This is a genomic window from Paenibacillus sp. 10L310 (assembly GCF_056395745.1).
Genome location: NZ_JBFTKC010000001.1, coordinates 403,701 through 519,043, shown reverse-complemented (window position 1 = coordinate 519,043; position 115,343 = coordinate 403,701). Strand labels below are relative to the sequence as shown.

Below are 115,343 nucleotides of genomic sequence, written 5' to 3'. Positions count from 1 at the left end.
CTGAAGAATTCCACGTACTTCATTGGTACCCTGAAGAGAAAGGGGAAGCTGATTCACCAGAAACGGTGTACCATCCACATAGATCTTGGATATGCCTCGCTTTTCAAGAATTTCATTGGCTTTTAATACCGGAAACTGAATCTCCAGTTTTTTCATATTGCCGGAAATTATGCCTGAGCGACTCTGATAATCCCAGAGTTGAATGTAAATTTGTGCCTCCTGAAGCTGGCTCTCTGTAAATGGGTCCAGATCCAACGACTGCGAAAGAGGATTTACACCAATTTGATCCGTAATCCGGGCACTTTTCACCTTTAATTGCTGTTCGACTTCCTGATAGGAATTAAAATAAACAAAGGCATAGATGACAACGCCCCAAAAAATAAGCACGGCGGCCAGAATACCAGAATACCATGCGGTTAGTCTTAACCGAATGGACATGTCAGGAGTCACCTCTCAGAATATAACCGGCTCCCCGGATGGTCTGGATTAGACGTTTGCCACCGTATTCTTCAGTCTTCTGTCTGAGCATGGCAATGTATACTTCAAGCACGTTAGACTCACCGCTGTAATCATAACCCCAGATTTTATCCATAATCAGATCACGGGACAGTACCCGTCTTGGATTTTGCATGAACAGATTCAACAGTTCAAATTCTTTGGCAGTCAGCTCCAGACGCTGCCCATCTCGCAATACTTCACGTGAGTCATTGTCCAAAATGATATCTTCATACATTAAGCGGTTGTCCGGCGTACCCGCACTATCTGACTTGCGGCGCAACAATGCACGGACACGTGCCAATAATTCTTCCAGCGCAAAAGGTTTTACAAGGTAGTCATCGGCTCCTGTGTCCAGTCCGGTCACCCGGCTCTGTACTTCATCCTTGGCCGTAAGCATCAGCACAGGCACTTTGCTGCCTGCTTCTCTCAATCTGCGACATACCTCAAATCCGTCAATCTGCGGCATCATCACATCCAGCACAACGATGTCCGGCTCCTTGTCCATCAGTTTGCTGAGGCCTTCGGCTCCATTGGAAGCCGTCTGTACCTCATATCCTTCAAAAGCCAGCCCCCGGCGGAGCATGGATACAATTTTTTCGTCATCATCCACAATCAAAATAGTTGAGCGCATGGTGGTCTTTCTCCTTTATCCTAACGTTTTATCCCATTGTAACAGGCAGAAGCACAATCTGCATCTTCAAGTAGGCGTCTCCAATCCGTCCTGGTCCATTGTAACCCTGCTTCATCAGGGCAAAAAAACGGAAGGGCCTTCAAACCCTTCCGTTGTGTTAATCCTTGCCCGATATTTATGGTTGCTGCTGTTGTGTATCTGTGGTTTGTGAAGTATCAAAATCATTTTTGTTGCCAATTTTGATTTTCAGATCCATCTTCTTACCATCACGCACCACGTTCAGTGTAACTTCACTACCGATTTCCTGTTTCTTGATAAAATCAATCAGATCTTGACTTGTCGCGTACGGCGTCCCGTTGGCACCTGTGATGATGTCATATGCACGAAGATCTGCTTGGTAAGCCGGTGATTGGAAGATCGTGCTGGCTACAACTGAACCTTCGGTAACGTCTGTTCCCATTTGTTTAGCAACTTCAGGCGTGAGAGCCATCAGAGACGCACCGATAAAGGGTACTGGCTCTTTGGGAACTTCTTTGTTCTCTTTAAGATATTTAACAGCTTCAGAGATGACGCTCGACGGGATTGCAAAACCAATACCCTGTGCATCTGCGCTTACTGCAACGTTCATTCCGATAACTTCCCCATTCAGGTTAAGCAACGGACCACCGGAGTTACCCGGATTAATCGAAGCATCTGTTTGTAGCAAATGACTGTACTCACGTGTTTTTCCTGTTTCTTCATCTGGAATGCTGATCGTACGTTCTTTGGCACTCAGTACACCTGCTGTAACGGTGTGTTCGAATCCTTCAGGGTTACCAATAGCTACAAGCCATTCACCGACTTGAGTACTGTTGGAATCACCCAGTGGAGCTACAGGGAACGCATCGTCACCACTATTTTTCTCAATTTTCAATACAGCCAAATCCAGATCAAAGCTGCTTCCCAGCAATTTAGCCTCATAAGGCTTGCTGTTGTTCTCCAGGGTTACCTGGATTACATCTGCACCCTGAACAACGTGTTGGTTCGTCAGGATATATCCTTCTTTGTCAAAAATGAACCCGGAACCAATGCCCATAGGTACAAGCTGATTACCGCTTTGTGTTTGCTGGCTTTGGCCTTGATTGCCTTCCGTTCCGCCGCCATTACCAAAGAAGTATTGGTACAGCGGATCACTTGTATTTGATCCACCCTGACCCAATCCTGTACGTGAGGACTGCTTCGCGAGTGTTTCGATTTTGACGACAGCCGGACTTGTACTTGTTACTACGGAAGACACATCTTCTTTGCCTGTTGGCAGTAACGACGCTGTGACATTGTTGCCTCCGCCTGTGTTTGTAGACGCTTCCTGTCCTGAACTTTGATTGTCCGTGTTCGTAAGTGCCGTCTCCGGTGTGAACATGTTTGTTCTATCAGCTGTGTACATGAGAACGGTGATGACCAGCATCCCGGCAATAAAGGAAAATAGAAGTGATCTTACGGAAGAACGTGGCTTGCGGTTATTATAGTTCCAGTTGCCTTTGCCGCCATTCCCTTGATCTCCACCGTTACCTGAGCCGTTTCCACCGCCTGCTGATGATCTTTTCGCTTGTTCAGATGATTCACTATTATAGTAAGTAGGTACGGGTCTCACCGGATCAGGTTTTGTAATCTCTACATTTCCTTCTTCACGCTGATTAGTGCTTCCCATGTGATTTGCTGTATCTTCCTGATTCACGGACTGAAAAGGTCCATAAGAATAATAATAGGAGGATTCGTCCGTTCCGGAAGAATTGCGATTCTCCGTTTGTTTGGTTTCGTTTTCCTCGTCTTGACGGTTCGATCTATAGTTGCGTTCGTCCATGCCTCTCTACCTCCCAATCTCTTATTCCCAAGAGATATTCTTTAACTGTCCTTATTTTGTACTTTAAACCTTAACCGTACCTTAAAAACAATTAAAAAGGAGATAAAAGCACATAAGAATAGACTCTTTTCCCCGTCACGACGGCATTTTACCCTTTCGTTTTCACCCATCCCTGACGATGAGCATAGATGGCCAACTGTGTACGATCGTCCATCTCACATTTCATCAGCAGGTTACTTACATGTGTTTTGACGGTTTTGATACTGATATGTAATTCTTCTCCAATGTCTTTGTTGGTCTTTCCCTCTGCAATAAGCAGCAGCACTTCCTTCTCCCGTTCAGTCAGACCCGATTCACTCTCTCTCGCTGTACGTTGTCTGATTCCCCGGGTTAACGCCTGCGAAACATCACCTGTCATAACAGGCATGCCTCTATATGCCCCTTGCAGAGCATAGATCAGTTCTTCAGCAGAGACTGTCTTCAGTACATAACTTACCGCACCCGCTTCAATCGCTTGCACAACCAGATCATCCTCCAGGAAACTGGTGAGCATCACAATTTTCATCCCTGGAAATTCAGTCATGATGGCTTTTGTTGCTTCAGCGCCATTCATTACAGGCATCATCAGATCCATCAGGATCAGGTCCGGCATTTCACTATCATTTAACTTACGTAACTGATCAAGCGCATCCTGCCCGTGGCCCGCTTCTCCCATCACATGAAAAGTAGGTTCCAGCATCAGATATGTTTTCAAGCCCATGCGCACCATATCATGGTCATCCACAATCATCACGTTTACTTTACCACTCATTGCGTCTCCCCCTCTGGTTCACTCAGGAACGTTCGGGAATTTCGGGATCAATACCCGTACCGTCGTTCCCGCTCCCGGTTTCGATATAATCTGAACTTGCCCCCCAAGCTTCTCCGCCCGTTCACGCATGGTAGATAACCCGTATGAACCCGGACGCTCCGCTTGCTGTAAAAATCCCTGACCATCATCGCTGATGCTCATGCTGATCTGATGTTCACTCTCCCGTATGGACAGACTAACCACTCCCGCTTCTGCATGCTTCACAACATTGGCAACCGCCTCCTGAATAACAAGAAACAGCTGGTGCTCAATGGCATCCGAGATTCCGCCATCCAGTTCCAGCTCTTTCACACCTTTAAGACCATTCTGCCTGCAATAATCAGGAAACCAACTATCCAGTGCTGCGGTGAGGTCACGCCCTTCCAGCTCCACCGGTCGAAGTTGGGCAATCAGTCCTCGCATCTGACGCTGTGCAATATGTGACATCTGGATTAACTGGTCCAGTACTTTGCCACCATGTTCCGGATTCATCTCCAGCAGTCGCGGTAAGGACGAAGCCGACATATGCATGGCAAACAGTTGCTGGCTAACCGTGTCATGGAGGTCCCTTGCCATTCGTTTGCGCTCTTCAAGCACAGCCCGCTCCGAGGCTTGCTCCTTCTCAATGACTTCCTGCTCACCGAGGCGCTGAAGCAGTCTCATCTTTTTCTCAATCGAATCCATCATGACATTGAACTCCTGATAGACACGACCAAACGAAGCGTCATCCGCTTCAGGCATGCGCACCGCCAGATTACCCTTGGACACTTTCAACATGTTGAGATCAAGCAGGTCGATCTTGCGTTGGAGTCGTAATGCAGCGATATATCCGGTGATAACGGTGGCCAGCACAACAACAGCAACATAGGTCCATGCCCGCTGACGACCAGCCCCCATCAACACCTCTCCATACAATAGATAGAATCCGCCCAGCGTAATCAGACCAGTTAGCGCAAAATACATCATCAGTTCCCATTTATTGGCCTTGAGAATTGTTCGAATCATGCATTAACCCACCTTATTCACTTTGACGTCTCCGATAAACACACTTACAATAATCCGTACTTTTTTGCTTGCTTCATGGTAATGGGCAGTTTCAGCCTGGGCACTACTCAGGAATCCGCCGCGTTTCTGGTTCAACAGTGACATATCTCCAATGAAGGAATTTGTCGTCACCGTCACACCCAGATCCATATCTTCTGGTACAAATACTTTCACATCCCCAATAAATGAAGAAATGACAATCTTCGTCTCCCCATAAGGAATCTGTGCCTTGGTCAAATCAATTACAGTATCTCCGATAAAAGCCGAGATGTTCATTGGTTTTAACGAGAACACTTCCTGCCCCATGTACAGATCACCGATGAACGCCGATTTATTAATGGTATTGCCACTGCCATAATCCCCATAACCATTTCCGTAGCCATCATCATAATGTTCTCCATATCCCGTATCGTTAGAGTTATACGATTGATGTTTCTTCTTATATTGATGCCCTTGTGATGATGAATCCGTTGATCCTGTGAAGTGAGGGCCATGTGCATCGTTTTTCTGTTCCTGTTTTGGTTTGCCAAATGTTTTCTCGAACTGTTCGTCAAACGACGACGGCATCTCCAGATCCTCCGGAGCCAACGGTTTATAAGGTTGCTCAGGTGCTGGAGGTGGCTGCATCTTGTCATGATGTTTCCGATCACGACGTCGTGGCCCGATCAGTACGAACAATCCTCCGCCAATCAGCATAACCGGGATCAGATAACGAATGAACTCCCCCATGGAGTAATCAATCCATCCCAGGTTACGGGCAAGAAAGTAACCACCAATTGCCAGTACAATTACCGGTCCTATAAAGGCGTAACCCCCGTTGCGACGAATCTCGGAGATTCCTTTGACCCCCCACCAGATTAGAAATAACGGCCAATATGTTCTGAAAATATATCCTACATCAATGTCATATCCCAATTGTCTGAACAAGATCATCGCACCAATAGCAATAAGAGGTATGCCAACCCACCAGCGGTCACGCGTCGATCGTTTCATCGCTCATGTCTCCTTTGTCTGTATTATGTAATCAGTGTAACTCAGACAAGACAATGAGAACAGCGGCGGCAGGTGGAATTCATCTCGGTCTCGAGACTGAGATGGGAGGATATTAATGTAAAAAACTTCGCATATGTAAAACACCCCGGAGCTGCTGCTCCAGGGTGCTGAATCATCATTTGATTAATGAATCTTCAATTATTTTTTGTATTTCGATGCTTTGCCTTGACCTTGGCCAGTTTGGCCTGTGTTTTCTACACCGAACTCGGCATTGTATTTTTCATCAGGTGTTTGGAAATTATCTTGTACTTTGTTTTGAGCGGATTGCTTCACTTTTGCTGCTGCATTCTCTTCTCCAAACTCTGCATTGTACTTCTCGTTTGGCGTTTGGTACCCTTGTGATTTTTTAGCCACAACGAATCACCTCTCTCTTCATATTTACGATGCATTGCTGCACCGCGGGGTTCGTCCCCAGTCAGTATTATGTGAAGAGAGCACTTCAGTTATTCATGTTCAACATGTGAAATTAAATGGCCTTGTCCAACCACGAATCCGGTACAGATTTGTACACATCGATTGCATCGGCCAACTCGCTGAGCATCTTCTCTGTACATTTCCCAGCGCCTTGCCTGATCACCTGTACCTCCACATCTTTTTTGCCCCACTCTTTGTACACTTGCTTGGTTGTCGGGAAATACAGATCGATTTTATTACCTTTAATCGCTGAACCCGTATCTGCAACAATTCCGTAACCATAGCCCGGAATGTACAGAATGGACCCCATTGGGAATAATTTTGGATCAGCTGCAATCGTGGAAACTGTTTCTTTATCACGACGTACTTTGACACCGGAATACGTAATTCCGTATTGAGGATGTTTGGGTCCTTTTCCTGTAGACTCAACACCTGCCGTATATCCCGTTGCTGTAACCTTTTGTGTACCCAGGATTTGTTCTGAACGCGGAGCAAGCACCGGCATAGACGGATCTGCCACTTGTTTCTCTGGAAGCTCAGGTCTTGGAATGACCATTGGTTGTGGTGACCACAATAAAGCCATATACACCATGGTCGTCAACTGAGCCTCATCGCTGTATTGATGGCTAACCTGTTCCGGAAATTCTTGATCAGACTTGCTCGAAGTTTCAATAATTGGACCTTCAATGCCGCTGCTCTGACTCTCGACATGCAGTACTGTACTTTCCTCTTCAAATGTATAGGCATCCGCCTGATTCAGGTTAATCATCATCCCGGCGAACATCACACAGCCAACCAATAAACCCCGTATATGTTTCTTTTGAATTGAGAATTGCTTTTTCATTGTATAACCTCCCCCTCACTGCAAAGGTTTTCCAAAAAGCAATTAATCTATACTTTTTACTGCAAACACTACGAAAAAACGCCTGAATAACATAGGTCAATCCCATGTTATTCAGACGTTATGCAGAGTGATCAGCGCAACTTATGCACTGGTTATCTGATAAATCATTTGTTCATTTATACTAAACGTGTTGCAATTTCTTCTTTCAATTGAGCGATTATTTCATCGACCGGTTTCATGCCCAGATCGCCTTCTCCACGCTTACGCACGGATACCGCTTCTGCATTACGCTCATTCTCACCAACAACAAACATATAAGGCATTTTCTCCAGCTGCGCCTCACGGATTTTATATCCAAGCTTCTCATTCCGCAGATCGGCTTCAGCAGAGATTCCCGCACGTTTCAGTTTCGCTTCCACTTCACGCGCATAATCGTCGAAGTTTCCGGATACTGGGATCACTTTTGCCTGTACCGGAGACAACCACAATGGGAAAGCTCCTGCAAAGTTCTCCAGCAAGAATGCTGTGAAACGTTCCATTGTACTAATTACACCGCGGTGAATAACGACTGGACGATGTTTCTGTCCGTCATCGCCCACATATTCAAGTTCAAAGCGCTCAGGCAACAGGAAGTCCAGTTGAACCGTAGACAATGTCTCTTCTTTGCCCAGAGCTGTTTTGATCTGTACATCCAGCTTCGGACCGTAGAACGCCGCTTCACCTTCAGCTTCATAGAATGGAAGGTCAAGCTCTTCCACAACTTCACGCAACATGCGTTGGGACATTTCCCACATCTCGTCATTTTGGAAGTATTTCTCAGTATCCTGCGGATCACGATAGGACAGACGGAAACGGTATTCGTTGATACCGAAATCCTTATAGACTGTTTGAATCAACTCGATAACACGAGCGAACTCTTCTTTGATCTGATCCGGGCGTGCAAAAATGTGTGAGTCGTTCAGTGTCATCGCACGTACACGGTGCAGACCTGTTAACGCCCCCGACATTTCATAACGGTGCATCATACCAAGCTCTGCAATACGGATTGGCAGATCACGGTAGCTGTGCATGCTGGACTTGTACACCATCATATGGTGAGGACAGTTCATTGGACGGAGAACAAGTTCCTCGTTATCCATTACCATTTTCGGGAACATATCTTCCTGGTAGTGCTCCCAGTGTCCAGATGTTTTGTACAATTCCACGTTACCCAGAACTGGTGTGTATACATGCTGGTATCCCAGGCTTTCTTCCAGATCCACAATATAACGCTCCAGAGTACGGCGTAGCTTCGCACCGTTAGGCAACCAGATTGGCAAGCCTTGACCGACCAGTTGGGAGAATGTGAACATTTCCAGCTCTTTACCCAACTTACGGTGATCCCGTTTTTTAGCTTCTTCGAGGAAGTGCAAATGCTCGTCCAGCTGTGCTTTTTTCACAAAAGCCGTACCATAGATACGTTGAAGCATTTTGTTTTTGCTATCTCCACGCCAGTAAGCACCCGCGACATTCATCAGTTTGAACACTTTGATTTTGCTAGTTGATGGTACGTGAGGGCCACGACACAAGTCGAAGAATTCACCTTGCTCATAAATCGTAATCACGCTGTCCGCTGGCAAATCACGAATCAACTCAAGTTTGTAAGGATCGCCCACTTCTTCGAACGTTTTGATCGCGTCCTCGCGGCTAACTTCCTTACGTACAATTGGCAAGTTCTCATTCACAATACGTTCCATTTCCTTCTCGATCTTTTGCAGATCTTCAGGATTGAGCGCATGTTCGAGGTCCATATCATAGTAGAAACCATCTTCAATGACAGGGCCGATACCGAGTCGTACCTCTTTGTTACCATATAAACGTTTCACTGCTTGAGCCATCAAGTGAGCTGTACTATGACGCATCACTTCAAGTCCTTCTGGTGAATCCAGAGTTACGATCTCCACCAATGCTCCCTCATGAAGTGTTGTGGACAAGTCCACCACGATACCATCCAGTTTGCCGGCTACGGCATTTTTGCGCAATCCGCTGCTAATTGAAGCCGCTACGTCCTCAATGGTGCTGCCATCCGCGTACTCACGCACCGAACCATCCGGTAATTTAATGTTAACTGCCATTTGTCTCATTCCTCCTGTTAATGTAACCTTCATGTCCAGATATTTATGGACTGATTATCTATTGCTATTCCAGTCATTTTGCAAAGGAACGCAAAAAACACCCGTCCCGGCAAAGGGACGAGTGATATATACTCGTGGTTCCACCCTAATTCAGCTGATTCATCCATATTCGGAAATACAGCCCTCATTGGCATGACGATAACGGGCATGACCCGGCAGATCCTTACTCGCGGATAATCCCCATTAAAGGCGATATTCTAACTCCACTTTCAAAATTGCAGCTACAAAGGGGTAAACCATACGTGATATCCGGAGGAAATTTCAGCCTTGGTTCCTCTCTCTGCACCGATCTTGCGTGTGGTTGTTGTCTTTGTCAACGCTTTTGGTTCAATGGTTCACATGAAAAATTCATGGATCAACAGTTATTATAATTGCCGAGATCACTTGCGTCAAGACCTGTCAACAATCCTGAGCGCAGCACTTCGCATTCCGGGCAATGATGACATATTTGCACTTTGTCTTCAAAGATCTGGCATATGGTCGAGATGATTGGCAGATCCGGGGTGCGTGTATGGAGCATGACCTTCTCAGGAGAGATTGAGATGAGTGTACTTACAATCATATCTTCAATATCCATCTCCAGTTCCAGACCCGGCATTTCCACAACGACCTGTTCATCCTTTTGCACGGGTAACAGATTAAGTCCAGCATCCAGGACCTGAAATTCATGCATTCCCTTGTGTACAAGATGAACCAGAGGTACTTTGGCTTCTTGAAAAAACACAAAATATTTTAACAGCCCCATAAACTCTTCATACTGCCGATCCATCCAGAACTCATCCAGCGCATACTCCACTAATTCCTGAAGCTCCTGCTTATATGGCCGTATGCGGAAGTTGATAATGCCTTCAAGGTGAAAAAAGTGAACATCCTCCAGGTCCTGCCGTAGTCCACTGGCTAACGTAGTACGACGGCGCTCTCGAAGTCCGGGCTGATCCAGATCACCATTTAATAGAAGTGGCATGCAGATTCGATTGACCTTTTCCACCTCATGCTCATCCATGACAGAACACGCCTTGGCGATCATATCCTCCACCATGCTCCGTTCTTGTGTCTCCATAATGAAGTCGGCGAGTCCAAGGGAGAGCAGATCACTGATCCGGGGAAGCCATTGCTGGAAGTCTTCGTGATTCTCATTCCCTCTGCACACCCAGGTTGCTCTTCCATCATTATGTTTGAAGGTGAGCCGAAATCCTCTTTTACTTATATGTAAACCTTTGGTTTTTTCCTTGACACAACGATAAAATTGATCCGCTTCCTCTTGCCCCGATACATCGGTCCATACAGCAAACAGTTCCACAAGAATCACTCCTTTCCTTCCTGTTCAAAGTATATGGCAAGGCCGATGGGGATATACGAAGCGGATTGATGGAAAGCGTGTCATGATTTCTCAGTATATTATAAAGAGGTTTGGAGTTAAGACAAAAATGTGTTATTATTTTAATAACAGTATATTTCACGGGAAAGGAGGGAAGCCAAAATGAGACAACAACCTAGAATACTCCACTACACTATCATTATCATTTTGTGCGTTTTCCAAGCCTTGTGCTTCCCTATTCCGATGCAGTCCGAATCTGCCGTTGGGGTGTCTGTAGAAGCAACTTCCAACAAGGAAGTGCTGTTGCAAATACCCGAATCCCAGCAGAAACCTGTCATTCGCAAATATCCACAAGTTATGTCCAAGCTGATTGCGGTTACGCATAATAAGCCTGTCTTTCTTGTCCTCGCATTGTTATTGATGCTGCGAATCCCTACAACGGGTCTGTCCTTTAAACCGTGGTATTGTTTGTTTAAACGCAGATTATTTCTGCTACCTATTAAGTTTACCAGCATGTATGTATCCCTCACCCCTATAGCACCAAAATACGTGAACGCTCTTCACTAGCCGTTACGACGTATTTACAGGTTGCTTTTGCATGAAGACACCTCTGTAATGAAAGACGGTGCGCTTGTGCATAACTTATAACCCTTTTAGCACACGTTAGATAAACCCATGTTTATGACAGTACCTATTTTTGTTGTACCCACACCGACAAATTCAAATCATATGGCTGTGTCAGGAATTTCTGGCTCTGTTTACCCGCATCTTTTGATGTTCCCTTGAGCAGCAGATTAATCATTTTCGGGAAATAAGCCTGTCTTCTATGGCCAGCCCCTAATTATAAGGAGGCAACAATCCATGGATGTACGCGAAACAGACTTGCCGGGAATCGGCAAAAAATTTCAGATTGAAACAAGCAGCGGTGATAAAATTGTCATTATTATTCACGATGACGGTCGCCGGGAAATGTACCACTTCGAGTATGATGATCCCGATCAAAGCATCTCGATGATCACACTTGACGATTACGAAGCACGACAGATCGCTGCTATTGTTGGCGGATTAACTTACAAACCAAAACAGCTTGAAAATATTGAAGTAACGTTTGACGACCTGATTATCGAGTGGTACAAAATCGAACCATCCTTCGGAAGTATCGGTAAATCCATCGGTGAATTGGACGTACGTCAAAACTCTGGGGCAACGGTTATCGCCGTTGTAGAGAAAAATCACAAAAAACATATCAGCCCAGGTCCGGAGGTAGTTATCAGTGCAGAATCCACGGTGGTAGCCGTTGGCGAACGCAATCAGCAGAAACTGTTTAAATCCCTCCTCCTGACTGGAAGGGGGTAAATAGATGGATCATTTGATATTCGAAGTAGGTCTGGCCCTTGTGCTTATTGCAGCAGCCGGCCTTTTATCGGCAAAACTAAGATTTTCGGTCGTTCCATTTTATATTCTGATCGGGATGGCCGTGGGGCCACATGCCATGAAAATCTGGCATCTGGACTTCCGTTTTATTGAGAGTCAGCCTTTTATTGAATTTATGGGTCGGATCGGTATCCTGTTCCTTCTCTTCTACCTTGGACTTGAATTCTCGGTAGGTCGTTTAATTAAATCGGGTCGCTCTATTGCAGTTGGCGGCTCGATCTACATCGGCATTAACTTTACGCTGGGATTAATATTCGGTTTTGTGTCCGGTTTCCCAGTTGCAGAAGCACTTATTATCGCAGGTATAACTACCATCTCTTCCAGTGCCATTGTGGCCAAGGTACTCGTTGATTTGAAACGAACGGCCAACCCGGAAACAGAGATGATATTGGGTATTATTATGTTCGAAGATGTATTCCTCGCTGTATATATCTCGATCTTGTCCGGACTTGTGCTTAGTGATTCATCCTCCATCGGAGGCGTCATCATGTCTGCACTTATTGCCCTCGGATTCATGCTTATCGTGATTATCCTTGGACGCAAAGCAACACCGCTACTAAACAAATTGCTTAAAATTCGATCGAATGAGCTATTCTCTCTCGTTGTATTTGGAGCCTTGTTCCTGGTAGCTGGTTTCTCTGAAACTATTCATGTTGCCGAAGCGATTGGTGCATTACTGGTTGGTCTGGTGCTTGCTGAAACAGAACACGCAAAACGGATTGAGCACTTGATTCTACCGTTCCGTGACTTCTTCGGAGCAATCTTCTTCTTCAGCTTTGGATTGTCCATTGATCCGTTGTCCTTGGGTGGCGATGCCGTATGGTTAGCTCTGATTGCAGTTGTTATTACATTGTTCGGTAACTTCCTGGCGGGTATGCTGGCCGGGCGCAGTGCAGGACTATCACCCAAAGCATCGGCGAATATTGGATTAACCATTGTGTCACGGGGTGAATTTTCCATTATCTTGGCCAACATGGGTAAAGCCGGGGGACTGTTGCCAATGATTCAACCGTTTGCCGCGCTGTATGTCCTAATTCTGGCCATTCTGGGTCCTTTATTAACCAAAGAGTCCAAACATGTATTCCGTTTATTGGATAAAATATTCAAGTTCAAAGATCCTCGGAAAAAGAAAGAAGAACCAAAGGTTCTGCAGAAAGAAGGATAATCCCTATGTCTGTACAGAACAGACATACTAACGTACTTCGCGGCTCTTACGCCGATCTTTCTGTGACTAACCCAGGGAGAATGGCTCGAAAGCCGCACTAAGGAGGATGACCTATGAAAGCACCTCTGATATCGGCTAATCCGGTGCCAAACACCGCCAAGACCAGGATATCGTCTACCCGCCGCTGGTTAAACCTGTTTCTCGTTATTGCGGGCGGAATTCTGGCCTCCGTGGGACTTGAATTGTTCTTACACCCCAATAAGATCATTATTGGAGGCATTACAGGCATTTCCTCACTCTTCGCCCACTGGACCGAAATGAGGATTGGTTTGTTCCTATTTTTATTCAATGTGCCGTTTATATTTCTGTCTTACAAGATTGTGCAGAAGAAATTTGTACTGGTTACTGTTCTAGGTCTGGTTGTCTTTTCGATCGGTGCCATTGTGCTTCATCCCATGCCGCCACTTGTAGAGCATCCGCTGGCTGCTGCCATGTTTGGCGGATTATGCCTCGGACTCGGAATTGGGCTCGTCGTGCGGTATGGCGGGACACTGGATACGCTGGAAATCGGTGATCCGTCTTCCCGCCCACCTGAACGTGTGTTTAGTGGAAAACGGATGCTTATCGAAAAAATAATCATGCTGCTTAACTTGTTGATACTGACAGCCGCTGGTGTTGTCTTTGGCTGGGACCAAGCGATGTATTCCGTAATCGCCTATCTTATTGCTTATGAAATGGTGTACATTGCGTTCAGGGGCTTCTCTTCCAAACGCAAAGTATGCATATTGACCACACAAAGCTCTCAAGTTGAAAAAGCTGTACGCAAACGGCTACGCCGTGAACCTGGAATTCTGGAAGCCACTTCTGACTCAACACAACTCGCGATGGCGGAAGGATGGATCAGGCAAATCCCGGGTGCACTTTATTATGAGGTACATGTGCTTGAGATGATCTGGTTGAAGTCCATTGTGCGTCACATTGATCCACATGCGGGTATTGTAACGAATCCGGAAAAATAAAAAACGCTCTCTTACCCTATGGATGAACAGTATTGTCCACCAAGGTCAGAGAGCGTTTTTTTCTGTTATTATAATTAATTGTTATTATAGTTCAACGATGGCTTTGACTACATGTGAATCTGGCAAAAGCCATTGGTCTATTGCCGTAGGTAACTCATCAAATTCCACGCGGTGTGTGATATACCCATCCATGTTTAATTTCTTTTGACGCAAGGTCGACAGGACTTGTTCAAAGTCTTCACGGGTTGCGTTTCGACTACCCAGGATGCTCATCTCCCGCTTGTGAAATTCGGGGTCATGAAAGGTAATATCCGCTTTCACCAGTCCTACAAAAATGAGTTGACCACTATGCGCCACATATTGAATGGCCCCATTCATGGAATTCACGTTACCTGTTGCATCGAAGACAGCTGTAGCATAGTCGCCTCCCGTAATTTCAGCCACTTGTTGTACAGCATGTTCATTGGCCTGTACCAGGTCATCCGCTCCAGCCCAAGTCCGGCTAAGCTCCAGCCTGTCCAGATTACGATCAACGGCAATAACACGCGCCCCCGCCTGTTTGGCAAATGCCATCACACCCAATCCAATGGGGCCAGCTCCAATCACAATCACATGCTCACCAGGTTTAATTCCTGCTCTTCTGACGGCATGGGCTCCAATGCTTAATGGTTCTACCATTGCCGTCTCATCCAGCGTCAAACCTTCTGCTGAGAGCAGATGTGAGACAGGCACGTTGATTCTTTCTCTCATGCCTCCGTCTACGTGCACACCCATGACTTGCATGGACGCACAACAATTGGTTTTTCCACTTCGACATGCAATACAGTGACCACAGTGCAGATACGGAATAATACTTACCTGATCCCCAGGCTGTAACCCAGCCTCGTTCGGACCGATTTCTTCAATAACAGCCGCCAGTTCATGACCCAGAACACGAGGATAGGTAAAGAATGGCTGGTTGCCTTTGTACGCATGCAGATCCGTTCCACAGATCCCAATCCGCCGAATGGCAACCAACGCCTCTCCTTCTGCTCGTTCCGGTTGAGGCAGGTCCTGGGGCTTCAATTGATCTATTTCTTCACATACAATGGCTCTCATCGTTGTTCCCCCTTGGATGCTTCTGCTGTCGTATTGCTTGGCTTCGTATTATATTCAGGTCGTCCGCTTGACCACGTCTCGTTATGCAATGGAGCCAGAATGCGCAGCACTTCATCCAGCAGGCTCTGATCGATCGGTTCTTCAATCCAAGCAGCGTTATTAACAATATTGTGATGATTGGCACTGCTCACCAGTGTTGTCGGAATTCGTTCATTCGACGTGGAGAATTGCACGGCCAGCTTGGCAATGTCACTACCTTGTTCTGCACAGAAGCGGGCAGCCTTCAGGCAGAGCTCTTTCACCCGATCATCTGCCGGATGCCAGGCAGGAGCCCCTCGGGTACTCAACAAGCCCATAGAAAGAGGCGAAGCATTGACGAGGCCAATTTCTTTTTTTTCCAACAGGGGCAATAACGATAATAATGAGGTATCATTCAATGAATAATGACAATACGAGATGATCGCATCCGCATCGATCTGTGGCAGAACCTTCTCAAACAATGGTAAGGGCAATCCACAAATGCCCGCATGTCGTATAACTCCCTGCTCTTTCAGACGCAGCAACGTTGGAAAGGCTTCTTCTACGATGATCTCTGCTGGCACAAATTCAATATCATGCAGGAACAGAATGTCGATATAGTCTGTATGCAGTCGATCCAGGCTCTCTTGCACGCTATCCAGAATCCGCTGACGTGAAAAATCAAACTCATTTTCCCCATACCTTCCGGCTTTGGTTGATAACATATATGAACTGCGCGGCAAGCTGCGGATGGCTTCACCCAACACTGTCTCCGCCTTTGTCAGCCCGTAATAAGGCGAAACGTCTATGTAATTCATCCCCGCATCTACAGCCGCATGTACAGTGCGAATCCCTTCGTCCCGGTCAATGTCACGAAATACAGAACCGAGTGAGGATGCTCCAAAACTCAATACAGGTACGTCCAGTTCCGTCTTGCCAAGTATTCTTCTCTTCATCGGTTTTACCCCTTCCAGCGTGTCTGTCTACACAAGTTCCCTTTCATTGTAACAGTTCAATTTCAATATAAAATATCGCCAATTGCGTAACATGTACTGTTTGATGACCTCGAACCACAGAAAGAAATCAAAAAGCCCGCCGTCTCTCCAAACGGAGTAGTCAGCGGGCTTGGCTTCATAAATACTTATCTAACGATCAAAGTTTATAAAGAGTAGTATTGAATTAATTAGAATTAGTTCTGCATTACGAAATCTTCATGTACGGCATTTTCTTCGTCGAACATGCGCACAATCTCGTATCGGGTGTTACGTTGTGCCGGGATATAACCGGACTCCCGAATCAAACGGAGAATGGATTCAATGTTAACTTTATATGTTGCACCAGCAGCAGATACAACGTTCTCTTCAATCATCGTGCTACCGAAGTCATTACAGCCAAATTCAAGCGACTTCTTACCGATCTCAGGACCCATCGTTACCCAAGAGGATTGAATGTTCTTGATATTATCAAGTACCAGGCGGCTGATGGCTACAGTCTTCAAGTACTCTTCCGGAGTCTGACGCTCCAGCTTGAGGTTTGTATTATCCGGCTGGAAAGTCCAAGGAATAAACGCCAGGAAACCTTCGGAGTCATACTTGTTCGCAATACATTCGTCCTGAGCTTCACGTACACGGAGCAAGTGTAATGCACGCTCTTCCATCGATTCACCAAGTCCGATAACCATCGTTGCCGTGGTGTTCATACCGATGCGGTGTGCAGTTTGCATAACGTCCATCCAATCGCGCCATGAACCTTTCAAGCGGCTAATTTTCCGACGTGTGCGGTCATCCAGAATTTCAGCGCCACCGCCAGGCAAGGAATCCAGTCCAGCTTCGTGAATGGCACGAACAACTTCTTCCAATGTAAGGCCATCGGATACTTCAACCATTTTCATAATCTCCGCTGGGGAGAAAGAGTGCATCGTGATGTTTGGGAAACGCTCTTTGATGGCTTTCAACAGGTCTGTATAATAGCTGAAAGGCAAGTTTGGATTCGTTCCACCTTGCATCAAAATCTCGGTACCATTCACATCTTCCGTTTCCTGAATCTTCTGGAAAATAACTTCGTCCGGAAGCACATAACCTTCATCCGAACCAGGTCTGCGGTAGAAAGCACAAAAACGGCAGTACACATCACACACGTTTGTGTAGTTGACGTTACGCCCAATTACAAATGTTCTGTATGGTTCAGGGTGCATGCGTTTCATAATGACATTAGCAGCTGCCCCGATTTTGTCCACTTCATTCGATTCAAATAGCTCAATCGTGTCTTCCAAGTCCAAACGTTCGCCCCGAAGGGCTTTATCTAAGATACGGTCTACCGTACTCATCGTAAAAAAGCCTCCCTCATGAAGAGAAATTATATAACGATCCGTCCCAACTTGTTCAAGAGAAGCAAGTTCTGGTGGCAACATCGTATTTCTGTACTCCACATATCGTAACACAGGTTACATGTGAAAAAAAGCACCTTATGTACAGGTGCTTTAAAAATAAGTAAAAATTTTTACATATGGAAAAGAATTAGTTCGAACTTAAGTGATACACATCGGCGTATTCGGGCATCCATTTTTGTTAGGATTCCTGAAGTGCTTGCTCCAAATCTACAATCAGATCTTCGATATCTTCCAGACCTACGGAGAAGCGCAGCAATCCATCTGTAATGCCACGGTCACGGCGAACCTCAGCCGGCATTGCCGCATGAGACATCATCGCTGGGTAGGACAGAATACTCTCCACAGCTCCCAAGCTTACAGCAACAATAGGTAGCTTCACCCGGTTAAGAACTGCTTTTGCACGATCACCTGAACCGACGTCAAAAGAAACGACAGCTCCATATCCTGTGGACTGGCGCTCATGTGCCTCACGGCCCGGATGATCCTCCAGTCCAGGATAAAAGACAGCGGTAATATCACTGCGCTCATTAAGCCATGCCGCCAGTTTGGCTGTGCTCCGTTCACTATGAGCCATGCGAGCACCCAAGGTTTTCATCCCGCGCATCAGAAGCCAGGATTCTTGTGCCCCCAGTACAGTTCCAAGTCCATTTTGCAACTGTTTCAGTTGTACGCCAAGTGATTCCGTGCGAGCAACGGCTAACCCTGCCAGTACATCACTGTGACCTCCGAGAAACTTCGTAGCACTATGTACGACGATGTCCACACCAAGCTCAATTGGACGCTGATAGTACGGTGTCATAAAGGTGTTATCCAGAATTGTGATCAGGTCATGTTCCTTCGACCAGTCAGTTACAGCAGCGATATCCGTAATTCGCAGTGTAGGGTTGGACGGTGTTTCCATATAAACTGCCTTGGTGTTTGGCTTGAGTGCCGCTTTTACTTCATCTATATTGGTCATGTCTACAAAGGTTGTCTCGATCTGCATACGGCTTAATATGGAAGTAAGCAAACGATACGTACCTCCATATACGTCTTCCGTTACAATCATGTGATCCCCTGCAGAGAACATCATGAACACGCTTGAGATCGCAGCCATCCCGGAAGAATAGGCAAAGCCTCGTGCGCCGCCCTCCAGCAATGTGATGTAATCTTCCAGAGCCTGACGTGTCGGATTACCCGAACGACTGTAATCATGTTGAGGCGGATTGAAGATATCAAAATGATGGAATGTTGATGCTTGGTAGATCGGTACACTGGAGGCTCCAGTCGTTTTGTCAATCTCATCGCCAAAATGGAGTAATTTGGTATCAAATTTCAACTCGGAATTGGGCTTGTTGTTGGACTCACTCATGAGTGCACTCCTCCTTCCACTTCCTGTTGTGCAGCTGTCAGAGCATTGCCGAGATCTGCAATCAGATCATCCGCATGTTCAATGCCTACGGAGAACCGGAGCAAACGGTCATCCACACCTACGGCTTCACGAATTTCAAGCGGAATATCCGCATGAGTCTGTACTGCCGGATAAGTCATGAGTGATTCAACTCCGCCGAGACTTTCGGCAAAAGCAATGAGTTGGATATGACGTAGCAACGGTTCAACATAACGTGCATCCTTCACTTTGAAAGAGAAGATACCTGTGTTACCCGTGGATTGTTTGTTCTGTATCTCATACCCCGGATGATCAGATAGACCTGGATGATACACTTCACCCACTGCAGGATGCTCAAGCAAGTATTTGGCAATGGTAAGTGCATTGTACTCATGACGCTCCATGCGAAGAGCCAAGGTTTTCATACCTTTCATCAACTGGTAGGAATCACTTGGAGATAATACTGCTCCAATGGAATTATGGAGGAACGCCATCTCTGCAGATAATGCCTCACCCTTGGTTATAATTAATCCGGCCAACACATCATTGTGTCCGCCCAGATATTTGGTAGCGCTATGAATGATGATATCGGCACCCAGTTCAATCGGACGTTGGAAAAATGGAGTCAGCAACGTGTTGTCAACAATGGTCAACAGGTTGTAACTTTTCGCCCAGGAAGCGACAGCTTCCACATCTGTGATCATCATCAACGGATTGGTTGGTGTCTCAATAAATACTGCTTTGGTATTCGGCTGACGAACATTTTCCAGTGCTGCAATGTCATTTGTATCCACATAACTTGCGGTTACACCGAAACGGGACAAGATGCGTTCAAGCAGACGATAGGTGCCGCCGTATAGATCCAGCGATACAATCAGATGATCCCCTTGACCGAACATGGCAAAGATGGTTTGTAGCGCGGCCATACCCGAGCTACAGGCAAATCCTGCATCACCGGACTCCAGCGCTGCGGCCGCCTCTTCCAACACTTTGCGAGTTGGGTTGGTCGTACGAATATAATCAAACCCCGTGCTTTGTCCAAGCTTCGGGTGGCGAAACGCAGTGGATTGATAGATCGGAAAGTTAATGGCGCCTGTAACCGGTTCATTGATGGACCCAATTTGTGCTAAGCGGCTTTCGATTTTCAACTTGTTGTTGTCTTCCATTGCTGCATCCTCCTGTAATCTCGATTAGATTTGCGGGCCAATATCGTAAGGTGTTTCTTGATACACATAGTAATTGAGCCAGTTAGAGAATAATAAGTTGGCATGAGCGCGCCAAGTAGCTGGTGGCACACGGGAAGGATCGTCATTCGGATAATAATGCCTAGGCAATGCGATATCCAAACCTTTGGCTGCATCCCGGTCATACTCCCACTTTAATGAGAACGGGTCATACTCGGCATGTCCTGTGGCAAAAATCTGTTTGCCGTCTTTGGTAGCAACCAGGAAGATCCCCGCTTCATCAGATTCAGCCAAAATCTCTAAATTCTCATTCTTTTCAATATCTTCGCGTCTCACTTCCGTATGACGGGAATGTGGAACGTTGAATACTTCATCGAATCCACGCAACAATGGAACATGTGGTTTATTGATGGTATGTGGGAAAACGCCAAAACACTTTTCATCAAGTGCAACCTTGGGTACGTCAAAATGATGGTATAAACCTGCCTGGGAAGCCCAACATATGTGGAGGGTTGAAGTCACATTGGTTTTGGTCCATTCGAAGATCTCCTGGATTTCATTCCAATAGTTCACGTCTTCGAAATCCATCTGTTCCACCGGGGCACCCGTAATAATCATTCCATCGAAACGGCGGTGCTCAATCTCATCGAAGGTTTTATAGAACAGATCCAAATACTCCTGAGACGTATTCTTCGACGTATGGGATTTGGGATGTACGAGAACGACATCCACCTGAATAGGCGTGTTTCCCACCAGACGAAGCAATTGTGTTTCGGTCGTTTCCTTTGTGGGCATCAGGTTTAATATAGCGATACGGAGTGGACGAATATCCTGCTGATATGCAGAAGTTTCATCCATGACGAAGATATTCTCTCCTTCAAGTACTTCTTTTGCTGGTAGAGTATCGGGTATTTTGATTGGCATAGTAAGTCTAACTCCTCCTTGTGCATAGATAGATGCAGCCACCCTTGGCTTGATGTCTTCACATCAATACAGTTATAGACTGCCTTGAGCTTGTAAAAACATTGAATTGCTCTTTCATCCAACGTTACAAACAACCTCAAGTTCCTTAGCGAAAATCACTGCTGAGAAGTCGGGGCATATGACAAAGACCTTCCTCGGATTTCGAGAAAGGTCATATGTAAAATAGATATGCGCCTCTCTCATCTCTCAGTTACAACAGTGCCACCTGACACTTAGTCGCTGCAAGAATTAGCACCGTGCGGTATACCGCCGGTTGCCGGGTTTCATCGGGCCAGTCCCTCCACCTACTCTTGATAAGATTTCGCTGTATTAGATTGTAATTAAATATGGTTCACCGTCTACTTTATTACATTAATGCCCTCACGTCAAGTTGCAGTTCGATGTCTACTTCCCAGATCGGAACCGTTCATCATCCGTTGTCATACACTGCCTCAGGGCGCGAAATAGACACATTTTTGCGCTTGAAAGCACCTTGTACCAGCGGTATACTAAACAAGGTGTTATAAACCCTTATGTGAGAGGTGACATATTAAATGGATGGCGACCCGAGGCCTGACTGGCAGCCGAATTCCGACAAACTGCATAGAGAATTGACATCAGCATGCCGGCAGCGGGACGTGACTTCCGTTTGATTATATAGTGAACGCAGCCCTGATCTCCAGGCTCCGCTGCCGACCGGCTGATTTGTTCTTTTTGCGCCCATAATGATAATATCCGCCAAGTTGGCGGGTGCAGAAGGAGTAGATTAACGATGAAAATCCGGTTGGTAAACAACGGTGTATTTATTCCGGTGGACGATATTCAGCAGGCGCTGACTCCACCAGCGGAAGGATTTTACTGGATTGATGCAGACGTAGACGATTTGGCGGTACTTCAGCCGCTGTTCTTGATGCATGATCTGGCTGTGGAAGACTGTCTTAGTGACGAAGAACAACGTCCGAAGATTGAAATTTATGAGAACCATTATTTTATTGTGATTAATAGCATCCGTTTTGATGATGAAGAGATATTTCTACGTGCCGTCAACCTGTTTCTCGGCAGACATTTCATTATTAGTGTTACCAAGCACAAGGTCAGCGAATTGCGTACACTGAAACCCATCCTGTGGGAACAGGAAATCAGTACACCGGATCGTCTGCTGTATTTGCTGGTTGACTTGATTGTTGATAATTATTTCACCGTAGGTGACCGAATTGAAGCACGGATCGAGAAGCTTGAGGAAGACATTCTGATGCATACCAAAAAGTCACATCTGAATGAGATCATCGGGCTGCGCAGTGAGATTCTGTGGCTGAAAAAAGTCCTTGGACCTCAGAAAGAGGTCATTAACACCTTGAACAAAAAAGATCTGCGTCTCATCGATGATCAACTGCAAAAGTATTTCAGTGACATCTATGAGAATGCTGTAAAAATATCTGAAACCTTTGAAACTTATCGCGACCTGATGGGCAACTTGCGAGAAGCCTACCAATCCAGTATTGCGAACCGGGCGAATGAAATCATGCGTGTATTTACCGCCATTACCACGGTCTTCATGCCGCTGACGGTCATTACCGGTATATACGGCATGAACTTTACGAATATGCCAGAGCTTAACTGGAAATACAGCTATTTTGTTGTGATTGGCCTAATGGTTACCCTGGGCCTGAGCATGTTCTTCATTTTCCGCAAGAAAGACTGGGTATGAACTCGTATGAAATAACAAAGACGAAGCGCTCCTCCGGGAGAAACGCCTCGTCTTTTTTCATTTCTGATTATTAACCAACATTCTTCTCTGTCTCTGCGTGCCGACGGAAGCGGATTCGAATCATGCGCAGCCTTTCATAGACCTGCTCCAGACTTCCTCCATCGGGTTTCTCTCCTCCATACACCTTATGTAATACTGGCTTCAGGAACGTATCTCCCATCTCCTCATACGCACTCCATACGGCCTCTTGTTCGTTCTCTGGCATCACTGCCAGCTCCACATCAAGAAGACAATCGGTGTCATAACCTTCGTGATCCAGTGCCTCTAACAGCTCAACCAACTCGCGTCGGGATAATCCGGATCGATTAACAATCTCCTCTAACGTATACCCTTCCTTCATGCCTTCAAGCACCTGCTTACGTGTGGTGAACTTATCAAGTTCCTGCTTGTACTTCTGCTCTCTCTGCTTGTATAACCAACTCTCATACTCTTCTTCCTTCAGCGCCGTGTATACCCAGTCCAGCGGGAATGTCGTTGAACGCTCCAGTCCGGTTGTAATCTCCATCCATTCCGTACCATACTCAGTTGCTTTGCTCTCTCCTACGCCCGGAAGTTGCATCAGTTCATCCAGCGATTGCGGAACAAAGGCACTGATCAAACGCAGCAGACGATTTGTTGCAATAAAATACGGTGCCTTCCGGTCAGACACAGCTCTCTTCCTGCGCCATGTGCACAGATCCGTATATAATTGCTCATTGCCGTATAACTCACTGTAACAATGGAGCCGCTGTCCACCATAACTGCGTGACTTCAGATCATCATTCTCATGAAATAACCCCTGCAACTGCGGTCGGTACCCCTCACTCATCTGTATGGCAAGCTGATGACGGTAAATATGAAGCAGCTCCTCCCAAGAAGTCCCCTCATACCAGATGCTGTCCTCACGCTCTCCTTCCTCATAGCGACTCCATCCCAGCTGCCAACTATCTTCCTCTTCCCCAATCCATAACTGTGCATATTCTGCATTCTGATCTGACATTCTGGACAATCTGTTCATGAAAATGACTTCCATTTTCCGTTCCCTCCCTTTGAATATTCAGCTTATACGAGTTAGAGATGCTACCTACAGGCAGCACAAAAAAAAACACCCCTCCTGCAAAATCCATGCAAGAGAGGTGCTTCCTCATTAACCGTACTATGCTGTTGCCCATATCATACCACAATGGTAAAATTCGTCAATCCCTTAATGACCTACTTATTCAATGCCAACTTGGCAAGCGCCAGTGAACCACACAGACCCGCATTGTCACCAAGTCCTGGTGAAACAACATACTGGTCAATGTCGGATTGAAGTGCCGGATGCTGAACGTATCCAGCCAGCAACTCCTGCAGTTTGCTACGAACCATCGGGAACAGGTGCTCCTGCTTCATTACTCCGCCACCCATGACAATTTTCTGCGGAGAGAGAATCAGAACATAGTTCATCAGGGCGTGTGCCAGGTAATGTGCTTCGATCTCCCAAGCTTTATGATCTGCAGGCAGTTCATAAGCCGGTTGCTCCCAACGTTTGTTAATGGCCGGTCCTGCTGCAAGGCCTTCGAGGCAGTCACCATGATACGGACAGAAACCCTCGTATGTATCCTCCGGATGTCTGCGTACAATGATATGTCCCATCTCTGGATGTGACAATCCATGGACCATTTTACCGCCAACCACAGCACCTGCACCAATACCTGTACCCACAGTGATATACAGACAGCTCTCAAGACCTTGTGCAGCGCCCCAGGTTGCTTCTCCAAGTGCCGCACCATTCACATCCGTATCAAATGTCATCGGCACATCAAAATGCTCCTTGAGCTTGCCAATCACGTTATACTGTCCCCAATGTGGTTTAGGTGTTGTTGTGATATAGCCATATGTTGGGCTTCCTTCAATCGGATCAATCGGACCGAATGAGCCTACACCCAGAGCTTCAATGCCTTTGCCTTCAAAAAATGAAATCACTTGAGCCATGGTCTCTTCCGGTGTTGTTGTTGGAAAACTTACGCGTTCCAGAACTTCTCCGTTTTCTGTGCCAATACCACATACAAATTTGGTTCCGCCTGCTTCAATTGCGCCTAAGATCGTCATGTTAGTCACACTCCCAAGTTAGTTTAAAAAGGATTTCGAATTGCTTTACTTGATGACACGATAATTACCCCGCTACTTGTTCTCCAGCTTGGACAATCGTTTCATTAACGTTTGCCTCCAGCTGTCTGACAGCGCAGGAATGGCCAGCAACGCCTGAATACCTTCGACATTTTCTTTCCCCTGATGCATGATTCGATTGGCTTCAAGAACCGTCATTGAGGCTGGATCGGTGCTGATCCGTCGAAATATCGATAAAGGCCTTACCTCACCTTCTTGCAGTACACGAAAGTAAAAGCCGGTATATCCAGTCTCCTGAAAATAAACAGGCAGCTCCTTATAGTCATACCTCGCACCCAGCTTGAAGCAAGGTTGTCTGGGCTGACTGACCTGCACTGTGGCTTCGCCCAACTCGTACACATCACCAATCCGTACGTCTTCTTCGGCACAGCCTTCAACCGTCAGATTTTCTCCACAAGCTCCCCAATCCAGCTTGCGATCCATCAGTTGTTCCAGCGCCGGATAACGACTGTAATCGTATACACAAACGGCTTTGTCAGGGCCGCCATGATGCACCAGATCCGCCTGCGCGTCCCCTGTCATTCCAGTGAATGACAGGAAAACCGCGTCGGATACAGGATGTTTCACAATGCCGCTCAGCACTTCACGCTTCTGCCCAGGGAGCGGTTGCGGCAGTCCTACATTAATGGCCAGAACAGCTGTATTGCCCTTCCCTGGCTTTCGATCAGATGTGAGTGTCATTTGCGTCATACCTCCCATAATCACTTTCTTTTAACGCACGGAGCCGCCAAATACGAGTGTATTACTCAAGAGCCGGCCTGGAGAAGTCAGCATTTTGCCACCGGCATACATACCCGAGGAAGCACCGCCATCCAGATTCATGGCCTGTTTGGCACCAAGCTTCTGCATCACCGCTGCCCACTCCTTGATTGTTGCTCCGGAAACGGTAGCCAGCATAACAGAACCGTCCGCCATGATCGCAATACCACTTCTGGCTCCGGAAGCATTAAGAATCTTGGCATCCTTGAAACCTTCGCTCGTCGGATTGACAGCTACCTTGCCGTCTTTTACCAGACGGGGTCCTGCCCCAACAGCAGTCACTACATCTTGCCAAGGGATCTCTTTGCCTGCTGCGTTCGTATACTTATAATTCATTTCTACGGTCGAACCAACGGTGAAACGGTCCGAAGAAGACTTCTGATTACCTGTGAAAACCAGTACCGAGCCATTCTTAGGAATCGCTACATTTGTATTGGGCACTTTTTTGGTCACGATACCTTTCTCCATGACAACCGCAGTGCCACCTTTGAATCCGACTGTGGCACCTCGTTCAGGCGTATACAGCATCGTAATGCTTGCGTTCGCTGAAGGTGTTCGATTAATAAAGGTTGCATACCAACTCCGTGATTTACCTTTTGTATCCGTTACTTTACCTGTCAAACTCACCTGAAGTGAATCCATGATCGCCGAGCCGTCTTCCTTAAATCCGATGGATGTTCCGTATCTTCCAATATGTACGACCTTACCATTTGCTATTAACATACCGTATGGATCTGGTGCTCCGTTATATGCTTCAAAAAATGCTCCGTTAATGGCTGCTTGCGCACCATAGGCTTTCACAATCGATGGCAAGGTTGCCGTCTGGCCAACTTGCTTCTTCGCGAGTCCCACGGTAACCGGTGTTCCCTTTGGAATCGAAACGGTCTGTACGGTAAAATTACGTCCTGCTACTTTTACTTTCTGTACTTTGGTGTTAATTGCTGCTTTGGCATCCACTGTCTGTGGTGCACTTACTGCTCCCGAAAGAATTACGGGCAAGGCCAGGACGAGGGCCATAGCCCCTGTCCACCACTTTTTGCCTGTTCGTACGTTATTCATGTTGCTCACCCTATTGCCACTCCCATCCAAGAGCCAAGGCTCTTCATCTCAAGTTGTTCAAACTTGTCCATCACCATATCCGGATCAAGACGCAATTCACAGATATCCAGCGCACAGGCAACCGGAACAGCACAATGAATCTCTGCCAGTTTGCGGGACAGATGAAGCATGTCCAGATCATTCTCAATCTTGTTACGCACCGAAGGGGTCAGTTTATCCATGTTGCTCAGAATCCCTTCAATGGAGCCGTATTCCTGTACAAGCTTCAACGCTGTTTTCTCACCAATTCCCCGTACTCCGGGATAATTGTCGCTGGCATCTCCCATCAGACCCTTCATGTCAATCACTTGACGAGGTGTCAGTTGTTTCTCAGCCATGAGCGTTTCAGGGTTGTACACCATGTAGTTGCCATGGCCTTTTTTCATAATAATGATACTTGTGCGGTCATTGATCAGTTGCAACATGTCGTGGTCACCCGTCAGTACCATAACATTCATATCGGTCTCTTCGGTATAATACTTCGCAAGCGTTCCGATGCAATCGTCGGCTTCGAATCCTTGTGCACCTATATTCGGAATACCCAGGCTATCCATGACTTCACGAATCAGAGCAAATTGGGGAATCAGGTCATCCGGAGCTTCGGCCCGGTTGCCTTTGTAGGCTGCATATTCTTCACCGCGGAACGTCTTACCGCCCATATCCCAACAACATACGACATGACTTGGCCCAAAAGTCTGAACCGCATCCCAGAAATAACGGATAAATCCGTAGACTGCGTTGGTAGGCAATCCTGCCTTTGTACGTCTGATATATCCGCTTGCAGATGTCGCATAAAAAGCACGGAACAACACCGCCATACCGTCTACCAGCAACAAAGTAGGCTCATTACGTTGATTCACTTGAATTTGTTCTCTCCTATCTAAATCTAGCATATAAAATATCGAAACTAATTCTATCATTATAGCATAGTTCCGCCAACCATCGTTCAGCCAAAAAAGCCCTGAATTTTGAACAATTCAAGGCTGATATTCAGCGCGTTTATGCGTTATTCCATTCCTGCTCGTACGTTTCTTCCTTGAATCCAACCGTCACCTTTTCTCCATCCGTAACGATCGGACGTTTGATCAGACGACCATTGGAAGCCAATAAACGAATCTGTTCATCAGCTGACATTCCCGGAAGTTTGTCCTTCAGTTGTTGTTCTTTGTATACTTCCCCACTCGTATTAAAGAACTTTTTCACTTCCAGCCCGCTCTTTTGGATGAGTTCTGTTAGTTCAGATTCGGATGGCGGTGAGTCAAAAATAGGGATTAACTCCAGCTCATGTCCTTGAGCTTCAAGCCATTTTACAGCTTTGCGGCATGTGCCGCATTTGGCATATTGATATATTTTTAAGTTACTCATGGTATGTGTTCCTCCTCTGCTCCGGTTTCGACTTCTCGCTTCCCTTGGTTTGCTTCGCAAATCCAAAAGTCGCTCCAAATCGATACCATCGCCATGTAATTTTACTGACTTTTGCGAATGAGATCAAAAACTCACATTCGTCTATATTTTTTCGGATCAAAATCTTACAGCTTTTGTATCCTTAAAAGCTTTTGAGATTTGAATCCTTGAAATATTTAACATCAAATTGGTAAACATCAATACATTAACCATAGAACCATAAAGATTAGCCTACGGCATGTTGTTCGGGTGCATTAAGCATCCCTCACAAGGGTAAGACAAACAGCGTTGAACTCCAAACAGGACAGGCTGTGCAGGAAACTGCGATACGAGGTGCAAAACTAAGAGCCCCTTCGCAGCTTCCTACAGTTCTTCTCTGGGAGCTGCGTCATCATTCAAACGCTTCTCTAGCGCGGCCATATCTGCTGGAAAAGGAGCTTGGAACGTTATGCGTTCCTTTAGAATTGGATGTTCAAACGTCAATTCACAAGCGTGTAATGCCTGGCGTTCGATCCAGGTATCCCGTTCTTCTCGAACAGCCATGGTCTGCTCATCGATCTCATGCACAGGTAGTGTCTTGTACATTCGATCACCTATCAACGGGCAGCCGATGGACGTCATATGAACCCTGATCTGATGGGTTCTGCCACTTTCCAGCTTGAGGCTTATCGCACTGGCGCTGCCCCCTGACCAACGTGTTAAGGTTGTGTACAACGTTCTTGCAGCGTAACCATCAGGTGTTACGATTCGGCGGTGTGGCTCTTCAGGATCGCGATCGATCGGGCCATCTACTGCCCCTTGTTCCGGGACAGGGCTGCCGTGCACAAGTGCAATATATTTCTTGTCTACTGTTCCAGCGATCATCTGTTCAGAGACATGCTGATGCACATAAGGGTTCTTGGCTATTGCGAGCACACCTGACGTTTCCTGATCAAGTCGATGAATCGGTCTGAACCGGAAACGCTCGCCCTTGGTTTTCCAGTAATGAACAACGCCATTTGCCAAAGTCCCCGTGTAATGTCCATGTGTTGGATGAACGATGATGCCCGCATCCTTGTTGACAATAAGCAAGTGCTCATCTTCATACAGAAAGGTAAATGGAATAGGCTCGGGCAAAATATCATCCGATTCCTCTTGCTCCATCCGAACTTCAACGACATCACCCGTAGCTACCTTGACGCTAATGTACACGCGCTCTCCATTAAGCATGACACCTTGCTCCGTCAGCTTAATTTTGGACAAAAGCTTACGCGACACCAGCAGCCGCCGCTGAAGCACGGTCTTCAGCAGCCAGCCATCTTCTTGTTCGGTCACCGTGTAGACAATCGGCGAATAATACTGGCTCATTCTTTGCGGCGGAAGACTTTTTTGCTCCGCACATATTCAATATCCGCCACCTGTTGTCTCGCGTTGGCTGTCCGTGCAACCACGAAGAAGTAATCAGACAGTCGGTTTAGATACCGTCGTACAGACGGATTAATATCTGTATGTTGTCCAAGTGTTACCGTGCGACGCTCTGCGCGACGACATACAGTACGGCACACATGAAGAGCAGAAGACAGCTGACTGCCACCAGGAATAATGAATCGTTCCACTTTTGGGTTCTCTGCATCATACTGGTCGATCCATTGTTCCAGACGTGTGACCATTTCATCTCTCACCTTATATTTGGTCTCACTGATCTTCACAAAGGCCAGATCCGACCCGCAATCAAACAGTTCCTGCTGAACTTCCAACAGGTGTTCACGCAGATCTTCAAATTCCCCTTGAGCCGAGTCAATAAGGCTGATCGCCTGGCCTACAAAACAGTTCAACTCATCAATCGTACCATAAGCCTCAACTCGGTCATCATCCTTGATGACGCGTCCACCGATGACCGAAGTCTGTCCTTCGTCACCTGTTCGTGTATATATGCCCATCGTTATCCCTCCAATTGGTAATATAATAATGAATACGGGAATGCCATTTTTTCAGAAACCCGTCTATCGCTTTACACGTATATAAGAATTGGTGTGCTCTGCCGAGTATACGACAAATCAAAGGAAACCAAAAGTAAAGGAGACGATTATGCAAAACTGGATAACCGATTTCATGGAACAATACGGCTACATAGGCATTGCACTCATTATTGCTCTTGAGAACGTATTTCCCCCGATTCCATCCGAAATCATCTTGCCGTTTGGCGGATTTATGACCACCTATACCAGTCTCACTCTTCCAGGAGTTATTATCGCCGCAACTATTGGTTCTGTCTTTGGTGCTGTGATCCTGTATGGTATTGGTTTACTCATTGACGTCGAACGCCTTGAGAAAATTGTGGAACGCTGGGGACATGTTCTGCGCATCAAAAAAGAGGATATTCACCGTGTCGATGCATGGTTTGACAAATATGGCATGTGGACCGTATTATTCTGCCGAATGGTTCCCCTCGTTCGTAGTCTTATCTCCATTCCCGCAGGCATGTCCAATATGAAATTTGGTTTATTCCTTCTCTTTACAACCATTGGTACATTGATCTGGAATGTCATTCTTGTCTGCGTTGGTGCTGCGCTTGGCGCATCATGGGAGAGCATTTTGCACTTTATGGACGTCTATTCCATTGTAGTGTATGTCATTCTGGCCATCATTCTCATCGGATGTATCATCTGGTGGATCAGACGTAACAAAAAGCAGAAATAAAAAGAATAGCTTAATAAATAAAGCCTCCTCGCCACCAATTCGTGGTTAAGGAGGCTTCTTTATATCACCCGTTTATGTCATCTCACTATCGTTCATCTTCATTTCGCATGCCCTGACTTTTAAGATCGATAGCCAGACCAGATACCAGCAAATACATCTTTTCAGCATGTATCTGCAGCATACGATTAACCGAAGCCATTCTCGCTGTAAATATTCGTTCTTCCTCGGTAGGATGCAATGTGCCATGCATTTCATTGGTAATCACAAGCAACTTCCCCTGATAAGACAATAATGCATCAAGCAAAAGCTGTGTCTCTGAACGCTGATGATCCAGATCCTTTGTTGCCCTGAAACCGGCAGCCATCCAGGAGGTCAGACTGTCTACAATTACAATTCGCTGATCCGCCAAAAACAGATTGGATTCCCGATTAATCTGGGTGATCACCTCTGTCAGATGCTGACCGTTCCCGGCATGAATGGCACGATAATGAGCGGATGGCAATTCGGGAATAACGGGATCATGATCACCGGTGGATAAATATACACCCTCCCGGCTAATCCCGGCTGCGTACTTGAGGGCAAACCGGGTTTTACCACTACCTATGCCGCCTGTGACCGTAATCAGCAATCCGCTTCCCTCCTTCCATAGCCATTCTGAATTTTCTTTACTCTGTCAGCGCCTTCAGCACTTTTTTGGATTCTTCGACATTGGAAGATGACACTGGAATGGTAGCGAACAAATTGCTCGCAGCATATTCTACATCTTTAAACATTTTCATATCTTCGAGTGGAATGCCGTAAAGATGTGATTCTTGCTTGAGATCTGAACCTCCATCTCCTTCACCCTTCTCTACCAATACTCCACCCTCAAATACACCCCGTTCAAACTTCTTGGGATCAAAAGTATCATCCAGCGGAACATTGGAGCCATTACTTCCGTATTGTTTCATGTCGGATTCAGGCAATATGAAAATATCATGTCCTCCAGCCGCATATTCTACCATAATTTTCTGAACATCATACATCGCACTGGTGATCACTTCTACCTTGGGTTCCTCGCCCAGTTTCTGTTGCAGATTGGCCTGTAACTGCTCTGAGATTACAGATGGATTTCCTTGGTTATCAATGATGAATATGGAAAAACCATCTTTACCTCCACAACCAGCAAGCAGAAAAACGATAGAAATGATTGCAGTAAGCCCCCAAAATCTCTTCATTCCAGTTCCCCCTTTAGTCTCCTATGTCCAATATATCACAATTGTTCCACGCAAAAAAATAACCTGGCTTATCGGGGGATCACCCTGCCTTTACACACAAAAAAAGAAGACCTTCTCAGGTCTCCCTTTCTTTACTTTCTAATTCGATTAATGAAACGTTTCAATCCAGCATAAACGTTATTTTGCTTTAATCGGGTTAGCCTTCATATATTCATTAATCTTTAAATCCAGCAAACTGCTGATTTCAATTACAATATCGGATGTGAATGATTTCTCTTCGAGGAAGATCTGTTCCATCTTGCGACGAAGCATATGAATTTCATCTTCCAAGGAAATGTCATGCAAAGATGCGTTATCGGGTTTCACCGACCATCGGTCGCCATGATCGCCTTCTGCCAGATAGTGCCCACGATTCGTCGGTAAATCATATTCAACACAAAACAAAGCTAACCCCTCCTTGGAAAAATGGTTTCCAAATTTATGAAAACTTATTTCAAATTGAAATTATATCACATTATTTTGTAAAAGAAAGTTATTTTTTTCCAATGATAAAAATGTCACATTTGTAAAAAGATTCTACTTTAGTATTAACCCTCTTTTTGCAGTTTGTAAACAAAGTTTCCGATTCGTTCCAAAGCTTCATTTAATTGGGTTACAGAAGTAGCGTAAGAACAACGCAAGAAGCCTTCACCCTGAGGGCCAAAAACATTGCCCGGAACAGCAGCCACTTTATTCTCCGTTAACAATCGCTCAGCAAACAGGTCTGAACTCATACCCGTCTTTTGAATGCTCGGGAATGCATAGAATGCTCCCTGAGGTTCATGACAATCAAGTCCAATATCTCTGAAGCCCTGCACAATTAAACGTCTACGCTGATTATACGATTCTACCATCCGATCTTTCTCACCCAAACCATTTGTCAACGCCTCAAGTGCAGCAACCTGACCCATGGCCGGCGCACACATTACCGTATACTGATGGATTTTGAGCATGGCTGCAATAAGCTCAGGATGACCACACATGTAACCGATCCGCCAACCTGTCATTGCAAAAGCCTTCGAAAATCCGCTTACGAGAATGGTCCGCTCCTTCATGTCAGGGATAGCTGCAAAACTAACATGTTTTTGCGTATACGTCAATTCAGCGTAAATTTCATCCGCGATCACAATCAGATCATGCTTTTTAATCACTTCAGCAATAGGCAGCCACTCTTCATACGTCATGATGGCTCCAGTCGGATTACTCGGATAACACAGAATAACCACTTTCGACTTCGGTGTGATGCCAGCTTCAAGTGCTTCGGCCGTTAACTTGAACTGATCTTTCGCATAGGTATCAACACCAACTGGTATACCGCCACCGATTGAAGCGATTGGTGAATACGCCACGTACGAAGGTTCAGGAATGAGAATCTCGTCACCAGGTACGATTAATGCTCGCAAAGCCAGGTCAATCGCTTCACTGCCACCCACCGTAACAATAATCTCATCCTTGGGATCGTATTTGGTATCAAACTGAGTATCCAGATATTCACTAATAGCTTCTCTCAACTTCGGCATACCTGCGTTGGATGTGTAACTGGTCATACCTCTTTCCAGCGAGTATACACAAGCTTCACGCATATGCCAAGGGGTAACAAAATCAGGTTCACCCACACCCAAAGTGATAATATCCTTGTTGTCTCCAACCAGATCAAAGAATTTACGAATTCCGGATGGAGGTATCTGCTGCACGAGGGGTGCCAGATAAGATGTCATTTTCTTGTTGTTCCCGGTTGTCTGTTCATTCACTATCATGACACATCTTCCTTTACGGCGAGATCATGAGACGGTTGTCTTCCTGATGGTCTTCAAAGATAATCCCGTCCTGCTTATATTTTTTAAGAATAAAATTCGTTTTGGTTGAAAGTACAGAGTCTATCGGAGACAGTTTCTCCGACACAAAATTAGCGACTTCACGCAGGTTGCCACCTTCCACTTCAACGAGCAGATCGTATGCACCGGACATGAGATATACGGACTTTACTTGCGGATAGAGATAAATACGTTCGGCAATCCCTTCAAAACCACGACCACGCTCCGGCGTGATCTGCACTTCAATCAGGGCCGTTACTTTTTCATCATCTATTTTGCTCCAGTTCACGACGGTTGCGTATTTCACGATGACGTGGTCTTGTTCTAGCTGTGCCACGGCGTTCTTGATCTTGTCTTCCGACTCCCCCAGCAGCGTCGACAGCAGTGCGGGAGTCCTTCTCGCGTCTTCCTTTAGCAGATCCAGAACTTTTAATTGCAGATCGTTCAAATCTTTCATGGTTTTCCCTCCAGCATCATCCAGGTTCCTGAAAATGAATTAATACTTATATTACATGAATTTGACGTTGATGCATAGACAAAAGACCGCCTGCCCTGAATTCAGGCAAGCGGTGGTATGGTCCTTTACCATTAGGTGCTTCAAACCTCTTTTGCAAAGGTTACATGTAATAAGGGTTACCGTAATTCGGTTGATGCTGCGGCACATTAGGAGCTTGGCTATATGAACTGTTCTGCGTATTCTTTTCCTGAATGAACTGCTGACACTTTTGTTGGGTCTGGTGGGCGGACTGAATTTGCTTGTCCACATCCTGACGAAGTGCCTTGGATGAGACAGAATACATGTTGTTTTGCTGCATCAGATTGAACAGTTCCCCTTGTAATCTTAGGGTATCGTTCGTCAGGTCTGTGAACATTCGACGTGTCATGGGGCAGGAAGCTTCCGTTGTCGCAGTCGTATATTCGCGTGAGGTTCGTCTTAAATCTGCAAGAATCGACTTCAGCAGATCCTGCTCCTGCATAAAATTTCCACCAGATGACAAAGATTGAGAATACATGCGTTTTCCTCCTATACAGTTAGAGTTGTCTTCAATTACTGACTTGCGCCGGTGCAAGAGACTGATGTTGCTGCAGTGCATTGACAAGCGTGTTCAGATGTTGTTCATGTGAGCGAACATAGTGATTCAGAGCTTGTTGAATTTGTGGATTATGTGTGATGGAAGCTGTGGCTGCACACTGCTTAATCAGCAGTTCTTCATTGGTGATAGAGTCCGCAATGTAGTTCAATTCCTTGGGACTCAGCGCTTGCATAGTATGATTCTGCATGTTTCGATGGCCTCCTCGGCATAAAGTTTATGCGCAATTATTGTTAACCCGGTCACACAAAAGTATACAAATTTAAATTATAAAGGAGATGTTTCTAATGGATCTGGTCTATGGCACACCTTTCTGGCCCTCCACTTTCAATTCAACATTTAATTATTCTGCTCTGCAAGAAGACATCTCTTGTGACTGCCTCATCATTGGTGGGGGCATGGGGGGCGCATTGACATCTAAACTACTCACGGAACAGGGTGTTAACACTGTTGTGATTGATAAGCGAGACATTGCCAACGGCAGCAGTTCTGCCAATACAGGTCTTTTACAATACACCAATGACAAGACACTAACCTCATGTATCCACACTTTTGGTGAAGCAAAAGGCGTACGTTTTTATGAGCTTTGTCGTGAAGCCATGAAACAACTTGCTCAAATTGCAGACAGCCTGGATACAGACCCTTGGTTTATCCCACGAACAAGTCTTTGTTTTGCGAGCAGTGAAGATGATGTGGCCCTATTGGAGGAAGAATATCAGACCTTGAAGCGTTATGGTTTTGAAGCTGAACTGTGGGATGCCGACAAAATAAGCCAGCATTTCCCCTTCAGCAAACCCGCTGCACTGTACACCATGGGAGATGCGGAAGTGAACCCCTATCGTTTTGTTCATGCCTTGTTTGAATCCGCCAATAAGCGTGGCGCTCGAATCTATGGTCAGACGGAGATGATACACTGTGAATACGATGAAGATGGTGTAGTCTGCCACACTGCCAACGGTAAAATCCGTGCCAAGAAAGTCATATTTGCTGCCGGTTACGAGACACAGGACATCAAAAAGGATCGCGGAGCCTATCTGAAAACGACCTACGCGATTGCTACCAAACCGTTGTCTGATCTTAGTGAATGGTTTGAACACAGCATGATTTGGGAGACAGCTCGCCCATATTTGTATATGCGAACAACACCGGACGGAAGAATCATCGCAGGCGGTTTGGATGAAGAAACACCTCGAGAGGATCAACGTGAAATACGTTCAAAACACCGGGGAGATACACTCCTGGAAGAGGTCCGTTCCTATTTCCCTTTAGATGATCTTGAAGTCGATTATGCCTGGGGCGCTGTGTTTGGTAATACGAATGATGGCCTCCCCCTGATCGGTACACATCCCGATTATCCGCATTCATATTTTGTAGAAGGATATGGAGGTAACGGGACCGTATACAGCATGATTGCTGCTTCCTTAATTGTGGATGCTATTACTGGCAAACAAAACCCTGATATGGATCTGTTCTCTCTCACACGTACAAATAAACCATCTCCTGTATAACCAACAACTGAATCAATACAACTACAAACAGGGTACAGCACACGGAAAGTTCTCTTTTCCCGCCGCTGTACCCTGTTTATATAAGCCTGCTAAGCAGAGGGCTCTTGTCCTTCCGTTCGGTTCAATAACTTGCGCATAAAGATCCATCCAATTAGCGGAGAAGCACCAAGGATAATAATAAGCCAGGTTAACATGCGTAGAGACGGAGCATTTAAGACCGTCACAATAAATATGGCCAACCCACATAGTCTGCCAAGCATCAGGCATAACTCTCTCAAAACGACAAGTTCAACCCTTTTCTCCACATTTTCGCCACTTGTGCCCATCATGTCGAATCCCGCTGATATCATCGGTAATACATATAACGGCATCGCAACAGCACTCCCAATCCCCATGATTAACAGCGTACCATAGGTCACTTTCCAGAGAAGAGGAAGAAGCACAACAAGCAGAATGAGGGCTCCAATGAACATGCCTTTTGATCTATACTGTGGTTTGAACCATTTCCCGGCTGCCCAATAACTTACTAGTGCCACAGCTGAAGTGATGAGTGAGAACTGCCCCAATTTGTACTCCTGTGCGGTAGCCAAATATACAAGCAGTGCAATCAGGAAGGCAAAGACACCTTCACGTGCACCCTGAGCGAATAAACCCAGGCCTAAGGTCCTCCAGGGACTATCCCGCTTGGATAGCTGTATCCAAGGTTCCGACCAGCGGTATGTACCGCTCACCTTTCTTTTTTTCAGAAAAAAACTAAAAACTACTGCTATGACATAAATAACGAGTGATACCGTGAAGATGAGTCGATATCCTGTATTGTCTGTCATGCGAGTAATAATCAGACCGGAGAACCATGGACCTATAATTCCTGTCATCGAACCAAGTAACCCGACCCAGCCATTGAATAAATCCCTGTTTTCCCGATCCGTTATTTCAAAATACACAACATTAAATGCAATCCAGAATAACCCCAAGGAACAACCTAGTAGCATACCCAGAGGCCATATCCAGTCTACAGCTTTGGAACCAGCCCAGAGGACTATCATATAAAATATACCGGACAGCGCAGTACCTAGTCGTAGTGCACTCATTTTATTGTGTTCCTTGACCCATTTGCCAGCAAGCCAGAATGTCAGTCCAATGGCCAGTTGCTGGCTGAGAGTGAACCACCCCAACATGGCATAATCCGGACGGCTTTTCCACAGAAACACATTCAAAAAGGTTCCCGACAGCGCTCCGGCTAACGCAAACAATCCATTCACGCCCAAAAGCAGAATGGATTGTCGGCCTAAAGTAATCTTCATCTGCTCCTCCTTCATCCACCTGAAGTGAACTATGTACAGGTAGGTCTTAGGGTTAACGTGCCCCAAGCAAGAGGAAAACATGATGAATCTTCAGGATTGCTATGAAATTGGTTAGAATCGCCGAAATGTTTATTCCTGCGTGCTCAGGTTCTTGATCAGACGCAGACGATCTTCCTCAGACAGACTGTATTGAACTTGGAAACATCCCGAGCATACATAGGTCAATACTTTAAACGGTGATGCCAATAGTGACCCTTCGCCTGAAGCTGCGTTAGCAACTGGTGTGAAGTTATCCTGCGTTGTAGCTTGTGTACCTGCGAGAATCATGAATTCCCGGCAATTCGGGCACTCTGGTACTTCTTCCTGATGATCAAGTTGCTTCTGTACACCTTGTTCATACTGAATGAGATCATTACCTTCATCCGCATATTTGGTCAACGTTCGCAACTCCGGCAATTTGAGTTCGACTTCATCCCCCCACAGATCAGAAAGATCCGTAGTCTGTTTCTCGTTCGTTACATCGTCTACATCATAGATGTCGTCCTCAGCTTCATCGTTCTCTTCATCATCGATGTTAATGTTGAGCGTACGGTATCCTTTTAACTCATTGTGGCAATAAGGACACTCTTCTTCAGGACCGAGCTCCTCATCCCATACAATCTCCGTCTGACACCAAGGGCATACTGTTGTTTCCATATTGATCAACCTTTCTCTTTCATATAATCATGTATTCATTACATAGATGACACCGATGGCAAAAAACACGATCGATGCCGCAAACAAAATCCGTATCAATATCTTCATGACCAGTCCCCCTAGATAATGCTCGCGCCAATAACAAACGACAGCGAGACTGAAATAATCATGGATATCAATCCGACAGCTCGGTTATCCGATTCGATCTCCTTATCAATGGAGAACACGGGTGTCAGGAATTCAAACAAAAAATAGGCAATGAGCAGAAGGATAAACCCTACAAATGACCACGTCATGGCTTCATATACCGAAGATTTCGCTTGTATGCAGAACCGCAATACGTTGCAGATCCCGAAGATCTTACCTCCTGTAGCCATCGCAACGGCCACATTGCCCTTCTTGATCTCCGTCCAGCATTTATACTTGGTCACCAGTTCGAAGCAAGCCAGAAATACGAGCAGCTCCATAATCGCTACCGAGAAAAAACCGAGTACCATCCCCAAGGGATGAGACAGCAATTGGTCAATGCTTTCTATCACGCACCGTTCCCCTCTCCCATCTGCGACCTTCATGAATAAGGTCGCAGAATATCATTGATTCATGGACCGGCTATTCCAATTCTGCGACGGTCACACCGTTCCCGCCTTCTCCGTAATTGCCCAGCCGGTAGCTTTTAATATGTTTATGCTTACGCAGGTAATCCTGAATACCGGAACGTAAAATTCCTGTACCTTTACCATGAATAATATAAACTTGGCCCAGGTTGGCAAGGAAAGCTTCATCAATGAACCGGTCTGTCTCCATCAGGGCTTCTTCCAGGTTGGTACCACGCAGATCCAATTCACTTTTCACATTGTCATCACGTGTGCGCTTCATACCCGTTACCGGTTTTTGCTTTGGTTTGGCTGCGGGAGCCGATTGCTGCAGTTCCAGATCATCCAGGGATACTTTCATTTTCATAATCCCCAGTTGTACCATAGCGTCTTTGCTGCCCGCCATCTCTACAACATGGCCTTTTTGATTCAAACTGTAGACAAGCACTTCATCACCAGGACCGATAGCACGAGTCTTCGGCGCTGTTGCCGTTTTCTTAACCGTTTTTCTGCGTTTCTCCGGTTCAGCCTCGTCCAGCTGTTTGCGGGCAGCAATGAGTTTGTGCTCCTTCACGGAAGCACCTTCTTCCATAGCCAACAGGCGAAGATCTGCTATAATCTTCTCCGCTTCCGCGCGAGCCTTGTCCACAATACTGCGTGCATCTTCTTCTGCTTTTTCAATCCGGCGATCACGTTGCTGTTCCAGTTTCTCCAGTTCGGTCTGGTGACGACTGCGTAATTTCTCCATATCCTGGCGCAAGCTCTCTGCCTTCTCACGCTCTTGTTCAGCCGTAAGACGGTTCTCTTCAAGAGAAGCAATCATGTGCTCAATCCGTTGATCCTCTTCCTTCACTTCGCCACGGGCGTAGTCGAGAATGTAACCCGGCAATCCCAGTCGCTCTGCAATGGCAAATGCATTACTTCGTCCAGGTACACCCACCAGAAGGCGATAGGTTGGACTCAGTGTGTTGATGTCAAATTCCATGCTGGCATTAATAACACCTTTACGCTCATATGCGTATGCTTTCAGTTCACTGTAGTGAGTGGTTGCAACCATGCGACATCCCGTCCGGTGCATATGCTCCAGCATGGAGATCGCCAGTGCGGAACCTTCAGCCGGATCTGTCCCTGCGCCAAGTTCATCGAGTAATACCAAACTTTTTGGTGTCATGTTTTTCAGAATGCGAATGATGTTGGTCATATGACTGGAGAAAGTACTCAGATTCTGCTCGATACTCTGCTCGTCCCCAATGTCTGCATAGATCGCATCAAATACACATAACTGACTGCCATCCTCAGCCGGAACAAATAAACCGGACATGGCCATCAGGCTCAGCAATCCAATTGTTTTGAGCGTTACCGTTTTACCACCCGTATTCGGACCTGTCACGATAATGGATGTGTAATCATTGCCCAACTCTATGTCAATTGGAACCACGTTTTCAATCGGAATCAGTGGATGACGGCCTTTCTTGAGCTTCAGGAACCCGCGGTCATTCATGCGAGGCAATGTTGCTTTCAGTTCACGAGCCAGACGTGCTTTGGCAAAGATAAAATCAAGTGATCCCAGCAAGTCGACATCATACAACAGCCACTCTCCCTGCTCACTGACAAGTGCCGTCAATTTCTGCAAAATAATTTCTATTTCGCGTTCTTCCCGAATCCGGGTTTCACGTAATTTGTTGTTCATTGCAACAATCGATTCCGGCTCAATGAACAATGTCGCACCCGAACCAGATTGATCGTGCACAATCCCGCCAAAGTATGAACGATATTCAGCTTTCACCGGGATAACAAAACGGTCTCCTCTGATGGTGATGAGCTGATCCTGAAGCATCTTGGATACGGTAGAGGATCGAATCATGGAATCCAGTTTTTCGCGAATTCGCGCTTCTCCGCCTCGCAGCTCACGACGAATCTGCGCCAACGTTACGCTTGCACTATCGGCAACCTCTGCATTATCGTCAATACAGATTTTGATGGCATCCTCAAGCGTTTTTTGCTCTGACAGTTGATCACTGATATAGAACAATGATTCGATGGGCTCATCTTCATGCAAAGTACCAATCTGACGTTTCAATCGCCGCGCCGCAAAGGTTGTATTGGATATTCCCAAAAGTTCGTGAGGGTTAAGTGTGCCTCCAATTTCAGCACGTTTGATGGAAGCCGTAATATCTACAATTCCTCCAAACGACGGTGAGCCTTTCAGGCGATCAAATGTGAAGGCTTCATCGGTTTGCTGCAGCAATCGCTTCACTTCTTCAAGTTCACTGCTTGGTTCAAGTTGCTCCGCTTTCTTTTTTCCCATGGTCGTCTGGGCAAAGCTGAGCAATGTATTTAAAATTTTGCGATATTCCAGTGTGTGTAAAATTTTCGTGTCCAAGTGTACAACTCCTTCCAAACTATATCTGTATTATAACGAAAGAAACTTTCTTACGCTATTTAACGAATCCTTCCACACATAACTTCAACCATAACACCACAAACTACAGGTGTCAGGATTGTGCAACCTCTCCATCCCCTTGGAGTTGCCCTGCTCAGTTCAATCCGAATAAAAGGAGGTAAACACCATGAATTTCCTGGGACATGTCGTGCGATTTGTCATCGCTGCAATTGTATTAATGGTGGTCAGCTGGATCGTTCCCGGATTCGCCGTTGGTGGCTTCTGGAGCGCTCTGTTGCTTGCTCTTGTCATTGCCCTGCTCGGCTGGATCGTTGAAGGTATCTTCGGCAAAAGAGTCAACCCGTTTGGTCGCGGTATTGTCGGATTTATCGTTAGCGCACTGGTGATTTGGCTTGGTCAATATGTTGTAGATCATGTTGAAGTCAGCCTGCTCGGTGCCATTCTCGCTGCGCTGGTTATCGGGATTATCGATCTCTTCATCCCGGTATCCACCCCTTTTGATGCCGGACGAAGCTCCAAAAGTTAATCTCCACTTCACCCTAACGTCCCCATGTATTCTCCTAAACCTCTGAAGGCCCTGTGCCGGAAGGGGTTTATTTCATTCGGGCAGTACACACGCTCTGCCGTACATGTACAATTTTCAAGAAAACGACATACGCAGCGTGTACAGGCATCCACATATTGCGGTATGATGACTGGAGCAATCATTCAAATTTTATCCATATCACGCTTTAAGGAGGCACATGATGAAGAAAGGCATAACATGGCTTGCTGCCTGTATGTTAATTCTGGTCCTCACTGCATGTGGAGGAGCAAAACAGTCCGCAGAATCTGGCAGCAATGGATCCGATGCTGATGCTGGAGTTACAGCCAGTGAAGAATTGGTCATCAAGGCGAGTAACTATGAATTCGATCAACCTGAGTACCATCTTAAAAAAGGCGTTCCCGTTAACATTGTTTATAAAAATGAAAACGGAAATCACGGTATCCTTGTGCCTGAGCTGAATCTTCAACTGGATACCAGAAATAGCTCCAAAGTCATAACCCCGGACAAAGTTGGTGAGTTTGAAATGTCCTGTTCTGTCTTCTGTGGTTCAGGACACAGCAGCATGATCTCCAAAATTATCGTTGAAGAATAGTATTCAAGACAAGGAGCCCCCGCAGCGACGGGAGCTCCTTCTTTAGTATAACAAATTGTACCAGAGTACGTTGCCCACGAGCCAGTTCTGCTACATTCATTCCGCTAGGCCTGGTCCTGTTCAATCAATTCAATCCATTCGTTATATTCCGTCTGCAATTTCGTATATTCATCATGCAACTGACGATATTCCGTGTTCAACTGCTCTGCCTTCTCCTGCTCCATTTCACGTTCAACCTGTAACAAACGTAATTGATTGGCCGCTAGTTCGTAACGCTCCCCCATCTCAAGCAGTTCAGTTTCCATGATCTCTTTCTCTTGGGTCGCTTCTGCACGTAACTTGTCCAGTTGCTGTCGTTCTTGCTCCAGTCCCTCCAGCAACTCACTACTTGCAGCACTTTCTCTCTTCCAAACCGTCAGTTCATTCTCAAGTGTAGCCCAGCGTTCCTGCCAGGATTGTTCCTGAGCCGCCCATTCATCTGCACGGCGTTGCCACACCTGGTCGTTCTGCTCTGCTTGTTCAACACTTGAGCGAAGTTCTTCTTCACGTCTTGTCAACTGCTCCAGACGGGATGCCAACTCGGTCTGTTTGGCTGACAGTTCTTCGTATTTGATCTGCCATTCCAACGCTTCTTCCTCAGTCTGGGCTAGCCGGCTCTCTTGCTCAGAGTAACGCTCGGAAAGTTTAGCCGAAGACTGTCTCTCTTCTTCAAGTGAGCTCACAATCTCTTGTTTCTCCTTGCTCAATTCATCCAGCTTGGAACTGTAATTCTCTTCCCGTTGTAATGCATCACTGTAATCATTACGGATTTGTTTATAGTTATCCTGAAGTCGGTTCAGCTCTTCCCGAACAACATTTAGCTCAACTTCAAGCTGATTGCGTTTCTCTTCCAAAAGCTCTGCATCCTTCTGGTATTGCACAGCCTCTTCATGGTTGAAACGAGACTCTTCCTTCACCACGGACAATTCATCATGAAGGGATTGCACACCAGACTCCAACGTTTCATTTTGTTCAGCAACTTCAAGAATCTGATTCTCCAGGTCTCCGATCTCAGCCAATCGTTGCTCAGCAAGGTCCTTCCATGACTGCTCACGTTCCGTAAGCGTGCCGATCTCATGCTGCAATGTACGCACCGCAGCATGAGCCTGTTCAAGCACCTTATGCAACCTGCGCTGTTCCTCTTCCGACTTCACTTCAGCCTCACGAAGCTTCTGAACTTCCTGTTCAAGCTGTGCATGTTGCTCCTGAAGTTTGCGTAGCTGTGCTGTGAGAGAGGTTTCTCTATCCACAGTTTCATTATACTTCTGCTTCCATTGTTCCTGTGAATCACGGGATTGTTGGGCAGCCTGTTCCGTTTCACGCAGTAGCTCCTGCAACTGGGAACGGTCCTCTTTCAACTGCTCCAGTTGTTGCTCCAGTTCCGTAATTCGGCGAGTCTGAACTTCCTGCTCCTGTTTACGGACCCCATGCTCATGACGTAACGATTCCAATTGACCACGCTCGTGCTGAAGCTGCTGTTCTTGCTCTGCAACCATGTCCTGTGCACTGATGAGCTGGGTCATCACTTCTTCTAATTGCTCTTCGACATCTAATAGTCGAGTCTCCGCCTGTTTACGTTGGTCCTCAAGTTGCTGCTTGAGCTTGCCCTGTTCTTCTTGCAACAAGGCCTCTGCCGCCGCTTCGGCTTCTTTTGCCTGGGACGTTGCTGCTTCCTTGGCTTGCTGCAATTGTTCCTCGAGGGCTGCTTCTTTCTCCATCCATTCGAGTTCCAACTGCTCGGATAACGCCTTGAACTCCGCATTCAACTGATTTATCTCAGTCAGGCGCTTCTGCTCCGCTTGTTCCTGCAAGTCAGCCCGTTCCTGATTCGCCTGATCCGTGAGCTCTTGTGTCTGTTGCAGCGCTTTTTCTTCAGCCTGTTGAAGACGAAGTTCCATCTGTTGCTGAAGTTCGTTATATTGCAGCGCTGCCTCTTCCTGAGCTTTCTTCAGATTGCTCTCTGCCTGCTCCAACTCGGACAAAATGGCCGACTCGGCTTCTTCCTTGGCTGTCTGGACCTGCTGCGCAGCCTTGGCTTCAATCTGTTGACGTTCTGCAACGGCACGGCTTTCGGCTTCTTTTAATTGAGCTGCAGTCTTGTCCTGCAACTCTTTATATTGCGCCGCAGCTTTGGCCTGCGCCTGCTGCAATTCGGCTACAGAACGGTTCTGAGCTTCTTTGAGCTGGGAAGCAGCCTGTGCCTGTGCATTTTTAAGCTGGTTAGCCGCTTTCTCTTCCATTTCCTTCAGCTGTTTCGTTCCCTTGGCTTCTGCTTCCTTCAGTTGTGCTGTCGCTTGGGCCTGCAATTTCTGCACTCGCTCCGTTGCTTGAGCGCGTTCTTGCTCCAGCAGCTTATTCAACTTGGCTATCTCTGAATTTTTGTCCGATTCGGACTTTTGCAACGCCTGCTCTGCTTCAATCTTCAGCTGTTGCAAATCAGCAAGAGCCTGGTCACGCCGTTCCAATTCTTGTTGATGTTCATTTTGTATGGCGTTTAACCGATTCAATTCGTTTCTCAGTTCTGTACGTTCTCCAGTGAGCATCTTCAGTTCATTACGGATTTCCTGAGTCTGAAGAGACTGTTCAGCCATATGTACAGCCGCCAGTACCGCAATACGCGGAGTATCCAGACGGGAATTTTGCTTGGAGATTGCGCCCATACGCTCATCCACCAGGTTAGCTACTTGTTTCATATAGTCGGCACTGCTGCCAACCAGTTTATAGGAAGTCCCGTAGATCTCTACGGTGACGCGTGTACGATCAGGTGTAGTCACAGTTGTGCCCTCCTTCAAGTCTGTATGTTGATTCTAAGCTGTAATCACAAAAAAGTCACATCGATCCTCTAATGCTAAGGATTCGATGTGACTTCAAACAATTCCTGCTAATCTTTGTTCAAAAAATCTTCTTTTGTCCTATTTACGCAATTCCGCTCCGAATTGCTCTTCCAGACGAGCCACTACACGGGCATGAACTTCAGTAACTTCCTCATCGGTCAGTGTACGTTCACGATTCCGGTATACCAGTGCCATCGCCACGCTTTTCTTGTTTTCACCCAGTTTACTACCAGTAAACACATCGAACACCTGTACAGTTTGTAACAATTCACCCGCCGATTCACGAATGGTGCGCAGCATATCTCCCGCTTCAATATCCTCATTCACAACAACCGCAATATCACGTTCCATGGCTGGGAAACGCGGAAGTTCACGATAACGAATGTCAGCGTCTGCTTCATTGTAGATCGATTCAAGTGCAATCTCTGCGATGTACACATCATTCAGATCATACTGCTGTTGCAGTTCCGGATGCAATTGACCCAATGTACCGATCAATGTGCCTTCCCCGCCATCCTTACCTTCCAGGTAAACCGATGCGGAACGTCCCGGATGGAATCCTTCAGGGCTGTTTGCTACCAAGCGAATGCGTTGTTCAAGTCCCACATAGGCGAACAGATGCTCAAGAGCACCTTTCAGATCGAAGAAGTCTACTTTCTCCGCTCCAACATTCCACTGCTGGCTTGCACGATTACCAGTGAGCAGCAAGCCCAGTACCGGAATCTCATGTGGTTGCTTGGTCAACTGATCTTCTTCAGTGAAGAACACATTGCCCACTTCAAATACAGCCAGTGAATCCTGTTTACGGTTCATGTTATACACCGCTGCATCCAGCATTTGCGGCAAAATGCTCGTACGAAGCACACTACGGTCCTCGCTCATAGGCATCGCGAGTTTCACGGCTTTACTGCCTTGTGTCAATGCCGGGAACAATGTCGCTTTATCCGGGTGTACAAAGGAGTAACTGATCATTTCCTGCCAGCCACTGCCTGAGAGCAATCCACGAATCGTGCGGCGCATTGCTTGAGAGCGTGTATATGCCCCTGGAGTCGTCGGCCCTTCAATCCATGTGGTTGGAATGTTGTCGTATCCGTACAGGCGTGCAATCTCTTCAAACAAGTCTACATCAAGCGTAATATCCCCTCTGCGTGTTGGCACTTCCACATCCAGCAATCCTTGATCAGCATCACCACATGCAAAGTGTAAGCGAGCGAAGATCGTTTTTACCTCAAGCAAAGACAGATCAGTTCCCAGATAACGATTCAGTCTGTCCAGCGACAATTGAATTACACGTTTCTCCGCAGCTTCTGCTCCAGCTTCCACGATTCCCTGGTGCACTTCACCTTCAGCATAACGCTGAATCAGTTCAGCCGCACGATCCAAAGCTGTAATCACCGCACCCGGGTCTACTTCCTTCTCAAAACGCATGCTTGCTTCGGAACGCAGCCCCAGTTGGCGCGACGTTTTCCGAACGGTTCCGCCGTCGAACTTGGCGGACTCTAGCAACAGATTCACCGTGTCTTCCGATACCTCGGAATTCTCGCCACCCATAACCCCAGCGATGGCTACAGGTTTCACGCCGTCCGTGATGAGCAACATGTGCGGCTCCAGCTTGCGCTCTTGGCCATCCAACGTAACAATCGTTTCGCCTTCGTTGGCCATCCGCACTTCAATATGGCCCTTTTCCAGCTTATCCGCATCGAATGCATGTAGCGGTTGACCGTATTCCAGCATGACATAGTTCGTGATATCAACGATGTTATTGATTGGGCGAACACCTGCCGCCATGAGACGGTTTTGCATCCACAGCGGGGAAGCACCCAGCTTAATGCCAGTTACATAACGAGCTGCATAGTGAATGCATTGCTCCTGTGCCTTGATCTCTACAGAGATATGATTCGCGGCTACATCACCAATTTCAACCAGTTGGTCTTTGGGACTTGGCAGCTTCACTTCACGACCCAGAATGGCACCCACTTCATAAGCTGCCCCATGCATGCTGAGACAGTCGGAACGGTTCGGTGTCAGGTCCAGTTCAAGAACATGATCGTCGAGACCAAGAACCTGACTGATTGGCGTGCCAACCTCTGTTTGTTCCGGCAGAACGAGAATACCTTCCTGCTGATCTTTCGGCAACAATTTATCGTTCATGCCCAGCTCTTTGGCGGAACAGATCATGCCAAGGGATACAACACCGCGCAGTTTGGCTTTTTTGATATCCAATCCACCAGGGAGCTTTGCTCCAACCAGGGCTACGACTACTTTTTGGCCTGCATCCACATTTTTCGCACCACACACGATCTGCAGATCTTCTTCCTGACCAGCATCAATGACACATACATTCAGTTTGTCTGCATCGGGGTGTTTCTCCTTGCTCTTCACATAACCTACAACAACTTTATTGACGCCCTTGTTGCGGTTCTCCACTACATCAATTTCGACACCCGCACGGGTGATTTTCTCCGCCAATTCCTGTGGCGTCACACCTTCAAGGGAAATATAATCAGACAGCCAATCTGTCGATACTCTCATGGACGTTCACTTCCTTCATCTATAAATTGGTGTTCCCGGTTCATTCGCTTGCTCTATATGGTTAATCTTTCTTGTCTTAAAGTTACAGCCGTCCGAATTGCTTCAGGAAGGTCAGATCACTGTTGTAGAAGTGACGGATATCATCGACACCATACTTCAGCATCGCGATACGCTCTACGCCCATACCAAATGCAAAACCACTGTATTTCTCCGGATCATAACCACCCATTTCCAGTACTTTCGGGTGAACCATACCGCCGCCCAAAATTTCAAGCCAGCCTGTTTGCTTACATACGCGACAGCCGCTGCCGCCACATTGTACACAGGTTACATCCACTTCTGCACTTGGCTCTGTGAACGGGAAGAAGCTTGGACGCAGACGAATTTCTGTGTGGGAACCGAACATTTCGCGCACGAATTGCAACAGGGTTCCTTTCAGATCGCTCATACGAATGTTTTCGCTAATGACCAAACCTTCAACCTGATTGAATTGGAAAGAGTGCGTCGCATCGTCGTCATCACGGCGGTATACTTTACCTGGGCAGATGACTTTGACAGGCACTTCGCCCTTCATGCTCTGCATGGTACGTACTTGAACCGGAGATGTATGGGTACGCATCAACAAGTCTTCGGTAACATAGAAGGAATCCTGCATATCGCGCGCCGGGTGATTCTTCGGCAGATTCAATGCTTCAAAGTTGTAATAATCCATTTCGACTTCAGGACCTTCCGCAACGCGGTATCCCATACCGATGAAAATATCTTCGATCTCCTGTACCACTTTGGTCAGTGGATGCAGTCCGCCTTGACGTCCACGACGTCCTGGCAGAGTCACATCAATTTTCTCGGATTGCAGACGCTTCGCCGTCTCTTCCTTCTGGAACTGATCCTGCTTGCTGTCGATGACTTCCTCAATGGCAGCCCGAACATCATTGGCTACTTGACCAATAACTGGACGTTCCTCCGCACTAAGTGCACCCATACCACGCAAAATTTCAGTCAATGCACCCTTTTTCCCCAAATACTTTACACGCAGATCACTGAGCGTCTGCGGATCATTCACACCAGACAACTGCTCCAGCGCTTCGATCTTCAATGCCTCTAAACGTTCTTTCATGTGTAATTGCCCCCTTTTTGTGGTGTTTTTGCAACAAAAAAAGGCCTTCTCTCCCCTGAAGGGACGAAAAGACCGTGGTACCACCCTTGTTAGACATCCATTGCTGCGTGGCCCTTCTGGCCTGCAACTGGTTCTGTCTCACTTTGTACGGAATAACGACCGTTAACCGTTTGCCCCTACTGTTGCCTCTGTGTCTGCACACAAACAGGTTCAGGGAACCGCTTCGGAGTGAATTTCGGCAGCCTTGTTCTACAGAAACGCTCTCAATCTACGGCGCTTCCTCCCTGTCCAGAGGCACTGCTTACTTATCTCCATCATCACGTTTGCTTTTAAGTTAAACCTCTAGAGGTTGTCAAAAAGTCCGCTTTTGATTACGAATGATGCCTGACGGCATCATCAGCGTCGAATATGGCATTCAGCCGAATAAGCAAATGCTTACGAAGTATGTTTCCTTCGGAAACATTGTAGTTGCTCACGTAGTTTTCCTACGCTCCGCTACTCCATTTCTAGCTTCATCCCATCTTCTTGGTACTGAAAACCGATCTTTTTGAACACTTACCTATATCGATGTAATCATCGATGATCGTTCATAATTATATGCAAAATAGATCGAAATAGCAAGCCGTCCATGTTCTAATTTATGCTTGCACCCTTATCTTTCAATTGTTTCAGGCGCTGCTGGATTTCGCGAATCTCAGCTGCCTCGACTGCTCGCTCATTCGAATGCTCGGGCTGTATCAGACTGTCTTTTCCAGCAGTGCTCACAGGAGACAGCAACTCCGATAGGCGCATCTCCAATCGTAACCGCTCGTCATCGGATTCCCGGGTCTCCAGCGCCACCTCCCGAAGTTTGGTGGACTGCTCCCAATCCGACACACCTCCTTCAAACAGAGTTGCTATGCCACCAGCCTCCAGATCGCATAACCGATTCGCGAGTGACTTCGTCAGCATCCGGTCATGGGACACAAGCACCAAAGCACCTGAAGCTTGTTTTAATACATTTTCCATGACTTCCTGGGTATCGATGTCCAGATAGTTGGTCGGTTCGTCCAGCACCAGCAGATTCGCTCCGCCAAAATACAGTCTCAGAAATGCCACTCTGCACTTTTCCCCCATGCTCAAATCCCCAATGCGCTTGAATACATCATCTCTGGAAAATAGGAAACATCCCAGAATGGTCCGTGCCGCACTTTGTGTCATGGATGGAAGGGTAAGCAAGCTGTCCAGCAGCGTCAGATTTTCGGGAAGCCCTTCCAGCTCCTGTGAAAAGTAACCGATTTTCAGCTGTGGATGCCGTGTGACCTTGCCTTGCGAAGGTTCCAGTTCACCAATCATCAACTTCAGCAGTGTTGTCTTGCCGGTTCCATTAGGACCTCGTACAGCAAGCCGATCTCCGCGTTCCACAGTAATTCGAAGATTGCGTAGCAATGGTTTGTCTCCCGTATATGAAAAACTCACCTCTTCCAGCGCAAGCAGCTGGCGTGCAGCTAGTGGATTCATCTGTAATTCCATGTTCAACTTTGCAGCTTCACGAGGTTTATCCACCCGTTCCCGCTCCAAACGTTCCAGCTGTTTTTGTTTCGCATGGTAACGTGAAATATTTTTGTTGGCTTTGGCTTTGTAGAAACTCTGGGTGATCTTCACCTCCACATCAGTCGCCGAATTATGCGCTTTATGGAACCATTCCTGATAATTTCGAATCGTTTCTTCCAACGCCTTACGTTCCAATTCCTGCCTGCGGTAGATCGTTTCCTGTTCGCGTAATTCACGCTCTTTGTGGATCTTATAGTCGGAGTAACCTCCCTTGTATTTGGTCAGGGCATCTGGACTGAACTCAATGACTCCTGTTGCTACCTGATCAATAAACGTACGATCGTGTGATACAAATAACAGCGTACCTTCATATGAGGATAACCACTCTTCCAGCCAGCGCATGCTTCCCTCATCCAGATGATTTGTCGGTTCATCCAGGATCAGGAATTTGGGTTTGCTGACAAGTAGCCCTGCCAAACGAGCCTTTGTTTTTTGTCCACCACTCAAGGAATGATAGGGTCTATTCCAATGCTCTGCGGATAATCCAAGGCGAGTCAGTACTTTCTCTACCTCAGTCTCCCACATATAACCGTTCAACTGTTCATATTGCTCCATCACTTGTGTATAAGCTGCAATCAGCTCTTCATCCGCTTCAGTGCTCATGCTCAACCGTTGTTCCAGTTCTTCCAAGTTCCGTTTCAATTCATAGATCTGACCGCTCTCACGCCGGACCGCATCCAGTACATTCATCCCGGTCTCAATCTCCGAGCGCTGGCGCATGAACCCCCATTCCTGCTGAGGGATATGACGTTCAATCCGTCCACCACCATGCTCCTCACCCAAAATGATACGTAACAACGTTGTCTTGCCGCATCCGTTGCGACCCAAAATGGCGAGTCGTTCGCCCTCATTAATCTCCAAATTCAATCCTGTAAACAATTCAATACCGTTCCACTCTTTTGATACTTCATGTAAGCGTACCAATGTCATCATGAGGCCTCATCCTTCCTGCATCCTTTTGCTGAACAAAAAAACCGCTGGCATCAGCCGGCGGTTTGGCAATTCAGGGTTGGATCAAGCATTCAAAGACAGATCTAAGGTAAGCTACGGCATGAACAAAGAAACCCAAAATACAGGGTACAAATAAACCTCAATGGCTTACTTGCTCCATACCTTTTCCCATAGCTGAATTTGGACACACGAATCCCCTCATTGCTCAGCCGCTCTGGCTGACTGCGTCATAAAACCGTCTGCAGTTAACTGGGGTTCAATTCATGTGTTTTACTTCATGGGACGTATGGTTACCTCTCATTCATGTGTAGTATCAATTTCTCCGTTATTGTACCAGATCATTGTAAAAAAGCAAAGGGTATATACATTAAACTAAAGAATACTTACTTACTCGCCACTCCGAAAACAGAACAATCTTCTGATCGCTGTTACCACGGGATTTCCTTTAGCGCAATAGAAAAAGCCCCTGCATCGCAAGGGCTCCGGTACTGCTTCATTAAGCGGGTGATGGGAATCGAACCCACGCTATTAGCTTGGAAGGCTGATTCTCACCCTATCCCGTGATAGTCTTACACAGTCAAAAGATAGATATACCGCTATTCCAACTGCATGGGGCAGTCATGAACAGCGCATACAATTGTTGAACACACAATTAATTGCCCCATGACTGCCCCTTTATAATAGTAGAAATAAGTTAACCCCAGGTTATCCTATGGGCTTTAAGCTTTTATATGTTCACTGCTGCAACTCTCGATAATGCGTATATTTACACGCGTTTTTATTTGACACGCATAATAACACGTGCTATAATCATAATATAGAAAGGAGGTAAACGATGCCGAAACAGCGAACGGTACGAGAAGTGCTCAAACGGTTAAAAGAAGAAGGATTTATAAAATCCCCTTCACACACTGGCGGCGGAAGCCATAGTAAATGGATACATAAAGATGATCCATCCAGATTTGCTATCATCAGTTTCCACAACAGTGGTCAGACGATACCGATTGGCACACTCAAAAGCATCGAGAAGTCATCAGGGGTTATTTTTTAACCCCTCCCTTCTCTTAGGCCATCGCTTGCCTCCGGCATAGACCGGTTCGTCATCTTCTATATACGAAGACGACAAGAATAAAAATAAGTATTAAGGGAGCTAGATAAATTGATACTCACATTTATATTATCCTAGCGTGGTTGATTACTGCTTAAAAATTGAATTTCATAATTCAATAATCGCCCAAAAGCTGAATAATGTACTGACATTTTTTTAGCATTAAGTTATTGTTATCAATAATTTTTTCTGCGATAAGTTGTTGATATCAATAATAATAAAATAATATTAAGGAGGTTAGATAAATTGGTGAACACATTTATATTTCCTGCGGTGGTTGAAAAAGCAGATGACGGTGGGGTCGGTTTGTACTTTCCAGACGTGCCAGGTACAGCGGTGCTTGCCCCTAACATTCAAACAGCTGTTAAAGATGCCAAAAACATGCTGATCGACTGTATACTTGAGATGGAGCATAATAATATGGCAATTCCCGTGCCTTCCGATCCAGATGACATTGAGTTAAACGATGCCAGTGACCGGATTGTATTTGTTGAGGTATTTCTACCTCCATACCGTGATGCAGCGGCAAATAAGTCTGTCACAGTAAACTGTACAGTTCCGCAATGGCTGCGGGATGCCGGCAAGGATGCTGAACTGAATTTCTCTCAGCTTCTGCAAAACTCAGTCAAGGAAGCATTGGGAATTAAATAAACAAAACGGCCCCTCCAGATACATACTGGTAGGGCCTCTTACAATCTCAAGCGCTTGGAATTTGGGTTGTTAAAAATCCGATTTTTTAGCAGATAGTTGTACGGTTCCGAAGTGCCTACACTGTCAGCTGTGAAATGTGCGGCTGCGGAGAATGTTTCGTTGAATCAGTATTGCCTTTACAAATTGAGTAGATAAACCAAAAGAGCCCTGCTGACCATTGAAGGTGAACAGGGCTCTTTTTTAATTTCTTCCATCAAATAATTTGCATTCGTCTAAAATGTATTCTGCCCAATACTCAGGAGGATAATGCCCCACAAAATCGGGGTCATCTTTCAAAATCAGAGGAAAAGATGAATGATCCACCAAATCTTTTGCTTGCTCATCCTGATATCCGAATTGAAGTGTGATGGATTCGAGCACCAATTCTCTAAGTTTTTTCTCAACATACTCAGCACTGTAATTCATACTCTATCCATCACCTCTTTATATTCCGGAATTTCAAAAAATTTGTAGCTTCTTTTGTATGAAATGATAGCTGATTTTCAAATTTATTCCCAATATCTTTAGGGATTAAACTTAACCTTGCTGTCTCTAAGGTAATTTTATTCTTTTTTAGATCCGCAAGCAACATAGTAATATTGGGATATCCATCTGCCAAGGGTCCATAAACCATTGGTATACTCTGATTTATATTATGCTGCTCACAGTAAAGCGTGTGTGTTCTATTGGTTAATACAAAATTACCCCACTCTTCATCCGGAGAACCAAATATCTTACACATATGTAGTTTCTCTGGATCAATCAACAGATCATACTCAAATACTATGGGCCGGACTAGCTTATTAGAACCCGTATGTTTCTGTTGTATATTAGCAACTCCAGCCTTCTTTATAGCTTGACTCATAGCCTGTTGGTAATTACTGGTAGTGTAGAACCCAGGACCAAAATCCGGCCTTGGATTGGCACCTTTGACTTTAACATCTATCTCCTTACTTAATGAAGCATGATGGAGATCGGTTGTACCGTGATAAACTTTGTCTGGAAAATTTGCATTTTTCAAACTTCAACCGTCTCCTCATTTATATATTGATTAAAGATTTGATCATAAACTTCGTGTGGTTTGGATTCACCAAAAATAATACTCGTAATAGATTTAAGATGATTTTCAATCATTCTCAAGCTCAGTGCTATAAGACTTTCGATATTCTCAGTCGTCGCTTCGAACATACCAGTAGCTCTGAATACAGCTTCGTTTGTCGAAGTATATACAAGAAAGTGTCCCATTCTAAAATGAGGATTTAAAAGGCTGAAAAATACCGAAAGACTGGAAATCTTCTCTGAAGGAATTCTGCTTGGGTGATATGCTTCCACTCTGTAGAATTCGCTATCTACAGATATAGTTACGTTCATTGGAACATCATTTCCCTCAAACAATAGCTTGAAATCATTCTCAATCTCCTCGTAATTTAAATCTAAACTAGTTAGTATTTCTTTTACTTGATTATAGTTTTGTGCAGAGTCCATAATTATCTAACTCCATTCTTTAAAATTATGTATTCTAAAACATCTATTCGACTTTTTTGTTAGGTTTCCTGCCTCTTGTATAAATATATCGGTAACATCTGTATATATCTTTAGTACTGCTAATTTCTAAAGAAATAAAATAGCTCCACTAGCAATATGCCAGTGGAGCCTTTTTTACCGATGCTTTCGGATTTAACATAATGTTACCACAATTATCCTAATTATTCAATCTTTTTCAACAACCGACTAACCACGGTCCCCAGCTCCTCACGAGTAACGGTTGCACCCGGACGAGTACCGTCGAAGAATCCTTTATCCGTTACTTCCTTCCACGTCGTCTCAGCCCATTTACTTGGCACGTTAATGTTGCGCTCCTGTATCACTGGCTTGACCTCCTTTCCCTTACTCTTCAGCCCCAGATATGTAGCAATTCCTTGGACATGGCCATCGATAATTGCATCGATCACACTCGCTTGCTTCAACCGATCCGCGTCAGCTGCCACATCGACAAACAGGTTTTCTGTCAGGACTGCCGGCATCTTGGATTCACGGACCATGTGAAGGTTCTGTGCCTTCTGGCCACGGTCGATACCGCCGACTTTGGACATAATCGCTTTATGGAGAGCTCCCTGCAGCTTGATACTATTCAGTGAAGCAGATGCATACCTGAACGTCTCGAAACCTCCCTTGCCGCCACCAGCGTTGCAATGAATAGATACCATGATGTCTGCACCTGCAGCGTTCGCTTTGGTTGTCCGATCGCGAAGCTCCAGGAATACGTCCGTGGATCTAGAGAGTAACACCTGCACATCCTCATATAACGACTCCAGGCGCGCCTTGATCCCGAGCGACACCTTTAGTGCGATGTCCTTTTCTAACAATCCATTTGCAACAGCTCCAGGATCCTTACCGCCGTGTCCTGCATCAATCCATACTTTATACATTTGTACCAGCTCCTCTATCGTTATCGTTGCCGCCTTTGCCCTTCAGGACTTCGATTGCTTGCTTAATTACTGCCGGGATTGGCGCGCCCATTTTCCCGCCATTTTCAGTGATGGAAAGCAGCTCATTCGCAATATAGAAAAACGCTACCGTATCCCTGAACAAATGCCCATCGCCCAGGATGCCATCCACCAAGTGACCGACAGCCACCATGGCAAAAATAAATACCTTACGGGCGATGCCGAACATCCCGATTTTGCTCCTAAGCTCACCTGACATCCAACCAGCGGCAACCCCTGTTAAATAATCAAAAATCACAAACACCAATAACACTCCAAGCACAGCAGACCAACCCCCAAATAAATAAGACACCGACCAACTACCCACGGCCAAAGCCCATTTCCATACGTTTTCCAATTCCATATCCCCCGTCTGACTAATATGAAAAAGCCCCCTGAGCACTCCAGAGGGCATAAAAATAGCGCTCCGATGTCGGAACGCCTGTTATACGATATTGCCGTTTTCGTCCATCCCCGCCGCTTCCAGCGCAGCAGCCACTTTATCACGGCTTTGAACTGGTACAGAATCCAATTCGATCAATCCCTTATGGATCATCATTACGTATACAGCTAACATGGTGTCACCCCCTCTCATGAGTGCTACAGCCCAACGGATCAGCAACTGAGCAAGCTTAACCCTCATGAGGCAATACACTCAGTACCAGCATGTGGAGCTCCATGAGCGCCAGTTGGTTCGCATTGCTTTCCTCAGCCAGCTTTTTATTCTCGGCTTCGGAAGCTGACAGCCTGCGTTCCAGCTCAACGTAATCGGCTGGACGCATTGCCTTATCCGCTTCATCCTTGAGCGCTTGATCCAATACCGGGACACCATCTTGCAAACGGTAATAGCCTGCGTTTATGCCCAGCGGTAGCGGCGTTGATAATTCAACTGGTTGGTAACCCTCATGTTCGTATTGGATAACATCCCGAATGACTTCACCGTCTAATTGTACGTAAAATAACATACTATCTACCTCCAAATGATGATTGCATCTTTTTTGTCTCCTGTAATGCCAGTTTCCAAAGCATATCCCAAACTTTGACCCGATTTTACATTACTCAGTGAGTTGTTGCTCATAAACGCTTGTAATGACATTTCGTACGTTGTGTGATTTGGAATGCCTGAACCTACTACAGATAAATTTATTCCATCAGGACTAAAAGCAACACCCAAGCCAGCACCTCCCGGTAAAGTGGTTGGGTTATTCATTTTGATAAAGGAAATGCCTTCACGTCTATAAACTGCTATAAAAGGTGTTCCGTAGTGAGATACAGCAAACATATCTCCCTCGGTATTAAATACCACTTTGGTAGCATAACCATAGGGTAATGCATCAGGGTTAACCATTTTAGTAAATACGTCTCCAGATCGGGAGTACAGCGCTATAAACGGAGATACTTCTAAGGCGACTGCCAATATGCCTCCATCTGGACTGAAACTAACAGATTTCCCGTTCCCTGTTGGCAATGCTGCTGGGTTGGGTAACTTTGTGAATGTGTCATCATTACGCTTAAAGATAGTAACAAATGGAGTTGTTGTATGCGCTAATGCCAAATAGAATCCGTCTGGACTAAAAGATATACCATACACTGCACTCGGATGTCCTGTTAGTGTTATCGACTTAAAAGTATCACCTGAACGTTTGTAAGCAGTGAGAAGAGGGATGCCTTGGTGCCCCACAACCATATAAACACCATTTGGGCTAAAGGCAACTACGTTACCCGCTCCTGCCGGCAAAACGGAGGGATTGGGCAGCTTCGTAAATGTGTCACTACTACGTTTGTAAATCGTGATATACGGTGCATTTGCATGCGCTACAACTAAGTCTCCCTCTGGACTAAAATCTACCGAATACGCATCTCCTGTTGGTAATATGGCAGGGTCAGGAAGTCTTGTGTACATACCGTCTGTTATTTTGTATATGACAACAAAAGGCGATACACCTAAAACACAAGCCATATAACTTCCATCTCGACTATACGCCACACCTCTGCTATAAGAACCTGACGGTTTGTCTGATATTTCAACGATGTCACCGATTTGAGGAACTGCATAGATAGGGTCATTACCGTTGATATTTTCTGCGTAAACAACTTTCCGCTTTATTTGACCATTAATTACCGTGGCTGTCTCGATCGTCCCGATCCCGTCTACAAGCTCTGCAAAAGAGTGTGGGGAAGTCCCTGCTACCGTTCCCCCTTTGACGATGACGGCGGTTTTGACGATCTCTTTCCCCTCATCGACATGCGTAAAAACCTCGTTGAGCGCATCAACCAGGTTGTCCTTGTCTGTGGTCTGTAATTCAGCCAGATTACCGACTTGATGTTGTACGGCACCTACAGCAGATTCCGTAGCTGCTATGGTATCCCTATCGCCAGTTGTGGACTTAGATAGTTGGACGATACCCTTGTCTGTGAGCGTAGCGTCATTCACAGGTGGGATAGCTGCAATTTGATCAGCCACATATTCCTCAATTTCGTCAAAGCGCTCTGGTACACCCACCCTGAGATACTGTGCATCGGCCCCGCTCATAAGTCCAGATACGCCGCCTGTCTCTGCATCAGGAATTACATCGGTACCACCTTGGATATGGGATAAGGCGTGTGGTCCAGGTGTCGCCTCTCCAGTCGCTGTGAAGGAAACACGCTTGTTCGCTGGATCGGTGGTAATGGTTATACCCGTACCGCCGACCAAAGTAACTGTGTCCGTTTTAGAACCGGCAGCGACATCGTTAATTTTGCTGAATGCGTTTTGGTTAACCTCTGCGCCTGCAGCAATACCGTTCAGTTTGTCGTGTTCAGCCTGTGTGACGTGCTTTACTGTATCCCCCGTATGGCTGTCCAGATTGGATTGTACGGCGTCTGTCTCTGCCTTCCGGGCAATGTCATCTGTTGCCGCTGGAGCCGCTACCTTTGCACGACCTGCGGCGTCACGTTGCATAAGTGTGTCAGGGGTTGCGGCACTGGTGCTGGCATCAGATTTGAGCTTGTCGGCAGCACTCATGAACCCTGCGGCATTTCCCTTTGCCGTGGGATGCTCATCTGCCCCGCGTGCCTTATGTGCAGCCAGATCAGCAGCAGCCGCGGCAATGGCTGCCGTCTTAGCTGCATCGGCTTTAGCCTGGGCATCGGCTGGCGTACCTTTGGTGTCCATCTCAGCCTGCACACGGTCAAACCCGATATTGATGTTTCCGAAATCCTCACTGATCTTTTTACTTCCTTCCAGATTCGCGTAACGGTTCGCCATTTGCTTCAGCTCCTTTCAATAGCGTGTCAACGTCCTGCCGGATTGCCCGAAGGAATGCCACCTGAGATTCAAGGGTTGTCAACGTCTCCAGCATGGCGCGGGTCACTAATGGGCTCTCACGGAAAATGTCGCTGACATCCACCGATAGTTCTAATACTTTCTTAATTTTCACTTGGGACACCCCACTTCATATTCTTCATGATTTCAAGCATGGCGCCCTTCATCTGATCATTGACCCGGATCGTCACCGTTTCGCCTTTGACCCGTTCGTCATGGGCAGTCAATTCCTCGCGGATAATCTCGCGTAATCGCTGTTCATCCATGCTGTTCACTCCTTTTTGGGCAACAAAAAAGAGCCCACTCATATGGACTCTCTGTAATATTGATATTATTTTGCTGTCTTCAAGGCTTCGTCGATCAGCTTCAGATCGGATTCGTATTTAGCGATATCTGCATCATAATTAGCCAATTGTTTCTCAAATGACTCGAGATTAGTAACAGGTACCCCTCTATCCTTTTGTTCATTGAGGAGGGAGATCTCTTTCAAAATTTCTTCTCTGCCGGTCTTAGTAGGAACTAGGACAACCTCCAAAATAACACGCTTCTGCTCTTCAAGACTAGACTTTGACTGACCTGTATATTTGTTAGTAGTTGCAATAGGGGTAACACCCGTATCAGATCCTGCAGTTGATTCTTCTGTTTGAGAAGTAATCGTAATCGTTTTGCCGCTCACAGACACATCAGCCCCCAATGCTTCAGACAAGGCACGAGCTGGGACGTTAGCTCTGGAGTCGATCACAGCTCCCTTGTCTGACAATTTCTTTCCATCTACTACAACTGTGTATTCTCCCATAACCTTTTTACCGACCATGCTTTTAACTGTATCTGCAAAAGCCCCTGCCGATGTCGAAAAAACTACGCCTATAATAATACCACCAGCGATATACGCAACTTTATGTGCAAACTTCTTCATGTCCGTACCTCCGTAATTGGTTCAATTTACCTATTATGATACCTTACGGAATAGATGTCGTAAAGGTTCCTCCACCAGATGTAGCATTTTGCGGATTGCCATGATTATGATTTGGCACAGAAACGGTATGAGTATGGCTAGAGGAGGCTTTGCCACTTATAGCCGTCCACAAAGCATTAATTTCATTCTGAAGGCCAGTGATCTGACTGATACCCAAATTTATCCCCGTTACCCTTCCAGTAAAATTAACGCTACCTTGTAGAGTTGTAAGCCCGGAAGTGGCACCTACCAACAAACCATTATTCCCGATCACATGCATTTCGCTTGAAACAGCATAGATCAAACCTTGTGGTTGTCCACTAGAACTGTAGTATGTGTGTCCAGAAATGTTGGCTGATGGATTGGTACCTAATGTGACCCGGCGTGCATTGCCAGAGTCATAGAAGGTGAATCCATTTGGATCAAGCTCAATGCGGTCTCCACTAGCCGCTGTCCGGATCCGAGCACCAAGGATATCTGCACCTTGAATGTACGAACCAATGATCTCGCCGCCCTCAACCCGTCCAGCAATCAACGTGCCGTGGAATGTTCCGTTAGCGGCCTGGAGTGTTCCACTGAACGTACCATTAACACCCTGCAAGGTCCCGGTGAATGTTCCGCCTGCCGCTCGAAGGTCCCCCGTGAATGTTCCACCAGCCGCCTGCAAGGTCCCGCTGAACACGCCATCCACGGCTTCCAGAGTACCATTGAATTTATATCGGTTACTTGGCAAGTCAAACCAAAGGGCCTTGTCCGATCCACGGTAGAAGGTCAATTCATCTGAGTTGAAAACCGCTTTACTCTTGTGATCCTCCCGTTCAATGATCAATCCCTCAGTACGTGTAATAGTCGCCCCATAATAGGACTTACCTTCCTTGATGGCATCCTTATTCAGCTTGTTTACTTGTTGCGTTAGGCTGCCTTCAACGATAAACTCACTGCGTTGTTCGGACACAGACGGCGCTTCCAGGCTCATCTTCAAACCGCCTGCAAAATTGAATACTTGATGCAGGATAATGGTCTTGTACCTGACAACGCCATCCCATGGAATATTCGTATCCTGCCAAGTGGATACCGTTTCATCCCATGTCGTGCCCTCTTGCTGTTCAAACCCGATAACGTCACCTTGTTCAAGCTGTGGGTATCCTCTCGCATCCATAGTAAGAGGTAAGTAGGAAAACACATTCAGTGTTGTTAGAAGGCCATTCGTGACCGCCTGCGTAGCAAATGGATTTTCTACATACAGTGTATGATTCTCATCCCCGGTACCCGCTTCATACTGCAAGCCGTCCTCCGTGTTGTATGTAACCACAACCCGCGTATACGTCTTTACCGGATTCGTTTGTTTGACAGTCACATAATCGGCCGTGGTCATGTCAAACACAGGGTTTTCGGAAGCTGTGAACCGCTTGAATTTGAGCGTACCCGCTTTATCAATATAAATGCTTGCGCTATTGGCAGAAGCGATATAGGCCAGTACCTGGCGCATGGTGTACCCTGCTGGCCCTGCCTGTATGCGGTAACTGGAATTTATAACTACGCTGCTATCATACGTCCAGCCCAAACGGTTACAAATTTCGTTGAACACAGCACGCTGCGTGGTCGGATAAGTCAAGGATGATATGTAAGCCACATCCGCAAAGACCAGCTTGTCATAACAGGTAAAGGTCCATACGTCATTGATCTTCTCCCGGCCGTCAACGAAGAACTCACCCAGCGGCAACCAGTCTGTTCCTGAGCCCGTCCAAGTCAAGTTCATGTCTTTCCATGGGTATTGGGCTTCCAGCCAAGTCAGGCCAGCGAGAGACAAGGACAGGTACGGCACGATACGTGCATTCGCTGGGATGATCTCATTAGTTCGTAACTTAATAGTCAGTTTGGAAGGAATAGACGTTCCAATCTCGAACCCTTCTGTCAGGCTCAAACTGTTCTCTATACTGAAATCTACAATCCTACTGCTATCGTATTCCTCATTGCCCACCAGAGCCTTGACAATAAATTCCCGGTCTGGCCGTCTTAAATAATCCTTGTAAAGTGGCGATATAGGAAACATCCAATCACCTCTCCGTCAGCGTCAATTTGAGCCCGTTCCAGTACATGACGCCGCCACTCATCACACTGAACGGTGCAGGCCGATTGCCGACATACATCCGTTTTGTTTCATGCTTACCTGTCATCGGATCTGGATAAGTGCAATCAAAAAACACATTGGACATGGATTGAAGGATGGAGGACATTTCTGCCCATGTCAGCATCCCCCAAGTCATGTCTATCTGCCGTTTGACTGTTATCCGGTCCCGGTTCAAGGTTCCGTTTGCAGTACGTACCGATGAATTAGCGTCATCCAAGTCAAGCACCGTCACCTGGTACGTGGAAGGATAAGCGGCAATCACTTGACCATTAATTTTGATTTCCAATCTGCATCCCTCCTATGTCGTTAATGGTGAATGGCCTTGACGCCTTGTGATGTCATTTATGGCGGATACGGTAGCCCGCCCCAACTCCGTACCGTTGAGCTGGATGACGGTCTGTTTGTCTCCGTTTCGAATCGCGTCCAAAATCAGGAGCAATATTTCCACCATCGGCTGATTGTTCCCACCGATCATGTCTTGAAGCTTGGACAACGGCGACACGACTTCTGGGTCAACGGAAGCTCCCCGGTTATCCCCGACCATGGCAAGTGTCGGCCCGTAGGCCAAACCGCCTTTTGCCAGCTTCGGAATTTTCGGGATCTGTGGTACCCCAATGTTACCCCCGCCGACCTTCTGACCAAAGACCTCAAACTCAGGAATGCTTACGCTCAAGCTGTTGAATCCTTCGATAACCTTGTTAATGCCGTCTATAATCAGGTTCAGCGGTGCTTTGACCAAGCTGTACAAGGAATCAAATATGCCGCCAAAGATATCCTTAACTCCGGTCCATGCCTTCTTCCAGTCACCCGTGAAGGCACCCGCCACAAAATCAATGACGCCGCCAAGTGTTTTCAGCAACCCCTTGATGATCCCGCCTACGCTCTCAATGACCGTTGTCACGATGTTCAGTATGATGTTAAAGCCCTTCGTGAAGCTTGGAGCCAGTTTGTCAATGACATAACTGATCAATGGCACAATGAACTTGTTGTAGATGTCCAATGCAGCGTTAAACAGTTTCATGACCAATTCACCGATTTGCTTGATAATCCCCTTGAGTGTACCGTCCCAAATTTCATTCAGCTTTTTGAGGAACGGCTCTATGATCGGTTTCAGGATATCGTCCCAAAGCTTCTGGAACAGATTCCGTGTATTGGTCATAAACTCCGTCAGCTTCGCAAGCATTTCGGCTCCGTATTTATTCCACAAGCCTTTAATCGTCTCCAGCGTGTCCAGAACGATTTTCTTGATCAGATCAAACACAGGCTTGAGTACCGTGTTGTAAATGTCATTGATCAGCTTGACCGCCCATTCAAACGTGTTGGCTGCTTCCTTGAAAGCCCAAACCAACGTGTCTGTAAACACTGGTACCAGCGTATCAATAATCTTCGCGGCAATCGGGATGATGAAGTCATTCAAGGCATAGTCCACAAATGGCTTTATCGTACCATTCAGCAAGTCAGAAAATGATTTCCCGATCTGCGGAATGATGTCCAAGAACATATCCCTGAACTTCTCTAATGCTGGATTCAACGTCCCAGACCATAGATCGTTGATATGGTTGACTGCGTTGGTGAACGTCTTGGTGAACGTGTCAATGGCCCAGACCAGTGTATCTGTGAAAATGGGTACCAGCGTTTCTGCCAACACCGTAGATACCGGAATTGCAAAGTCGTTCATCATGAAGTCTGTAAATGGATTAAGTGTCCCATCCAGCAGGCTTTGCAGGGCTGCCGCGATTAAAGGCATATTGGTAACAAAGGCGTTCTTCACCTTCTCCAAACTCGGCAACCAGACGTTTTCCCACAGCTTAATGGCTTGATCCGTGGAATTCCGGAATGCCCGATCCAAGAAATCAAATGTCCATACGATCTGCTTAGCAATGACAGGAGCGAATGACTTAACGAATCCAGTAACGATTTTTGGGATAAAGTCACCCAAAATGTACTTGGCCATCGGAACAAGAACCTTGTCTTTCAGATCCAAGAACGTCTTGCCCATGTTTGATACCGATTGACGAATAGGCACCATCATATCAATGAACGGTTGCAGTGCCGGCCGCATTTCGCCCCAGCCCGAAGAGATATACGCCCAGGCTTTACTAAATCGGGATTTGATGTCTTCCAAGAAGGCTGCCACTTGCTGCTTGATCGGATCGATCTCAATTGAAGGTGTGCCCAAGTCCAGGTCACCGAACCCAGCCATTGCACCCAGACCGCCTATTCCAGCGCCTGCTCCCTTAGCTTTTGACCCTGCATCATCCAGAGCGGACGCCGCGGATTGTGCCAGTGTGTTCAACTGATCGAATCCGGCCAGACTGCCCTTCATGTCTTTTCCGGCTTTCTTCGCCTTCTTGCCTGCCTTCTCAGCCGCTTTGCCTGTATCTTCTACAGCAGGAACTGCGGCCGCTGCTGCATCACCCATACCGCCCATTGCATCCGTAGCCACGGTCATTCCAGCACCACCAGCGTTTACGGCGTCACCAAATACCAATTCCGTGAATGCTTTGAAATAGGCTGCTGCAATCTGCAGCTTGGCAATGACCCAATTGAGCCCCTTTACGATCGGTGCCAAAATGTTGATAAAGCCAGCACCCATCGTGCCTTTAAAGATGTTCCACTGTTCGCCCATGATTCTAATTTGGTTCGCCCAGCTCTGACCATTACGGGCAAAGTCGCCCTGAGCATCGGCTGTTACCTGTAGCAAGTATCCGTACCGAAGCATGGCTTGTTCAGATTGGGTCATGGATAGCCATGATTTCGTGATGCCCTGGGACATCGCGTAGGCTTCCATATTGACCACAGACATATTGACACCCAATTGCTTCAGCGGCTCAGTCTCACCGACCATACCGCTAAATACTTTTTGATAGGCCACGTCATTCGAGATGTTATAAAAAGAAGCCATGTCAGCAGATAATTCCGTCAACTTGACAGACATCTGTTTCATGGCTTCACCGGAAATCCCGGATGACTTGAGCATGGCACCCATAGTGGATGCATATCGCTTCCCTGCCAGCTCCGACAAACCAAAGCTGTCAATCAGGTTAGTGGACCAGTTATTAATTTGGCTAGTCATGGCACCGAACGTAACGTTAACTACGTTCTGCACTTCGGCCAGATCCGAAGCCAGGTTAATGGCTTCTTTACCAAACTCTTTTATGCTATGAACTGCGAATGCTCCAGCAATGATGCCGCCAAGGCCCCTAAAGGCCCCGCCGACGAGGTTGGTAGCTGTACCAGCGATTCCGTTAAGTTGACTTTGAAACGGCCCATAATTGAGCCCTAGGTCTAAATCTACGCTTCCTGCACTAGCCATCTACCCACCCCCAAACATCCGGGCCATTGCCGCTTCCAGACTCTTCATCTCCTGATCTAACTTCTCAGGATCAGTCAACTTCTGGTCTGCTTGTCGTTTACGCCAGTCATTGTAAATGCGACGCTGATCCGCGCTGAATCCCTTGATTGTCTTCGGGTCCTTCTCCGCTCGGATCGTAACAATGCTTCCCAACGGTGTATCTGGCATAAGGCCCCCAACCAATGTACAAAATTCTTCCCACGGCATATCCCCGTGCTGCCGGATGCGGATACCGTACTGTTTGGCAAGGCTGGCTTCAATCAAGGACCAGTCCTCGCGCAAATCGTACCAGTTTTCCGGCGCGGCATTATTGTCGAAATCGGGCAGCGGCTTCCTCGTAGGTTAATCCCTGCATAGCAGCAACCAGACCCGTCATAAGCACTTTCAAGTTTCCAACGCCCATTTTTCTAACACCGATTTCTGTAACGGCTTTCTCGCTCAAGGACCCTTCAATTGCGTTCAGGAGCCCTTTCACGGAAGCGTCATTTGCCAGTTCTTCAAAACCCAGTACAGCTTCAACGGAATTGTTGATAGGATACTTTTTATTTCCGATCTGAATGGATGCTACCTCGTCTGTTGTAAATTTATCAGTAAGATTAATAATGTTGGCCATCTTAAAATCCCCCTTGGTTTGAATTATGGTGTGGTTGGTGCTTTCTCAAAATCAGGCTTACCATCAGACAGCAGCTCGAATTCCAGACCGTCAATGTTGGTCGAATCGCCGCCTGCTGGCGTGGTCAAGTTAATGACGCAATTCATGGTCAACTTTGCTCCGGACGGCATGGTCCATTCGAAGATGGTTTCAACTTCTTGCCCCGTCCCCAACATCAAGCCTGCAACATAGTCATTACCTGGATCGCCATAGTTCCGCTTGCCGCTGAAGCTGAAGGACAGGGATTTACCCGTCACCGCCCGTCTCGTCCAACCCGCTTGGTCCATCGCACTCCATTCTTCGGTGTTACCGTCAATTGCTGGAGCAAAATTCTCCAAATCCTTGATTGTCTTCATATCCGTATCTGTAGACTCACGGCCTTTGATACCAACTTTGAAAATATTGTTATGAACCGGGAAAACACCAGTGCCCCCGAACAATTGCAAGTCAAGTTTCAGCAAATCAATCCCCTACCTCTCGTAATAAATCGTTGTCTCAATCACATATTCGTAAATCCCTGCATCATCTGTCCCCACATCAATAGGCCATGGTGTCCGCATCTCAAAGGCAATGACGCGGTGCCCTGCTATCTCGCCATCAGAACGACCAAATAGCGCAGCATAGACCTCATGGGCCTTACGCTCCGCTGTATCTGCATTCTTTGACCAGTGCACCAGGATGGATATGGACTTGCTGGCATAGCTGGTGTTCTCCAGCCCTCCGATGGCAATGAAAGGCTGTCCGGTGTTCCGGTTGTAAACCCCTATGGACTGTTCCTTTTTCCCATCAATCTTGCCAATGTACCAATTTGGGGAATCGATCTGTGTTTTCAGCCAATCCCGAATCTCGGACAGCATCATTTGATAAATCCACCCCCGAACTTCTTGATCAGCTTTTCAAACGTCTTACGTATCCAACCCTTCTGCTCTTGTTGCCAAGCTTCCAGCCACAACCCTTGGGCGTTGGCGTTCTTATCCCTGCGGAAGTTGTATTCTGGATGCCAGTAAAGACGGCGTGCATATGGCGTGTCATACACAATCTTGACCTTGCCCTTTTTGAGCCCCGTAGTATCTACCCAGGCACTACGTTCCAGCTCACCTGTTTGTTTTGGCACGACCTGAGCGTTCGCAATCTCGGTCAGGATGCTTTCTGCTTTCCCGTTGGCGACTTGCTCCAGTGCTTTCAACGGAGCATTTGCGATGTCACGCATTGCCCTGGGATCCATCGTCACTTTCACTTTAACCATCAGCTCAGCTCCAATTCCGTAGAAAAGACGCTGCCGTCTGGATGCTGCGGCCTTGAAGCGCTGAATATGATTCGATCGGTTCCACCAACCCGGACAAAGCCCTCAATCAGTTCTCCAGGCAATATATCACCACGAAGAATCACTTTGCCGGACAGTGTAACCAAGCGACGTTCCTTATCCAACTTCTGACGCATCTTCTCGTCATAACAAGCAAGCCCGTCAAAGATTAATTCCTCGACAGGCTCCCCATCCTCTGACAATTTGGTACGAAACACCTGAACCGGTGTCTTCAAAATCCAATGTGGAAATGGAAACTTACCCCGCATCAGCATAGCCCCCTATTCATCAACCCTGTGGCTCTCAGCAGGTTTGTAACACCTTCGGTAGTCTTAACCCCACCAGCACCTTCAACGGCCTTAAATGACACGCTGACACTACCTGCGGAGTATCCAGAGAGAGGGAAGTCCAAGTAATCCCCATATTGGAACTGGAAATCCGCTTGTTGACATACTGCCTTGACCACATTCCCCCGCTGAAAGGCTGTCAGGCCGTCCAGATTGCGTTGAACGATGCGATTATAGGTCAGGCTGTCTATTTGATCGGATGCCCGACTAAGAACCTTATTCAAGTCCTCAGCCGGAATCATGCCGTCCCCATACAGTTCATATTCATCCGGTGTAGCGTAGGGCATATGGCACCTACTTTCCGGCTTTAGTGCTTTTTGCCGATTTATCTTCAGGCGGATCAGCGGGCAGATCCGTTGCTTTACCACCTGTGATATCACCAGGCTCCAGATTAAGATCAGGTACATCATCAGGTTGATCTACGGGATCCTTCTCAACCTCGTAGCCCTTCGACTCGAACCAGTTCAGCAAATGAGGGTTGTCTGTCTCACCCACGCCATTTGCGAAAGCAACACCTGCAGACAACCCTGTGTATTCCTTATTTGGTGCAATTACTTTAGCCATGATCTATTCCTCCCTAGGAAACTTTTATTTTACGCATTACTCCGGCTGCCTTCGTTGCTTTCAGTGCCACGGCCGCAACCATTTCCACCTCACCCGTTTTCACAGCTCCCGCAGTAGTGAAGTCAGGCAACCACGTCTGAACAGGCGCTACGCCTGCCATAGATACACCGTGGAATCCGTCCAAACCAAGACGCATAGCGAAAAGCGGTGCTTCTCCGGCGCCATTTGTCGCTACTACAGGATCATTTGTTCCTGCTTTCTCACCCAAATCAAGCAAAGGAATGCCATTGTATGATTCAACTTGCTCTCCAAATTCATTAGTAGAGATTTGATAACGTCCAGCCAACTGAGCGCAAAGCTGAATTGCTGTAATCATGTCTGAGTTACTAGCGATAACGGAAGGTTTTCCGTCCAGTTTCTTTAAAAATTTATTCAGCATGTGGAGGAAATCAACGTAGTTTGCCTTAACTGCCGCGGCATTTGAAAGGTCGAGGGCGGTTCCAGGGATAAATTCTGTGCTGGAGCCTGTCAAAGCTTGGTCAAGGCCATCAAAAGCCAAGGCGTCGACTGCGGAATCACCGTTAATTACAGTGTCGTTGAACAGCGCCTGCGCCGCCTTGATCTTCTGCTTCATCTGCAGATCGGTCTCGCTCGCGATACCGCCCATATTAGAGATAACCCGGTCAATCTGGAACGTACCACCGAACACTTTGAGATCAACGGTGTGACGCTGCTTAGTTACTTCGTGGGGTACGTACTCAGTATTAATTGCACGGAACTGTGCTGTAGGCTGCGTGATCAAACGTGTATAACCGTAAGTCAGTGTAGCGCCACCGCCAGTTGGGGAGACTGCATCATCAAAAGTGAGGTTTTCCAGCAGGAAGTTATTCTTCCGGAATTCGTCAATCACCCCAAGTGTAATTGCATCCTGTACGTTTTTCTTTGCTTCTGCCAATGTTACTGCCATTCAAATCAGCTCCTGTTCTATTTTGTAAAGTGTGCAGCAATAGCCTCTCCCAAGGAGAGCTGTCCGCCTGCAGGTGGTTCGGTTTTACCGGCACCCACTTTAATACCTGGTTGTTGCTGTTCCTGCTCATCCGATTTGAACAAGTACGCATCGGACGTCTTCAATCCCGTCAGCTGCTCATCCAGACCAACAATCTTGTCATCATCTCCAAGGACCAGCTTCGTCTTATCGATCAGACCCGTTACAACTTTCTCGTTATGAACCTTGCCACTTAATGCAGCCGTAATGGCGTTGCTGATCTTGACTTCCTTCAGATCGGTTTCATATTGTGTCTTGGCTGTCTGATTCTCGGTTTTCAGCGTCTCGATCTGTTGTTTCAGATCCTCAGACAGCCCCGCAGTTTTGCCCAGGTCATCAATCTGTTTATCACGATCTGCAACGTCCTTCTCCAGCTTCTTCCTAGTCTCGGATAACTCGTTGTACTGCGATTTAGGTACAAAGTGCTTCGGTAATTCCTTATTTACGTCCCCAATAAATGCATCAATCTTCGCATCTTCCCAACCTGCTTGTTTCAACAGTTCTCTAAGCCAATCCATTTGTCATCAGCCTCCATAGATTTATATAGCTGCTCTCCAGCTAAGGGAGCGGACCGTGATGCTCCGGTCAACGAGCAATAGGCCCCAGCAGTCTCAGCTAGGGCCTTCAAACTCTTACCTTCTCCCGTTTGGGATCTCTGCGTAAATAATCATGTTCTTTCAGGTGAATCCGCAATTGGGCTTGCCACTGTCTAACCTTGGCCTTGTAATTCTCCTGGTTTCCTTCATCCACACTGCCCGCTTCCAGGCGCTTGTACTTACGTATCTGGCGTTCCATGTAGCGCTGTTTCTGCTCTGCCTGGTAGTTGGCCAAAGCTTTCTCATCATCAGCAGGCTTAGGCAGTGAACTGGTCCCCACAATGAACGTAGTCATGTTATGGCGACAGTTCGGATGGAACAAACCAGCAGCAATGGCGGTACTCAGAAGCGGATACTTGCCGTCAGCTACGGTCCCGCCTGAATAAACGTCATCAATGAACACCTTGCCCTGATATGGCAGGCACAGCTTCGAACAGTTGGCGTGTGACGATATCACCACAGTTCGGATGCCGAGCTGATCCCGTTTGGCTCCCTCTCCAGCAAACACCGCACGCTGTGAAGATGTACGCAACGCCATTTCAGCATAGGAAGCAATGTTCACCCGCCGTCCATTGGCATAGGTGATATTGTCAAACCCCTTCTCCAGAAACTCCTTGGTCGCCATATCTATAGCCTGATTCAGCGAAGCGGCACCACTGTTCAAATATACTTGGGACCTGTAGATGGTCTGTCTGTAAACGTCATCCGCTTGTCTCAGCATGGTATGACGAGCTAATTGCAGATTGTTCTCTGCTGCATCTGCCAGAGCATTAACCCGCTTCTCGTTCATTTTGAAGAAGCTACGGTCTGAACCATCCTCTGACTCTATATCCGGCTTTTTGCCCGTGATCTTGTTCCACAGGCCCTTAACCGTGTTTTTTACCCGATCAGCCCCACGCCGCCAGGAGCCTTTAACCTCTTCCTCGGCGGCCTTCTTCACTTCCGGCTCATACTTCTTGGATATCTGGCGGGTCTCCTTACGGTACCGCTGAATATCCTCCAGCTTACGTTGTTGCCATTGCTCCCACTCCTTGCCCTCTCGTTCCTCGTCATCCTCGTGACGTTGAAGGTTACGCTGCATGGACTTTATCAGATCCATTTCCATGTCGCTGAAGATCTGGCGAATGTCATATTTCTTTTTCATGCGTCATCATCTTCCGGGTTATCCGGATCTGGTGGAGCATCACGATTCAGTGCCGGTTCTTCAAAGATGATCCCCTGTTCATCCTTCAGGCGTTTAACCTCTTCTGTCTTTTCCGCATCAGTCCAGGTGTCGCCGTACATCTCTTCAACCGCACGTTCAACACTCATCACACCAAACGTCCGGGCCTTGCCCACCGTCTCAACAACAGCGTCGAAGGAAGGGCTGGCATACTCCCCAAACTTAACGGATGCTTCATAATCTCCTGGAGTCCGTTGTTGGTTGTTGTCATGCACCTTCAGAACGATAGACACCAATTCCGGAATGACTTCGTTCAGACGTTCAATGATCTTGCCACGGGTGTAAAGTGTGGCCTTCTCTTTCTCACGCTGCGCCTCGGCATTATCCGTCTTCTTCAGATCGATGCCAAGCGTTGAGGGCGATACAATCCCCTGCAAGCACATGTCCAATGCAGACGCATAAGACGATACGAACGCCTCATAGAGGATTGCCGGCTGCACCAGGGAAATCTGATCCTTGGTATCCTCGGCCATTGTCCTACCAGCCGCGATAAAGTCCATATCAAATGGATTTGGCTTCATGGGCATTCCGTTATTCGGATCTCGGGGGAGCAAGTCTTCCGGAATGTACTTCTGCACTCGTCCGGATCGGATGGCATCCCACCACTGACTGATCACCTCGTCCAAAGCGTCAAAGCTATCTGCCTTGCTCTCATAAATGGACTTGCCACGATCTGGCCACTTCGATGATTTGAACACGGACAGCGGTACACCCCAAATGAAGTCACCCGTAAATGTCGTCTCATCCAAGCCAGCCAATTCAGGCACCATAGCCAGGGAAACCTCTTTCCCGTCCGCACTCAGCAGCTTATAGGTGATCTTACCTTTGCCAAATGTCTCTTCCAGCTGGTAATCCTTATCGTTATGACGGTACTCCGTGTAATAGATGATCTCCTGGAGCCTGCCCCTTTCCCTCCTGTATCGCACCTTATCGCCTGCGTAGAACTCAATGATCGGGTAAGGGGTAATGTCGGTATCCAGAGTCACCTTGAACGCCCCGTCCCCCTCTACAAGCGCTTCAATCAGGCTACTACCCAGCAGCTCATCAAAGTTGTTATCCTTGGCGATTTCCTCCCACAGCTTCGTCTGCTCCTGTGTCTTCAGCTCGATCTGATCCATATCCGAAACCACGATATCAGACAGACGCTCCACGATCATAGCCGGTAACCCTGAATGGATCTTCCGGATATGCCGGTTCTCACTCGGTACCGCTGCCCAGAATCGGGAACGGCTCACGTTATCTGTTACCGACTGCTTATAGAACTGTTCCAACTCGGACGGATCTCCACGATACCAGAGCCGGTTACGCAGGACACTGGTCCGATAGCTGAATGGCTCACGGATGATAAATGACTTGTTCTCCGGTGCTGGTTGTATCCTCAATATCTTCATGACCATATTCTGAAACCACCCCATTTCTATACCTCCAATCTGCGCTTGAACGGCTGCACGGCATATTCACTACTATCCAAGCAGTCAACCGGGTAACTGCCGTCATCTGTCCGGACCCATTCGCCTTTCTGACGCTCCTTCTCATCCCATGTCGCATTCTCTAGGGCTTCCTGCCACTGCTTTAGATGAGCCATCACCTTGTATCTGCCCTGGTTGATCAGAATCGTTGTGAGCCGGATCCGGTCCACGATGCCCTCTTTCTTGTAAGCCGGCACAACCGGAATGTGAATGCCTTGCCGCCTTAGCTCATTAGCAAGCGCCTGCCTGAACAGTTTGTCAGCAGATTCCGCAAAGATATGAGCGCACGACAAAAAGGCCGGATAGGTTTCCGACCATTCGACGATCTTATTCACGACTTCCTTGGCGTACCGGTCATGCGTATAACCAGACTCCTTGCCCTGCTTATGGTAATAGCCGTCCAGTAGGATGACATCTTTATACCTTGGCGTGAATCCAGTCAGCGTTGCCACCGTGGCGTCTGTACCCCCAATATCGATACCTATGGAGAACTCAATAAATCGGAAATCCTTAATATCCTTACGAGTAACAACAACTGCCGGCTTAGTGTATCCCGTGTAGATCCGCCCTGTGGCCGCTGTTCGCTTACCCAAAATATCAGCTTGATACCACAGGCTGCCTTTGTCATACGTCGATAATGTGGTCTTGAGACGGTCGTTAGGGATGGACAGGTTATCAAACACGGTAAAGTGTTCGTAGTTGTATCCGGTATTCTCTCCAAGCTTCAGCAGCTCGTCCTGGTAATCCAGAATGTCACGGTAGAACCAGTGAGAAGGGGGCTTAGGATTCAGATCGAAGAACAATTGTCTGAAGCTACTCGCTAGTGTCCGGTCAAATACCTCCTGCACGAACGACTGGTGGCACTCGTTGACCTCGGTAATGTACACCGTACCATACGAGTTACCTTTGATCCGGGCAGCGTCATTGGCTTTACCACCACCAGCGATAATGACCACTTTCTCCCCGGTCTTGGTCTGAATATACAGTGCGTCCCGGTTCTTGTACTCTCCCTCACGGCAACGCCCTGCAAATAGGTGCTGAAGTCCAAAGCCGTTCGAGTCAATGGCGTTCATCTTCGCTGCAGCCAAGGAAACACCGGCAACCAGATGAAGCTTGTCCGGATGAACCTCTAAGCACATCGCATAAGCAATAAGGTTGATGATGTTTTTCCCGGCCCGCTTACCGCCTTCAGCTACGTTCAGCCAGGCTTCTTTACTTCGGGCAATATAGCTTGCCTGTTTTTGATTAAACGGCGCATACGGGATCAGAGCGGCCTCAGTCATCGTCCATCACCCGTTCTGGTACCGGATTATTAATCATATCAGCCAAAGCAACGATTTGAGCGCTTGGATTGAAGCCGTCTTTGTCTGGAACCTTCGATTTCAGCACAGCAACACGGGCTTTCTGCTCCTCAGTCATGTACCCAGCGTACCGATCCAGCATCTTCAGGGCCTCCATCTTGTCAGCAAGCTTAACGGTGGTCCCGCTCTTGCCTATCTTGATTTCACTGACAATCGCCCCGTCCACCTCGTCCGCATTCTTGAAATCGACGAAGTTGATTTGCTGCGTGATCGGCTGGCCCTCTCCATCCTGGCCAACGGTTATTTCCTTGCGACCAAAATCCACAAAATCCGTGATATCCGCAAAGGCAATTTTCATGTATTCAGCAATGATCCGTTGAATGTCCAAGCCCAGCGCTTCGGTATACATCTCCTTATGTCGCTGGATCTCCGCATGCACTTTAGGATTTCTTAGCGTCTCCCATCCAACCACATGTGCTGAACGTTTGCTATATCCGGCTGCCATGGCTGCGCGTGTGATGTTGAAGTCTCTCAGGTACTCCATGATGAAAATGCGTTGCTTATCGGTCAGCTGGCTGTCCTCTGGCAATTTCTGCGCTGCCTGTTGCAACGTTGCAACGTTGCGTTGCGTCGCGGCTCCTCGTTGCCAGTTCTCTCGGTTTTTACGGCTACGGATCGTTGAATCCTTGATGCCGTATTGCTCAGCAAGCTCCTTCAGCGTTAAATTGCTTGTCTCAAATAATCGTCTAACCTCTTCCCAATTCGGCGTCAATTCATCTTCACCACCTCCGCTAATGTATTCGTATGTAAAGAAAAAGCACCCCGAAGGATGCCAATCTTTTAAGTTAAGTATTTCAGGAACCTATTTGACTTCCAAAATTTCATCAACTTTGTAGTAGTTTCTTATGTACTCTATTATTTTAGTTGCTGGCTCCTCAAGTGATTGCACTTTAGCATTGTACTTATTTGAAACCCAGTAGTGAGTCGCTCCCGTAAGTGCCTTCTGCGATGGATATCTGTGTGGAAGCTCTTTAGACACCTCTGTCAGTGTATTCATCAATATTTCACGATTTTCAGACAATGCTTTTTCAAAATTTTCGATTAATTTGACACTCTCTTTTGTTAGAAGAGGTGATGATTTTATAAAATTCAACTCCTCTAATTTTTCCGAATACTCTTTTGGAATATGTAGCATAAAGCATTCGTAGTCCGCCCATAATGCCGCTCTTACCCTAGGGTCTGGTCTTTCATCGTTTCTTGTTGCCGCGACTTCTGATTTGGAGTCGTCGTCAACCAACGAAAAAAACTTTTCCATTCCTGCTTTTGTAACCAAAGTTGAAGGGCAATCTTGTTTATTATAGGGTCTTTTATCAATATCAACCTCATAATCAAAAAAAGTTTTGGCATACTCATCTAACAATGCTAGAACATTGGCCCTATACAATTTTTCAATTGCAAAATCCTCTCTAATTTTGGTTTCTTTTTTTGCATTGAAGAAATTGAGAATTTTTGAAAACTCTTTTACTTGTTCTTTAAAAATCTCTGTTTTAATAGGCTGTAGTATGGTTTTTTTGGCTGAAATATAAGTCTTAATTCCAAGTACAGCAGTAACACCAAAAAAAGCAATATTTACAAACCAAAACAAAATGTTAATTGCATCTTTAGTGACTAAGAGCCAGATTGGAGACTGCAATCAGATCTACCCCCTATATAATTTTATCTGCTAGAGTTAATGAATTCTAGGGTAAAATTATATCAAAAAGAAGACAATTTTCAAGTCTGGTCTCATTTAATGAAACGCAAAAAAGAGCCCTCCGAAATGGAGAGCCCTGTTATAGACATACGTATAGTGGGTCAGTTGTACGACACGTTGTACGACAGTACGTACGACACGATCACAAAAATTCTTTTGAAATCTTGTCCTTAGCCCGTGCAACATACTCCTGCACTGACCGTTTTGATAGATTTAGTTTAGACGAAATCTCCAGAAGCGTCAACCCTTGTGCCATGTGAAGCAGAAAACATGTCCGCTCCCGATCACTCAGAGCCAATAGGGCATCCACCAGCTTCAGTCGTTCAGCATCGGTGATCTCCTGGCCAGATAGCTTGATATATATCTCCCGTTGCCGATACACGTCCGTAATCTCGACGCCACGGCGGCTGCCTGGCCGTCTCCCGCGTTTTAACCAGGTGAGGGCATATCTCATGTCCGATAGCATTTCAGAGACCGTATCCGCCTCTTTCGCCTCTTGGAGATCATTCAGATCCAGACTCTTCCGGTACTTGTCCAATGCTCGGGAATCCGTTGCATATTGACTGATCAGCGTCTCAATCCACGTTGCTTTAGTCGTGGTTGTCATCTAGTTCACCTTCTCTGCTTGAATGATCCGGTCCAAGTACCAACGGGCCTTACGCAAGTCCTCCGTGCCACCTTTATGATTATGCCGGCTGCAGTATTTCAACACGTTTCCCAAGCAGAACGCTTGGAAAGCTTCTTGTCCAAGTTTGGCCTGAATATAGTCTATTGTCTCGATCCCACCGAACGTGTAGTGCTGCGGATTGTTAACAGGATCCGGAGGCTGTACGTCTCTCAGCTGCTCTTTTGCTTCCTGCAGTACACTAGGCTTCTGCTCTTTTTTCCGTGGGTTCGGATTAGTTATCCCTAGCTTCTTCAGGTGATACGCCAAGGTGTTTTGCTTCATACCAAGTTTTTCTTCGATCGCTCTGGCCGTCAAACCAAGCTTGAACTGCTCCTCGATGTATTCACGGGTTAATGCTGATTTCGCCATATCGGTATTCTCCTTTTCCCTTGGCTTTGGTTTTAATTCCATCGGCTTCTTGAATGCCTTATCGGTCTTCGTTGCTGGGTACTTTCGCCGGATCTCTTCCAGTTCTTCAGGTGTCAGCTTACTTGGGATTACTGGTGCGCTCCACGTTGCTCTCAATTCGTTCTCTCGCTTGGGAATGCCATAATGCCATTTACTCAAAGGGCTCACCCTCTCTATTTGATCCGTTCAATCCGGGCTTTCACGGCGTCCATCAAAGCATCTTGTCCGGTGGCTTTACGCTCCAGTGCTGCTACAGCATCCTCATCCATCGTGCCTTCAGCCACTAACCGGACAACGACAATGTTATGTTTAACTCCTTGCCGGTGAACCCTGGCATTGGCCTGCTGATCTTCTTCCAGGCTCCATATCTGATCGAACCAGACAACGGTTCGGCAGCTGGACTCCTGAAGATTGAGTCCATGCCCTGCTGACTTGGGATGAAGCAGAAGCAGCGGGATCTCGTCGTTATTCCAGGCCCGGATATCCTCGTTGCCATCTTTACCCTTTCGCAGGATCTGGGCTTGTGGGAATCGCTCCCGGATCCGGCTCAGGCTATGCTGGTAGTTATAAAACACCATGACCGGTTTGCCGTTGGACGCCTCGATCACATCCTCCAAAGCATCAAGCTTGGCTTCGTGAATCTCCTTAACCCCGCGATCCTCGTCATAGACGGCCCCACTTGCCATCTGCAGAAGCTTGTTACTCAGTACGGCTGCGGTCTGGGCCACGACATCTGCATCTGCGTATTCAATCAGCAACTCCAGCTCCAGCTTCTTGTACAGCTCAGCGGCTTTACCTGCCAAGCGCACAGTTACCGTTCGATCTATCCGCTCAGGCAGCTCCAGCCAGTCTTCAGCTTTCATACTAACTGCGATATCACTAATCGCCTCGTAAATCCGATCCTCAGATTCCTTTTTCTGCTTCCAGTTGTACACGACATGTCCACTACGTTCACCTGGAACGAAGTACCGATCCCGGTAGGCAGATACGGTTTTTCCAAGTCGTTCTCCCTGATCCAACAGATACACAGGAGCCCATAGGTCCAGAAGACTGTTCGGGGCTGGCGTGCCAGTCAATCCGATCAGTCGTTTGATCATAGGCCGGATCCGGCGAAGCGCCTTAAACCGCTTGGATTGATGGTTCTTAAAGCTGGAGAGCTCATCGATGACAACAGTGTCAAAGGGCCACTTACTGCCGTATTCGCCAACTAGCCATTCCACATTCTCGCGGTTAATGACCCAGATATCAGCATCGGACTTCAAAGCTTTACGCCGCTGGTCCACGCTGCCAAGTACTTTGCTAATCCGCAGGTGGCCCAGGTGATCCCACTTGTGAATCTCACGTGCCCAGGTATCGTCTGCCACACGCAGCGGTGCGATAACCAGGACCTTCTCGGCCTCAAAGTAGTCATTCAGCAGTTGGTCGATGGCCGTCAGCGTCGAAACGGTTTTGCCCAAACCCATCTCCAGAAACAATCCGATGAAAGGCGTGTCCAGAATCCGCAACGTGGCATAGGCTTGATACTGGTGGGGGATGAACTTCATTTCGGCATCACCTCCTGGATGAACCGCTCAATGTCGGCCTCACAATCTATTTTGTAGTGTCGATGCCCTAGGGCCAGCAGATCCTTTCGCCATTTTCTCTGCAAGGGTTCCAGTGGCTTGCCCGGTGCTTTAAGCTCAACATACACAGTTAGCCCTCCGGGTAAAATGGTCAAGCGGTCAGGTACCCCACGATTCCCAGGACTGACCCATTTCGGCATCTTCCCACCGATCCGTTCCACAGCCAGCCGCGCTTTTCGTTCCAGTTGTGATTCTCGCATATAACCTCCTAAAATCTGGTGATCAGTGGTAACACCCTATACGCGTATGCGTACAGAATGTGTGTTTAACCCATGTTCCGTATCCCTATATATAGGTTAATTACTCTTTTTACTAATACTGATATATTTACTGTGATTACTGATACACCGCCTGAAATCCCTTATACTGCAAAGGGTTTTGGTGTATCAGTAATTTCATTTTTACTGATACGTCACTGTGATTACTGATCATAATTTGTATCAGTAATCCGTTTACTGATACATCACTGATACAGGTTACTGATACACTACTCTTCTCTGTGGAAAACGGTCTGTAGTCCATACCCCGCTATGCGTAGACGGCCCTTTCCTTCGTGCCATCCTGGAATCTTCCGCATAATGTCGCATATCTCTTTTGCCTCCCAGGGCTTCATGTCACCCTTTCGCTTACCAAGACATTCCACCCATATCTGGGCTGCACAGACCCGCTGACGCAACTGGCCTGACGGGCGATCAAGCTCGTCCACCTCTTCGGATTCCAGCCACTCCTGGATAAGCCCCTCACGTGGGTCACTCTCCATGTGTGCCGCTTGCTGGCGCTCAGCCTCCATGCGTCCTTCGTTATCCAGCTCCAAGGTTTCCCCCGCCTTAAACCAGCAGAGTACCTCCGCCCAGATTTGGCTCACTTCCGCCTCTTCTAAATGGTCCCAATGGCTTTTCTCTGCCTGATCAGGAAACACTTCGATGGGCCAAAAACGGCGGTTTCCTGTCATGTCCCGCAGGAACCCCTTCGTATTGGTCGTTCCGAAGAACACACATTTCCGTGGAAACTCCGATACCTGACGGTCATAAGCAACACGGTACCGGTCTTCAGTCTTGGACAAGAAGGCTTTAACCTCTTCTACTTCCGTCTTCTTCATGGCCGATAACTCGCCGATCTCGAAGATCCAGCCTGACTGCAGGTGTTCTCCTGCTTCCTTATTCTCAAACGTCCGCAGGCTGTCACTGAACCACTCTCGCCCAAGCTTCGACAGTAACGAACTCTTACCAGCACCWTGTGGACCCACCAACACCAGCATCTGGTCGAATTTGCACCCTGGCCGATATAAACGTGCAACGGCTGCCAATAGCATCTTGCGAGTCACCTGACGTACGTAATGGGTATCAGCTGCCCCTAAATAAACAGTAAATAGCCTATCCGCACGAGGCAGACCGTCCCACTGTGTGGATTCTATATAGGTCTTAATCGGATGAAAGGTGTTCCGATGGACCACTTCCGTAAATGCGTTCTGAATCGTCTTCGCACTATTAATACTGTGAGCCTTGGAAAACCAATGCTGTAGCCTTTTGTCATCGGCACCCAACCACGGCTCATAGGATCGTCCTGGGCGCTCTTTTTCACGCCACGGCAGCGGCCTACGAATGACCTCTGAGTTACCAAATGCGTCGTACCCCAGAATGTCGTTCCAAGTACCATTCGAGAGGATCAACTCAATATTCCCTGCCGTGGGAAGCAACTTTCCCGTCTTATGGTGGCGTTCCAACTCTTCTAGCCAACTGTCATCCTCCGGTTCAGATTCATCGTCAAAATCCACATCGGCGAAATCAGCATGCAATTCCGCGCCAGCTGTCCGGTTTACTTCCGGGAGCCGAATGGCCCAGTGTTCCATCGCCATGTGGCTTGGCTTCTTGGCATCCGGCGTAAACTCTTTCACACGTTCATCCAAATGACCAAACTTATGAATACGGACAAGATCAAACAGGTTGTATGTCCGGCCATCACTTATGGGATCACTGTCCTGATGCGAATATGCGAGATCCTGATCCGGATATACTTCAAGTCCATTTGCACTGGAGCCACGGGTATAGGTGTACCGATTCGTCATCGTGCCCTGGCTGTATATGTCCGATAGGAAAGCTTCGATACCTTCCTCAATGCTATAGGCCCGGCAGAACAGACCGATGGTACCCATCTTCTCCCGTGGATCTTGGGCCTTCGTAGTGACGTGGCGTAGCGCCCTGCCTTCTTCTGGATGCCGGGGCCAAGCCGCTACATCCTGCCAGTCCTCATATTGGTTCAATACCTCATCGACATTCAGAGCATCACCCTCGCCGATCTCCAGTACCGGCTCAGCATCTTTGGAGCATGAAGGCCAGTACATAAGCCGGTGAATGTCGAATGTGGTTTTATCGAAATAATTGATGCCGATCTGCTCCGCCAGCTTGCGACTGACAGCGGCGTATTCGTCAGGGGTCATGGAACGATCCCCAGGAACGATAAGCCGATACTTTTGTTTATCAGGCCGGTGACTATGCGTCGAATAGATCGCATACGCCCGGCCACCCAAGATGAGCTCCACGGCGAACGAGAACCCATCATCAGCAAAGTCAGCATCCAGCGTGATCAGGCTACGGGAATCGACATTCTCCTTCTTCCGCCGCCCCCCGAGAATGAGCCCGCCGACAAATGATGGCCCATCTTTGGCCTTACCTTTTGCAGGCACATTCATTTTGTCGTAGGCTGCCATCGTCTCAGCCGTCCGCCGTACCTTCCGCAGCCGATCAATAAACTCGTCCCACGTCCAGTATTCCGGCTTCCAGCTTGTGTCTGCGCGGTGCTTACCGAGCGATATGTCTAATTCGTGCATGCTGCCAGCTCTCCTTAAAGAAACTATAAAAAAAGGATTTTTTTTAAACTTGTTGAATAATTACTTGTAGTTAGTAAATTTTTAGGACGTGATAAAATGAGAACGAGTAGCTTTGAAATGAATTATTACAATACATACTACTTTGCCAATGTAATTCATAATGTCGTAATGAACTCTTTTGATTATCTGAAAAACATCGATGATTTTTATCAAATCGGACTAACAATCCCAATAAAGTTTTCTAAAGATAGTAATCTTCATGAGTTTATAAGATTTGTTATTGAAGGAATTTTCCATGAGAATTTACTAGAAGAATGTAATGCGATAGATGACAACAAACTAATGGTAAACCCCACTACAATCAAGCCATTCTGGATTAATCATGCACTACGAGAGAACGGTTATACACACATAAGTTTTCAAGAATGGTTACAAAAAAATCAACATACCAGCACTTTTGCCGATGATTCAGTTCACTCATATGTGTATGATTATTTATACGACACTTACTATGAACTACTTAGGAAATTAGCCATTGAGGTATTCCATATTTTGTTTTTAAATCGTGAATTTCTACTTAAGTTTAACAGGCTAATCTCTGTCCATATCTCTTTCCAGAGAGTTGACGAAGATAATGGTTTTGTTTCTGGCAAGTTAAAACGCGATGGGGTGTTATACAGAGCTGGTATACCTGCCTGGGTAAAAGATGCTGTGTTTTTTAGAGATAGGGGGCATTGTGTGTTTTGTAATTCTAATCTTACTAACTTAGTCTCACGCTTAACCGTTAAAAATTTTGACCACATGATCCCTCTAAATCTAAGCGGTGGAAATGATGTATCAAACATTCAACTCACTTGTGAAGCATGTAACCTAGAAAAATCAGGTTCTGTGGGTGGAACATCAAAAACGTATGAACTTTGGTACAGATCTTGATTTATATGGACTTTATTAGTCAGCTGCTAAACTGAGTCCGCCAATCCCCGCGAACAGATCAAGCTGCTTCATTCAAATCAGTCCTTCTGATAAAATTCACATTCAAAGCCGGCTGCCTTTAGTGGCAGTCCCGGCGCCCAATCAATGGACTGCCCCATCAAATCAGTCACTTCCTCTACCGAGCTAATGTCTTCCGGTACATCCAGCACAATCTCGTCATGCACATGTAGTGGGATATTGAAACCAGCCCGATCCATTCGTAGCAAACTCTCTGCCAGGCAGTCCCGTGCAATCGCTTGAACCAAATTCTCCACAAGCGTTCCGCCCCAGGTACGCTGACGAACCATACGCCCCGTCTTATCTGGAGCCATGAAAGACAATCCTTCTTTGTTGAACTTGGGATCCGGCTTAATCTCGGGTGAAGGATAGGACAAACTGTGACCGCTTGGAAGTTCCGCAAACAGCATACCCTTGGCATATCGATAGCTCACACCATGAGCCAGTTTGACAGCCCCCTTTGTCTGAACAGCCTCGATGGCTGCGGCCTCTGCACGGTACCAAAGCTTACGGATTCGTGGATTCGCATCCCGCCACTGTCTAACCAATGGATCATATTGGTCCGCAGGGATCTCTTTCTTCTTGTCCATCTGTTCCATAGCTGCTGCACCACCACCGAAACCACAGGCCAAAGTGGCCACTTTTCCGGATGCACGGTATTTATAATTTTCATGTCCCTTCACAATCGTGTCGAAGTCAATTCCGAACATACGCGAAGCCGTTGCTTCATATATCTTGCCGTGTCCTTGGAATACATCCAGTACCCACAACTCATCAGCCAGCCAGGCTATGACTCTCGCCTCGATTGCCGAGAAGTCAGAAACGATGAAACGATTCCCTGGTGAAGGGATCAGAGAGGTACGAATCAGTTCGGACAGTACGAATGGTGGTGCACCGTACAACATTTCCAGCAACTCGTAATCTCCAGAAGAAAGTACGTTGCGCGCTCTCCCCAGATCCTCCAGGTGATTCTGTGGTAAGTTATGCATTTGTACACGCCGTCCTGCCCAGCGCCACGTCCGGCTAGCTCCGCAGTATTGCAAGATCCCCCGCACACGGCCATCGTCACAGGTACCCAGCTTCATGGCATCATATTTATTGACAGATGTTTTCCCCATCTCTTGCCTAAGCCCAAGCATTCGTTTGGTCTCTTCCGTAGGCGCAGCATCCAACAGTTCAGGCATATTGTCTTTATTCAAACTGTCAATTTGCAATCCTTGGTCGGCGAACCACTCTTTGAGCTGCGGCAGGCTGTTGGGATTATCGACTCCTGTCAGCTCCTTAGCCTCAATGAGCAGGCGTTCTGTGTATTGCTTTGAACAAGCAATGGCGTGACCCACAAGATTGCTATCAACCCTGATGCCGTAATCATTAATCTTCTGATCCAGCGCCCACACTTGCCATTCACGTTCAGGAACCGGGAACCGCTCCAGCCGCTTACGCACTTCACGCTCCACCACCACGTCCTGTCGGTTATAGTCCACGTACTGTTGCCAGCGATCGGTGTCATGGTACGAATAGTTACGAGTACGCCCGCCGTTGACCTTTGTCGCCTTGCAGGGAACACTGAAATACTTGATTAAGGATTTACCTTTATTGTCCTTCTGTACATCAAGGCCCAGAGCCTTGGCTGCCCCATCCAGTGAACCAGGAAGCCCCAAGGTGTAGGCATGAGCCATAGAACAGCGCCAGTGCTCAGCAGGGCAAGCTATGCCGAGATACTTGGCAATGGCTACACGTTCGAAACCTGCATTCCATGCCGTTTTGGTCACGTCCATCTGAAGGGCATCCAGTACGTCTTTCGGGATATCCTGAAAGTCGGTTAAGTCGATGACCTGGACCGGATCGTCGTCAAAAGCAAAGGCGAACAGCAGAATCTCGAAATCCTCTGCTTCAACATAGCGATGAACACCGCAACCTTTCAGATCAATACTGGAATACGTTTCAAGATCGATTTGTAGCAAGGCACTTCCCTCCTCTGTTCATCCGTCCTCTTTTATAAATCTGCGTGCAAAACGCAGTTGCTGTTCGATATAGGGATCTGTTTCTTTTCCGCCAGATGCCAACCAATCACCGATACGCTTATTGATATCCTGAAGAACCGGTAACGGTAACTGGTCGGTAATCTTGTTTATTTCTTGCATCGGATTTTCTGATATTTGCAGTTCCATCTAGGCCCTTGGCCTCCTTTGTTTGCGATATTTCGGGATAAAAAAGGGGACCCTCACGAATCCCCTAAAAATCGATTAGTTCAAGAAATCGTCTTCCTCACCCTCGAAATCATCTGTATCGAAATCCTCATTGGCAAAGTCATCATTCAAACTACTGCGTCCACCGAGGAAATCCCCGTCCTGAACCTTCACAATATTGTTCAACCCTGCCGCGATACCCTTATTTCCTTTCGTATCGAACAGATAGAAGTTCACACTGACTTTGGCATAGCAGCCACTGTACACTTCGGTGGTGTCCGTAATCTCTTGGAACTTGGTTTTGCCGTTACCGTCTTTGCCGATCGGTTTAGCAATACCGGGCTTATTTTTGCTTTTAGCATTGAAGAAGTAGTGACCGACATAGGCATCGCCCTTCTCGTCCGCCTCCTCATCCCCATCGCGCAATGGTGAGTGGAAATCCTTCGGAAGCTTACCGCCATATTTCGCCTTCGCCTGTTCTTTAAGCGCATCAATAATTGCCTTGTACTTGGTCAGAGTCGCTTTGTCTTCTTTGGGAATCAAGATTGCGGTGCTATACCACAGATTACCGAAGTCATCGGCTTCCGCCTCCCATACTTTCACAAAAGATAGACGCGCCTTACCGGTTACCAATTTAGTTGTTTGATTGTCGATTGCCATTTGAACATTTCTCCTTTGAGATGGTTTATTTGGTTTAACTACAGGGATCTTCTTATATTCAAAACGCCATTTATAGGCATCCTTGCCGATTCTATTGAATAGTGCCTTTTGTGCAGCTCTGGCAGAAGGTTCAGATATCCCAAAGCACCATTTCTTGGACCAGTTACTCCACACACCCCACTGCTCAGTCATTGGACTCGAAATCCTCATCCGCAAATTCAGTTTCCACGCTATTAAGCTCTGGCCGCCTGTCTGTCTCAACTACAAGGACAGGCTTACCTTGAGGCTTAATGATCAGGTCGCCCAAGATGGAAGCGAAGTTCTTCTTGCCCACGATCTTGTTCTCCAGATCTCCCATAGCGACAAGCTCCTGCGGCTTCATAATCTTCTCAGGCTCATAACCGGCTTCGATCAGTTTGGCCTTGGCAGCTTCCTTGTCTGTGATAGCACGATTGCTACGACCCTCGACCAACTTCCATCCTTGTATTCGCTGACCGGCTTTAGCCTGGTCGAACGCATACCCTTGAACGTCCTTGGCCCATGCCTGGAGCTGTTCAGCAATAGGTAGGATCGCCCCGATCTCGTCCAGATCAAGTAGCGCTGGATCTTGGAATTCGTAGGTTATGGCGGCCATGTTGGCGTCAGAACGGGCACGGCAATTTCCTTTGACCTTGCACCACCTGCAATGGTCGCCTGGCTTAAATTCCCCTTCACCTACGTCTGCCAGAGCCGCAGCAGGACGAACGATTTCCTCTGCCCATGCCAACAGCTCGTCCACTGTCATGGTGTCCGTAGTGATACTGTCGAGTCGTGGCTGAACAATAGTCATGCGAACTTCCTGAATGTCGTAGAACAAGCTGTACTCTGACCAGGAACCCAGTGCATAAAGGCGAATCTGTGGATTTCCAAAGGCACTAACCGGAACACCTTTACCATATTTCAGGTCAATGACTTCCATGATCCCGTCTGAGATCAACACGACGTCACCGATCCCCTTACCATCAGGCACCCATTCCGAGAAGTCAGCCTGAGCTTCCAACAGGACTGCAGCGTCCACAGACCTTGCCTTGGCTTCCATAAACCGTTCTTCAACCAGTTCACAGTATTCGGTGACGGCCGTCTCCATTTCTGGACCATAGAATCTATTTGTTTCCATGAAGATCTTCATCTTCTGGTCCAGATCCTTACGACGATTTGAATCGCAGATGGTCAAACGGCGCTGCAAACGAAGCTCTGACAACTCATGGGCCGCAGTGCCTTCATCCGCAAACTCACTCCGCGTATCCGGAATATGTTCCGTGAGCCTGGCACTCGGTGGGCAGTTGATCCACTGCGAAGCCTTGGAAGCACCCAATAAGGCATGCTTCCGCTCCGAATGCGCAGGAGCTGTCATTTCGACAATCCTACCAGCTCACGAAGGAAATCAATGCGCTGGTCGTTCGGGATGGCCGTAACATTCTTAACTTCATACTTAACAAGCAGGGCCTTAACTTTGGGATTACCTACCTCTTTTGACTTGTCCATAGCCGTTGCCCGAAGAGAAGCATCATCGGGGATATCTTCAGCATCGTCCGCACTCACATCAGGATCAGCAGAACCTGTGTCCGAATCAGGATCAGATTGCGGCTCGCCCTTTTTGGTTACCTCGGGCTTCTCCTCTGCGGGCTTAGCCGTATCCGATTTTGTAGAAGTACGGCGCGACTTCGGTTCCTCTTTTACTGGAGCGACAGGGGCAGCTACTTGAACGTTGCCACAAAGACCAAAGGATAGTGCAGAAAGCTCACGAAGGGATTCGGCTGCATCAGCGCCGGTGATATTGATTTGAACTGGCATGTATAATTCCTCCTAATAGGTTTTAGTTTTTAGTAAGCTCTGTTGCTTTCGTAATACAAGGTGTGCAAATGTGTTTACCATGAAATAAGTGCAAATGATCACTTTGGCCACAGAAAATGCAGCCTGGTTGGTACTTGCGAAGAATGATCTTGTCATCGTCGACAAAGATTTCAAACGGACTCCCGTCCTCGATAAAATGAACCGTGCGAAGCTCTTTCGGAATAACCACGCGACCAAGATGATCAATGCGGCGAACAATACCAGTGGCTTTCATCAGTTTTCATCTCCCTTGGTATATTTACTTTCAATGTTGCGCCAATCATCTGCCACGGCTTCAAGTGCGTACTTGGCTTTTTTCTCCCTGCCTCGCGCTTCTTCCAGTAGATCCAAGTCACAAAGTTGAGTAACTGCATTCCGAATCAAACCGTCAATAACATCTGGACGCAAAGCATCAAGTTCCCAACATTCGTAGCCGAAATCTGCAATGTATTTTGTAGCCCTACTGTCTGTTAGTTTTGTGGGGTTTGGGGGTGGGCTGTATTCCTCGATTTGGTCATAATTAAGAGCAATCCGCTGAAATTCTACACTAACCCCAAACAGCTTCAGGCGATCCACAATGTCACGGCTCATGTCTCTTCCACTCGGATCATGATCTCCAAGATGAATGATGTGGATTTCTTTTTGTCCTGCAATATCGTTCATCCTTTGGGCTGCGGACCACATCTCAGATTGACTCACATACCCACGGCATGAGAAATACGGAATGTCTAACTCTTCACAAACCTGTCCAACGATTCCGACCAAGGCGTCTTTTTCGACCCAAACCTCAACGTAATTATCCTGGTCAGCCCATTTATCGTAGGCAAAAGAACGGGCCGCCGAGTAGAGAATAGATCCTGGTGAACCCCAATGACTATTTTCTTGCAGATTACGTGTACGATCCTCAATGGCATTCCAATCAATCATCCCTGACATCCGTCCATCTGAAATCAAATTCCCAAGGTTTTTGTAAGAACGTTCATTATTCGGAATGACATCGCGAGCTACCAACTGATAGTAAACTTGGCGAAGTGTGAGGGAGTAGCCCATCTCCTGATATTCATTGATGATGCTATTTACTTTCTCAATGAGTCGAAGGCTTTCAGCACGGAAATTAATTTCCCTGTAGCAGACTTTCATTGCATAATCCTTTCTGTCAGTGGTAAACTGACGGTAGAGTTTTTAACTATGTGCAGCTGTTTCGGGGTAGGAGCCGATCAGCTGCATTTTTGCGTGCAGACGATTACGATAAGTGCGGTACTGCTTGTCCGCATGAGTAGCGACTTTGATATGGCCACTGCGGCGCATCTGGCTTGCAAGAGCTAGGTAAAATCCACAGGCTGCTTTGAAATGCTGTTCTGTCATCAATGGCAAGATTCTCACCTCCTTTCCTGATCCCCTGCTGAGATCGTCACAGCGCCGATGGACTTTGCCAGGCAACTCAACTTACAATACAGATCTTTGCCATGACGTACAGCTATCTGGCCTTCTACAATTTCAGAGGCACATTCTGGATCAGCGCAGTAATCCATCACTTCTGGCAGTACCAGGCTTGGCATTTTACTCACTTTGTTTGCTCCTTTCCTTCTAGCCATTTATCTAATGCGATCTGACGAAAGTGAATTAGTGTCCGATTCCTAATGAAAGGAATCTCGCCGTTTTTAACCATCCGCCGTAACGTGGAGTCCGAAACCTTCAGATATCTGCATGCCTCAGCAAAATCAAACACATTAGCGTATAAAAGTTGTTCGATGGTAGGTTTAAGCTCGGCCAGGATCTCGGCTCTTAGTTCATGCTTGATTTCCACACGTAGTGCTTCGATAAATCCTGCTGTTGATGTCACAAAACCACTTTCTTTCATTGTTAAATGAATTAATTGAATGTTTAAATTGTGTTAGAGATACACTTGGATAGGATTTAGCAAACCTCGCTCTCCATGCCTAACAGCCTTGCGATCATAGGTTTTTGCTTCTTTCCTTCACGTGTTCCTTTAAGAATCTCGGAAACATAAGTAACTGAGACACCAAGTTCACTAGCAAGGTCCTTCAATTTAATGTTGCGTTGGAACATGATCTTTCTCGCTTCAGCTCCAAACTCAGTATAATGTGGCATTTAACACCCCTCCTTTGTAAGAGTTTGTAAAATAAACAGCTTAATTATTGACAATGAACCGAAAATAATCTATTATCGTGAAGAAGACACAACCAAATAAACGTCGTTGGGGAACGATTTTTGATACGGGGTCAAGTGACCTCTGGTTTTTTATTGCCTTTTTCGCTGTTAATTAAGCTGTTGAAACCAATATAACCGAATATTTTAGTTAAGTCAACAAATAACCGAATATTTTAGTTAGAATATTTTCTGTTAGGAGAGTTGATATGAATATTGTCGATAATATACGAGAACTTTGTAAGGAATTTAACACTTCTATCCCAAAACTTGAGAAAGAGTTAGGTTTTGGGAATGGCGCTATATACAACTGGAATAAGAACTCCCCTTCCATTGACAAGTTACAAAAGGTAGCCGACTTATTTAATGTATCTGTTGAGCGAGTTCTTTACGGGTTCGAACTATCAAGATTTGAGCAAATGCTCCGGATTATAGTAGGGAATAAACCCATTGAGGAAGTTGCAAAATTAAGCGGGGTTGACTCCGAAACTCTAGATAATTATTTGATGGGTATTTGTCTAATAAAACCGGAGCCTGAGTTTGTAGAAAGGTTAGCTGTTTTTAATCCTTATGAGATCTTAGTCCTTCGAGAAGACTTTATGGAAGCTGCAGGGTATAAAACAATGACCTCAAAACCCTTAAGTGCCAACATAGAAGGTGAATCTCAACAATATGTGCCTCAAACCATTGCAGCTCACCATGACGGTGATGATTGGACAGAAGAAGAACTTCAGGATATCGAGGAATTCAAAGAGTTAGTAAAATTAAGAAGGCAGCTTAGAAAGAGCAAGGAGTGACGTGATGGTAGCCTACAACTACGAAAAACTATGCGCTGAGGCTTGTGTGTCAGACGTCGATATCGTCGAGAAGCCCTTACGGGGCAGAAGCAAGGGCTTCTATGCAGATGGGTTAATTCTTATAGATAAGCGAATCTCTACTATCATTGAAAAAGCCTGCATACTTGCTGAAGAACTAGGGCACCATCACACGAGCTTTGGCGATATTCTTGACCAAAGCGACATACATAAACGAAAGCAAGAGCTTCGTGCCAGGCAGTGGGCCTATGAGTGTATGATCCCGCTTGAAGGCATTGTCCAGGCTCACCATGCCCGGATTTCAGGTCGGTATGATCTTGCCGAATACCTAGGGGTAACAGAACAATTTCTTCAGTCAGCCATTGACCGCTACACTGAGAAGTTTGGTATATCTGTCCGAGCGGATGAACGACATATCATTTTGTTTGATCCACTGGGAGTAATTGAATCTACTGCGTAATATTCCCGATGGCCTATCACAACGGGCTTTTCATACCTAAAAACAGAACATACGTTCCTTAAAGGAGGTGTTTTTCATGTAATTGGAAATATAACAATCCAATATCAATCCTTAGAAAGGAAGAATGACATGGCTTGGAGTGAACATCTAGGAGGCAACAAGTATAAAATTGTTGAGCGAGATCCCTCAAAGGCGTCCAGACCGAAAAGGTCTGTTACTGTCTACATGCCAGAAGAGATCGCCCGTTCAAAATCAGACAAGAAAAGAGAATCCTGGCTTGCGCTTGAAGAAGCTAAATGGAGTGAACAAGTAATTGCAGGAAAGGCAGTCAAACAGGAGGACATCACTTTTAAGGACTTCATTCCGAAATGGGAGAAAGGCTACGCTGCAGGGAATATGGGCGAATACACTCAGAACGTGAACCTCTACAATCTGAACAAATATGTGGTTCCAGAGTTTGGCCACCTGAAAATTAGTAAAATAACAACCCTGCAGCTTGTTACCTTCTTTGGAGAGCTGCGGCGCGAGAACGGGAAAGAGTTCGCTACTAATTCGAAATTAAATATCTACAAAGCGGCCAAGTCGGTTTTTGACGCTGCCCATGATTGGGACCTGATTACGAAGAACCCGATGGATGGCGTTCAGCGACCGAAAACCAGCAAGAAGGAAAAGAAAGTTATGCGCGGTGTAAAGAAGGCATTTAATAGCTCAGAATCAGAAACGGTCCTGCTGGCTCTCTACGACCTGCCAGATAGGTGGAGGCTCTATTTTACCGGGTCACTCCTTGGCGGCTTCAGACGGGGCGAATATTTAGCTATAGAGTGGCCGGACGTCGACTATGATCGGGGAGCAATCTGGATCGATAAGCAAATCACATTTGATAAAGAAGGTAACAAGATTGAAGGCGAAGTTAAGACAGAAGAATCCGAGGGTTGGGTAGCTATGCCGAAGTGGTACATGGCCCAGCTCAAGGAATACGAACGAATATGGAAAAAAGAGAAATTCCAATGCAAAGATTGGGCTGGAGAGAACAAATCATATGTATTCCATGGTGGAAAAGGAATTATGTACTTCCCTACGACCCCCACAAGCACCTGGAGGAAGTTTTTACAGAAGAAGGGCATTCCACATGTCAAACTACATGGGTTGCGGCACACGGCAGCCATGTTGCTCAGAGAAAGCGGCGCGGATCTCAAGACCATGCAAGAACGGTTACGGCACACTAAGATTGGAACGACAGCGGATATCTATACCCATTCGTCTGACATGATCTCCAGAGAGGCCGCAGACCGTTTAGAGGTGTTTGATCCTAAAAGATTGCGATTTGCCCCATGAGTTGCCCCATAAACAAAAATAGTCTAGTCGTTTGTCGAATTTTAAGCAAACAAAAAACCCCGCAGCAACGGGGCTTAAAGGTATTACAAAGTATAAAGCGGGTGATGGGAATCGAACCCACGCTATTAGCTTGGAAGGCTAAAGTTCTACCATTGAACTACACCCGCATGATTGAAGATTTATTGTTAAGTTCCTTAGGAATTTAACAGTGATTTTACAAATAATAATATACCATGATCCTCTATAGCATGCAAGTCATATTTTCCATTTTTTTCATTACGTATCCATCAAAAAAAGCAGGAGCACCCTCGCGCCCCCGCTGTTCCCTATCCTGTAGGCTTATCCACATCTCTCAAAAACTTCTTTTCAAATTCAGCGGCTTTAATCGGTTTGCTGAAGAAATAACCCTGAGCCTCGTGACAGTGTTGATTGCGAAGAAAGACCATCTGATCTTCGTTCTCCACACCCTCAGCTGTGACTTTCAGTTGTAAATGATGCGCCATTGAGGTGATGGTAGATACGATCGCTGCGTTATTGCTGTCCTCCATGACTTCATTCACAAATGAACGGTCAATCTTAAGCCGATCAATCGGCAGATCCTTCAGATAGTGCAACGAGCTGTATCCCGTTCCAAAATCATCAATACTGATATGCACACCAATTTCTTTGATTTTGCGCAACTGTTCGAATGACCGGTCTTTATCAAATGTCATGCTCTCTGTAATCTCCAGTTCAAGCCATACAGGCTCTAGTCCCGTCTCTTTGAGAATGCCATTGATATTGTCCAACAAATGGGAGTGCCTGAATTGTCTCATCGACAGATTCACCGAAACACACAGTTTACGATAACCGGCTTCCTGCCACTGTTTGTTCTGTGCACACGCTTCACGAAGCACCCATTCACCAAGTGGCACAATGAGCCCACTCTCTTCTGCCAGAGGAATAAAATCCGCCGGAGATACCGAGCCTCGCTGCGGATGCTGCCAACGCACCAAAGCTTCCATGCCGACGATTAGCCCACTTTGCAGATTAACCTGCGGCTGGTAGACCAGGTAGAACTGACCTCGATCCAACGCCTTGCGCAGATCATTCTCAAGCTGCAAACGCTCCTGTGCCTTCATCTGCATCGCATGGGCAAAACGATTCAGTTCCATTCCTTGTTCCTTAGCACTGTGCAAAGCCGTATCGGCATTTTGAATAATCTCCAGTGGTGACTCCCCATCATGTGGGAAAATGGCCATCCCAATTCCAAGTGTCAGATGATACTCATTGCCATCAACCAAGACGGGCTTCTCAAAAAGTTGCAAAATGGATCTTGTCCGACGCAACGCTGTATCGGTTGAACTGAAATCTGTCATCGTTAATGCAAACTCATCTCTTCCCAATCCAAAGACTTCTTCTCCTGGAAGGGACAATTGTTTCAGTCGTTGACCTACCTGACGCAAAACACGGTTAGCTGCTTGCTGTCCAAGCGAATCATTAATGGTCTTGAACCGATTAATATTCAGGACCAATACACCAACAAGCTGTTCCTGCACCACGGCATCATCCATCATCTTTTTCAGCTGCTGTGAAAGGCGACGACGGTTTGGAAGTCCCGTCACGTCATCATGATGAGCAATATAGTTCATCTTGGCTTCCGCGACCTGCTGTTGCAGGAAAGGTGTGTCCACTACGGACGTATACAGCCCTTTTTGAATGAAAAAATATGCCATACAATTACTCAGCAATCCTAATAATAGATTGAGATCGTTCACCCCAGTTGCTGAAACAAAATAACATTCACCAAAAAAGAAACACAGAATGCCACATAGAATGGTTGGTAAATCACCGTCTTTGGTTTTTTTCCATTGTACAAACAAAAGAACAGCAATAATGCCATAGAGCAATCCAACCATAAGATGAACTCGAGTGAAGATACCACCAAGCACTTCCCCATCAAACATACTCGGCAACATGCTCCATTCCTGAATAGCCAGTATGTACAAAATAACAAAGGTACCCAATGTCCCACTTAAAAGTAAGAATTTGCGTGGTAATGCAAATTCTTTCTCATTTAAGGTATACACGAGCAGTAAACCTACGGAACATACCAAAGATCCCATGGTTGACATCATTAAGGAGAACTCCGATTCCATCATGGCTCCATTTGGAATCTCTTCTGCAAATGAAACGATATGAACCAGTTCAAACAGACCAATCAATAAAAAGAGTGTTGTCAATAATGTCCTCCGAAGCGTTAGCTTTTGTGTCCGAAACAACCAGCTTTGATTATAGATGCCGATACAAGCCGCTACCGCAGCAAATCCACCCAAGAGTGTCAAAACCGGGTAACCCGATATGATCAGATCAGAGCTTGAAGAAGAACGAAACCATTGACTTGCGAGGAAACATAATAAGCCGCCCACAGCGACCCAACTTATTTTTCTCTGATCTTGCAGATTAACCTTCATGCCGTGTTTTCCTTCCCGGGATCACCTATCCTGAATTACATTAACCAAACTTAACAACTTACTACACGATTCGACAAAAAACATATTAACCAACGTTCAATTCACATGCATACACATGCTATCTGGTACATAATAACATTTAATTTTGTATACGTGAACTAAAAAATAGTTACTCCTAGGAATATTTATTCACAAATATATAGAAAAACAAGGCATTAAGAACTAAAAAAACATGGATCTCCAGTTAGAGTCCATGTTTTCCTATTTTGCAACTGTATTTCAGACTATATTACTTCTCAAAATTCACTTCTGGTGTTGTTAATTTATCATAGAAATCAACAACCTTATCCTTGTCTTCCGATGAGCGAATCGCCATCGCTGAACGTGGATGCTCGTCCAACGCACCTGTAATCATGTAAGGCAGAATGTAACCCCATTCTTCTTTTTCTCTGAGCGGAACCATCAACTGTTCCAATACACCAAGTACTGGACGCAGATTGTATTTTGTTCCTTTCAGATGAGCTACGAGCAATTCGGTTGGACAGTTTCCTGCCGCACGTCCCATACCATACACAGAAGCGTCAAGCAGTTCAACGCCAAGTTCTGCCGCAACCAATGTGTTAGAAAACGCAAGTTGCATATTATTATGTGTGTGAACACCAAGACGTTTGTTAGGCAAGTGAGTCTTGAACTTCTCTACCAGATATTTCACATCATTATGGTCCAAGCTACCGTAGGAGTCTACAATGTAAACAACATCCACAGCGCTTTCTTTGATCAATTCAAATGCTTCCAGCAATTCATTCTCCATAACATTGGAGAGTGCCATAATATTAAGTGTAGTTTCATATCCACGATCATGGAATGTTTGAACCAGTGCAAGTGCCTTGTCTACATCTTTGCTGTAGCAGGCAACCCGGATCAGATCCAGCATGCTCTCACTGCGAGGCAAGATATCATTTTCGTCCACACGACCTACGTCAACCAGCGCAGACAGTTTGGTATTGCCTTTTTGAGGAATAACTTTACGCAGGAAATCATCGTTCAGGAAACGCCACGGTCCTGCTTCCTCGGCACCTTTAAGCAACTTCGGAGAGTTCTTATATCCAATTTCCATATAATCAACGCCAGCTTCATTCAATCCAGCATATAGCTGTTGAACAAAGTCCACGCTAAAGTCCCAATTATTCACCAATCCGCCATCACGGATCGTACAATCTACAATTTTGCAATGATTTGTCTTCATTAATGTCTGCTCCTTTTCTGACCAACTTGTGTATTCCTCTCATGATACTTGAACGTGACAAGAAAAGTAAAGGGATTCCGGACTTATTTACTTCGATAAGATCTCCAGATTCGGTCAATCTCAACCATATCGGAACGATCGGGAGCTTTCTCTCCATAACGAACGGCATTATACGTATCTGGCAGTCTCGCAGACAGCTCATCTTCTTCTACCTTCATACCATTCTGAATAATGGTCTGTGCAGCCTCCAGCGGAGTGTGTGTCCCCTGTATTTCCACGCCTCGATGAGCGGCTCTTTCAATCCAAGTCCGATAGTAATACCGAACACGTTCGGCATCCTGTGCAGGTGGCGCTTCTTTCTTCCGAAACCAATTCTTTCGGACTTTTGCTGGCGCATCAAGCGTCTCACTGACATCGATATACTCCGTCCGTGGTTCTGCCTTCTTTTCACCTGGTTGTAACATCCCCTTGAATCGGTCCATAAGTCTGTTTATCGTTTTTTGACCCAACCTCAGAAGCAGCCACAGGATTGCTCCTGCTACAGCACACATCACTACCCATCCGAGGATGTTCCAGAAGACTGAGGGCTCGGATGGCGGCTCTCTCCAGTCATTCGGTATATTTAACTGCTGATTGGGGTTGTCCATTGGTAATCGTGGCTCCTCGCCGGAAATCGGACCAAACCATCCCCTGATCCATGCGAGCAAGCGATCACGCAGCGGTCCCAGCCAGGCAGCCAGACTTGGGAAAGCACCAATCGCTACGATAACAATAAACATCCACATGAACCGCTGATGATTCGCACGTGCAAAATCTCTTAATACCAATCTTCTCTTGCCGTCATTGAGTATTGCCTGATCCAGTTGTAGCATATATCGTCCAACCAGCCAAAAGGCAAAGCTGATCACTCCCGCAATATAGATCCATAGGGTATAGGTTTGTATCGGCTGCATGAATTCCAACGAGTTCGAAGCAATCATAAGCACGATTGCACTGATTACACCCATAATCTGCAAGCGCCATAACAACACTGAATGAAAGACTGGCTGGAAGGTCAGACCTGTATAAGCCGATATGACTCCACACAGTACCAATGTGATGATATCCGGCAACGGGAGAATAAGGCTCATCCCAACAACGAGTGCGAAGAGAAATCCTATGACGAGTGCCGTTAATCCACGAATGAGTGTGCTTTTCTCGCTAAAACCTGGAATTTTATGCTGAATGAACTGTCCTAACCAACCTACAAGAACAACCAGGATGAATAGTGTGTATGGCAAATGTTCCATTGCGTAGAATGAAGCAAGCGTAAATATCGGAAAAAGGTATATGCCAGCCATCAAGACGGCAAGCATTGTTATGAGTCCTGTGGTCGTTGCTACCGGTCTGTTCCTCATGCACTCACCGCCTTCGTATTACCCTTCACGTCCTCTACCGGGAGAATCGTTACACGATGTCCTTGTTCGTGCAGACGTGCAATCTCGTGCTCCATAGCGGCAGATACATAGGATGTAATCAGCAGATAGCTGCGGATTTGCTGTGCTTCTTCATTCAGACGTACTTCATCATTCAGGAATTGCTCCATGGGCACCATACATTTCAATTCTGTCTCAGCCATAGCTTCCAGTAACCGTTCCAGATGGGGCGTGCCATAATCCGGTTCAATCCGAAGTGTATCGCGGCCTCCACCCACATGATAACCATTATGGGCGAAACCTGCTGGCAACCCTCTACCGATGGCATCCACTGCAGCCGTGGCAGCGTAACGAAGTGCCCGCTCAATCTTTTCCGGTCGAGTAACAACACTCCACATATCTGCAGATTCCTGAATATTGACTACAATCCAGGATTGCGGATCAGCCGTCCATCCCTGTTTGTAGACTTGTAATTCACCTGTACGTGCACTCGCTTTCCAGTGAATACGATTCATGGGGTCGCCTGCACCATAAGGCCGAACACCCAGGATCAAGAAAGGATCTTCAACGATCCATCGTGATACTTCCACTTCTCCCTGCCATACCTGATAAATTGCAGGAAGATCCTCTGCATTCACTAATGAAGGATACACGATCATAGACATTTGCAAAGGAATTGGTTTGGTGGAACGCCACACGCCAAAGAGATCCCCACCTGTCATCGTTGCTGTATTTAATGGATAAATTCCACGCTGAGTACATGTAAAAGGATGCTTGCGCGTAATACGAGTAAACGGTTTTAACGTAAAAATACTCTTATGGTTCTGATAGATTTCGCCTTGACTAATATCCATACCTGAGCCGGAACGAAATACAAACGACACTGGCATCATCGATTCAAGTCTGAGCCACGGTACGGAGACTCGTTTCTCATTCGATATCGTCTCCACCATCTCAAGTTCATCTCCAGCGTAACAACGCAGCTTGCTGAATTGTCTGCTGTATCTGAGTTTTCGCAGTGCAGGTCGTCCAAACCACACACCATGTATAACAACGACAATGCCTCCAACAAGGACAAGCCATAATAATGCCATAAGATTAACGCCCGCTTGTAGCGAGATTCTCCGTAGGCACTTCTGTCTGATTCAGAAGTTCCTGGATGATACGCTCCGCCAAGCCCTCTTGTTGTCTGATCCTGTTACGGAATACCAGTCGGTGGGCCAGCACAGGTTCCGCCAGTACTTTAATATCATCAGGCAAAACAAAGTCTCTGCCATGCAGTGCAGCCCATGCCTGACTTGCCTTGAGTAATGCCTGAGCCCCTCGTGGACTTACGCCAAGCGAGAGCTCTGGATGTTGCCTTGTCGCTTCGGTTAACTGAATGATATATCGTAGCAGATCTTCGTTGATTTGCACTGTTTTATACGTATCCTGCGCCTTCAAAAGTTCTTCACGACTGATCACTGCCGAGAGATCATCAACAGAACGACTGGCTACCGTACGTCTCAAAATTTCTACACTCTCTTCACTGCTTGGATAACCCATGCGAATTTTCATCATAAAACGATCCATCTGCGCTTCAGGTAGCGGAAAAGTTCCTTGGTTATCTACAGGATTCTGGGTGGCGATAACGATGAATGGCCGTTCCAGCTGTCTCGTTGAACCGTCGATACTGATCTGGCGCTCTTCCATACACTCCAGCAAACTTGATTGTGTACGCGGTGTAGCCCGGTTAATCTCATCGGCTAGTACAAGATTGGCAAACAAGGGGCCGGGTCGGAATTCAAAATCCCCTTCTTTTTGATTAAAAAAATGAATCCCTGTTAAGTCAGAGGGCAGCAAGTCCGGTGTAAACTGGATGCGTTGGAATGTGCAGTCCAATGAGGAAGCTACCGATTTGGCAAGCATCGTTTTTCCGGTACCCGGTACATCCTCCAGCAGCACATGTCCTGACGCTATGATCGCTGTCATCACCAGCTCTATCGTATGCTCTTTTCCCACAATCACTTTTCCCACATGATCCATCAATTGTTGATTCATTCGTTCCATTCCTTGGATTTCCATCTGCATCTCATCCTTCCGTTATGGAGCTTATGTATTCGCATTCATTACTAACTATAACCGTTATTAGCAACATAAAACAAAGGAGTTGGCAAATGGCCAACTCCTCGACTCCCCGCTTTTCTCAATATACCAAGGGTAACATAATTATAAACCGCGTGCCTTCACCCTTTTTGCTATCCACAGAGATGGTGCCTCCATGGTTCTTGATGATTCGGTAACTCACCGAAAGTCCAAGCCCCGTTCCGCTCTCCTTGGTCGTGAAGAATGGATCAAACAGACGTACAAGCGTGTTATGGTCCATCCCATGACCGTTATCCGCGATGGAGATCTGCACGAACTTGTTTTCCGTGGCGGTAGATATTCGAATTAGACCCGTATGTTCTTCGCCAACTTCCTCAATGGCATCCATTGCGTTTTTCACCATATTCAAAATAACCTGCTTAATCTGTTTGACATCAATGGACACATTCAGCGGGGCATCCCCTTCATCCAGTACGATCTCGCATCCCTTCATCAACCCTTCGCTTTCGGTCAGCAAGACCACCTCTTTGAGCAAAGAGTCGACGGATATCACGGTCTTCTGTGGAGCTGACGGTTTGGAAGAATTCAAAAATTCGTAGATGATGTCATTCGCCCGATCAATCTCCGTCAGTATGATTCGAGCGTACTCGTCTTTGCCGAGCTGCAGCAAATGGGGCCTGAGCAGTTGAATGAACCCACGGATTGCAGTCAACGGATTACGAATTTCATGAGCAATAGATGCTGAAATTCGCCCCAGCATCGCAAGTTTGTCATTTTGATAAGCGGTCTGTTCAATTTGTTTATAATCAGATACATCTTTGACGCTGAACAAGAAGTCGCCATCCATCTGATCACCGTACGTCACAGTAACCAGCCAATGCCTTCCGTATTCATCAATCAATTCATGATAGCGCTTACGGTGAAAAATAGTTTCCCGATAGATACGTAAAATTTTCTTTTTCTTGAATCGGCTCATCTGCGGATGATGCAGCATTTGCATCAGGGTGCAGCCGCTCAACAGACTTCTTGGAAGTTCCAACAACTTTGCCATCTGAACGTTAATAAACGTCAATACACCGTGACTGTCAAACAACATAATACCGCTATCCAGATGTTCCAGTACATTCTCGTACTTGTTGTTATCCAGATGCACAGGCGGGAAACCATCCGTTGGTTGAGGCACTGTATCCTGAAATTCACTAATCATGTCAGGTTCCTCCTTTTCACGTAAATGATAAACTTGCCATTCGGACATCATATCATCACAGAAACAGGAAGGGCCGATTTTATTTTTCATTACCGGTGCCCTTTCGTTGGGGGGCTGAGCCGAAAATATGGATGGCATGTCCGGAACTCAAGCTGGTCTATTCCCGGTAACCAACAGTCGATCCGGAAAATCATATACGTTTGTCCCATTCTGACCTTCTCCTATTCCCAAACACGAACATTTTTTGCTCCGCCTCTTTTGCAAGTCTGTTTTTATCATAGACAAGTTTATAGAAGAGAGTCAATCGGAGAAAGTGTCGAATGGAAATTATTTTAAAAAAAACCTCGAATTAGTTCCAGAACACAGCACAAAAACGAAGCCGTTTCACCCAGTAGGCAAATCAGCTTCGTTTTTAATATCTTTAATTGGTGATATATCCGAGATCATCTATAGTCCGGTCTTATTATGCTGAATTTTCAGTCTGCGCTGACTCATCACAGCTAATCGACGTTTAAGTTCGCTTTCCCACTTCTCGTCTTTGGTTTCCTTCGCGAGCCTGAGCAAATCCAGAGCCATATCAATCTGGCGCTGCACAATGACCATGGCATCCTCGCTCTCACGGTTTACACAGTTTTCGAAAATGGAATCCTCATCTTCTGTAACATAATCTTGAAAGTCTATCTCGGATGCACCGTCTCCATGCGCATATTCAGCCAGAATTTCGTACTCGTTTTCCACTTTATAATGCACCTCAACCCGGTGACACACCGGGCAAAACAGCAGGGGAACATTATGAACCTGGGTGCGGTAATGCTTCAGCGTGCCCTTCGTTCCAACCATACTTGCCCCACAACAGTAACTCATTTTTGTTCACCCTCCTTATTACGTGCCGGGACTTTTTTGTTAAAATGCCATCCCGTACACTTCCAGCACTTCCGAAAAGGAATAGTTCCATCAGTGTATCACATTCATGTACAGATTATAAATGCAGAGCACCGGAATATTTACCGGGTTTCCATACCCTATTCGCCTTGAAGGCCATCAATTCCTCTTTCAACAGATAAAAAGAAGACTTTCTTCTAATATATTATTAACACGCTTAGCTGCTTGTTCAAACACTTTTGATTAACTTCGTAATAACTTTTGGCAAAAGGGTGCAAAAAGCCCTCAATCCCTAACGGGATGAGGGCTTGAACAAAAACCGTTCAAGTTAATCTGGCTTACAGGTTAGTGTCGCCTGGTTTCCAGTTCATTGCACACAATCCGCCGGATTGCAGTGCTTGCAGTACGCGAAGTGTTTCTTCAACACTACGGCCTACATCATTGTGGTTAACCACTTGATATTTCAATTCGCCTTCTGGATCAATGATGAACAGACCGCGCAATGCTACGCCTTCTTCTTCGATCAGAACGCCGTAATCTTTAGCCACTTGCTTCGTGATATCGGAAGCCAGCGGGAAGTTCAATTGACCCAGACCATTGCTGTCTACAGGTGTGTTGATCCATGCTTTGTGGCTGTGTACGGAGTCTACGCTCACGCCAAGGATTTCTGTATCCAAAGCTTTGAATTGCTCGGAAGCAACGCTCAAAGCTGTAATTTCAGTTGGGCACACAAATGTGAAGTCCAAAGGATAAAAGAAGAATACAAGCCATTTGCCACGATAATCGGACAATTTAACGGAACCAAAGTCTTGTCCGTCTCCCGATACTGTTTCCATTGCGAAATCCGGTGCTGGTCTACCTACCAAACGTTCTGCCATAACTAAAAATTCCTCCTTTGGGATTATGTAAGCATCCTTGCGGATTGCTCATCATCAAGAAAAACGCGTACGCTTTTCCTGTAATTAAAATGATTTGAACCTTGATAACAAGTACAAGTAAAATGTTATCATCCGGACTTCCCAAAGTCAAGATTATAAATATTATTTTTTTATAATCATTATAAATAAGGATTTTTCGTGGCAAAAATGATAAAGGAACAGCCCTCTGTACATTCCATAACTGGAAACAAAGGGCTGCCTGTAGGTGGTAATATAATTACGCCTGTTTCTGAATAGCCGCCACGATCAAATCGCCCATTTCGGTCGTGCTGATCGCTGTGCTCTTGTCTACAGCAATATCACTCGTGCGGTGTCCTGCGTTCAATACATCCGATACAGCCGCTTCAATGGCATCCGCCCCTTCTGTATACCCAAAGGTTGTACGGAACATCAATGCCAAAGAGAGAATGGTTGCAATCGGATTAGCGAGGCCTTGACCTGCGATATCCGGTGCAGAACCGTGTACCGGCTCATAGAGTCCGAAGCTGCCCTCTCCCAGTGATGCAGATGCGAGCATACCGATGGAACCTGTCAACATCGCTGCTTCATCACTCAAGATATCTCCAAACATGTTTTCCGTTACGATGACATCGAAGCTGGACGGACGACGCAGCAATTGCATCGCGCAGTTGTCTACCAGTACATGCTCCAGTTCAACATCCGGATAATCCGGTGCTACCCGGTTCACGACTTCACGCCAGAGACGGGAAGTTTCCAATACGTTGGCTTTGTCTACAGAAGCAAGCTTTTTGCGACGTCCTTGCGCAATTTCGAATGCCTGACGAACGATCCGCTCCACTTCTGTTACATTATATGCACACGTATCTACTGCCTCTTCGCCCTGTGCACTTTCACGTCTGAATTTCTCACCGAAGTAGATCCCACCTGTCAACTCACGTACCACCATCAGATCTGTACCTTCAAGTACTTCAGGCTTCAGAGTTGAAGCATCCTTCAAGCAATCAAATACAACAGCCGGACGCAGGTTGGAGAACAATCCAAGTGCTTTGCGAATACCCAGCAGGCCTGTTTCCGGGCGAAGCTCCTTGCTGTTGTTATCCCATTTTGGACCACCAACCGCTCCAAGCAGGACTGCATCTGCACTTTTACATACAGTCAGTGTTTCTTCAGGAAGAGGTGTACCCTTCTCATCAATCGCGATTCCGCCAAACAACGCATGCTCTGTCTCAAAACGATAACCGAATACTTCCTCCGTACGTTTAAGAACTTTCTCAGCCTCAGCTACGACTTCAGGGCCAATTCCGTCACCTGCAATAACTGCAATTTTTTTCACGTCTGCCATTGGGTTGTCCACTCCTTATATTTCATTCATTAATTATTCATAAAGTAACGTCTCATATTAACTCTCTCCTTTGTATCATATTCCAAGGTCATTTGACCAAGATATACAATCTATGACTTTAATAGATTTTACCTATAAGCCTATAGAGATTGGCCTTTCCAAGTTGTTCTGACCTCCCGGCTGGGTTAAAATATAGCTGAATTCAAATCAGGTACGCAGGAGGGATAAGCAATATGCAATATTCGTATTTGGGTAAATCAGGCCTCAAGGTCAGCCGAATCTGTCTCGGTACCATGAATTTCGGGCCTGCTACAGATGAAAAAGAAGCTTTCCGCATTATGGACGCAGCACTTGATGCAGGGGTGAACTTTTTTGATACCGCTAACATCTACGGTTGGGGTGAAAATTCCGGCCTTACCGAAGAAATTATCGGACGCTGGTTCAACCAAGGTGGGGGCAGACGTGAAAAAGTAGTTCTAGCCACCAAAGTCTATGGCTCCATGCATGATGATACAGATGGCCCCAACAACGAAGCTGGCCTCTCCGCCTACAAAATCAGACGGCATCTGGAGGGTTCCCTCCGCCGCTTACAGACCGATCATATCGAGCTATACCAGATGCATCATGTAGACCCTGCCATATCGTGGGACGAGCTGTGGGGTTCGTTCGAGAATGCCGTTCAACAGGGTAAAATCGGTTATGTAGGATCGAGTAACTTTGCTGCATGGCAGATTGCAATCGCTCAAAGTGAAGCCAAGAATCGTCATTTCCTCGGCCTGGTTTCCGAACAACATAAATATAGCCTCAACTGTCGTTTGCCCGAGTTGGAAGTACTGCCCGCTGCCAAAGAGCTGGGCCTCGGCGTCATTCCATGGAGTCCACTGGATGGTGGATTACTGGGACGTAACGCTCTGCAAAAGCTGGAAGGAACACGCAGCGGGGGCATCGCTGGACGGATCGAGCAGCAGCAAACTCAGCTTGAAGACTTTGCCGCACTGTGTCGTGATCTCGGTGAACCACAGGATACGGTAGCTTTGGCATGGGTTGCAGCCAATCCGGCAGTGACCGCCCCGATTATCGGACCGCGTACACTGGAGCAGTTTGAGACAGCACTCAAATGTCTGGATGTAACTTTGGATGAAGCCGTGCTCAAACGTCTGGATGAGATTTTCCCGGGTCCAGGTGGACATGCCCCTAATGCATACGCGTGGTAATAGCTTGATAGTGTAAGCCAATGCAATAGGTAATCGTAGAAAAGGTTCTGTGTTTTACTGCCATAATTATATAAATACAAGCAAAAGAGTCTGACCCTCCACAGGAGAGTCAGACTCTTTACGTACCTCACTAAACGTAACAAAACAAGCCGAACGATCTTCTATATCCATTAAATTAAAGATAGATCATTCTAGCAGCATACATGTGTCTCAGCTTAAAGTTCAGTTCAATGAATGGTGCGTGCTTCTTGCATTGGAGCCTAAAGATTAACGTTTACACGGTTCGTATATGTCTTGCGCTTCTCAATCAATTGATTCAGGCCGTCTACATAGGCACGTGCACTTGCACCCAATATATCTGTGCTTACGCCACGTCCTTGTACCGAAACCTGATTCTGAGTCAGCACAACATGTACTTCACCCAATGCATCTTTACCGTGCGTTACCGATTTGATGGAGTAGTCAGACAACGTTACATCTTCCCCACTCACTTGGTCAATCGCATTGTAGATTGCATCTACCGATCCGTTACCCTCTGCTTGCTTCTCAATCGTATCCCCGTCAAGCGTTGCAATGCGGACTTTGGCCGTTGGTACCGATTCATCTCCGTACGTTACGAAGATCGATTCCAGTTTATACACCTCAGGTGCATCCTGCAATTTCTCTTCAATTACGGCAAGCAGATCTTCGTCAGTAACTTCTTTTTTCTTATCAGCCAGATCTTTGAACTGGGCGAAAGCCCGATTCAGTGCTTCTTCTTCCAGCTCATACCCCAGATCAATCAACCGTTCACGGAAGGCATGACGACCAGAATGTTTACCCAGTACAAGTTTACTTTCCTTCAGACCGATGGACTCTGGAGTCATAATCTCGTACGTTGTTTTTTCCTTCAACATGCCATCCTGGTGAATGCCGGATTCATGTGCGAAGGCATTTGCCCCAACAATGGCTTTGTTTCCAGGCACAACCATACCTGTCAAACGGCTAACCAAACGACTGGTCCGTGCAATTTCAGACAACTGCAGCGATGTTTTCGCCTGGAAAAATTCCTGACGTGTCTCCAGCGCCATAGCAATTTCCTCGATCGCCGTGTTTCCGGCACGTTCACCAATGCCATTGATCGTACCTTCGATCTGATCGGCTCCGTTGAGAATGGCTGCAAGTGTATTGGCCGTCGCCATACCCAAGTCATTATGGCAGTGGGCACTCAGCTGTACCTTTTCAATACCGTGTACATTCTCCTTGAGATGTTTGAAAATGTTTCCGTATTCATATGGGCTCAGGTAACCAACCGTATCCGGAATATTCACGACAGCTGCACCTTCTTCAACAGCCATATTCACCATTTCCACGAGGAAATCATACTCAGTACGACCTGCATCCTCAAGTGAGAATTCAATCTTCGAGAATGTTTTCTTTGCATAACGAATCGCGGAACGAGCTGTATCCAGTACCTGCGCTTTGTCCATGCGCAATTTATGTTGGCGGTGAATAGGTGAAGTTGCCAGGAAAACGTGAATGCACGGGTCCTGTGCACCTTTAAGTGCTTCCTTAACCGCATCAATGTCTTGCTCTCTGGAACGGGACAAGCCAATTACAGTCACATTTTTGACCGCATTTGCTACTGCATTGACAGCTGCCAGGTCACCTGGAGATGCCGCCGGGAAACCCGCTTCCATCCGGTCAATGCCAAGCCGCTCGAGCTGATGGGCAATTTCCACCTTTTCACGAGTGTTCAGATTGACTCCCGGGGATTGCTCTCCATCACGCAGCGTTGTGTCAAATACATAGATTTTACGCACGCTTCGCACCTCCTGTACTTGTTATATATGTTTCTCTGAACCAGCAATAGCGGCTCACGCATAAGCACGGCCGCTATTCCCAGTTAAAGCTCTAAGTTTACTTGAATACCTTAAAGTGCATGTTCTAGAAGTTAATGCTTACTTCTTGATCCAGTGCATCATCTCACGCAATTGTCCGCCAACCACTTCGATTGGGTGTTCAGCTTCGTTACGACGAGTTGCTGTCAAGAATGCACGTCCGGATTGGTTTTCCAGAATGAAGTCGCGTGCGAATTTACCTTGTTGGATATCTGTCAGGACTTCTTTCATTGCTTTCTTCGTATCTTCAGTTACAACGCGAGGTCCAGTTACATAGTCACCGTACTCAGCTGTGTTACTGATGGAATCACGCATGCTTGAAAGTCCACCTTCATACATCATGTCAACGATCAGCTTCAGTTCGTGCAGACATTCGAAGTATGCCATTTCAGGAGCGTAACCCGCTTCTGTCAATGTTTCGAATCCAGCTTTTACCAATGCACTTACACCACCACACAGAACAGCTTGCTCACCGAACAGATCTGTTTCTGTTTCTTCACGGAAGGAAGTTTCGATAACCCCTGCGCGTGTACAACCGATACCTTTAGCATAAGCCAAACCGATTTCTTTAGCTTTACCCGTTGCATCTTGCTCAATCGCGATCAGGCCCGGTACACCAAAACCTTCCACATAAGTACGACGTACCATGTGACCAGGGGACTTAGGAGCTACCAGCAATACATCGCTGTTTTTTGGAGCAACGATTTGACCGAAATGAACGTTGAAACCGTGTGAGAAGAGCAATGCAGCGCCTTCTTTCAGGTTTGGTTCGATTTCGTTTTTGTATACAGAAGCTTGAGTTTCGTCTGGCAGCAAGATTTGAACTACATCTGCGCGGCTTGTTGCTTCAGCCGGGGACAGAACTTCAAATCCGTCATTTTTTGCAGTGTCGAAGGATTTACCTTCACGAAGTCCGATGACTACGTTCAATCCACTATCACGAAGGTTTTGAGCTTGGGCATGGCCCTGGCTACCATAACCGATTACCGCGATCGTTTTTCCTTTCAATACGTTAAGCTCTGCATCCTGTTCATAATAAGTAGTTACTGGCATGTTTATAAGTCCTCCTTTGTATTGTAAAGAACCCTTCATTAATGAGCGGGTGTCTCAAGGGACCGCCTCGCTTGGAGTGTCAAAAGCATCTCTGGTCTGATCCGATCCGTTCAGACACCCGCCCATTAATGCGGGAATGTAGCTATATTTTCAAGCGTTACATCACTAAAATGTTAAATTACAACTGTTAAGGGACTGACACTCACATAAGATCAACTGTATATGTTAGCTAACCGTCGTCCCTCTTCATTCATTATAACTTTATACGTTGCCGCGTACCAATGCAGTTATGCCTGTACGGGACAATTCGCGAATGCCATATGGCTTGAGCAATTCAATCATAGCATCAATTTTGTCCGTATCTCCAACTACCTGCACAATCAGGCTGCTCGGACCAACATCTACAACGGATGCGCGGAATGTTTCTACCACACCCAGAATTTCAGGACGCTCGGAAGGCTCTGCTTTCACTTTAATCAAAGCGAGTTCACGGGCTACCATCGGTTTCAGGCTGAAATCAACCACTTTAATAACATCGATGATTTTATACAATTGTTTCTCAATCTGCTCCAGCGTTTTATCGTCACCAATGGTGACAATAACCATCCGGGAGAGTCCAGGTTCTTCCGATTGACCTACGGTAATACTCTCAATGTTAAATCCGCGTCGACCGAACAACCCTGATACACGCTGAAGGACGCCTGGCTGATCGTTTACCAATATTGAAATCGTATGTCTAATCATTCGTCAGCATCCCCCATCAGCATTTGATCAATTGTTGCTCCCTGCGGAACCATTGGATACACATTTTCATCCTTGCGTACTACGAATTCTACAACGACTGGTCCTGGTGTATCCAAAGCTTCCTGCCAAGCACGCGCTGCTTCTTCTTTATTCGTTGCACGCAATCCTTTCACGCCATATGCTTCAGCCAGTTTTACAAAATCCGGGCTTCCTGCCAGATCAATGTGGCTGTAACGGTTCTCATAGATGAGTTCCTGCCATTGGCGAACCATTCCAAGTACCTGATTGTTAATGATCACAATTTTTACCGGTATATTGTTAATAGCACAGATTGCGAGTTCTTGGGAACACATCTGCATTCCGCCGTCACCGTTAATGGAGATAACGAGTCTGTCCGGATTGGCCATCTGAGCACCAATTGCAGAAGGGAATCCAAAGCCCATCGTTCCGAGACCACCCGAAGTTACCCATGAACGTGGTTGATTAAACTTGTAATATTGTGCCGCCCACATCTGATGTTGTCCCACATCCGTAGTCACAATCGCTTCACCTTTGGTTGTATCATTCAACATTTCAACAACCCACTGCGGTTTCAGCACTTCGTCTGAATCCGTATAGCTGTATGGCTTCTCTTGTTTCCACTGTTTGATCTGGTCTCTCCATGCATCTGCACGCTCTGCACGTCCAACTTCTTTGTTGGCTATTTCAAGTACGGTCTTCACATCACCAACGATTGGAATATCGGTTGCAATGTTTTTACCAATCTCAGCCGGATCAATATCGATATGAACGATTTTGGCATGTGGAGCGAATCCGTCCAGCTTACCTGTTACCCGATCATCGAATCGTGCGCCGATATTAATCAGCAGATCCGACTGTTGGATGGCCAGGTTGGATGTGTATGTTCCGTGCATTCCTGGCATCCCTGTCCATAGTTCATGCCCACTTGGGAATGCACCAAGCCCCAGAAGGGTTGTCGTAATCGGAATGCCTGTCTTCTCAACAAACTCGAACAGTTCTTCATGTCCTCCCGAGTATACCACACCGCCACCGGCCAGAATCATTGGACGTTCTGCTTCCTGAATGGCCTGAGCCAAACGGTCAACCTGCAGTTTGTTTGGTACTGTCCGTGGATTGTACCCTCTTAATGTAACAGGTTCAGTACTCGGTTCAAACAAGGTTTTGTTGGCTGAGACATCTTTCGGAATGTCGATCAGTACAGGACCTTTACGGCCGGTGTTGGCAATATGGAACGCCTCATGAATGATACTCGACAAATCCTTAACATCTTTTACCAGATAGCTGTGTTTGGTGATCGGCATTGTAATCCCGGTAATATCCGCTTCCTGGAAAGCATCCGAGCCGATCAGGCTGGAATTAACATTTCCCGTAATGACAACCAGCGGCACAGAATCCATATATGCCGTGGCTATTCCAGTAACCAGATTGGTTGCTCCCGGCCCGGAGGTAGCGATACAAACACCAACTTTGCCGCTTGCACGTGCATATCCGTCAGCTGCATGAATTGCACCTTGTTCGTGACGGGTTAAGACGTGTTTGAAATCCTCGAAACCATACATTGCATCGTAAATGTACAACACTGCGCCACCCGGGTAACCAAATACGCAATCCACACCTTCAAGCAACAAACTTCTCAGCAGAATCTCGGAACCGCTAATGACCTCCGGCTTCATCCATTTTTCACGTAATTCATCTGTCGATCGTACTTCTGGAATTTGAGCTCCCATTAGTCATCCTCCTCTCGGAATTTACACCATTCTGACATTTAAAGTTACAAAAAAAACCTTCCATCCCCTGCAAACAAGTTCATGCTTGCGAGGGACGAAAGGTTATCGCTTCCGTGGTACCACCCAACTTTGCCCGAAATTTCGCAATAACGGACCTTACCAGGTACAACAAAACGAATAGCTCAAACGAACATAGTCGTTTCCCATACCTGTTGTCTGTAACGCAGACATACGATTTTCCCTAATACGCGAAAGGAGTGACATCCAGTGCTTTTCAGGAAAACAGCTCCGAGGTGAGCTCGTATATAAGGGATAATGGTGGTGGTTTCAGCAATTCCAGCCACTCTCTGAGCAAAAGAGCCCTTAAAACTTCGTCCTCTTCATAGCCGATGAAATATTCTCGTTAAATGTTAGGAACATTATATGATTCCTCCAACCGATAAGTCAATACCTGTTTTGCATAAAAATTCAGAGAACCTTCCTTCCTCCCTCTTCAGCCTATAAGGTTGCCCTAATCCCAGCGCTTCATTCAGTCACCTTTTATCTTGCTTCGGGCATAGGATATACGAGCAGCACGACTGGTCCTGAAAGGAGGCTCCGCATGGTGATTCGGCAACGCACATCCAAGCTAGATGATGGCGCCATCATGAAGCTGATTGACACTCAACTTGTTCCTTTATCCCATATGAGCGAAAAGGAAATTAATAAAATCCGCAAAGAAATACCCCTGCGAATGAACAGGGGCATGACCTTTGTTGTCTCGCCGGAGCCAGACAAAGCTGCTGTGGCATTCATCCATTTTCTCATGCATGGGGAATTGCTCTATGTCGATATGATGGCCGTTAGTCCGAAAGAACAACGCAAACGTTACGGGCAAACTTTGTTGCTCAAAGCAGAGAGCTTTGCGGTATCTCGGGGTTGTCGAAGATCTAAAGTGATGGTGGATGAGGGCAATACCAAAGGGCTTCAGTTTTATCAAAAAAATGGATACAGTGCGATTCGATACATCATGATAAGCCGCTGCTACGAATTGGAAAAAACATTATAGAATGTCCTAGAAAAATCCTGGCGGGCGTGGACCTGGACCATAAGGGCCGAATCCAGGACCAGGTCCATATCCGCCACCAGGTCCTCCAGGTCCATATCCCGGTCCGTAGCCTGGACCATATCCAGGCCCTGGTTTTGGTCCAGGTCCATATCCGGGACCAAAGCCGGGACCACCTCCATAAGCATAAGGCAGTGTAGCAATAGCGAGCAGATCAAACAATACCAGTGGCAGAATCGCTTTTGTACTTACTTTTTTGCCATTCAAACGCTTGAGTACCAGTTTGTTGCCCGATACTTTCAACAGCTTTCCCGTAACCCGAGTGCCGTCTTTTTTGATTGCAACAATATTTTTGCCTATTAATTTCATCGCTTCATCACGCGTAACTTGTTGTTTCATACTTTCCCCTCCTCCTCGGATCGTTCAAAACAGTGTATTCGTCCATCACTGAATTCGCCTGTTTCTTTGTCCCTACCTGAAAATATGGGTATCTGCACGAGAACCAAGTTAAGCATGTAAAAGTCGATGGGCGTTCAAGAAAACAAAAAAAGGCCCGCACAAGGCGGACCCTTTATCAGAACTCTGAATAGCTAAGCTGATATGGAAAAGGTTGTTACCTTTTACCCGGATCATATGCTTCACCGAGTGCAGACGGAGCCGAAGAACGTCCAACCGCTGCAACGAGAACGATGATGGTAAGCAGGTAAGGCAGCATAAAAATAATTTCCTGGGGAATATTTTGTGACCATTCAAACAACTGTACATAGTTTCGGATCGCTTGTGAGAATCCAAAGAAGACAGCCGCCCCAAAGGCACCAATCGGATTCCACTTACCAAAGATCATAGCTGCAATGGCAATATAACCTTGGCCGGAAACCGTATTGTGTGAGAATGTACCCGTAGTCGTCAACGTAATCGCAGCTCCACCAATAGCCGCAAGCGCACCACTGATCATAACGCCAATATAGCGATAACGAAGCACTTTAACACCAACCGTGTCAGCCGCACTTGGATGTTCACCTACAGAACGAAGGCGCAGACCAAATGGCGTTTTGAACATGATGTAATACGTCAGGAATACGAACAGAATGGCCAGATATGTCGTTGGATATACGTTCTTAAAGAAGGCTTCTCCAAGCAAAGGAATGTCTTTCAACAATGGCACATCAAACTTGCTGAAGCCTTGAACCAACGGTGAATCACCAGAACCTTCAAACAACAGTTTAACCAAGTACAACGTACTTCCTGCTGCCAAAAAGTTAATGACGATACCACTGATAATCTGGTCTGCCTTAAATGTGATAGACGCAACGGCATGAATCAGAGATACCAGTACGCCCAATACAATCGCGAGCAAAACCCCCATCCAGGCCGATGTCGTTCCACCCATGCCAGCTTCTTGAGCATAATGCGCCCCGATTCCAGCTGCAAAGGCACCAAATACCATAAAACCTTCAAGTCCCAGGTTGGTTACACCTGATTTTTCAGAAAAAATTCCGCCGAGTGATGCAAAAATCAATGCCGTAGCAAAGACAAGCGTCGTATTGATAATTTGCCCAATTGTCAACAAGTCCATCTACAACACCTTCTCTTTCTTACGCTTCGAATAGAACGGTTTAAGTATCCAGCGCACGATGCCTTGTGCCGCAATGAAGAAGATAATCGAACCGATCACAATCCGAATAATCTCAGGCGGAACATCCGCAGCAAAACTCATACCTGCAGATCCGTACGTGAGGGTACCAAACAACACTGCCCCCAATAACACCCCAAACGGATGATTCAAACCAATCAGGGCAACTGCAATTCCGTCAAAGCCTGTTCCCGGTGAACCCGACATTACGGTTTGGTATTGGAACACACCAAGAACCTGGAATGCACCGCCAAGACCGGCAAGCATACCACTGATAAACATCGCTTTTACGATATTCCGGTTAACATGCATACCTGCATATTCAGCCGCATTAGGGTTGTAACCTACCGCGCGGATTTCATAACCTTGTTTTGTTTTCCACATATAGATATAAAAGAGCACAGCCATCACAAGGGCAATCAACGTCCCCATGTGTACACGGGAGTTACCCATCAGTTCAGAGAGCCATGTCAAACTAATCGAAGCCGATTCGCTGATATCCACGGAACGATTCTCGCCCTTCAACAGCAAGAATTGGCGAACGATAAGGTTGGCCAGATACAGACCAATCCAGTTCAACATGATACTACTGATAACTTCATTGACCCCACGTGCCGCCTTTAGATAACCAGCAATAGCGGCCCACAGACCACCAAACAATGCACCGGCAATCAAAGCCAGTGGCGCATGGAGGTAGATCGGCAAACCTGCAAATTTAACACCAACAAATGTTGCAGCGGTCATACCAACGAGAAATTGACCTTCTCCACCGATATTAAACAACCCTGCACGTGATGCAAATGCAAATGCAAGTCCAGTCATAATTAGTGGTGTCATTTCCCGTACTGCTTCACCAAAGTTGTACATGTCGCCAAATACCTTGGTGAACAATGCACCATAGGCTTCAATTGGATTGTAACCACCAATCAGCATGACAACTCCACCGAGAATAAGACCCATAATAATAGCTACTACAGGCAAAATAAATGAATCTCGGGTAAACCATTTCAATACGTTATTCATGCGCAGTACCTCTCTTTTGGGTGCTGCCCGCCATCATCAAGCCGAGCTCCCTGTCATTGGTTTCTTCCGGCAGCACCTCACCAACGATCTGTCCTTCATAAATAACAGCAATTCGGTCAGATACATTGATAATCTCATCAAGCTCAAATGAAATCAGTAGAACAGCCTTCCCTTGATCGCGCTGTGCAATCAGTTGCTTTTGCACGAACTCAATAGCCCCTACATCCAAACCACGCGTTGGTTGCGCAGCGATAAGCAGTTCAGGGTTTTTATCTACCTCACGGGCGATAATGGCCTTTTGCTGGTTTCCTCCGGACAAGGACCGAGCTTTGGTCTCAATGCTTGGTGTACGCACGTCAAAAGCCTCAACAAGCCGCTTCGCCTGCTGTTTGATGGCATCGAAGTTAAGGAACCCTTTACGGGTGTATGGTGCTTTATAATACGATTCCAGAACGATATTTTCACTCACTGAAAAATCAAGTACAAGTCCGTGTTTATGTCGATCTTCCGGAATGTGGGCTACACCCGACTCCGAGATATGGCGCGGAGAATGATTGGACAGCTCCTTGCCCTCCAAAAGAATCGAACCGCTCTCTACTTTACGAAGTCCGGTAAGAGCTTCAATCAGTTCACTTTGCCCGTTACCATCCACGCCTGCGATTCCGACAATCTCTCCTGCACGTACGTTCAGGTTAAGTTGGTTCAGAACCGAAATACCTTCTTTATTCTTGGCCGTTAATTTACTGACTTCGAGCACATTGGCTCCAGGTGTAGCCGGTTTTTTGTCCACTTTGAATGTGACATTCCGCCCCACCATTTTCTCTGCCAGCTCATTCGGATTCGTTTCCGAAGTTTTGACCGAATCAATTACTTTACCCCGACGAATAATGGTTACTGTATCGGAGATTTCCATAATCTCTTTCAGTTTGTGTGTGATCAAAATAATGGACTTTCCTTCAGCAGCAAGCTTCTTCATGATGATTATCAATTCTTTAATCTCTTGAGGAGTCAATACGGCTGTAGGCTCGTCAAAAATCAAAATATCTGCACCACGATACAATGTTTTTACGATCTCAACTCGCTGCTGCATTCCGACAGAAATATCATGAATCTTGGCATGAGGATTCACTTTCAGTCCATACTGTTC

Annotated in this window: 118 protein-coding genes, 1 tRNA gene and 1 riboswitch (2 of these 120 cut by a window edge); of the genes, 17 read left to right on the top strand and 102 right to left on the bottom strand. The window is 46.5% G+C overall.

Features of this window, described 5'->3' with window-relative positions:
- The 10 genes from AC1DE7_RS02720 to AC1DE7_RS02675 all read right to left on the bottom strand — a co-directional run.
- Positions 1–438 carry the 5' portion of a sensor histidine kinase gene (locus tag AC1DE7_RS02720; RefSeq protein ID WP_127544400.1) on the bottom strand. It extends 1,023 nt beyond the left edge of the window, so the window shows 438 of its 1,461 coding nt (coding positions 1–438); it begins with the start codon at positions 436–438; its stop codon lies beyond the left edge, outside the window.
- 1 nt (position 439) lies between these two features.
- Entirely contained in the window at positions 440–1,129 is a 690-nt protein-coding gene (locus AC1DE7_RS02715) for a response regulator transcription factor (protein ID WP_036610048.1), read from the bottom strand.
- 175 nt (positions 1,130–1,304) lie between these two features.
- A complete protein-coding gene (locus tag AC1DE7_RS02710; protein ID WP_477533705.1) occupies positions 1,305–2,969 on the bottom strand; it encodes a S1C family serine protease in 1,665 nt (554 codons plus the stop codon).
- A 148-nt stretch (positions 2,970–3,117) separates the two neighbouring features.
- Entirely contained in the window at positions 3,118–3,780 is a 663-nt protein-coding gene (locus tag AC1DE7_RS02705; protein ID WP_017689597.1) for a response regulator, read from the bottom strand.
- Positions 3,781–3,798: 18 nt separating this feature from the next.
- The gene (locus AC1DE7_RS02700) at positions 3,799–4,824 is read right to left on the bottom strand and encodes a HAMP domain-containing sensor histidine kinase (RefSeq protein ID WP_036669825.1); all 1,026 of its coding nucleotides are present in this window, start codon (positions 4,822–4,824) and stop codon (positions 3,799–3,801) included.
- 3 nt (positions 4,825–4,827) lie between these two features.
- A complete protein-coding gene (gene liaF / locus AC1DE7_RS02695; RefSeq protein WP_036610055.1) occupies positions 4,828–5,856 on the bottom strand; it encodes a cell wall-active antibiotics response protein LiaF in 1,029 nt (342 codons plus the stop codon).
- Positions 5,857–6,054: 198 nt separating this feature from the next.
- The gene (locus tag AC1DE7_RS02690; protein WP_036610057.1) at positions 6,055–6,270 is read right to left on the bottom strand and encodes a hypothetical protein; all 216 of its coding nucleotides are present in this window, start codon (positions 6,268–6,270) and stop codon (positions 6,055–6,057) included.
- Positions 6,271–6,382: 112 nt separating this feature from the next.
- On the bottom strand, positions 6,383–6,922 hold the full coding sequence (locus AC1DE7_RS02685) for a 3D domain-containing protein (protein ID WP_081595013.1): 540 nt from the start codon (positions 6,920–6,922) through the stop codon (positions 6,383–6,385).
- Positions 6,923–7,350: 428 nt separating this feature from the next.
- Positions 7,351–9,288, bottom strand: coding sequence for a threonine--tRNA ligase (thrS, locus tag AC1DE7_RS02680; protein ID WP_076327039.1), 1,938 nt, complete (start codon positions 9,286–9,288; stop codon positions 7,351–7,353).
- Between the two features lie 415 nt (positions 9,289–9,703).
- Positions 9,704–10,648 carry a putative sporulation protein YtxC gene (locus AC1DE7_RS02675; protein WP_124113713.1) on the bottom strand — a complete coding sequence of 315 codons (945 nt, stop codon included), beginning with the start codon at positions 10,646–10,648 and terminating at the stop codon, positions 9,704–9,706.
- A gap of 180 nt (positions 10,649–10,828) precedes the next feature.
- Between AC1DE7_RS02675 and AC1DE7_RS02670 the strand changes: the two genes are divergently transcribed.
- The 4 genes from AC1DE7_RS02670 to AC1DE7_RS02655 all read left to right on the top strand — a co-directional run bounded on the left by AC1DE7_RS02670 (position 10,829) and on the right by AC1DE7_RS02655 (position 14,284).
- Complete coding sequence (locus AC1DE7_RS02670) at positions 10,829–11,233, top strand: hypothetical protein (protein ID WP_051447154.1); 405 nt, start codon at positions 10,829–10,831, stop codon at positions 11,231–11,233.
- Between the two features lie 294 nt (positions 11,234–11,527).
- Positions 11,528–12,022: a cation:proton antiporter regulatory subunit gene (locus tag AC1DE7_RS02665; protein ID WP_036610059.1), complete on the top strand. Its 495-nt coding sequence runs from the start codon at positions 11,528–11,530 to the stop codon at positions 12,020–12,022.
- Positions 12,023–12,026: 4 nt separating this feature from the next.
- Entirely contained in the window at positions 12,027–13,265 is a 1,239-nt protein-coding gene (locus AC1DE7_RS02660) for a cation:proton antiporter (protein WP_036610060.1), read from the top strand.
- Between the two features lie 113 nt (positions 13,266–13,378).
- Positions 13,379–14,284, top strand: coding sequence for a YitT family protein (locus AC1DE7_RS02655; RefSeq protein WP_051447155.1), 906 nt, complete (start codon positions 13,379–13,381; stop codon positions 14,282–14,284).
- Between the two features lie 84 nt (positions 14,285–14,368).
- Here the strand turns inward: AC1DE7_RS02655 and AC1DE7_RS02650 are convergent, their stop codons facing one another.
- The 6 genes from AC1DE7_RS02650 to metA form a co-directional block, all read right to left on the bottom strand.
- Complete coding sequence (locus AC1DE7_RS02650; RefSeq protein WP_477533704.1) at positions 14,369–15,382, bottom strand: zinc-binding alcohol dehydrogenase family protein; 1,014 nt, start codon at positions 15,380–15,382, stop codon at positions 14,369–14,371.
- On the bottom strand, positions 15,379–16,356 hold the full coding sequence (locus AC1DE7_RS02645) for an aldo/keto reductase (protein ID WP_076327042.1): 978 nt from the start codon (positions 16,354–16,356) through the stop codon (positions 15,379–15,381). Before AC1DE7_RS02645 ends, AC1DE7_RS02650 begins: the two co-directional genes overlap by 4 nt.
- A gap of 233 nt (positions 16,357–16,589) precedes the next feature.
- Positions 16,590–17,726, bottom strand: coding sequence for a cyclic dehypoxanthinyl futalosine synthase (mqnC, locus tag AC1DE7_RS02640; RefSeq protein ID WP_047844209.1), 1,137 nt, complete (start codon positions 17,724–17,726; stop codon positions 16,590–16,592).
- Positions 17,727–17,967: 241 nt separating this feature from the next.
- Entirely contained in the window at positions 17,968–19,140 is a 1,173-nt protein-coding gene (locus AC1DE7_RS02635) for a trans-sulfuration enzyme family protein (RefSeq protein WP_036669808.1), read from the bottom strand.
- Positions 19,137–20,324 carry a PLP-dependent transferase gene (locus tag AC1DE7_RS02630; RefSeq protein WP_477533703.1) on the bottom strand — a complete coding sequence of 396 codons (1,188 nt, stop codon included), beginning with the start codon at positions 20,322–20,324 and terminating at the stop codon, positions 19,137–19,139. The genes AC1DE7_RS02635 and AC1DE7_RS02630 overlap by 4 nt, the downstream gene beginning before the upstream one ends.
- 24 nt (positions 20,325–20,348) lie before the next feature.
- The gene (metA, locus tag AC1DE7_RS02625) at positions 20,349–21,266 is read right to left on the bottom strand and encodes a homoserine O-acetyltransferase MetA (RefSeq protein ID WP_477533702.1); all 918 of its coding nucleotides are present in this window, start codon (positions 21,264–21,266) and stop codon (positions 20,349–20,351) included.
- Positions 21,267–21,502: 236 nt separating this feature from the next.
- Positions 21,503–21,626: riboswitch (SAM riboswitch) on the bottom strand.
- A 451-nt stretch (positions 21,627–22,077) separates the two neighbouring features.
- Here metA and corA point away from each other — a divergent pair.
- Positions 22,078–23,013, top strand: a complete 936-nt coding sequence (gene corA / locus AC1DE7_RS02620; RefSeq protein WP_047842270.1) for a magnesium/cobalt transporter CorA — start codon at positions 22,078–22,080, stop codon at positions 23,011–23,013.
- 70 nt (positions 23,014–23,083) lie between these two features.
- Here the strand turns inward: corA and AC1DE7_RS02615 are convergent, their stop codons facing one another.
- The 8 genes from AC1DE7_RS02615 to AC1DE7_RS02580 all read right to left on the bottom strand — a co-directional run bounded on the left by AC1DE7_RS02615 (position 23,084) and on the right by AC1DE7_RS02580 (position 30,401).
- Positions 23,084–24,085 (bottom strand): HRDC domain-containing protein, encoded by a 1,002-nt coding sequence (locus tag AC1DE7_RS02615; protein ID WP_477533701.1) that lies wholly within the window; start codon positions 24,083–24,085, stop codon positions 23,084–23,086.
- A 179-nt stretch (positions 24,086–24,264) separates the two neighbouring features.
- The gene (locus tag AC1DE7_RS02610) at positions 24,265–25,143 is read right to left on the bottom strand and encodes an ROK family protein (protein ID WP_047842269.1); all 879 of its coding nucleotides are present in this window, start codon (positions 25,141–25,143) and stop codon (positions 24,265–24,267) included.
- Between the two features lie 72 nt (positions 25,144–25,215).
- The gene (locus tag AC1DE7_RS02605) at positions 25,216–25,902 is read right to left on the bottom strand and encodes an MOSC domain-containing protein (protein ID WP_076327045.1); all 687 of its coding nucleotides are present in this window, start codon (positions 25,900–25,902) and stop codon (positions 25,216–25,218) included.
- Between the two features lie 30 nt (positions 25,903–25,932).
- Positions 25,933–27,039 carry a phosphodiester glycosidase family protein gene (locus tag AC1DE7_RS02600; RefSeq protein ID WP_477533700.1) on the bottom strand — a complete coding sequence of 369 codons (1,107 nt, stop codon included), beginning with the start codon at positions 27,037–27,039 and terminating at the stop codon, positions 25,933–25,935.
- A 5-nt stretch (positions 27,040–27,044) separates the two neighbouring features.
- Positions 27,045–27,938, bottom strand: coding sequence for a 5'-3' exonuclease (locus AC1DE7_RS02595; protein WP_017689620.1), 894 nt, complete (start codon positions 27,936–27,938; stop codon positions 27,045–27,047).
- Between the two features lie 139 nt (positions 27,939–28,077).
- Positions 28,078–28,443: an arsenate reductase family protein gene (locus AC1DE7_RS02590; protein WP_047842267.1), complete on the bottom strand. Its 366-nt coding sequence runs from the start codon at positions 28,441–28,443 to the stop codon at positions 28,078–28,080.
- A gap of 402 nt (positions 28,444–28,845) precedes the next feature.
- The gene (locus tag AC1DE7_RS02585; RefSeq protein ID WP_477533699.1) at positions 28,846–29,829 is read right to left on the bottom strand and encodes an RluA family pseudouridine synthase; all 984 of its coding nucleotides are present in this window, start codon (positions 29,827–29,829) and stop codon (positions 28,846–28,848) included.
- Positions 29,826–30,401 carry a cob(I)yrinic acid a,c-diamide adenosyltransferase gene (locus AC1DE7_RS02580; protein ID WP_036610088.1) on the bottom strand — a complete coding sequence of 192 codons (576 nt, stop codon included), beginning with the start codon at positions 30,399–30,401 and terminating at the stop codon, positions 29,826–29,828. The genes AC1DE7_RS02585 and AC1DE7_RS02580 overlap by 4 nt, the downstream gene beginning before the upstream one ends.
- Positions 30,402–30,549: 148 nt before the next feature.
- Here AC1DE7_RS02580 and AC1DE7_RS02575 point away from each other — a divergent pair, with 148 nt between their 5' ends.
- Complete coding sequence (locus tag AC1DE7_RS02575) at positions 30,550–31,161, top strand: DedA family protein (protein WP_047842265.1); 612 nt, start codon at positions 30,550–30,552, stop codon at positions 31,159–31,161.
- 85 nt (positions 31,162–31,246) lie between these two features.
- Here AC1DE7_RS02575 and AC1DE7_RS02570 read toward each other — a convergent pair whose 3' ends face one another.
- The 7 genes from AC1DE7_RS02570 to AC1DE7_RS02540 all read right to left on the bottom strand — a co-directional run bounded on the left by AC1DE7_RS02570 (position 31,247) and on the right by AC1DE7_RS02540 (position 35,512).
- Positions 31,247–31,789, bottom strand: coding sequence for a bifunctional adenosylcobinamide kinase/adenosylcobinamide-phosphate guanylyltransferase (locus tag AC1DE7_RS02570; RefSeq protein ID WP_036610092.1), 543 nt, complete (start codon positions 31,787–31,789; stop codon positions 31,247–31,249).
- Between the two features lie 37 nt (positions 31,790–31,826).
- Entirely contained in the window at positions 31,827–32,378 is a 552-nt protein-coding gene (locus AC1DE7_RS02565; RefSeq protein WP_017689626.1) for a type 2 periplasmic-binding domain-containing protein, read from the bottom strand.
- 177 nt (positions 32,379–32,555) lie between these two features.
- The gene (locus AC1DE7_RS02560) at positions 32,556–32,777 is read right to left on the bottom strand and encodes an aspartyl-phosphate phosphatase Spo0E family protein (RefSeq protein ID WP_179198508.1); all 222 of its coding nucleotides are present in this window, start codon (positions 32,775–32,777) and stop codon (positions 32,556–32,558) included.
- A 188-nt stretch (positions 32,778–32,965) separates the two neighbouring features.
- Complete coding sequence (locus AC1DE7_RS02555; RefSeq protein ID WP_047842264.1) at positions 32,966–34,174, bottom strand: aminotransferase class I/II-fold pyridoxal phosphate-dependent enzyme; 1,209 nt, start codon at positions 34,172–34,174, stop codon at positions 32,966–32,968.
- A gap of 13 nt (positions 34,175–34,187) precedes the next feature.
- On the bottom strand, positions 34,188–34,688 hold the full coding sequence (locus AC1DE7_RS02550; protein WP_024628343.1) for an Lrp/AsnC family transcriptional regulator: 501 nt from the start codon (positions 34,686–34,688) through the stop codon (positions 34,188–34,190).
- Between the two features lie 160 nt (positions 34,689–34,848).
- Positions 34,849–35,244 (bottom strand): spore coat protein, encoded by a 396-nt coding sequence (locus tag AC1DE7_RS02545; RefSeq protein WP_477533698.1) that lies wholly within the window; start codon positions 35,242–35,244, stop codon positions 34,849–34,851.
- 31 nt (positions 35,245–35,275) lie between these two features.
- The gene (locus AC1DE7_RS02540; protein WP_036610100.1) at positions 35,276–35,512 is read right to left on the bottom strand and encodes a hypothetical protein; all 237 of its coding nucleotides are present in this window, start codon (positions 35,510–35,512) and stop codon (positions 35,276–35,278) included.
- Positions 35,513–35,609: 97 nt separating this feature from the next.
- On the opposite strand from AC1DE7_RS02540, the gene AC1DE7_RS02535 reads away from it, so the two are divergent.
- Positions 35,610–36,830: an NAD(P)/FAD-dependent oxidoreductase gene (locus AC1DE7_RS02535; protein WP_127544422.1), complete on the top strand. Its 1,221-nt coding sequence runs from the start codon at positions 35,610–35,612 to the stop codon at positions 36,828–36,830.
- Between the two features lie 89 nt (positions 36,831–36,919).
- Here AC1DE7_RS02535 and AC1DE7_RS02530 read toward each other — a convergent pair whose 3' ends face one another.
- The 4 genes from AC1DE7_RS02530 to AC1DE7_RS02515 all read right to left on the bottom strand — a co-directional run bounded on the left by AC1DE7_RS02530 (position 36,920) and on the right by AC1DE7_RS02515 (position 41,806).
- Positions 36,920–38,134, bottom strand: a complete 1,215-nt coding sequence (locus AC1DE7_RS02530) for an MFS transporter (RefSeq protein ID WP_477533697.1) — start codon at positions 38,132–38,134, stop codon at positions 36,920–36,922.
- 129 nt (positions 38,135–38,263) lie between these two features.
- The gene (locus tag AC1DE7_RS02525; RefSeq protein ID WP_076327048.1) at positions 38,264–38,830 is read right to left on the bottom strand and encodes a hypothetical protein; all 567 of its coding nucleotides are present in this window, start codon (positions 38,828–38,830) and stop codon (positions 38,264–38,266) included.
- A gap of 119 nt (positions 38,831–38,949) precedes the next feature.
- Positions 38,950–39,402, bottom strand: a complete 453-nt coding sequence (locus AC1DE7_RS02520; RefSeq protein WP_081745925.1) for a DUF350 domain-containing protein — start codon at positions 39,400–39,402, stop codon at positions 38,950–38,952.
- A gap of 37 nt (positions 39,403–39,439) precedes the next feature.
- Positions 39,440–41,806, bottom strand: a complete 2,367-nt coding sequence (locus AC1DE7_RS02515) for an endonuclease MutS2 (RefSeq protein WP_047842259.1) — start codon at positions 41,804–41,806, stop codon at positions 39,440–39,442.
- Between the two features lie 187 nt (positions 41,807–41,993).
- Between AC1DE7_RS02515 and AC1DE7_RS02510 the strand changes: the two genes are divergently transcribed.
- Complete coding sequence (locus tag AC1DE7_RS02510; RefSeq protein WP_036610114.1) at positions 41,994–42,353, top strand: phage holin family protein; 360 nt, start codon at positions 41,994–41,996, stop codon at positions 42,351–42,353.
- Positions 42,354–42,573: 220 nt separating this feature from the next.
- Positions 42,574–42,966 (top strand): cupredoxin domain-containing protein, encoded by a 393-nt coding sequence (locus AC1DE7_RS02505; RefSeq protein WP_036669784.1) that lies wholly within the window; start codon positions 42,574–42,576, stop codon positions 42,964–42,966.
- A gap of 104 nt (positions 42,967–43,070) precedes the next feature.
- On the opposite strand, the gene AC1DE7_RS02500 is transcribed toward AC1DE7_RS02505, so the two are convergent.
- The 4 genes from AC1DE7_RS02500 to abc-f form a co-directional block, all read right to left on the bottom strand.
- Positions 43,071–45,779: a hypothetical protein gene (locus AC1DE7_RS02500; RefSeq protein WP_477533696.1), complete on the bottom strand. Its 2,709-nt coding sequence runs from the start codon at positions 45,777–45,779 to the stop codon at positions 43,071–43,073.
- Between the two features lie 138 nt (positions 45,780–45,917).
- Complete coding sequence (pheT, locus tag AC1DE7_RS02495; RefSeq protein ID WP_127544430.1) at positions 45,918–48,371, bottom strand: phenylalanine--tRNA ligase subunit beta; 2,454 nt, start codon at positions 48,369–48,371, stop codon at positions 45,918–45,920.
- Positions 48,372–48,453: 82 nt separating this feature from the next.
- On the bottom strand, positions 48,454–49,488 hold the full coding sequence (gene pheS, locus AC1DE7_RS02490) for a phenylalanine--tRNA ligase subunit alpha (protein ID WP_047842255.1): 1,035 nt from the start codon (positions 49,486–49,488) through the stop codon (positions 48,454–48,456).
- A gap of 633 nt (positions 49,489–50,121) precedes the next feature.
- A complete protein-coding gene (gene abc-f / locus AC1DE7_RS02485; RefSeq protein ID WP_477533695.1) occupies positions 50,122–52,014 on the bottom strand; it encodes a ribosomal protection-like ABC-F family protein in 1,893 nt (630 codons plus the stop codon).
- An 853-nt stretch (positions 52,015–52,867) separates the two neighbouring features.
- Between abc-f and AC1DE7_RS02480 the strand changes: the two genes are divergently transcribed.
- Both AC1DE7_RS02480 and AC1DE7_RS02475 read left to right on the top strand, forming a co-directional pair.
- The gene (locus tag AC1DE7_RS02480; RefSeq protein WP_105597986.1) at positions 52,868–53,083 is read left to right on the top strand and encodes a type II toxin-antitoxin system HicA family toxin; all 216 of its coding nucleotides are present in this window, start codon (positions 52,868–52,870) and stop codon (positions 53,081–53,083) included.
- A gap of 306 nt (positions 53,084–53,389) precedes the next feature.
- Entirely contained in the window at positions 53,390–53,791 is a 402-nt protein-coding gene (locus AC1DE7_RS02475) for a type II toxin-antitoxin system HicB family antitoxin (RefSeq protein WP_477533694.1), read from the top strand.
- 240 nt (positions 53,792–54,031) lie between these two features.
- Here AC1DE7_RS02475 and AC1DE7_RS02470 read toward each other — a convergent pair whose 3' ends face one another.
- The 34 genes from AC1DE7_RS02470 to AC1DE7_RS02305 form a co-directional block, all read right to left on the bottom strand.
- Positions 54,032–54,256 (bottom strand): hypothetical protein, encoded by a 225-nt coding sequence (locus AC1DE7_RS02470; protein WP_477533693.1) that lies wholly within the window; start codon positions 54,254–54,256, stop codon positions 54,032–54,034.
- 10 nt (positions 54,257–54,266) lie between these two features.
- The gene (locus tag AC1DE7_RS02465) at positions 54,267–54,851 is read right to left on the bottom strand and encodes a DUF3990 domain-containing protein (RefSeq protein ID WP_477533692.1); all 585 of its coding nucleotides are present in this window, start codon (positions 54,849–54,851) and stop codon (positions 54,267–54,269) included.
- Entirely contained in the window at positions 54,848–55,315 is a 468-nt protein-coding gene (locus AC1DE7_RS02460; RefSeq protein ID WP_477533691.1) for a type III secretion system chaperone family protein, read from the bottom strand. Before AC1DE7_RS02460 ends, AC1DE7_RS02465 begins: the two co-directional genes overlap by 4 nt.
- 221 nt (positions 55,316–55,536) lie before the next feature.
- Positions 55,537–56,259: an N-acetylmuramoyl-L-alanine amidase gene (locus tag AC1DE7_RS02455; protein WP_477533690.1), complete on the bottom strand. Its 723-nt coding sequence runs from the start codon at positions 56,257–56,259 to the stop codon at positions 55,537–55,539.
- On the bottom strand, positions 56,252–56,680 hold the full coding sequence (locus AC1DE7_RS02450) for a phage holin family protein (RefSeq protein WP_477533689.1): 429 nt from the start codon (positions 56,678–56,680) through the stop codon (positions 56,252–56,254). Before AC1DE7_RS02450 ends, AC1DE7_RS02455 begins: the two co-directional genes overlap by 8 nt.
- A gap of 81 nt (positions 56,681–56,761) precedes the next feature.
- Complete coding sequence (locus tag AC1DE7_RS02445; protein WP_477533688.1) at positions 56,762–56,893, bottom strand: hypothetical protein; 132 nt, start codon at positions 56,891–56,893, stop codon at positions 56,762–56,764.
- A gap of 55 nt (positions 56,894–56,948) precedes the next feature.
- On the bottom strand, positions 56,949–57,281 hold the full coding sequence (locus AC1DE7_RS02440; RefSeq protein WP_477533687.1) for a hypothetical protein: 333 nt from the start codon (positions 57,279–57,281) through the stop codon (positions 56,949–56,951).
- A 5-nt stretch (positions 57,282–57,286) separates the two neighbouring features.
- On the bottom strand, positions 57,287–59,563 hold the full coding sequence (locus tag AC1DE7_RS02435) for a tail fiber protein (protein ID WP_477533686.1): 2,277 nt from the start codon (positions 59,561–59,563) through the stop codon (positions 57,287–57,289).
- Positions 59,529–59,735 (bottom strand): hypothetical protein, encoded by a 207-nt coding sequence (locus AC1DE7_RS02430; RefSeq protein WP_477533685.1) that lies wholly within the window; start codon positions 59,733–59,735, stop codon positions 59,529–59,531. Before AC1DE7_RS02430 ends, AC1DE7_RS02435 begins: the two co-directional genes overlap by 35 nt.
- On the bottom strand, positions 59,725–59,886 hold the full coding sequence (locus AC1DE7_RS02425) for a hypothetical protein (RefSeq protein WP_477533684.1): 162 nt from the start codon (positions 59,884–59,886) through the stop codon (positions 59,725–59,727). Before AC1DE7_RS02425 ends, AC1DE7_RS02430 begins: the two co-directional genes overlap by 11 nt.
- A gap of 65 nt (positions 59,887–59,951) precedes the next feature.
- Positions 59,952–60,536 carry a stalk domain-containing protein gene (locus AC1DE7_RS02420; RefSeq protein WP_477533683.1) on the bottom strand — a complete coding sequence of 195 codons (585 nt, stop codon included), beginning with the start codon at positions 60,534–60,536 and terminating at the stop codon, positions 59,952–59,954.
- 43 nt (positions 60,537–60,579) lie between these two features.
- The gene (locus AC1DE7_RS02415) at positions 60,580–62,628 is read right to left on the bottom strand and encodes a bactofilin family protein (RefSeq protein WP_477533682.1); all 2,049 of its coding nucleotides are present in this window, start codon (positions 62,626–62,628) and stop codon (positions 60,580–60,582) included.
- Positions 62,629–62,632: 4 nt separating this feature from the next.
- A complete protein-coding gene (locus AC1DE7_RS02410) occupies positions 62,633–62,992 on the bottom strand; it encodes a DUF6711 family protein (protein WP_477533681.1) in 360 nt (119 codons plus the stop codon).
- Positions 62,993–63,004: 12 nt separating this feature from the next.
- Positions 63,005–66,022: a phage tail protein gene (locus AC1DE7_RS02405; RefSeq protein WP_477533680.1), complete on the bottom strand. Its 3,018-nt coding sequence runs from the start codon at positions 66,020–66,022 to the stop codon at positions 63,005–63,007.
- The gene (locus AC1DE7_RS02400; protein WP_477533679.1) at positions 66,023–66,325 is read right to left on the bottom strand and encodes a Gp15 family bacteriophage protein; all 303 of its coding nucleotides are present in this window, start codon (positions 66,323–66,325) and stop codon (positions 66,023–66,025) included.
- A 43-nt stretch (positions 66,326–66,368) separates the two neighbouring features.
- A complete protein-coding gene (locus tag AC1DE7_RS02395) occupies positions 66,369–66,674 on the bottom strand; it encodes a hypothetical protein (RefSeq protein ID WP_477533678.1) in 306 nt (101 codons plus the stop codon).
- A 23-nt stretch (positions 66,675–66,697) separates the two neighbouring features.
- Positions 66,698–67,174 (bottom strand): phage tail tube protein, encoded by a 477-nt coding sequence (locus AC1DE7_RS02390; protein ID WP_477533677.1) that lies wholly within the window; start codon positions 67,172–67,174, stop codon positions 66,698–66,700.
- Between the two features lie 9 nt (positions 67,175–67,183).
- Complete coding sequence (locus AC1DE7_RS02385) at positions 67,184–67,573, bottom strand: minor capsid protein (protein ID WP_477533676.1); 390 nt, start codon at positions 67,571–67,573, stop codon at positions 67,184–67,186.
- Positions 67,570–67,938, bottom strand: coding sequence for a hypothetical protein (locus AC1DE7_RS02380; protein ID WP_405131810.1), 369 nt, complete (start codon positions 67,936–67,938; stop codon positions 67,570–67,572). Before AC1DE7_RS02380 ends, AC1DE7_RS02385 begins: the two co-directional genes overlap by 4 nt.
- A 20-nt stretch (positions 67,939–67,958) precedes the next feature.
- Positions 67,959–68,285, bottom strand: a complete 327-nt coding sequence (locus tag AC1DE7_RS02375) for a hypothetical protein (RefSeq protein WP_477533675.1) — start codon at positions 68,283–68,285, stop codon at positions 67,959–67,961.
- Positions 68,285–68,650: a head-tail connector protein gene (locus AC1DE7_RS02370; protein ID WP_477533674.1), complete on the bottom strand. Its 366-nt coding sequence runs from the start codon at positions 68,648–68,650 to the stop codon at positions 68,285–68,287. Before AC1DE7_RS02370 ends, AC1DE7_RS02375 begins: the two co-directional genes overlap by 1 nt.
- 7 nt (positions 68,651–68,657) lie before the next feature.
- Positions 68,658–68,927 carry a hypothetical protein gene (locus tag AC1DE7_RS02365; RefSeq protein WP_477533673.1) on the bottom strand — a complete coding sequence of 90 codons (270 nt, stop codon included), beginning with the start codon at positions 68,925–68,927 and terminating at the stop codon, positions 68,658–68,660.
- A 13-nt stretch (positions 68,928–68,940) separates the two neighbouring features.
- Positions 68,941–69,894, bottom strand: coding sequence for a major capsid protein (locus AC1DE7_RS02360; RefSeq protein ID WP_477533672.1), 954 nt, complete (start codon positions 69,892–69,894; stop codon positions 68,941–68,943).
- 17 nt (positions 69,895–69,911) lie between these two features.
- Complete coding sequence (locus tag AC1DE7_RS02355; protein WP_477533671.1) at positions 69,912–70,490, bottom strand: phage scaffolding protein; 579 nt, start codon at positions 70,488–70,490, stop codon at positions 69,912–69,914.
- A 106-nt stretch (positions 70,491–70,596) separates the two neighbouring features.
- The gene (locus tag AC1DE7_RS02350; protein WP_477533670.1) at positions 70,597–71,712 is read right to left on the bottom strand and encodes a phage minor capsid protein; all 1,116 of its coding nucleotides are present in this window, start codon (positions 71,710–71,712) and stop codon (positions 70,597–70,599) included.
- Positions 71,709–73,205, bottom strand: coding sequence for a capsid protein (locus AC1DE7_RS02345; RefSeq protein WP_477533669.1), 1,497 nt, complete (start codon positions 73,203–73,205; stop codon positions 71,709–71,711). The genes AC1DE7_RS02350 and AC1DE7_RS02345 overlap by 4 nt, the downstream gene beginning before the upstream one ends.
- A 2-nt stretch (positions 73,206–73,207) precedes the next feature.
- Positions 73,208–74,542 (bottom strand): PBSX family phage terminase large subunit, encoded by a 1,335-nt coding sequence (locus tag AC1DE7_RS02340; protein ID WP_477533668.1) that lies wholly within the window; start codon positions 74,540–74,542, stop codon positions 73,208–73,210.
- Positions 74,535–75,332, bottom strand: coding sequence for a terminase small subunit (locus AC1DE7_RS02335; RefSeq protein WP_477533667.1), 798 nt, complete (start codon positions 75,330–75,332; stop codon positions 74,535–74,537). The genes AC1DE7_RS02340 and AC1DE7_RS02335 overlap by 8 nt, the downstream gene beginning before the upstream one ends.
- A 90-nt stretch (positions 75,333–75,422) precedes the next feature.
- Positions 75,423–76,253 (bottom strand): hypothetical protein, encoded by an 831-nt coding sequence (locus AC1DE7_RS02330; protein WP_477533666.1) that lies wholly within the window; start codon positions 76,251–76,253, stop codon positions 75,423–75,425.
- A 202-nt stretch (positions 76,254–76,455) separates the two neighbouring features.
- Positions 76,456–76,920 carry a sigma-70 family RNA polymerase sigma factor gene (locus AC1DE7_RS02325; protein ID WP_477533665.1) on the bottom strand — a complete coding sequence of 155 codons (465 nt, stop codon included), beginning with the start codon at positions 76,918–76,920 and terminating at the stop codon, positions 76,456–76,458.
- Positions 76,921–77,547 (bottom strand): DUF3310 domain-containing protein, encoded by a 627-nt coding sequence (locus tag AC1DE7_RS02320; protein WP_477533664.1) that lies wholly within the window; start codon positions 77,545–77,547, stop codon positions 76,921–76,923.
- A gap of 14 nt (positions 77,548–77,561) precedes the next feature.
- Entirely contained in the window at positions 77,562–78,932 is a 1,371-nt protein-coding gene (locus AC1DE7_RS02315; RefSeq protein WP_477533663.1) for an SNF2-related protein, read from the bottom strand.
- Entirely contained in the window at positions 78,929–79,210 is a 282-nt protein-coding gene (locus AC1DE7_RS02310) for a VRR-NUC domain-containing protein (RefSeq protein ID WP_477533662.1), read from the bottom strand. The genes AC1DE7_RS02315 and AC1DE7_RS02310 overlap by 4 nt, the downstream gene beginning before the upstream one ends.
- A gap of 287 nt (positions 79,211–79,497) precedes the next feature.
- On the bottom strand, positions 79,498–81,837 hold the full coding sequence (locus AC1DE7_RS02305) for a virulence-associated E family protein (protein WP_477533661.1): 2,340 nt from the start codon (positions 81,835–81,837) through the stop codon (positions 79,498–79,500).
- 96 nt (positions 81,838–81,933) lie between these two features.
- Between AC1DE7_RS02305 and AC1DE7_RS02300 the strand changes: the two genes are divergently transcribed.
- Positions 81,934–82,770, top strand: coding sequence for an HNH endonuclease (locus tag AC1DE7_RS02300; protein ID WP_477533660.1), 837 nt, complete (start codon positions 81,934–81,936; stop codon positions 82,768–82,770).
- A gap of 77 nt (positions 82,771–82,847) precedes the next feature.
- On the opposite strand, the gene AC1DE7_RS02295 is transcribed toward AC1DE7_RS02300, so the two are convergent.
- The 11 genes from AC1DE7_RS02295 to AC1DE7_RS02245 all read right to left on the bottom strand — a co-directional run bounded on the left by AC1DE7_RS02295 (position 82,848) and on the right by AC1DE7_RS02245 (position 89,660).
- Positions 82,848–84,791: a DNA polymerase family A protein gene (locus tag AC1DE7_RS02295; protein WP_477533659.1), complete on the bottom strand. Its 1,944-nt coding sequence runs from the start codon at positions 84,789–84,791 to the stop codon at positions 82,848–82,850.
- An 18-nt stretch (positions 84,792–84,809) separates the two neighbouring features.
- Positions 84,810–84,998, bottom strand: coding sequence for a DUF6877 family protein (locus AC1DE7_RS02290; RefSeq protein WP_477533658.1), 189 nt, complete (start codon positions 84,996–84,998; stop codon positions 84,810–84,812).
- 75 nt (positions 84,999–85,073) lie between these two features.
- Entirely contained in the window at positions 85,074–85,676 is a 603-nt protein-coding gene (locus AC1DE7_RS02285) for a DUF2815 family protein (RefSeq protein ID WP_477533657.1), read from the bottom strand.
- 184 nt (positions 85,677–85,860) lie between these two features.
- Positions 85,861–87,069, bottom strand: a complete 1,209-nt coding sequence (locus tag AC1DE7_RS02280; RefSeq protein ID WP_477533656.1) for a DUF2800 domain-containing protein — start codon at positions 87,067–87,069, stop codon at positions 85,861–85,863.
- The gene (locus AC1DE7_RS02275) at positions 87,066–87,509 is read right to left on the bottom strand and encodes a hypothetical protein (protein ID WP_477533655.1); all 444 of its coding nucleotides are present in this window, start codon (positions 87,507–87,509) and stop codon (positions 87,066–87,068) included. The genes AC1DE7_RS02280 and AC1DE7_RS02275 overlap by 4 nt, the downstream gene beginning before the upstream one ends.
- 22 nt (positions 87,510–87,531) lie before the next feature.
- On the bottom strand, positions 87,532–87,783 hold the full coding sequence (locus AC1DE7_RS02270) for an AbrB/MazE/SpoVT family DNA-binding domain-containing protein (RefSeq protein ID WP_105597955.1): 252 nt from the start codon (positions 87,781–87,783) through the stop codon (positions 87,532–87,534).
- Positions 87,783–88,688, bottom strand: coding sequence for a hypothetical protein (locus tag AC1DE7_RS02265; protein WP_477533654.1), 906 nt, complete (start codon positions 88,686–88,688; stop codon positions 87,783–87,785). The genes AC1DE7_RS02270 and AC1DE7_RS02265 overlap by 1 nt, the downstream gene beginning before the upstream one ends.
- Positions 88,689–88,730: 42 nt before the next feature.
- The gene (locus AC1DE7_RS02260; RefSeq protein WP_477533653.1) at positions 88,731–88,931 is read right to left on the bottom strand and encodes a hypothetical protein; all 201 of its coding nucleotides are present in this window, start codon (positions 88,929–88,931) and stop codon (positions 88,731–88,733) included.
- A complete protein-coding gene (locus AC1DE7_RS02255) occupies positions 88,928–89,116 on the bottom strand; it encodes a hypothetical protein (protein ID WP_477533652.1) in 189 nt (62 codons plus the stop codon). Before AC1DE7_RS02255 ends, AC1DE7_RS02260 begins: the two co-directional genes overlap by 4 nt.
- Positions 89,113–89,409: a helix-turn-helix domain-containing protein gene (locus tag AC1DE7_RS02250; protein ID WP_477533651.1), complete on the bottom strand. Its 297-nt coding sequence runs from the start codon at positions 89,407–89,409 to the stop codon at positions 89,113–89,115. The genes AC1DE7_RS02255 and AC1DE7_RS02250 overlap by 4 nt, the downstream gene beginning before the upstream one ends.
- A 56-nt stretch (positions 89,410–89,465) precedes the next feature.
- A complete protein-coding gene (locus AC1DE7_RS02245; protein WP_105597951.1) occupies positions 89,466–89,660 on the bottom strand; it encodes a helix-turn-helix domain-containing protein in 195 nt (64 codons plus the stop codon).
- 266 nt (positions 89,661–89,926) lie between these two features.
- On the opposite strand from AC1DE7_RS02245, the gene AC1DE7_RS02240 reads away from it, so the two are divergent.
- The 3 genes from AC1DE7_RS02240 (at position 89,927) to AC1DE7_RS02230 (ending at position 92,327) form a co-directional block, all read left to right on the top strand.
- A complete protein-coding gene (locus AC1DE7_RS02240) occupies positions 89,927–90,514 on the top strand; it encodes a helix-turn-helix domain-containing protein (RefSeq protein ID WP_105597950.1) in 588 nt (195 codons plus the stop codon).
- 4 nt (positions 90,515–90,518) lie between these two features.
- Entirely contained in the window at positions 90,519–90,992 is a 474-nt protein-coding gene (locus AC1DE7_RS02235; protein ID WP_477533650.1) for an ImmA/IrrE family metallo-endopeptidase, read from the top strand.
- A gap of 129 nt (positions 90,993–91,121) precedes the next feature.
- Positions 91,122–92,327, top strand: coding sequence for a tyrosine-type recombinase/integrase (locus tag AC1DE7_RS02230; RefSeq protein ID WP_477533649.1), 1,206 nt, complete (start codon positions 91,122–91,124; stop codon positions 92,325–92,327).
- Between the two features lie 96 nt (positions 92,328–92,423).
- Here the strand turns inward: AC1DE7_RS02230 and AC1DE7_RS02225 are convergent.
- The 10 genes from AC1DE7_RS02225 to leuB form a co-directional block, all read right to left on the bottom strand.
- A tRNA-Gly gene (locus tag AC1DE7_RS02225) sits at positions 92,424–92,494 on the bottom strand.
- Between the two features lie 159 nt (positions 92,495–92,653).
- Positions 92,654–94,780 (bottom strand): bifunctional diguanylate cyclase/phosphodiesterase, encoded by a 2,127-nt coding sequence (locus AC1DE7_RS02220; RefSeq protein WP_477533648.1) that lies wholly within the window; start codon positions 94,778–94,780, stop codon positions 92,654–92,656.
- 289 nt (positions 94,781–95,069) lie between these two features.
- Positions 95,070–96,026 (bottom strand): aldolase catalytic domain-containing protein, encoded by a 957-nt coding sequence (locus AC1DE7_RS02215; protein WP_036610133.1) that lies wholly within the window; start codon positions 96,024–96,026, stop codon positions 95,070–95,072.
- A gap of 83 nt (positions 96,027–96,109) precedes the next feature.
- Positions 96,110–97,423, bottom strand: coding sequence for a DUF4129 domain-containing protein (locus AC1DE7_RS02210; protein ID WP_477533647.1), 1,314 nt, complete (start codon positions 97,421–97,423; stop codon positions 96,110–96,112).
- Positions 97,420–98,535, bottom strand: coding sequence for a DUF58 domain-containing protein (locus AC1DE7_RS02205; RefSeq protein ID WP_036669763.1), 1,116 nt, complete (start codon positions 98,533–98,535; stop codon positions 97,420–97,422). Before AC1DE7_RS02205 ends, AC1DE7_RS02210 begins: the two co-directional genes overlap by 4 nt.
- A 4-nt stretch (positions 98,536–98,539) precedes the next feature.
- A complete protein-coding gene (locus AC1DE7_RS02200; protein ID WP_017689647.1) occupies positions 98,540–99,505 on the bottom strand; it encodes an AAA family ATPase in 966 nt (321 codons plus the stop codon).
- Positions 99,506–99,626: 121 nt separating this feature from the next.
- Positions 99,627–100,733, bottom strand: coding sequence for a PAS domain-containing sensor histidine kinase (locus tag AC1DE7_RS02195; RefSeq protein WP_036610143.1), 1,107 nt, complete (start codon positions 100,731–100,733; stop codon positions 99,627–99,629).
- A gap of 447 nt (positions 100,734–101,180) precedes the next feature.
- Complete coding sequence (locus AC1DE7_RS02190; RefSeq protein ID WP_477533646.1) at positions 101,181–101,597, bottom strand: hypothetical protein; 417 nt, start codon at positions 101,595–101,597, stop codon at positions 101,181–101,183.
- Between the two features lie 356 nt (positions 101,598–101,953).
- On the bottom strand, positions 101,954–102,493 hold the full coding sequence (locus AC1DE7_RS02185) for a peroxiredoxin (protein ID WP_036610146.1): 540 nt from the start codon (positions 102,491–102,493) through the stop codon (positions 101,954–101,956).
- A 277-nt stretch (positions 102,494–102,770) separates the two neighbouring features.
- A complete protein-coding gene (leuB, locus tag AC1DE7_RS02180) occupies positions 102,771–103,856 on the bottom strand; it encodes a 3-isopropylmalate dehydrogenase (protein WP_036669759.1) in 1,086 nt (361 codons plus the stop codon).
- Positions 103,857–104,089: 233 nt separating this feature from the next.
- Here leuB and AC1DE7_RS02175 point away from each other — a divergent pair, with 233 nt between their 5' ends.
- Complete coding sequence (locus AC1DE7_RS02175) at positions 104,090–105,070, top strand: aldo/keto reductase (protein ID WP_036610151.1); 981 nt, start codon at positions 104,090–104,092, stop codon at positions 105,068–105,070.
- 260 nt (positions 105,071–105,330) lie between these two features.
- Here the strand turns inward: AC1DE7_RS02175 and AC1DE7_RS02170 are convergent, their stop codons facing one another.
- The 4 genes from AC1DE7_RS02170 to ilvB all read right to left on the bottom strand — a co-directional run bounded on the left by AC1DE7_RS02170 (position 105,331) and on the right by ilvB (position 110,495).
- Positions 105,331–106,872: a 2-isopropylmalate synthase gene (locus tag AC1DE7_RS02170; protein ID WP_036610154.1), complete on the bottom strand. Its 1,542-nt coding sequence runs from the start codon at positions 106,870–106,872 to the stop codon at positions 105,331–105,333.
- Between the two features lie 138 nt (positions 106,873–107,010).
- On the bottom strand, positions 107,011–108,003 hold the full coding sequence (gene ilvC / locus AC1DE7_RS02165; RefSeq protein ID WP_036669754.1) for a ketol-acid reductoisomerase: 993 nt from the start codon (positions 108,001–108,003) through the stop codon (positions 107,011–107,013).
- 261 nt (positions 108,004–108,264) lie between these two features.
- Positions 108,265–108,747: an acetolactate synthase small subunit gene (gene ilvN, locus AC1DE7_RS02160; protein WP_127544450.1), complete on the bottom strand. Its 483-nt coding sequence runs from the start codon at positions 108,745–108,747 to the stop codon at positions 108,265–108,267.
- The gene (gene ilvB / locus AC1DE7_RS02155) at positions 108,744–110,495 is read right to left on the bottom strand and encodes a biosynthetic-type acetolactate synthase large subunit (RefSeq protein WP_036610160.1); all 1,752 of its coding nucleotides are present in this window, start codon (positions 110,493–110,495) and stop codon (positions 108,744–108,746) included. The genes ilvN and ilvB overlap by 4 nt, the downstream gene beginning before the upstream one ends.
- Positions 110,496–111,099: 604 nt before the next feature.
- On the opposite strand from ilvB, the gene AC1DE7_RS02150 reads away from it, so the two are divergent.
- Positions 111,100–111,543, top strand: coding sequence for a GNAT family N-acetyltransferase (locus tag AC1DE7_RS02150; RefSeq protein ID WP_036611020.1), 444 nt, complete (start codon positions 111,100–111,102; stop codon positions 111,541–111,543).
- Between the two features lie 6 nt (positions 111,544–111,549).
- Here AC1DE7_RS02150 and AC1DE7_RS02145 read toward each other — a convergent pair whose 3' ends face one another.
- The 4 genes from AC1DE7_RS02145 to AC1DE7_RS02130 form a co-directional block, all read right to left on the bottom strand.
- On the bottom strand, positions 111,550–111,939 hold the full coding sequence (locus AC1DE7_RS02145) for a hypothetical protein (RefSeq protein WP_222215514.1): 390 nt from the start codon (positions 111,937–111,939) through the stop codon (positions 111,550–111,552).
- Between the two features lie 214 nt (positions 111,940–112,153).
- Positions 112,154–113,116: an ABC transporter permease gene (locus tag AC1DE7_RS02140; RefSeq protein WP_253506968.1), complete on the bottom strand. Its 963-nt coding sequence runs from the start codon at positions 113,114–113,116 to the stop codon at positions 112,154–112,156.
- Complete coding sequence (locus AC1DE7_RS02135) at positions 113,117–114,196, bottom strand: ABC transporter permease (RefSeq protein ID WP_036610168.1); 1,080 nt, start codon at positions 114,194–114,196, stop codon at positions 113,117–113,119. It lies immediately after the preceding gene.
- Positions 114,189–115,343, bottom strand: the 3' portion of a protein-coding gene (locus AC1DE7_RS02130; protein WP_127544457.1) for an ABC transporter ATP-binding protein. Its footprint extends 384 nt past the window's final position; the window shows 1,155 of its 1,539 coding nt (coding positions 385–1,539); the start codon falls outside the window, past its right edge; it ends in the stop codon at positions 114,189–114,191. Before AC1DE7_RS02130 ends, AC1DE7_RS02135 begins: the two co-directional genes overlap by 8 nt.

What these genes read in the sequence shown, in the direction of transcription:
- AC1DE7_RS02715 (WP_036610048.1), bottom strand. Translation starts at nt 1,129, where the DNA reads ATGCGCTCAACTATTTTGATTGTGGATGATGACGAAAAAATTGTATCC.
- AC1DE7_RS02710 (WP_477533705.1), bottom strand. Translation starts at nt 2,969, where the DNA reads ATGGACGAACGCAACTATAGATCGAACCGTCAAGACGAGGAAAACGAA.
- AC1DE7_RS02705 (WP_017689597.1), bottom strand. Translation starts at nt 3,780, where the DNA reads ATGAGTGGTAAAGTAAACGTGATGATTGTGGATGACCATGATATGGTG.
- AC1DE7_RS02700 (WP_036669825.1), bottom strand. Translation starts at nt 4,824, where the DNA reads ATGATTCGAACAATTCTCAAGGCCAATAAATGGGAACTGATGATGTAT.
- liaF (WP_036610055.1), bottom strand. Translation starts at nt 5,856, where the DNA reads ATGAAACGATCGACGCGTGACCGCTGGTGGGTTGGCATACCTCTTATT.
- AC1DE7_RS02685 (WP_081595013.1), bottom strand. Translation starts at nt 6,922, where the DNA reads ATGGTGTATATGGCTTTATTGTGGTCACCACAACCAATGGTCATTCCA.
- thrS (WP_076327039.1), bottom strand. Translation starts at nt 9,288, where the DNA reads ATGGCAGTTAACATTAAATTACCGGATGGTTCGGTGCGTGAGTACGCG.
- AC1DE7_RS02670 (WP_051447154.1), top strand. Translation starts at nt 10,829, where the DNA reads ATGAGACAACAACCTAGAATACTCCACTACACTATCATTATCATTTTG.
- AC1DE7_RS02665 (WP_036610059.1), top strand. Translation starts at nt 11,528, where the DNA reads ATGGATGTACGCGAAACAGACTTGCCGGGAATCGGCAAAAAATTTCAG.
- AC1DE7_RS02660 (WP_036610060.1), top strand. Translation starts at nt 12,027, where the DNA reads ATGGATCATTTGATATTCGAAGTAGGTCTGGCCCTTGTGCTTATTGCA.
- AC1DE7_RS02655 (WP_051447155.1), top strand. Translation starts at nt 13,379, where the DNA reads ATGAAAGCACCTCTGATATCGGCTAATCCGGTGCCAAACACCGCCAAG.
- AC1DE7_RS02650 (WP_477533704.1), bottom strand. Translation starts at nt 15,382, where the DNA reads ATGAGAGCCATTGTATGTGAAGAAATAGATCAATTGAAGCCCCAGGAC.
- AC1DE7_RS02645 (WP_076327042.1), bottom strand. Translation starts at nt 16,356, where the DNA reads ATGAAGAGAAGAATACTTGGCAAGACGGAACTGGACGTACCTGTATTG.
- mqnC (WP_047844209.1), bottom strand. Translation starts at nt 17,726, where the DNA reads ATGAGTACGGTAGACCGTATCTTAGATAAAGCCCTTCGGGGCGAACGT.
- AC1DE7_RS02635 (WP_036669808.1), bottom strand. Translation starts at nt 19,140, where the DNA reads ATGAGTGAGTCCAACAACAAGCCCAATTCCGAGTTGAAATTTGATACC.
- AC1DE7_RS02630 (WP_477533703.1), bottom strand. Translation starts at nt 20,324, where the DNA reads ATGGAAGACAACAACAAGTTGAAAATCGAAAGCCGCTTAGCACAAATT.
- metA (WP_477533702.1), bottom strand. Translation starts at nt 21,266, where the DNA reads ATGCCAATCAAAATACCCGATACTCTACCAGCAAAAGAAGTACTTGAA.
- corA (WP_047842270.1), top strand. Translation starts at nt 22,078, where the DNA reads ATGAAAATCCGGTTGGTAAACAACGGTGTATTTATTCCGGTGGACGAT.
- AC1DE7_RS02615 (WP_477533701.1), bottom strand. Translation starts at nt 24,085, where the DNA reads ATGGAAGTCATTTTCATGAACAGATTGTCCAGAATGTCAGATCAGAAT.
- AC1DE7_RS02610 (WP_047842269.1), bottom strand. Translation starts at nt 25,143, where the DNA reads ATGACGATCTTAGGCGCAATTGAAGCAGGCGGAACCAAATTTGTATGT.
- AC1DE7_RS02605 (WP_076327045.1), bottom strand. Translation starts at nt 25,902, where the DNA reads ATGACACTCACATCTGATCGAAAGCCAGGGAAGGGCAATACAGCTGTT.
- AC1DE7_RS02600 (WP_477533700.1), bottom strand. Translation starts at nt 27,039, where the DNA reads ATGAATAACGTACGAACAGGCAAAAAGTGGTGGACAGGGGCTATGGCC.
- AC1DE7_RS02590 (WP_047842267.1), bottom strand. Translation starts at nt 28,443, where the DNA reads ATGAGTAACTTAAAAATATATCAATATGCCAAATGCGGCACATGCCGC.
- AC1DE7_RS02585 (WP_477533699.1), bottom strand. Translation starts at nt 29,829, where the DNA reads ATGAGCCAGTATTATTCGCCGATTGTCTACACGGTGACCGAACAAGAA.
- AC1DE7_RS02580 (WP_036610088.1), bottom strand. Translation starts at nt 30,401, where the DNA reads ATGGGCATATATACACGAACAGGTGACGAAGGACAGACTTCGGTCATC.
- AC1DE7_RS02575 (WP_047842265.1), top strand. Translation starts at nt 30,550, where the DNA reads ATGCAAAACTGGATAACCGATTTCATGGAACAATACGGCTACATAGGC.
- AC1DE7_RS02565 (WP_017689626.1), bottom strand. Translation starts at nt 32,378, where the DNA reads ATGAAGAGATTTTGGGGGCTTACTGCAATCATTTCTATCGTTTTTCTG.
- AC1DE7_RS02555 (WP_047842264.1), bottom strand. Translation starts at nt 34,174, where the DNA reads ATGATAGTGAATGAACAGACAACCGGGAACAACAAGAAAATGACATCT.
- AC1DE7_RS02550 (WP_024628343.1), bottom strand. Translation starts at nt 34,688, where the DNA reads ATGAAAGATTTGAACGATCTGCAATTAAAAGTTCTGGATCTGCTAAAG.
- AC1DE7_RS02545 (WP_477533698.1), bottom strand. Translation starts at nt 35,244, where the DNA reads ATGTATTCTCAATCTTTGTCATCTGGTGGAAATTTTATGCAGGAGCAG.
- AC1DE7_RS02540 (WP_036610100.1), bottom strand. Translation starts at nt 35,512, where the DNA reads ATGCAGAATCATACTATGCAAGCGCTGAGTCCCAAGGAATTGAACTAC.
- AC1DE7_RS02535 (WP_127544422.1), top strand. Translation starts at nt 35,610, where the DNA reads ATGGATCTGGTCTATGGCACACCTTTCTGGCCCTCCACTTTCAATTCA.
- AC1DE7_RS02530 (WP_477533697.1), bottom strand. Translation starts at nt 38,134, where the DNA reads ATGAAGATTACTTTAGGCCGACAATCCATTCTGCTTTTGGGCGTGAAT.
- AC1DE7_RS02525 (WP_076327048.1), bottom strand. Translation starts at nt 38,830, where the DNA reads ATGGAAACAACAGTATGCCCTTGGTGTCAGACGGAGATTGTATGGGAT.
- AC1DE7_RS02520 (WP_081745925.1), bottom strand. Translation starts at nt 39,402, where the DNA reads ATGAAGGTCGCAGATGGGAGAGGGGAACGGTGCGTGATAGAAAGCATT.
- AC1DE7_RS02510 (WP_036610114.1), top strand. Translation starts at nt 41,994, where the DNA reads ATGAATTTCCTGGGACATGTCGTGCGATTTGTCATCGCTGCAATTGTA.
- AC1DE7_RS02505 (WP_036669784.1), top strand. Translation starts at nt 42,574, where the DNA reads ATGAAGAAAGGCATAACATGGCTTGCTGCCTGTATGTTAATTCTGGTC.
- pheT (WP_127544430.1), bottom strand. Translation starts at nt 48,371, where the DNA reads ATGAGAGTATCGACAGATTGGCTGTCTGATTATATTTCCCTTGAAGGT.
- pheS (WP_047842255.1), bottom strand. Translation starts at nt 49,488, where the DNA reads ATGAAAGAACGTTTAGAGGCATTGAAGATCGAAGCGCTGGAGCAGTTG.
- abc-f (WP_477533695.1), bottom strand. Translation starts at nt 52,014, where the DNA reads ATGATGACATTGGTACGCTTACATGAAGTATCAAAAGAGTGGAACGGT.
- AC1DE7_RS02480 (WP_105597986.1), top strand. Translation starts at nt 52,868, where the DNA reads ATGCCGAAACAGCGAACGGTACGAGAAGTGCTCAAACGGTTAAAAGAA.
- AC1DE7_RS02470 (WP_477533693.1), bottom strand. Translation starts at nt 54,256, where the DNA reads ATGAATTACAGTGCTGAGTATGTTGAGAAAAAACTTAGAGAATTGGTG.
- AC1DE7_RS02460 (WP_477533691.1), bottom strand. Translation starts at nt 55,315, where the DNA reads ATGGACTCTGCACAAAACTATAATCAAGTAAAAGAAATACTAACTAGT.
- AC1DE7_RS02455 (WP_477533690.1), bottom strand. Translation starts at nt 56,259, where the DNA reads ATGTATAAAGTATGGATTGATGCAGGACACGGCGGTAAGGATCCTGGA.
- AC1DE7_RS02450 (WP_477533689.1), bottom strand. Translation starts at nt 56,680, where the DNA reads ATGGAATTGGAAAACGTATGGAAATGGGCTTTGGCCGTGGGTAGTTGG.
- AC1DE7_RS02445 (WP_477533688.1), bottom strand. Translation starts at nt 56,893, where the DNA reads ATGTTAGCTGTATACGTAATGATGATCCATAAGGGATTGATCGAATTG.
- AC1DE7_RS02440 (WP_477533687.1), bottom strand. Translation starts at nt 57,281, where the DNA reads ATGTTATTTTACGTACAATTAGACGGTGAAGTCATTCGGGATGTTATC.
- AC1DE7_RS02435 (WP_477533686.1), bottom strand. Translation starts at nt 59,563, where the DNA reads ATGGCGAACCGTTACGCGAATCTGGAAGGAAGTAAAAAGATCAGTGAG.
- AC1DE7_RS02425 (WP_477533684.1), bottom strand. Translation starts at nt 59,886, where the DNA reads ATGGATGAACAGCGATTACGCGAGATTATCCGCGAGGAATTGACTGCC.
- AC1DE7_RS02420 (WP_477533683.1), bottom strand. Translation starts at nt 60,536, where the DNA reads ATGAAGAAGTTTGCACATAAAGTTGCGTATATCGCTGGTGGTATTATT.
- AC1DE7_RS02415 (WP_477533682.1), bottom strand. Translation starts at nt 62,628, where the DNA reads ATGTTTCCTATATCGCCACTTTACAAGGATTATTTAAGACGGCCAGAC.
- AC1DE7_RS02405 (WP_477533680.1), bottom strand. Translation starts at nt 66,022, where the DNA reads ATGGCTAGTGCAGGAAGCGTAGATTTAGACCTAGGGCTCAATTATGGG.
- AC1DE7_RS02395 (WP_477533678.1), bottom strand. Translation starts at nt 66,674, where the DNA reads ATGGCCAACATTATTAATCTTACTGATAAATTTACAACAGACGAGGTA.
- AC1DE7_RS02385 (WP_477533676.1), bottom strand. Translation starts at nt 67,573, where the DNA reads ATGATGCTGTCCGAGATTCGGGATTGGCTGAAAACACAGATCGATTCC.
- AC1DE7_RS02380 (WP_405131810.1), bottom strand. Translation starts at nt 67,938, where the DNA reads ATGGATCCCAGGGCAATGCGTGACATCGCAAATGCTCCGTTGAAAGCA.
- AC1DE7_RS02375 (WP_477533675.1), bottom strand. Translation starts at nt 68,285, where the DNA reads ATGCGGGGTAAGTTTCCATTTCCACATTGGATTTTGAAGACACCGGTT.
- AC1DE7_RS02370 (WP_477533674.1), bottom strand. Translation starts at nt 68,650, where the DNA reads ATGCCCTACGCTACACCGGATGAATATGAACTGTATGGGGACGGCATG.
- AC1DE7_RS02365 (WP_477533673.1), bottom strand. Translation starts at nt 68,927, where the DNA reads ATGGCTAAAGTAATTGCACCAAATAAGGAATACACAGGGTTGTCTGCA.
- AC1DE7_RS02360 (WP_477533672.1), bottom strand. Translation starts at nt 69,894, where the DNA reads ATGGCAGTAACATTGGCAGAAGCAAAGAAAAACGTACAGGATGCAATT.
- AC1DE7_RS02355 (WP_477533671.1), bottom strand. Translation starts at nt 70,490, where the DNA reads ATGGATTGGCTTAGAGAACTGTTGAAACAAGCAGGTTGGGAAGATGCG.
- AC1DE7_RS02350 (WP_477533670.1), bottom strand. Translation starts at nt 71,712, where the DNA reads ATGAAAAAGAAATATGACATTCGCCAGATCTTCAGCGACATGGAAATG.
- AC1DE7_RS02345 (WP_477533669.1), bottom strand. Translation starts at nt 73,205, where the DNA reads ATGGGGTGGTTTCAGAATATGGTCATGAAGATATTGAGGATACAACCA.
- AC1DE7_RS02340 (WP_477533668.1), bottom strand. Translation starts at nt 74,542, where the DNA reads ATGACTGAGGCCGCTCTGATCCCGTATGCGCCGTTTAATCAAAAACAG.
- AC1DE7_RS02325 (WP_477533665.1), bottom strand. Translation starts at nt 76,920, where the DNA reads ATGACAACCACGACTAAAGCAACGTGGATTGAGACGCTGATCAGTCAA.
- AC1DE7_RS02315 (WP_477533663.1), bottom strand. Translation starts at nt 78,932, where the DNA reads ATGAAGTTCATCCCCCACCAGTATCAAGCCTATGCCACGTTGCGGATT.
- AC1DE7_RS02310 (WP_477533662.1), bottom strand. Translation starts at nt 79,210, where the DNA reads ATGCGAGAATCACAACTGGAACGAAAAGCGCGGCTGGCTGTGGAACGG.
- AC1DE7_RS02300 (WP_477533660.1), top strand. Translation starts at nt 81,934, where the DNA reads ATGAGAACGAGTAGCTTTGAAATGAATTATTACAATACATACTACTTT.
- AC1DE7_RS02290 (WP_477533658.1), bottom strand. Translation starts at nt 84,998, where the DNA reads ATGGAACTGCAAATATCAGAAAATCCGATGCAAGAAATAAACAAGATT.
- AC1DE7_RS02285 (WP_477533657.1), bottom strand. Translation starts at nt 85,676, where the DNA reads ATGGCAATCGACAATCAAACAACTAAATTGGTAACCGGTAAGGCGCGT.
- AC1DE7_RS02280 (WP_477533656.1), bottom strand. Translation starts at nt 87,069, where the DNA reads ATGACAGCTCCTGCGCATTCGGAGCGGAAGCATGCCTTATTGGGTGCT.
- AC1DE7_RS02275 (WP_477533655.1), bottom strand. Translation starts at nt 87,509, where the DNA reads ATGCCAGTTCAAATCAATATCACCGGCGCTGATGCAGCCGAATCCCTT.
- AC1DE7_RS02270 (WP_105597955.1), bottom strand. Translation starts at nt 87,783, where the DNA reads ATGAAAGCCACTGGTATTGTTCGCCGCATTGATCATCTTGGTCGCGTG.
- AC1DE7_RS02265 (WP_477533654.1), bottom strand. Translation starts at nt 88,688, where the DNA reads ATGAAAGTCTGCTACAGGGAAATTAATTTCCGTGCTGAAAGCCTTCGA.
- AC1DE7_RS02250 (WP_477533651.1), bottom strand. Translation starts at nt 89,409, where the DNA reads ATGAAAGAAAGTGGTTTTGTGACATCAACAGCAGGATTTATCGAAGCA.
- AC1DE7_RS02245 (WP_105597951.1), bottom strand. Translation starts at nt 89,660, where the DNA reads ATGCCACATTATACTGAGTTTGGAGCTGAAGCGAGAAAGATCATGTTC.
- AC1DE7_RS02240 (WP_105597950.1), top strand. Translation starts at nt 89,927, where the DNA reads ATGAATATTGTCGATAATATACGAGAACTTTGTAAGGAATTTAACACT.
- AC1DE7_RS02235 (WP_477533650.1), top strand. Translation starts at nt 90,519, where the DNA reads ATGGTAGCCTACAACTACGAAAAACTATGCGCTGAGGCTTGTGTGTCA.
- AC1DE7_RS02230 (WP_477533649.1), top strand. Translation starts at nt 91,122, where the DNA reads ATGGCTTGGAGTGAACATCTAGGAGGCAACAAGTATAAAATTGTTGAG.
- AC1DE7_RS02220 (WP_477533648.1), bottom strand. Translation starts at nt 94,780, where the DNA reads ATGAAGGTTAATCTGCAAGATCAGAGAAAAATAAGTTGGGTCGCTGTG.
- AC1DE7_RS02215 (WP_036610133.1), bottom strand. Translation starts at nt 96,026, where the DNA reads ATGAAGACAAATCATTGCAAAATTGTAGATTGTACGATCCGTGATGGC.
- AC1DE7_RS02210 (WP_477533647.1), bottom strand. Translation starts at nt 97,423, where the DNA reads ATGAGGAACAGACCGGTAGCAACGACCACAGGACTCATAACAATGCTT.
- AC1DE7_RS02205 (WP_036669763.1), bottom strand. Translation starts at nt 98,535, where the DNA reads ATGGCATTATTATGGCTTGTCCTTGTTGGAGGCATTGTCGTTGTTATA.
- AC1DE7_RS02200 (WP_017689647.1), bottom strand. Translation starts at nt 99,505, where the DNA reads ATGGAAATCCAAGGAATGGAACGAATGAATCAACAATTGATGGATCAT.
- AC1DE7_RS02195 (WP_036610143.1), bottom strand. Translation starts at nt 100,733, where the DNA reads ATGATTAGTGAATTTCAGGATACAGTGCCTCAACCAACGGATGGTTTC.
- AC1DE7_RS02190 (WP_477533646.1), bottom strand. Translation starts at nt 101,597, where the DNA reads ATGAGTTACTGTTGTGGGGCAAGTATGGTTGGAACGAAGGGCACGCTG.
- AC1DE7_RS02185 (WP_036610146.1), bottom strand. Translation starts at nt 102,493, where the DNA reads ATGGCAGAACGTTTGGTAGGTAGACCAGCACCGGATTTCGCAATGGAA.
- leuB (WP_036669759.1), bottom strand. Translation starts at nt 103,856, where the DNA reads ATGGCAGACGTGAAAAAAATTGCAGTTATTGCAGGTGACGGAATTGGC.
- AC1DE7_RS02175 (WP_036610151.1), top strand. Translation starts at nt 104,090, where the DNA reads ATGCAATATTCGTATTTGGGTAAATCAGGCCTCAAGGTCAGCCGAATC.
- ilvC (WP_036669754.1), bottom strand. Translation starts at nt 108,003, where the DNA reads ATGCCAGTAACTACTTATTATGAACAGGATGCAGAGCTTAACGTATTG.
- ilvN (WP_127544450.1), bottom strand. Translation starts at nt 108,747, where the DNA reads ATGATTAGACATACGATTTCAATATTGGTAAACGATCAGCCAGGCGTC.
- ilvB (WP_036610160.1), bottom strand. Translation starts at nt 110,495, where the DNA reads ATGGGAGCTCAAATTCCAGAAGTACGATCGACAGATGAATTACGTGAA.
- AC1DE7_RS02145 (WP_222215514.1), bottom strand. Translation starts at nt 111,939, where the DNA reads ATGAAACAACAAGTTACGCGTGATGAAGCGATGAAATTAATAGGCAAA.
- AC1DE7_RS02140 (WP_253506968.1), bottom strand. Translation starts at nt 113,116, where the DNA reads ATGGACTTGTTGACAATTGGGCAAATTATCAATACGACGCTTGTCTTT.
- AC1DE7_RS02135 (WP_036610168.1), bottom strand. Translation starts at nt 114,196, where the DNA reads ATGAATAACGTATTGAAATGGTTTACCCGAGATTCATTTATTTTGCCT.